This is a genomic window from Micromonospora cremea (assembly GCF_900143515.1).
Classification (GTDB): Bacteria; Actinomycetota; Actinomycetes; order Mycobacteriales; family Micromonosporaceae; genus Micromonospora; species Micromonospora cremea.
Map to the genome: position 1 here is coordinate 2,566,432 of NZ_FSQT01000002.1, position 112,605 is coordinate 2,679,036.

General features: G+C 72.1%; 111 protein-coding genes, 1 pseudogene and 1 riboswitch (2 of these 113 cut by a window edge). Of the genes and pseudogenes, 67 read left to right on the top strand and 45 right to left on the bottom strand.

What is annotated here, in order from left to right:
- Together BUS84_RS25390 and BUS84_RS25395 are read left to right on the top strand one after the other, a co-directional pair.
- Positions 1-376: the 3' portion of a dihydrofolate reductase family protein gene (locus BUS84_RS25390; RefSeq protein WP_074319098.1), read on the top strand. 188 nt of this gene lie to the left of the window's left edge; 376 of the gene's 564 nt are visible here — the last part of the coding sequence; its start codon lies beyond the left edge, outside the window; its stop codon occupies positions 374-376.
- Between the two features lie 343 nt (positions 377-719).
- Positions 720-1,280: a hypothetical protein gene (locus BUS84_RS25395; protein WP_143728506.1), complete on the top strand. Its 561-nt coding sequence runs from the start codon at positions 720-722 to the stop codon at positions 1,278-1,280.
- A 292-nt stretch (positions 1,281-1,572) separates the two neighbouring features.
- Here the strand turns inward: BUS84_RS25395 and BUS84_RS25400 are convergent, their stop codons facing one another.
- Entirely contained in the window at positions 1,573-1,812 is a 240-nt protein-coding gene (locus tag BUS84_RS25400; RefSeq protein ID WP_074316177.1) for a hypothetical protein, read from the bottom strand.
- 253 nt (positions 1,813-2,065) lie between these two features.
- On the opposite strand from BUS84_RS25400, the gene BUS84_RS25405 reads away from it, so the two are divergent.
- The 4 genes from BUS84_RS25405 to BUS84_RS25420 are packed head-to-tail and all read left to right on the top strand — an operon-like array spanning position 2,066 to position 5,563.
- The gene (locus tag BUS84_RS25405) at positions 2,066-2,791 is read left to right on the top strand and encodes an ABC transporter ATP-binding protein (protein WP_074316179.1); all 726 of its coding nucleotides are present in this window, start codon (positions 2,066-2,068) and stop codon (positions 2,789-2,791) included.
- A complete protein-coding gene (locus BUS84_RS25410) occupies positions 2,788-3,558 on the top strand; it encodes a hypothetical protein (RefSeq protein WP_074316181.1) in 771 nt (256 codons plus the stop codon). Before BUS84_RS25405 ends, BUS84_RS25410 begins: the two co-directional genes overlap by 4 nt.
- Positions 3,559-3,575: 17 nt before the next feature.
- Positions 3,576-4,901 carry a sensor histidine kinase gene (locus BUS84_RS25415; RefSeq protein WP_074316182.1) on the top strand — a complete coding sequence of 442 codons (1,326 nt, stop codon included), beginning with the start codon at positions 3,576-3,578 and terminating at the stop codon, positions 4,899-4,901.
- Between the two features lie 14 nt (positions 4,902-4,915).
- Positions 4,916-5,563, top strand: a complete 648-nt coding sequence (locus BUS84_RS25420) for a response regulator transcription factor (RefSeq protein ID WP_074319100.1) — start codon at positions 4,916-4,918, stop codon at positions 5,561-5,563.
- Between the two features lie 2 nt (positions 5,564-5,565).
- Here the strand turns inward: BUS84_RS25420 and BUS84_RS25425 are convergent, their stop codons facing one another.
- Positions 5,566-6,210 (bottom strand): class I SAM-dependent DNA methyltransferase, encoded by a 645-nt coding sequence (locus BUS84_RS25425; RefSeq protein ID WP_074316184.1) that lies wholly within the window; start codon positions 6,208-6,210, stop codon positions 5,566-5,568.
- Positions 6,211-6,236: 26 nt separating this feature from the next.
- Positions 6,237-6,698 (bottom strand): hypothetical protein, encoded by a 462-nt coding sequence (locus tag BUS84_RS25430; RefSeq protein WP_143728507.1) that lies wholly within the window; start codon positions 6,696-6,698, stop codon positions 6,237-6,239.
- A gap of 253 nt (positions 6,699-6,951) precedes the next feature.
- Between BUS84_RS25430 and BUS84_RS25435 the strand changes: the two genes are divergently transcribed.
- Positions 6,952-7,359, top strand: a complete 408-nt coding sequence (locus BUS84_RS25435) for a VOC family protein (RefSeq protein WP_084757589.1) — start codon at positions 6,952-6,954, stop codon at positions 7,357-7,359.
- Between the two features lie 174 nt (positions 7,360-7,533).
- On the opposite strand, the gene BUS84_RS25440 is transcribed toward BUS84_RS25435, so the two are convergent.
- Positions 7,534-8,151, bottom strand: a complete 618-nt coding sequence (locus tag BUS84_RS25440; RefSeq protein WP_074316188.1) for a pyridoxamine 5'-phosphate oxidase family protein — start codon at positions 8,149-8,151, stop codon at positions 7,534-7,536.
- Positions 8,152-8,329: 178 nt separating this feature from the next.
- Here BUS84_RS25440 and BUS84_RS25445 point away from each other — a divergent pair, with 178 nt between their 5' ends.
- Genes BUS84_RS25445 through BUS84_RS25455 form a run of 3 tightly spaced genes read left to right on the top strand, consistent with a single transcriptional unit; the run spans position 8,330 to position 10,497 of the window.
- Positions 8,330-8,833, top strand: coding sequence for a DUF2231 domain-containing protein (locus BUS84_RS25445; RefSeq protein ID WP_074316190.1), 504 nt, complete (start codon positions 8,330-8,332; stop codon positions 8,831-8,833).
- Positions 8,833-9,381: an Hsp20/alpha crystallin family protein gene (locus tag BUS84_RS25450; protein WP_074316193.1), complete on the top strand. Its 549-nt coding sequence runs from the start codon at positions 8,833-8,835 to the stop codon at positions 9,379-9,381. The genes BUS84_RS25445 and BUS84_RS25450 overlap by 1 nt, the downstream gene beginning before the upstream one ends.
- Positions 9,382-9,390: 9 nt before the next feature.
- On the top strand, positions 9,391-10,497 hold the full coding sequence (locus BUS84_RS25455; protein ID WP_074316195.1) for a glycosyltransferase family 9 protein: 1,107 nt from the start codon (positions 9,391-9,393) through the stop codon (positions 10,495-10,497).
- Between the two features lie 55 nt (positions 10,498-10,552).
- On the opposite strand, the gene BUS84_RS25460 is transcribed toward BUS84_RS25455, so the two are convergent.
- Both BUS84_RS25460 and rfaE2 read right to left on the bottom strand, forming a co-directional pair.
- Positions 10,553-11,431: a glycosyltransferase family 2 protein gene (locus BUS84_RS25460; RefSeq protein ID WP_074316197.1), complete on the bottom strand. Its 879-nt coding sequence runs from the start codon at positions 11,429-11,431 to the stop codon at positions 10,553-10,555.
- Positions 11,428-13,275: a D-glycero-beta-D-manno-heptose 1-phosphate adenylyltransferase gene (gene rfaE2, locus BUS84_RS25465; RefSeq protein WP_074316199.1), complete on the bottom strand. Its 1,848-nt coding sequence runs from the start codon at positions 13,273-13,275 to the stop codon at positions 11,428-11,430. The genes BUS84_RS25460 and rfaE2 overlap by 4 nt, the downstream gene beginning before the upstream one ends.
- A 147-nt stretch (positions 13,276-13,422) precedes the next feature.
- Here rfaE2 and BUS84_RS25470 point away from each other — a divergent pair, with 147 nt between their 5' ends.
- Entirely contained in the window at positions 13,423-13,965 is a 543-nt protein-coding gene (locus tag BUS84_RS25470; protein ID WP_074316201.1) for a type 1 glutamine amidotransferase domain-containing protein, read from the top strand.
- Between the two features lie 137 nt (positions 13,966-14,102).
- Positions 14,103-15,779 carry an MDR family MFS transporter gene (locus tag BUS84_RS25475; RefSeq protein ID WP_074316203.1) on the top strand — a complete coding sequence of 559 codons (1,677 nt, stop codon included), beginning with the start codon at positions 14,103-14,105 and terminating at the stop codon, positions 15,777-15,779.
- Between the two features lie 48 nt (positions 15,780-15,827).
- Here the strand turns inward: BUS84_RS25475 and BUS84_RS25480 are convergent, their stop codons facing one another.
- A complete protein-coding gene (locus BUS84_RS25480) occupies positions 15,828-16,460 on the bottom strand; it encodes a TetR/AcrR family transcriptional regulator (protein ID WP_084757590.1) in 633 nt (210 codons plus the stop codon).
- Between the two features lie 121 nt (positions 16,461-16,581).
- Here BUS84_RS25480 and BUS84_RS25485 point away from each other — a divergent pair, with 121 nt between their 5' ends.
- Positions 16,582-17,613: an aldo/keto reductase gene (locus tag BUS84_RS25485; RefSeq protein ID WP_074316205.1), complete on the top strand. Its 1,032-nt coding sequence runs from the start codon at positions 16,582-16,584 to the stop codon at positions 17,611-17,613.
- Positions 17,614-17,667: 54 nt separating this feature from the next.
- Here BUS84_RS25485 and BUS84_RS25490 read toward each other — a convergent pair whose 3' ends face one another.
- Entirely contained in the window at positions 17,668-18,159 is a 492-nt protein-coding gene (locus BUS84_RS25490; RefSeq protein WP_074316207.1) for an NUDIX domain-containing protein, read from the bottom strand.
- Between the two features lie 56 nt (positions 18,160-18,215).
- On the opposite strand from BUS84_RS25490, the gene BUS84_RS25495 reads away from it, so the two are divergent.
- Positions 18,216-19,865: a fatty acid--CoA ligase gene (locus BUS84_RS25495; RefSeq protein ID WP_074316209.1), complete on the top strand. Its 1,650-nt coding sequence runs from the start codon at positions 18,216-18,218 to the stop codon at positions 19,863-19,865.
- A gap of 187 nt (positions 19,866-20,052) precedes the next feature.
- Here the strand turns inward: BUS84_RS25495 and BUS84_RS25500 are convergent, their stop codons facing one another.
- From BUS84_RS25500 to ku, 6 genes are all read right to left on the bottom strand, one after another.
- Positions 20,053-21,063 (bottom strand): NADPH:quinone reductase, encoded by a 1,011-nt coding sequence (locus BUS84_RS25500; protein ID WP_074316211.1) that lies wholly within the window; start codon positions 21,061-21,063, stop codon positions 20,053-20,055.
- Between the two features lie 160 nt (positions 21,064-21,223).
- A complete protein-coding gene (locus BUS84_RS25505) occupies positions 21,224-21,880 on the bottom strand; it encodes an HAD family hydrolase (RefSeq protein WP_074316212.1) in 657 nt (218 codons plus the stop codon).
- Positions 21,881-21,912: 32 nt separating this feature from the next.
- Positions 21,913-22,737 (bottom strand): SCO6745 family protein, encoded by an 825-nt coding sequence (locus BUS84_RS25510; protein WP_074319103.1) that lies wholly within the window; start codon positions 22,735-22,737, stop codon positions 21,913-21,915.
- Between the two features lie 186 nt (positions 22,738-22,923).
- A complete protein-coding gene (locus tag BUS84_RS25515) occupies positions 22,924-23,640 on the bottom strand; it encodes an FKBP-type peptidyl-prolyl cis-trans isomerase (RefSeq protein ID WP_074316215.1) in 717 nt (238 codons plus the stop codon).
- 111 nt (positions 23,641-23,751) lie between these two features.
- Positions 23,752-24,390 carry a DUF4241 domain-containing protein gene (locus BUS84_RS25520; RefSeq protein ID WP_074316217.1) on the bottom strand — a complete coding sequence of 213 codons (639 nt, stop codon included), beginning with the start codon at positions 24,388-24,390 and terminating at the stop codon, positions 23,752-23,754.
- A 73-nt stretch (positions 24,391-24,463) separates the two neighbouring features.
- The gene (ku, locus tag BUS84_RS25525) at positions 24,464-25,495 is read right to left on the bottom strand and encodes a non-homologous end joining protein Ku (protein ID WP_074316219.1); all 1,032 of its coding nucleotides are present in this window, start codon (positions 25,493-25,495) and stop codon (positions 24,464-24,466) included.
- Positions 25,496-25,580: 85 nt separating this feature from the next.
- On the opposite strand from ku, the gene ligD (BUS84_RS25530) reads away from it, so the two are divergent.
- The 3 genes from ligD (BUS84_RS25530) to BUS84_RS25540 are packed head-to-tail and all read left to right on the top strand — an operon-like array spanning position 25,581 to position 28,398.
- Positions 25,581-26,522 carry a non-homologous end-joining DNA ligase gene (ligD, locus tag BUS84_RS25530; protein WP_074316221.1) on the top strand — a complete coding sequence of 314 codons (942 nt, stop codon included), beginning with the start codon at positions 25,581-25,583 and terminating at the stop codon, positions 26,520-26,522.
- Complete coding sequence (gene ligD, locus BUS84_RS25535; RefSeq protein ID WP_074316223.1) at positions 26,512-27,423, top strand: non-homologous end-joining DNA ligase; 912 nt, start codon at positions 26,512-26,514, stop codon at positions 27,421-27,423. Before ligD (BUS84_RS25530) ends, ligD (BUS84_RS25535) begins: the two co-directional genes overlap by 11 nt.
- A 30-nt stretch (positions 27,424-27,453) precedes the next feature.
- Positions 27,454-28,398 carry an inositol-3-phosphate synthase gene (locus tag BUS84_RS25540; protein ID WP_074316224.1) on the top strand — a complete coding sequence of 315 codons (945 nt, stop codon included), beginning with the start codon at positions 27,454-27,456 and terminating at the stop codon, positions 28,396-28,398.
- 382 nt (positions 28,399-28,780) lie between these two features.
- Here the strand turns inward: BUS84_RS25540 and BUS84_RS25545 are convergent, their stop codons facing one another.
- Positions 28,781-31,090: an esterase-like activity of phytase family protein gene (locus BUS84_RS25545; RefSeq protein ID WP_074316226.1), complete on the bottom strand. Its 2,310-nt coding sequence runs from the start codon at positions 31,088-31,090 to the stop codon at positions 28,781-28,783.
- Between the two features lie 54 nt (positions 31,091-31,144).
- Positions 31,145-32,179 carry a hypothetical protein gene (locus tag BUS84_RS25550; RefSeq protein WP_084757591.1) on the bottom strand — a complete coding sequence of 345 codons (1,035 nt, stop codon included), beginning with the start codon at positions 32,177-32,179 and terminating at the stop codon, positions 31,145-31,147.
- 140 nt (positions 32,180-32,319) lie between these two features.
- Here BUS84_RS25550 and BUS84_RS25555 point away from each other — a divergent pair, with 140 nt between their 5' ends.
- Complete coding sequence (locus BUS84_RS25555; protein ID WP_074319105.1) at positions 32,320-33,072, top strand: TIGR03089 family protein; 753 nt, start codon at positions 32,320-32,322, stop codon at positions 33,070-33,072.
- A gap of 62 nt (positions 33,073-33,134) precedes the next feature.
- On the opposite strand, the gene BUS84_RS25560 is transcribed toward BUS84_RS25555, so the two are convergent.
- Positions 33,135-33,620, bottom strand: coding sequence for a carboxymuconolactone decarboxylase family protein (locus BUS84_RS25560; RefSeq protein WP_074316228.1), 486 nt, complete (start codon positions 33,618-33,620; stop codon positions 33,135-33,137).
- A 338-nt stretch (positions 33,621-33,958) separates the two neighbouring features.
- Here BUS84_RS25560 and BUS84_RS25565 point away from each other — a divergent pair, with 338 nt between their 5' ends.
- From BUS84_RS25565 to BUS84_RS25580, 4 genes are all read left to right on the top strand, one after another.
- Positions 33,959-34,915: a zinc metalloprotease gene (locus BUS84_RS25565; protein WP_074316229.1), complete on the top strand. Its 957-nt coding sequence runs from the start codon at positions 33,959-33,961 to the stop codon at positions 34,913-34,915.
- Between the two features lie 217 nt (positions 34,916-35,132).
- Positions 35,133-35,813, top strand: coding sequence for a hypothetical protein (locus BUS84_RS25570; RefSeq protein ID WP_143728508.1), 681 nt, complete (start codon positions 35,133-35,135; stop codon positions 35,811-35,813).
- Between the two features lie 103 nt (positions 35,814-35,916).
- Complete coding sequence (locus BUS84_RS25575; RefSeq protein ID WP_244298727.1) at positions 35,917-36,216, top strand: toxin HicA; 300 nt, start codon at positions 35,917-35,919, stop codon at positions 36,214-36,216.
- Positions 36,216-36,560: a type II toxin-antitoxin system HicB family antitoxin gene (locus BUS84_RS25580; RefSeq protein WP_074319107.1), complete on the top strand. Its 345-nt coding sequence runs from the start codon at positions 36,216-36,218 to the stop codon at positions 36,558-36,560. The genes BUS84_RS25575 and BUS84_RS25580 overlap by 1 nt, the downstream gene beginning before the upstream one ends.
- Before the next feature lie 141 nt (positions 36,561-36,701).
- On the opposite strand, the gene BUS84_RS25585 is transcribed toward BUS84_RS25580, so the two are convergent.
- The gene (locus tag BUS84_RS25585) at positions 36,702-38,381 is read right to left on the bottom strand and encodes a DNA repair helicase XPB (RefSeq protein ID WP_074316232.1); all 1,680 of its coding nucleotides are present in this window, start codon (positions 38,379-38,381) and stop codon (positions 36,702-36,704) included.
- 173 nt (positions 38,382-38,554) lie between these two features.
- On the opposite strand from BUS84_RS25585, the gene BUS84_RS25590 reads away from it, so the two are divergent.
- Together BUS84_RS25590 and BUS84_RS25595 are read left to right on the top strand one after the other, a co-directional pair.
- Entirely contained in the window at positions 38,555-39,415 is an 861-nt protein-coding gene (locus BUS84_RS25590) for a L,D-transpeptidase family protein (protein WP_074316234.1), read from the top strand.
- Positions 39,416-39,510: 95 nt separating this feature from the next.
- Positions 39,511-39,747, top strand: a complete 237-nt coding sequence (locus BUS84_RS25595) for a hypothetical protein (protein ID WP_074316236.1) — start codon at positions 39,511-39,513, stop codon at positions 39,745-39,747.
- Between the two features lie 15 nt (positions 39,748-39,762).
- On the opposite strand, the gene BUS84_RS25600 is transcribed toward BUS84_RS25595, so the two are convergent.
- Entirely contained in the window at positions 39,763-42,249 is a 2,487-nt protein-coding gene (locus tag BUS84_RS25600; protein ID WP_074316238.1) for a helicase-associated domain-containing protein, read from the bottom strand.
- Between the two features lie 83 nt (positions 42,250-42,332).
- On the opposite strand from BUS84_RS25600, the gene BUS84_RS25605 reads away from it, so the two are divergent.
- Both BUS84_RS25605 and BUS84_RS25610 read left to right on the top strand, forming a co-directional pair.
- Complete coding sequence (locus BUS84_RS25605; protein ID WP_074316240.1) at positions 42,333-42,956, top strand: HAD family hydrolase; 624 nt, start codon at positions 42,333-42,335, stop codon at positions 42,954-42,956.
- 27 nt (positions 42,957-42,983) lie between these two features.
- Positions 42,984-43,370, top strand: a complete 387-nt coding sequence (locus tag BUS84_RS25610; protein WP_074316242.1) for a cold-shock protein — start codon at positions 42,984-42,986, stop codon at positions 43,368-43,370.
- Here BUS84_RS25610 and BUS84_RS25615 read toward each other — a convergent pair.
- Positions 43,331-44,179: a 1,4-dihydroxy-6-naphtoate synthase gene (locus tag BUS84_RS25615; protein ID WP_074316243.1), complete on the bottom strand. Its 849-nt coding sequence runs from the start codon at positions 44,177-44,179 to the stop codon at positions 43,331-43,333. The two genes, BUS84_RS25610 and BUS84_RS25615, sit on opposite strands and share 40 nt — an antisense overlap.
- A 524-nt stretch (positions 44,180-44,703) precedes the next feature.
- Here BUS84_RS25615 and BUS84_RS40175 point away from each other — a divergent pair.
- Positions 44,704-44,820, top strand: a pseudogene (locus BUS84_RS40175) (helix-turn-helix transcriptional regulator); the annotation flags it as partial.
- 327 nt (positions 44,821-45,147) lie between these two features.
- The gene (locus BUS84_RS40180) at positions 45,148-45,504 is read left to right on the top strand and encodes a GNAT family N-acetyltransferase (RefSeq protein WP_244298937.1); all 357 of its coding nucleotides are present in this window, start codon (positions 45,148-45,150) and stop codon (positions 45,502-45,504) included.
- Positions 45,505-45,517: 13 nt separating this feature from the next.
- Here BUS84_RS40180 and BUS84_RS25625 read toward each other — a convergent pair whose 3' ends face one another.
- Complete coding sequence (locus BUS84_RS25625) at positions 45,518-46,168, bottom strand: futalosine hydrolase (protein ID WP_074319109.1); 651 nt, start codon at positions 46,166-46,168, stop codon at positions 45,518-45,520.
- Positions 46,168-47,769: an MFS transporter gene (locus BUS84_RS25630; protein WP_074316245.1), complete on the bottom strand. Its 1,602-nt coding sequence runs from the start codon at positions 47,767-47,769 to the stop codon at positions 46,168-46,170. The genes BUS84_RS25625 and BUS84_RS25630 overlap by 1 nt, the downstream gene beginning before the upstream one ends.
- On the opposite strand from BUS84_RS25630, the gene BUS84_RS25635 reads away from it, so the two are divergent.
- Positions 47,768-48,697 (top strand): DUF3027 domain-containing protein, encoded by a 930-nt coding sequence (locus BUS84_RS25635; RefSeq protein WP_425293508.1) that lies wholly within the window; start codon positions 47,768-47,770, stop codon positions 48,695-48,697. The two genes, BUS84_RS25630 and BUS84_RS25635, sit on opposite strands and share 2 nt — an antisense overlap.
- A gap of 36 nt (positions 48,698-48,733) precedes the next feature.
- Here BUS84_RS25635 and BUS84_RS25640 read toward each other — a convergent pair whose 3' ends face one another.
- Positions 48,734-48,982 (bottom strand): DUF2530 domain-containing protein, encoded by a 249-nt coding sequence (locus BUS84_RS25640; RefSeq protein WP_074316247.1) that lies wholly within the window; start codon positions 48,980-48,982, stop codon positions 48,734-48,736.
- 88 nt (positions 48,983-49,070) lie between these two features.
- Between BUS84_RS25640 and BUS84_RS25645 the strand changes: the two genes are divergently transcribed.
- The 5 genes from BUS84_RS25645 to thpR all read left to right on the top strand — a co-directional run bounded on the left by BUS84_RS25645 (position 49,071) and on the right by thpR (position 53,728).
- Entirely contained in the window at positions 49,071-50,549 is a 1,479-nt protein-coding gene (locus BUS84_RS25645) for an NCS2 family permease (protein WP_074319111.1), read from the top strand.
- 116 nt (positions 50,550-50,665) lie between these two features.
- A complete protein-coding gene (locus BUS84_RS25650) occupies positions 50,666-51,115 on the top strand; it encodes a MarR family winged helix-turn-helix transcriptional regulator (protein ID WP_208869731.1) in 450 nt (149 codons plus the stop codon).
- Between the two features lie 71 nt (positions 51,116-51,186).
- Positions 51,187-52,470 carry an MFS transporter gene (locus tag BUS84_RS25655; protein WP_074316250.1) on the top strand — a complete coding sequence of 428 codons (1,284 nt, stop codon included), beginning with the start codon at positions 51,187-51,189 and terminating at the stop codon, positions 52,468-52,470.
- Between the two features lie 158 nt (positions 52,471-52,628).
- Positions 52,629-53,138, top strand: a complete 510-nt coding sequence (locus tag BUS84_RS25660; protein ID WP_074316252.1) for a hypothetical protein — start codon at positions 52,629-52,631, stop codon at positions 53,136-53,138.
- A gap of 11 nt (positions 53,139-53,149) precedes the next feature.
- On the top strand, positions 53,150-53,728 hold the full coding sequence (gene thpR / locus BUS84_RS25665) for an RNA 2',3'-cyclic phosphodiesterase (RefSeq protein ID WP_074316254.1): 579 nt from the start codon (positions 53,150-53,152) through the stop codon (positions 53,726-53,728).
- A gap of 78 nt (positions 53,729-53,806) precedes the next feature.
- Here the strand turns inward: thpR and sepH are convergent, their stop codons facing one another.
- From sepH to BUS84_RS25680, 3 genes are all read right to left on the bottom strand, one after another.
- Positions 53,807-54,886 carry a septation protein SepH gene (gene sepH / locus BUS84_RS25670; protein WP_074316255.1) on the bottom strand — a complete coding sequence of 360 codons (1,080 nt, stop codon included), beginning with the start codon at positions 54,884-54,886 and terminating at the stop codon, positions 53,807-53,809.
- Between the two features lie 185 nt (positions 54,887-55,071).
- Entirely contained in the window at positions 55,072-56,199 is a 1,128-nt protein-coding gene (gene serC / locus BUS84_RS25675) for a phosphoserine transaminase (protein WP_074316257.1), read from the bottom strand.
- A 269-nt stretch (positions 56,200-56,468) separates the two neighbouring features.
- Positions 56,469-57,575 (bottom strand): citrate synthase 2, encoded by a 1,107-nt coding sequence (locus BUS84_RS25680; RefSeq protein ID WP_074316259.1) that lies wholly within the window; start codon positions 57,573-57,575, stop codon positions 56,469-56,471.
- Between the two features lie 280 nt (positions 57,576-57,855).
- Between BUS84_RS25680 and pdxH the strand changes: the two genes are divergently transcribed.
- The 7 genes from pdxH to BUS84_RS25715 all read left to right on the top strand — a co-directional run bounded on the left by pdxH (position 57,856) and on the right by BUS84_RS25715 (position 63,974).
- Complete coding sequence (pdxH, locus tag BUS84_RS25685; RefSeq protein ID WP_084757593.1) at positions 57,856-58,518, top strand: pyridoxamine 5'-phosphate oxidase; 663 nt, start codon at positions 57,856-57,858, stop codon at positions 58,516-58,518.
- Positions 58,515-59,810 carry an MFS transporter gene (locus tag BUS84_RS25690; RefSeq protein WP_074316262.1) on the top strand — a complete coding sequence of 432 codons (1,296 nt, stop codon included), beginning with the start codon at positions 58,515-58,517 and terminating at the stop codon, positions 59,808-59,810. The genes pdxH and BUS84_RS25690 overlap by 4 nt, the downstream gene beginning before the upstream one ends.
- Positions 59,811-59,828: 18 nt before the next feature.
- Complete coding sequence (locus BUS84_RS25695) at positions 59,829-60,758, top strand: aldose 1-epimerase family protein (RefSeq protein ID WP_074316264.1); 930 nt, start codon at positions 59,829-59,831, stop codon at positions 60,756-60,758.
- A 23-nt stretch (positions 60,759-60,781) separates the two neighbouring features.
- Positions 60,782-61,384 (top strand): nitroreductase family protein, encoded by a 603-nt coding sequence (locus BUS84_RS25700; protein ID WP_074316266.1) that lies wholly within the window; start codon positions 60,782-60,784, stop codon positions 61,382-61,384.
- Positions 61,385-61,572: 188 nt separating this feature from the next.
- Complete coding sequence (locus BUS84_RS25705) at positions 61,573-61,878, top strand: type II toxin-antitoxin system VapB family antitoxin (protein WP_007454850.1); 306 nt, start codon at positions 61,573-61,575, stop codon at positions 61,876-61,878.
- A gap of 44 nt (positions 61,879-61,922) precedes the next feature.
- Positions 61,923-63,086: an acyl-CoA dehydrogenase family protein gene (locus BUS84_RS25710; protein WP_074319113.1), complete on the top strand. Its 1,164-nt coding sequence runs from the start codon at positions 61,923-61,925 to the stop codon at positions 63,084-63,086.
- 99 nt (positions 63,087-63,185) lie between these two features.
- Positions 63,186-63,974 carry a DUF4230 domain-containing protein gene (locus BUS84_RS25715; protein ID WP_074316268.1) on the top strand — a complete coding sequence of 263 codons (789 nt, stop codon included), beginning with the start codon at positions 63,186-63,188 and terminating at the stop codon, positions 63,972-63,974.
- A 233-nt stretch (positions 63,975-64,207) separates the two neighbouring features.
- On the opposite strand, the gene BUS84_RS25720 is transcribed toward BUS84_RS25715, so the two are convergent.
- Positions 64,208-64,417, bottom strand: a complete 210-nt coding sequence (locus tag BUS84_RS25720) for a PspC domain-containing protein (RefSeq protein WP_074316270.1) — start codon at positions 64,415-64,417, stop codon at positions 64,208-64,210.
- A gap of 522 nt (positions 64,418-64,939) precedes the next feature.
- Here BUS84_RS25720 and BUS84_RS25725 point away from each other — a divergent pair.
- The 7 genes from BUS84_RS25725 to BUS84_RS25755 all read left to right on the top strand — a co-directional run bounded on the left by BUS84_RS25725 (position 64,940) and on the right by BUS84_RS25755 (position 74,769).
- Positions 64,940-66,310 carry an L-serine ammonia-lyase gene (locus tag BUS84_RS25725; protein WP_074316271.1) on the top strand — a complete coding sequence of 457 codons (1,371 nt, stop codon included), beginning with the start codon at positions 64,940-64,942 and terminating at the stop codon, positions 66,308-66,310.
- A gap of 70 nt (positions 66,311-66,380) precedes the next feature.
- Positions 66,381-67,208 (top strand): ABC transporter permease, encoded by an 828-nt coding sequence (locus tag BUS84_RS25730; protein WP_074316273.1) that lies wholly within the window; start codon positions 66,381-66,383, stop codon positions 67,206-67,208.
- Entirely contained in the window at positions 67,209-67,955 is a 747-nt protein-coding gene (locus BUS84_RS25735; RefSeq protein ID WP_074316275.1) for an ABC transporter ATP-binding protein, read from the top strand.
- On the top strand, positions 67,952-70,015 hold the full coding sequence (locus tag BUS84_RS25740) for a DUF5941 domain-containing protein (protein ID WP_208869732.1): 2,064 nt from the start codon (positions 67,952-67,954) through the stop codon (positions 70,013-70,015). The genes BUS84_RS25735 and BUS84_RS25740 overlap by 4 nt, the downstream gene beginning before the upstream one ends.
- A 15-nt stretch (positions 70,016-70,030) precedes the next feature.
- Positions 70,031-72,241 (top strand): bifunctional glycosyltransferase/CDP-glycerol:glycerophosphate glycerophosphotransferase, encoded by a 2,211-nt coding sequence (locus tag BUS84_RS25745; protein WP_074316277.1) that lies wholly within the window; start codon positions 70,031-70,033, stop codon positions 72,239-72,241.
- Between the two features lie 73 nt (positions 72,242-72,314).
- Positions 72,315-73,667 (top strand): ABC transporter ATP-binding protein, encoded by a 1,353-nt coding sequence (locus tag BUS84_RS25750; RefSeq protein ID WP_074316279.1) that lies wholly within the window; start codon positions 72,315-72,317, stop codon positions 73,665-73,667.
- 94 nt (positions 73,668-73,761) lie between these two features.
- Entirely contained in the window at positions 73,762-74,769 is a 1,008-nt protein-coding gene (locus BUS84_RS25755; protein WP_074316281.1) for a hypothetical protein, read from the top strand.
- A gap of 15 nt (positions 74,770-74,784) precedes the next feature.
- On the opposite strand, the gene BUS84_RS25760 is transcribed toward BUS84_RS25755, so the two are convergent.
- The gene (locus BUS84_RS25760) at positions 74,785-75,954 is read right to left on the bottom strand and encodes an acyltransferase family protein (RefSeq protein WP_074316283.1); all 1,170 of its coding nucleotides are present in this window, start codon (positions 75,952-75,954) and stop codon (positions 74,785-74,787) included.
- A 308-nt stretch (positions 75,955-76,262) separates the two neighbouring features.
- Between BUS84_RS25760 and BUS84_RS25765 the strand changes: the two genes are divergently transcribed.
- The 3 genes from BUS84_RS25765 (at position 76,263) to BUS84_RS25775 (ending at position 79,961) form a co-directional block, all read left to right on the top strand.
- Positions 76,263-76,727, top strand: coding sequence for a DUF4442 domain-containing protein (locus BUS84_RS25765; protein WP_074316285.1), 465 nt, complete (start codon positions 76,263-76,265; stop codon positions 76,725-76,727).
- A gap of 61 nt (positions 76,728-76,788) precedes the next feature.
- Complete coding sequence (locus BUS84_RS25770; protein WP_074316288.1) at positions 76,789-77,592, top strand: HAD family hydrolase; 804 nt, start codon at positions 76,789-76,791, stop codon at positions 77,590-77,592.
- Entirely contained in the window at positions 77,589-79,961 is a 2,373-nt protein-coding gene (locus BUS84_RS25775; RefSeq protein WP_074316290.1) for a glycoside hydrolase family 65 protein, read from the top strand. The genes BUS84_RS25770 and BUS84_RS25775 overlap by 4 nt, the downstream gene beginning before the upstream one ends.
- Positions 79,962-80,070: 109 nt before the next feature.
- Here the strand turns inward: BUS84_RS25775 and BUS84_RS25780 are convergent, their stop codons facing one another.
- On the bottom strand, positions 80,071-80,250 hold the full coding sequence (locus BUS84_RS25780; RefSeq protein ID WP_074319115.1) for a hypothetical protein: 180 nt from the start codon (positions 80,248-80,250) through the stop codon (positions 80,071-80,073).
- 191 nt (positions 80,251-80,441) lie between these two features.
- Between BUS84_RS25780 and BUS84_RS25785 the strand changes: the two genes are divergently transcribed.
- The gene (locus BUS84_RS25785; RefSeq protein ID WP_074316292.1) at positions 80,442-81,119 is read left to right on the top strand and encodes a dienelactone hydrolase family protein; all 678 of its coding nucleotides are present in this window, start codon (positions 80,442-80,444) and stop codon (positions 81,117-81,119) included.
- On the opposite strand, the gene BUS84_RS25790 is transcribed toward BUS84_RS25785, so the two are convergent.
- On the bottom strand, positions 81,114-81,938 hold the full coding sequence (locus BUS84_RS25790; RefSeq protein ID WP_244298728.1) for an AI-2E family transporter: 825 nt from the start codon (positions 81,936-81,938) through the stop codon (positions 81,114-81,116). The two genes, BUS84_RS25785 and BUS84_RS25790, sit on opposite strands and share 6 nt — an antisense overlap.
- A gap of 519 nt (positions 81,939-82,457) precedes the next feature.
- Here BUS84_RS25790 and BUS84_RS25795 point away from each other — a divergent pair.
- Positions 82,458-82,628 (top strand): antitoxin, encoded by a 171-nt coding sequence (locus tag BUS84_RS25795; protein ID WP_256482448.1) that lies wholly within the window; start codon positions 82,458-82,460, stop codon positions 82,626-82,628.
- 137 nt (positions 82,629-82,765) lie between these two features.
- Here BUS84_RS25795 and BUS84_RS25800 read toward each other — a convergent pair whose 3' ends face one another.
- The gene (locus BUS84_RS25800; protein WP_074316299.1) at positions 82,766-83,371 is read right to left on the bottom strand and encodes a hemerythrin domain-containing protein; all 606 of its coding nucleotides are present in this window, start codon (positions 83,369-83,371) and stop codon (positions 82,766-82,768) included.
- Positions 83,372-83,535: 164 nt separating this feature from the next.
- On the opposite strand from BUS84_RS25800, the gene BUS84_RS25805 reads away from it, so the two are divergent.
- Positions 83,536-84,861 (top strand): FUSC family protein, encoded by a 1,326-nt coding sequence (locus BUS84_RS25805; RefSeq protein WP_074316301.1) that lies wholly within the window; start codon positions 83,536-83,538, stop codon positions 84,859-84,861.
- 9 nt (positions 84,862-84,870) lie between these two features.
- On the opposite strand, the gene BUS84_RS25810 is transcribed toward BUS84_RS25805, so the two are convergent.
- From BUS84_RS25810 to eccB, 8 genes are all read right to left on the bottom strand, one after another.
- Positions 84,871-85,533, bottom strand: coding sequence for a C39 family peptidase (locus tag BUS84_RS25810; protein ID WP_074316303.1), 663 nt, complete (start codon positions 85,531-85,533; stop codon positions 84,871-84,873).
- Positions 85,534-85,879: 346 nt separating this feature from the next.
- Entirely contained in the window at positions 85,880-86,287 is a 408-nt protein-coding gene (locus BUS84_RS25815; protein ID WP_074316304.1) for a pyridoxamine 5'-phosphate oxidase family protein, read from the bottom strand.
- Between the two features lie 31 nt (positions 86,288-86,318).
- Entirely contained in the window at positions 86,319-86,660 is a 342-nt protein-coding gene (locus BUS84_RS25820) for a YkvA family protein (RefSeq protein ID WP_074316305.1), read from the bottom strand.
- 122 nt (positions 86,661-86,782) lie between these two features.
- Positions 86,783-87,577, bottom strand: coding sequence for a hypothetical protein (locus tag BUS84_RS25825; RefSeq protein WP_074319116.1), 795 nt, complete (start codon positions 87,575-87,577; stop codon positions 86,783-86,785).
- Positions 87,578-87,800: 223 nt separating this feature from the next.
- On the bottom strand, positions 87,801-88,160 hold the full coding sequence (locus BUS84_RS25830; RefSeq protein ID WP_143728509.1) for a hypothetical protein: 360 nt from the start codon (positions 88,158-88,160) through the stop codon (positions 87,801-87,803).
- Between the two features lie 202 nt (positions 88,161-88,362).
- Positions 88,363-89,655, bottom strand: a complete 1,293-nt coding sequence (locus BUS84_RS25835; RefSeq protein WP_074316309.1) for a WXG100 family type VII secretion target — start codon at positions 89,653-89,655, stop codon at positions 88,363-88,365.
- Positions 89,648-90,016 (bottom strand): hypothetical protein, encoded by a 369-nt coding sequence (locus tag BUS84_RS25840; RefSeq protein WP_074316311.1) that lies wholly within the window; start codon positions 90,014-90,016, stop codon positions 89,648-89,650. The genes BUS84_RS25835 and BUS84_RS25840 overlap by 8 nt, the downstream gene beginning before the upstream one ends.
- A gap of 87 nt (positions 90,017-90,103) precedes the next feature.
- Entirely contained in the window at positions 90,104-91,630 is a 1,527-nt protein-coding gene (eccB, locus tag BUS84_RS25845; RefSeq protein WP_074316313.1) for a type VII secretion protein EccB, read from the bottom strand.
- Between the two features lie 162 nt (positions 91,631-91,792).
- On the opposite strand from eccB, the gene BUS84_RS25850 reads away from it, so the two are divergent.
- A complete protein-coding gene (locus BUS84_RS25850; RefSeq protein WP_074316315.1) occupies positions 91,793-92,980 on the top strand; it encodes a type VII secretion protein EccE in 1,188 nt (395 codons plus the stop codon).
- A gap of 58 nt (positions 92,981-93,038) precedes the next feature.
- Here BUS84_RS25850 and eccD read toward each other — a convergent pair whose 3' ends face one another.
- Positions 93,039-94,436, bottom strand: a complete 1,398-nt coding sequence (gene eccD / locus BUS84_RS25855; protein WP_074316317.1) for a type VII secretion integral membrane protein EccD — start codon at positions 94,434-94,436, stop codon at positions 93,039-93,041.
- 169 nt (positions 94,437-94,605) lie between these two features.
- Between eccD and eccCa the strand changes: the two genes are divergently transcribed.
- From eccCa to BUS84_RS25895, 8 genes are all read left to right on the top strand, one after another.
- Positions 94,606-98,568: a type VII secretion protein EccCa gene (eccCa, locus tag BUS84_RS25860; protein WP_074316318.1), complete on the top strand. Its 3,963-nt coding sequence runs from the start codon at positions 94,606-94,608 to the stop codon at positions 98,566-98,568.
- Positions 98,565-98,759, top strand: coding sequence for a hypothetical protein (locus BUS84_RS25865; RefSeq protein WP_074316320.1), 195 nt, complete (start codon positions 98,565-98,567; stop codon positions 98,757-98,759). The genes eccCa and BUS84_RS25865 overlap by 4 nt, the downstream gene beginning before the upstream one ends.
- Complete coding sequence (locus BUS84_RS38350) at positions 98,756-99,040, top strand: hypothetical protein (protein WP_074316321.1); 285 nt, start codon at positions 98,756-98,758, stop codon at positions 99,038-99,040. The genes BUS84_RS25865 and BUS84_RS38350 overlap by 4 nt, the downstream gene beginning before the upstream one ends.
- A gap of 174 nt (positions 99,041-99,214) precedes the next feature.
- The gene (locus BUS84_RS25875) at positions 99,215-99,523 is read left to right on the top strand and encodes a WXG100 family type VII secretion target (protein ID WP_074316322.1); all 309 of its coding nucleotides are present in this window, start codon (positions 99,215-99,217) and stop codon (positions 99,521-99,523) included.
- 25 nt (positions 99,524-99,548) lie between these two features.
- On the top strand, positions 99,549-99,827 hold the full coding sequence (locus BUS84_RS25880; protein WP_074316323.1) for a WXG100 family type VII secretion target: 279 nt from the start codon (positions 99,549-99,551) through the stop codon (positions 99,825-99,827).
- An 83-nt stretch (positions 99,828-99,910) separates the two neighbouring features.
- Complete coding sequence (locus tag BUS84_RS25885; protein WP_074316324.1) at positions 99,911-101,437, top strand: S8 family serine peptidase; 1,527 nt, start codon at positions 99,911-99,913, stop codon at positions 101,435-101,437.
- 37 nt (positions 101,438-101,474) lie between these two features.
- Positions 101,475-102,041, top strand: a complete 567-nt coding sequence (locus BUS84_RS25890) for a WXG100 family type VII secretion target (RefSeq protein ID WP_074316325.1) — start codon at positions 101,475-101,477, stop codon at positions 102,039-102,041.
- A gap of 17 nt (positions 102,042-102,058) precedes the next feature.
- On the top strand, positions 102,059-103,423 hold the full coding sequence (locus BUS84_RS25895) for a WXG100 family type VII secretion target (RefSeq protein ID WP_074316326.1): 1,365 nt from the start codon (positions 102,059-102,061) through the stop codon (positions 103,421-103,423).
- A gap of 96 nt (positions 103,424-103,519) precedes the next feature.
- Here the strand turns inward: BUS84_RS25895 and mycP are convergent, their stop codons facing one another.
- Together mycP and BUS84_RS25905 are read right to left on the bottom strand one after the other, a co-directional pair.
- A complete protein-coding gene (gene mycP / locus BUS84_RS25900; RefSeq protein WP_084757594.1) occupies positions 103,520-104,761 on the bottom strand; it encodes a type VII secretion-associated serine protease mycosin in 1,242 nt (413 codons plus the stop codon).
- A 51-nt stretch (positions 104,762-104,812) separates the two neighbouring features.
- Positions 104,813-105,151: a helix-turn-helix transcriptional regulator gene (locus tag BUS84_RS25905; RefSeq protein WP_074316327.1), complete on the bottom strand. Its 339-nt coding sequence runs from the start codon at positions 105,149-105,151 to the stop codon at positions 104,813-104,815.
- 201 nt (positions 105,152-105,352) lie between these two features.
- On the opposite strand from BUS84_RS25905, the gene BUS84_RS25910 reads away from it, so the two are divergent.
- Positions 105,353-106,057, top strand: a complete 705-nt coding sequence (locus BUS84_RS25910) for a carbonic anhydrase (RefSeq protein ID WP_074316329.1) — start codon at positions 105,353-105,355, stop codon at positions 106,055-106,057.
- A 55-nt stretch (positions 106,058-106,112) separates the two neighbouring features.
- Here BUS84_RS25910 and BUS84_RS25915 read toward each other — a convergent pair whose 3' ends face one another.
- Positions 106,113-107,132, bottom strand: a complete 1,020-nt coding sequence (locus BUS84_RS25915) for a coiled-coil domain-containing protein (protein ID WP_074316330.1) — start codon at positions 107,130-107,132, stop codon at positions 106,113-106,115.
- Positions 107,133-107,136: 4 nt separating this feature from the next.
- A riboswitch (cyclic di-AMP (ydaO/yuaA leader) is annotated at positions 107,137-107,267 on the bottom strand.
- Between the two features lie 166 nt (positions 107,268-107,433).
- Positions 107,434-108,810 carry a YibE/F family protein gene (locus BUS84_RS25920; RefSeq protein WP_074316333.1) on the bottom strand — a complete coding sequence of 459 codons (1,377 nt, stop codon included), beginning with the start codon at positions 108,808-108,810 and terminating at the stop codon, positions 107,434-107,436.
- Positions 108,811-109,262: 452 nt separating this feature from the next.
- On the opposite strand from BUS84_RS25920, the gene BUS84_RS25925 reads away from it, so the two are divergent.
- Positions 109,263-111,224, top strand: a complete 1,962-nt coding sequence (locus BUS84_RS25925; RefSeq protein WP_244298729.1) for a heavy metal translocating P-type ATPase — start codon at positions 109,263-109,265, stop codon at positions 111,222-111,224.
- 49 nt (positions 111,225-111,273) lie between these two features.
- On the opposite strand, the gene BUS84_RS25930 is transcribed toward BUS84_RS25925, so the two are convergent.
- On the bottom strand, positions 111,274-111,570 hold the full coding sequence (locus tag BUS84_RS25930; protein WP_007454936.1) for a metal-sensitive transcriptional regulator: 297 nt from the start codon (positions 111,568-111,570) through the stop codon (positions 111,274-111,276).
- Positions 111,571-111,721: 151 nt separating this feature from the next.
- Between BUS84_RS25930 and BUS84_RS25935 the strand changes: the two genes are divergently transcribed.
- The gene (locus tag BUS84_RS25935) at positions 111,722-111,931 is read left to right on the top strand and encodes a heavy-metal-associated domain-containing protein (protein ID WP_074319119.1); all 210 of its coding nucleotides are present in this window, start codon (positions 111,722-111,724) and stop codon (positions 111,929-111,931) included.
- Positions 111,932-111,946: 15 nt separating this feature from the next.
- A protein-coding gene (locus BUS84_RS25940; protein ID WP_074316338.1) for a hypothetical protein crosses the window boundary here: on the top strand, positions 111,947-112,605 show its 5' portion. It continues 322 nt past the right edge of the window; the window shows 659 of its 981 coding nt (coding positions 1-659); its start codon is at positions 111,947-111,949; the stop codon falls past the right edge of the window.

Sequence of the window (112,605 nt, forward strand, 5' to 3'; positions counted from 1 at the left end):
CGACCAGCAGCCGGGTGCCACACCGGCGGAGATCGAGTTCGCTCGCCGCTGGCGGGACATGCCGAAGGTGGTGTTCTCCTCGACGACCAGCACGGTCGACTGGAACACCCGCCTGGTCACTAGCGACGCGGTCACCGAGATCACCCGGCTCAAGGCCGAGGACGGCGGCCCCATGGATATCGGCGGCGCCACACTCGCCGCAGTGGCCATGCGGGACGGGCTGATCGACGAGTACGCGATCGTCACCCATCCGGTCCTGGTAGGTCGCGGCACGCCGTTCTTTGCGGCCCTGGACAACTGGGTGAACCTGACCCTGGTGGAGACCCGGACGTTCCCGGACGGCGTGGTCCTGACCAGGTACGAGACCAGGCGCTGAGTACCCCAACCTCGGATCGGCCCGGGCTTCGGGCCGCCCAAGGATCTCGTGGCGCTGTGTTTCGAGGCGATCGTGATACCCGTCCCGGATCACAGACCGTGTATGGCACAAGACACGCCTTGCCGTGCGCTGTCTGGTCCCACCGGATGCTTGACGTTTCCGTCCCAGCTGTTGCTTGACGGTTGGTCTAGGTTTCGGTGGCGACCTTGCGGGGTCGGCGGGCTTTGATCCTACGGACGGGCTGGTCGGTGGTGCGTCGGACGGTGTGTGGTTCGGCGTCGGTGTGGATGGTCCCCGACCCTCCTCAAAGCTCAGCTCCAACGCTTGGCGCTACGCCAGTACGGTGCGACGGGTGCTCACCATCCGAATGAACGAGGCCGCCGTAACCGCACTTCAACCACTGGCAGCCGATGACTTGCCGACCGTCGGCGGCACCCTCGACCAGGACCTGCAAGACATGCTCGCGCAGGGCCTCACGGACAACGAAGGCGCTCTGATCTTCACCGCGCACATCGGCCAATGGCCTGCTGCTCCAGCTTCCGTCCCTGCGGCGGTCGCGAAGATGGGTTGGCGGGATCTGACCGGCTACGAGTGCAACTACAACAGCTTCCACCTGGAGGACCATGCCCCGGTAAAGGTCACGATCCTCGACGACGGACAACTCCAGATCAACACCGAGGGCCAAGTCGTGCTGCTACGGCTCGGGATGGTCGTGGCTGACGCCGTGCTTCGCCTCGTCCGAGCCCTACCGCAGCCGACAGCCGTGCGCTGCATCATCCTGGCGAACGACACCAACAGCACGTTCCGATTCCACCGGATCCGGCCCGGCGAAGACTGGATCGACCTTGAGGACTTGGAGCGGTACCCGAGGGAGATGACTGTCGTCCTCGACAGCCACCCGTGACGTGCCGCTCATACAGCCATCCGTACAGCCAAGACCGCCCACCAGCACCGCCCCCGCCGGACAACCACAGACACGCTGACCATGCGCGCGGCCCGCTCGCCAGCATCCGGGATCTTCTAATCCCAGGCCGCTCCGCTTGATCGACGCCGACCCTTAGACAGCTAGCAGCGAGGCTCGTCCGGTAGGGCGCTCCACCTTGTCCCCGTCCGGGGGAGGCTGGACGGTCTGGCGACTGCCTGACGAGGAGATCCGCGAGCAAGCTAGAGGCTGCTGCCCACGGCAACCCCCCTGGTCAGGGTCGCATCCACGATCCAACCAACCAGGCACCCGAGGCGACATCGATGTGCTCGGTCACCCATGGCTGAACGATGGCCGCGATCTGCTCCGTCATGGGCCATGAGTCGATGATCCAACCGTCATCTCCCACCTTGACATGATCGCGGAGCGGTTCGATCACTTCCGGAGGCAGCTCCCAGGAACGTTCGAGGAAGTCGTCCGTCCCGAACTTCTGAACAACGTTGGCCACGTTCACGCGACGACCGTAGCTGGCTCTGGCGCGCCTCAACGGTCAGCGGAGCAGCCCTGGCAGCCCTCGATGCCCAGGCCAAATGAGAGCCACACGACCAGCGTGGGCAGCCGATGTGAGAGCGACAGCCCAGGCGCCCAGGGCCGAAGGCTGGCCGGGCGACGGTCATGGGTCGGGACCGCCATGGGGGAAAACCTCCAGGCGGAGTGGGATGGTTTCCGGCTTCCGACCGCCGGCGGCGCTGAATAGCGTCGACCGTGTGATCGAACTACGTGAGCTGACGAAACGCTACGGCGGCCGTGTCGCCGTCGACGGGCTGAGCGTTCGGGTGCAGCCGGGGGTGGTGACCGGCTTCCTCGGCCCGAACGGATCCGGCAAGTCGACGACAATGCGGATGATCCTCGGTCTGGATGCCCCGGACCATGGCGAGGCACTGATCGGCGGCGTCCGGTATTCGTCCCTGAACTGGCCGTTGAAGACGGTCGGCTCGCTCCTCGATGCCGGGGCGTTCCATCCCGGCCGCAGCGCCCGTGCGCATCTGACCGCGCTGGCCGCGAGCAACGACATCCCCGGTTCCCGGGTGGAGCAGGCGCTGCGCACCGTCGGGCTGTCCGACGCGGCAACGCGGCGTGCCGGTACGTACTCGCTCGGCATGCGCCAGCGGCTCGGCGTCGCTGTGGCCCTGCTCGGCGACCCGGGCGTCCTCCTGCTCGACGAGCCGGTGAACGGACTGGATCCGGAGGGCATCCGCTGGATTCGGGACCTGCTGCGCGGACTCGCCGCCGAAGGCCGGACGGTTTTTGTGTCCAGCCACCTGATCGCCGAGATGGCGCTGACCGCCGACCGGCTTGTGGTCATCGGCCGCGGCCGGCTGCTGGCCGAGACGACCGTCGCCGAACTCGCCGCCGGCGACGACAGCCTGGAGAACGCATTCTTCCGGCTCACCGCGCAGGCCACCGACTATCGCGGAGTGGGAGCGTCATGAACGGGTACGGATTCCGGCACGTGGCCCGGATGGAACGGATCAAGCTGGGCAGCGTCCGGTCGACGTGGTGGCTGGCGATCGCCGCGGTGGTCTCGATGGCCGCGGCCGGGGCCGGGGTGGGACTCGGATACCGATCGCACACCCCGGTCGCCACGGCCGCCCAGATTCTGAACAACAGCCTCGGCGGCGCCATCGTCGCCCAGCTGCTCCTCGGAGCGCTCGGCGTCCTGACGGTGACCGGCGAATACGGCACCGGGATGATCCGCTCGACGTTCGCCGCCGTCCCGCGGCGTCGGATCGTCCTGGCCGCGAAGGTCGCCGTGTGCGGCGGCGCGGCCCTCAGCGTCGGCCTGGTCGCGAGCTTCGCCGGCTATCTGGGCGGGCAGCTCGCGATCCGCGGCACCGCCATCCCGGCCGCATCCCTCGGGGACGCGGCGATCCTGCGCGCGGTTGTGCTGACCGGCGTGTATCTGGGCGTCACCGCGCTGATCGGGGTCGGCATCGGGACGATCGTGCGGCACTCGGGCGCCGCGATCGGCACGCTGTTCGGTCTGACATTCGTCCCGATGATCGTGGCCGGCCTGTTCGGCGAGAGCGGAATCCAGGTGGGCCGCTTCGTCCCGCTGTTGATGCTGCTCAACTCGATCGCGGTGACCTCGCCGCTACCCGGGCTGTTCTCCAGCTGGATCAGCGCGCTGCTGATGTGCGGGTACGCGGCGGTCGCGATCCTGTGCGGCGGCATGCTGCTCCGTCATCGCGCCGCGTGACCAGCGACAATGGGCCGATGACAGCGCTGCGCGCTCCGTTCGCCACACTGGCCCTGCGCCGGGCGGTGTTCTGCGTCGTCGGCGTGGTCAGTGCGGCCGCGATCCTGACCGTACCGGCGATCGTGCCGGCCCTGGGCGTCCTCATCCTCTGGGCGACCGGAGCCATGTCCAACCAGCCCGCACCTGCCGTCGCACCGGTGTTCCTGGTCCTGTTTCCGCTCACCATCGCGCTCCTGGTCGTGCTGGCCGCCCCGACCGGGCGCGCGATGGGAGCCGTGCATCGCTCACTCGCGGACCGGCTGCTCGGCGTGCACGTGGACGCCCCGCCGCCGCGGCTCTCGAAGCGGATCAGCGCCGTGGTCTCCGACGGACCGGGCTGGCGCGCCGTCGGGTACGGCCTGCTCAAGGTGCCACTGGCCATCCCCGAGGGCTACGGCGCGTTCTGCTACGTATTCGGTCTGGTCAACCTCAGCTACCCGGTGTGGTGGCCGCTGTTTCGCAACCACCCGGCCGGAACGCGCCTCGGGCCGGTGTGGGCGCTGACGCCGTTCGGCACCATCGGTACGCGGACGTTCGCCGGGACGTTCCTAATCGCCGCGGCCGGCCTCGCCATGCTGCTGGTCGCACCGTGGTTGATGCGGGCCGGTACGACACTGGACCTTACCGCGATGCGACGGCTGCTCGGTCCGCGTCGGCTCGCCGAGCGGGTACGCGAACTGCAGGTCACCCGGGCCCGCGCGATCGACGACGCGGCCGCGATGATGCGCAGGCTGGAACGGGATCTGCACGACGGCGCGCAGATCCGGCTGGCCACGCTGGCGATGAACCTCGGCATGGCGACCGAGAAGCTGGGTGTCGACGGGCCGCCACCCGACCTCGCGCAGGCCCGCGAACTGGTCGCGCTCGCCCACCGCGGAGCGAAGGATGCCCTCGCGGACCTGCGCGACCTGGTGCGCGGGATCCACCCGCCGGTCCTCGACAACGGTCTCGGCGACGCGCTGGCGACGCTCGCGACGAGCAGCGCCATCCCGGTCACGGTGAACGTCGAGTTGCCCGACCGCCCGGCGCCCGCGATCGAGACCATCGCCTACTTCTGCGCCTCCGAGTTGCTCGCGAACGCGGCCAAGCACAGCCGGGCGACCCGTATCGAGCTCGGCGTCGTCCGACCCGGCGAGCGCCTGATGCTGACCGTCGAGGACGACGGCATCGGCGGGGCGAACCCGGACGGTCCCGGCCTGTCCGGCCTGGCCCGCCGCATCGCGGTCGTGGACGGCCGGATGCGCGTACGCAGTCCGACCGGCGGTCCGACCCGGGTCGACATCGAGCTGCCCACACAGGTGTGAACGGAGGCGACGACATGCGGGTGGTGATCGCGGAGGATGCCGCGATGATGCGCGAAGGACTGGTCCGGCTGCTCACCGATCGCGGTTTCGAGGTGTGCGCGGCGGTGGCCGACGCGGATGCGTTGCGGTCCGCGATTGCGGCCACCGTACCGAACGTAGCCATCATCGACATCCGGATGCCACCGACGCACACCGACGAGGGACTGCGCGCCGCGATCGACATCCGACGCGACCATCCGGACGTCGGTGTGCTGGTGTTCTCCCAGTACGTCGAGACCCGCTACGCGACCCGCCTGCTCGCCGACCGGCCGACCGGCGTCGGATACCTGCTCAAGGACCGCGTCGCCGACGTCGCCGATTTCGTGGACGCGCTGACCCGGGTGGCGTCCGGTGGCACCGCACTGGATCCGGAGGTGGTCGGCCACCTGATGCGGGCCGGGCAGGACACGGCCGGGGTGGCGTCGCTGACCCCCCGGGAGCGTGAGGTGCTGTCGCTGATGGCCGAGGGACGATCCAATGCCGGGATCGCGGCGGCTCTTGTCATCACTTCCGGAGTCGTGGAGAAGCACGTGGCGAACATCTTCGGGAAACTCGGCCTGCCGTCCTCGGACAGCGACAACCGCCGGGTCCTGGCCGTCCTCCGCCACGTCGGCGGCGGCTGATGTTAGGACTGGCGGCGTCCGAAGATGATCCCCCCGAGTGAACTCTCGGCCGAGGTGAGAGTCATCTGCGCTTCGACCGCGAATCCGGCCTCGCGCAGCCAGGCCGCCACCTGGGCGGGCTGGCGACGGTGGACGTGAACCTTCATCGGGTGGCCGCCGTAGCCCTGGGTCTTGAGGCTGGTTTCGTCGCCCACGTGGAAGCTGAGCAGCAGCGGGCCGCCGGGCCGCAACACCCGACGGAAGTGCGCGAAGACCGAGTTGACCTGGTCGTCGGGGATGTGGATCAGCGAGTACCAGGCGACCAGGCCGGCGACCGACGCCTCAGCCAGATCGAGCTCGGTCATGGAACCCACCTCGAACCGCAGACCGGGGTGATCGCGCCGAGCCACATCGATCATCCCCGGCGACAGGTCGATCCCGAAGGCCTCGACGCCCAGCCCATGCAGGTGGGCGGTGATGCGTCCTGGTCCGCAGCCCACGTCCGCGACCGGCCCGCCACCGGCGGCACGGACGAGGTCGGCGAACAACGCCAGAGTCGCTCGCTCGTAGGGTGTTTCAGCCAGGAGGTTGCCTAACAGGCGCGCATAACTGACAGCGACCGTGTCGTAGGAGGCGCGGGTGTCTGCCAACCAGCCTTCAACGTTCATGCGGCAACGCTAGATCAGGGACGTGTTCAGCCGACGGCTCGCAGCGCGGCGGTGAGCACGACGAAGAGCGCGATCAGTGCTGCCGAGCCGACGCGTACCTGTCGTGACCGGCTGAGAAGGCCCACCACCAGCGCCACCCCCAGGCCCAGCAGCCAGTGGCCGACTTCGGGATACCGGTCGGGCTCGAAGCCCAGATGGCCCAGGGCTGCACGGCCGAAGCCGACAAGAGCGGCGCCCCCGGCCCAGATGGCCACGGTCCAGGCACACCGGCCGCCGGGGGTCTCCGTCAGCCGCGACCCGTGGCGGGTGATGGTGCCGAGCAGGTACGTCAGCGTCAGCAGCGCCATGGCGCCGCCGAGCAGCACGACCTCCAGCCCCACGAAGAGCCCGAGCAGCACCCACGGGCCACTGGTGGTTCCGCGCAGAAACAGGGCGGCCGCCGCACCGACCACGACCATCTGCCCGACCGCCAGGCGGTGGGGATTCACCAGGCGCGGCACCGTCGGTGCCGAGCGGGATGGCGCCGGATTCTCGGCCATGGTCAGACCGCCCCGGCGTGGGAGCAGCCGGACGGGACCGGGGTCATGACGCCGCTACTCATCGCGCCACCACGCGGCTCGATGCGTGTTCACGACCCAGGGTGACGCTGTTCCGCGTCCGACCCGGCGGGTCCGATGACTTTCGGTGCCCGGATCCGTCCATCCTGGAGACGGCGTCCCCCGACACCCTGGAGTCCGTTCCATGACCTTCGTGCCCGTGATCATCAGTCTTCCCATCGCCGACCGCCCGACCTCGCACCGCTTCTACCGGGACGGCCTCGGCCTGGAGACGGTGGGAGAGTTGGCCGACGACGGCATCCCCGAGCCGTTGCAGTTCGTCGTCAACGACGGGTTGCGGCTGATGCTCATCCCGACCGGTGGCTTCGGGTGGGTGATCGGCCGGCACGAGGTCGCCCCGCGGGGGCAGAGTGAGTGCGTGCTCAGCCTCAGCGTCGCCTCTCCCGCCGATGCGGATGCGATCGTCGGGCGGGCCCGCGCCGCCGGCGCCGAGGTGGTCACCGAGCCGGCAGCACAACCCTGGGGGTACGCCGGCGCCTTCGCCGACCCCGACGGTCACCTGTGGATGGTGTCTGCCGAGCCGGAGTCCTGACCGGCACAACGGCTTTCGGCGTCAGCGCGGGTCGCGCTGCCGGGGCGGGACGGGTTCCGCCCGGGCAGCTCGATCCGGCGCGGGCTGACCATCGACACACCCGGCGGTGTGGCGGTGACCGCTCCAGGCTCTCCAGCAGACCCTCGTGCCGCCGGATCAGCCGTGGATGCTGGATCAGACGTAGATGGTCCGGACGTACTCCGGGCCGTAGTGCCGTTCCAGGTCTTCCAGGTTCTCCGTCGGCGCCTCGACCTCCTTGACAAGGCGGGCCCGGGACGGCAGCACCTCCGGTTGCCAGGTCTCCGGCTGCCACAGCGCGGACCGCAGGAACGCCTTGGCGCAGTGGTAGAAGATCTGCTCGATCTCCACCACCACCGCGAGCACCGGCCGGTGACCCTTGACCACCATGTCGTCGAACCAGGGCGCGTCCCGCACCAGCCGGGCCCGCCCGTTGATCCGCAGCGTGTCGGTCCGCCCGGGAATCATGAAGAGCAACCCGACGTGCGGGTTGTCGAGGATGTTGCGGTAGCCGTCGGCCCGCTTGTTGCCCGGCCGTTCCGGCAGCGCGATCGTCGTGTCGTCCAGCACCAGGGCGAACCCGGCCGGGTCGCCCTTGGGCGAGACGTCGCAACTGCCGTCCGCGCCGGCGGTGGCCATCAGGCAGAACGGCGAGGCGGCCACCCACTGCCGGTCGCGCTTGTGCAGACGGGGACGCTCCTTGTTGACGGCACGCGCGTTCGGCACGCCGAGCAGCTCGCGCAGTTCCTCGTGCGAGGTGATCTCCACCGTCACGTGATCCTCCCCCAGCCGTTGACCCGGGTGGCGGGCGCCACCGTCGACGGCCTCGCCCGCCAGCCTAGGCCGGCGTGGCCAGCGCGAGGTTTGCCCCCGGGTGCCGGGGGTACGGCCTCACCCGACGCGCCCGCAGCACGACCCGTCACGCAGGACGCCGACCAGTGGAGGCCGGAAGATGGAGAGCCGACTCAAGGTGCTGGGTCACCCAGTCCATCCGATGCTGGTCATGTTTCCGGTCGCGCTGCTGGTCACGGCGGTGCTGTTCGACGTGGTGGACACCGTCGGCGGGCCCGACTTCCTGGGCGAGGTCGCGTACTGGAACATCACGGTCGGTCTGATCGGCGGCCTGCTGGCCGCGGCGGCCGGCTCGTTCGACCTGCTGGCGATCCCGACCGGCACCCGCGCCAAGCGGGTGGGCCTGCTGCACGCCGGCGCGAACGTCGCGGTCATCCTGCTCTTCGCCGCCGTCTGGGCGGTCCGGCTCAACGCCGACTCCCGGGCCGCCGGCGGCGCGCTGATCGCCATCGAGGTGGTGGCGGTGGCCATCCTCGGTATCAGCGCCTGGCTCGGCGGGGAGTTGGTCGACCGGCTCGGCGTGGGCGTCGACCGCGAGGCCGGTCTGGACGCGCCCAGCTCACTGCGGCCGCCCGCGGCCACCCGACGGATCGGAGAGGCGTGATGAGCGAGCAGCAGACCAGCGGCTTCGGCCGGGGATGGCGGGGCCGGCAGCAGGGCTGGGACCCGATGGGCGAATTGCAGTCGCTGCGCGCCGAGCTGAGCCGGCTGGTCGGCGGCCGGGCCGGGACGTCCGACGTCGAGCTGACCGAAACCTCGGACGGCTGGGAGGTCGTCGTCCGGCTGCCCGGGGTGGCGCCGGAGGAGGTGGCGGTCGAGCTGGACGACCGGGAGCTGTGCGTACGGGCCCGATCCGAGGCGGAGGTCAACGCCGACCAGGGCATCCCGGGCGGCTTCGAGACCCGCGGCTTCGAATACCGCATCGACCTGCCGTCCCGGGTCGACCCGGAGGGCATCGACGCGGTGATGGACCACGGCCTACTCCGGGTCCGGCTGCCCCGGGCGGCCCGGCCCAGGCCGCGCACCATCACCGTCGGCCGCACCGGGCTGCGCTCCGGCGGCCTCTCCGGTGGTACGCCGATGCCGGCCGATCCCGCCGCCGACCGCGAGCTGCACCGCCCGGACACCGTCGGCGAGATCGACCGGCCGTAGCGGAACTGCGTGGTCACCCCGTCCCTGCTCGGCCCGACGGCCGGGCACGTCCCCGACGTGCGGCGGATCGCCGTGCTGCGTGCCAACGCGCTCGGCGACTTCCTGTTCGCCCTGCCGGCGCTGGACGCGCTGCGCGCCGCGTACCCGGCGGCGGAGATCGTGCTGCTCGGCGCGCCGTGGCACGCGGAGCTCTGGCGCGACCGGCCCGGCCCGGTGGACCGGGTGCTGGTGGTGCCGCCGGCGCCGGGCATCCGCACGCCGGAAGCGGGTGAGGCGGAGTCGTCGATGGACGACTTCGTGGCGGCGGCCACCGGGGAGAATTTTGATCTGGCAGTGCAGATCCACGGCGGCGGCGCCAACTCCAACCCGTTGGTCAGCCGCCTCGGCGCCCGGGTCACCGTGGGGCTGCGCGCCGACGACGCGCCGCCGCTCGACCGGTGGATCCGCTACGTCTACTACCAGCACGAGGTGATCCGTTACCTGGAGGCGGTGGCGCTGGTGGGTGCTCCGGCGACCACCATCGTGCCGGCGCTGGCCGTGACCGACGCCGACCGGGCGGAGGCGAAGCAGGTGCTCGGCCCAGAGGACCGACCCCGGGTGGCATTGCATCCGGGCGCCACCGACACCCGCCGTCGCTGGCCGGCGGAGCGGTTCGCCGAGGTGGCCCGCGAGCTGCACGGCGACGGCTACGAGGTGCTGGTCACCGGTACGCCCAGCGAGCGGGAGGTGGTGGACCGGGTGGTCGCGGCGGCGGGGGTGCCGGTCCGGCCGCAGGTGGGCACGCTCAGCCTCGGCGGGTTGGCCGGTTGCTACGCCGGCTGCGCCCTGGTCGTCTCCAACGACACCGGCCCGTTGCACCTGGCCGCCGCGGTGGGCGCGCCGACGGTCGGCGTCTACTGGGTCGGCAACCTGATCAACACGGCCAACCCGCTGCGCGGCCGGCACCGGCCGATCTGCTCCTGGATGGTGCACTGCCCGGTCTGCGGGGTGGACTGCACGCCCGGCATCTACCCGCACCGCCCCGGCGACGGCGAGTGCCCACACCGGGATTCCTTCGTGAGTGATGTGCCGACGATCGAGGTGCTGGAGGCCGCCCGCGAGCTGCTCCAGGCGTAAGGAAGGGCACCTTGTTGACGCCTGGGGTAGAGCAGGAGCCCCTTCTTGACAGAACTCAGGCCGGCTGAGGGGTGTCCTCGTCGGCGAGTACGACCTCCCACGCCTCGACGTCCCGGTCGGTGACCGTGGTGGGGGACTCCAGGTGGTACGCGCCGCTGGGCAGGATGCCGGCCCCTCCGTGCCGGGCCAGCACCGAGAGTTGAGCGGCGACGTCCTCGCCCTGGTGCTTCTCCTGCACCTTTCGCCAGAAGTCGAAGCCACCGGAATCGATGAGCTTGGCCCGGTCGTAGAGCACGCATCCCCCGATCCAGGAGATCTTGTACGCGCGCCACGCGCCCGGCGGCAGCGCCAACTCTGCGGTGACGTGCAGCAGGTTGGCCGCCGAGTGGATCCGGGCCCGGTTCCACTCCGGGGTGCCCGGCCGGATCCGCTCCGGTGTCGGTTGGCCGATCCACTCCTCGTAGTGCCCGTGCGTCTCCGGCCGCCTGTCGTCGGTGTACGAGAGCCCGTGTACGCCGTTGCCGACGAACCCGCAGCCCAGCTCCCCGATCGCGGTGACCAGCCGATGCAGCGCCCCCGGCTCCAGCCAGACGTCGTCGTCGAGGCTGAGCACGTACCGGGCGGTCGAAGCGGCCAGCAGGTACGCCCGGTGCTCGGCCAGCCCCCGCCGGGGCAGCCGGCGGGTCAGCAGCACCGGGTGACCCCGGTGTCGCAGCGCCCGGACCATGGTGGCGGCGGCGGGGTGGGCGTACGCGGGCTCCCCGTCGGACTGGTCGCTGACCACCACCCCGAAGCCGGGTACGCCGTCCTGCGCGGCGAGCCCGGCCAGGGTGACCGCCAGCTCGGCCGGCCGGTTACGGGTCGGAATCAGCACGTCGACCAGCCGCTCGGTGAGGAACGCCTCCGGCGTGTCGAGGTCGAGTGGGCGGTTCACGACGCTCGGGTACGGGTGCTGAGTGACGGATCATGGCCGTGCGACGACGGGTCGGGCTCCCGGTCCTGACTGTGCGACCGGATCCGCTCGATGATCGCGGAGGTGGACCGGTCCGGCACGTACCCCAGGGTGCGCACCTGGCCGCCCAGCCGGCGCACCAGCGGCGCCTCAGGCACCAGCTCCGGCGGGTAGTCCCCGCCCTTGACGTACACGTCCGGCCGGACCGCCTCGATCAGCGCGGCGGGCGAGTCCTCCTCGAAGATCACCACGTGGTCCACGCAGGACAGCGCGGCGAGCAGGGCCCCCCGGTCCTCGACCGGGTTGACCGGCCGGTCTGACCCCTTCAGCCGGCGTACGCTGCCGTCCGAGTTGACCGCCACGATGAGCAGGTCGCCCAGGGCGCGGGCCTGCTCCAGGTAACGCACGTGCCCGCGGTGCAGCACGTCGAAGCAGCCGTTGGTGAACACGACCGACCGTCCGGCGTCGCGATACTCGGCGACGATGGCGTCCAGTTCGTCGGCGTCGACCAGCACCGGGTGCCCGGCGGTCTCCGGTGGCAGGTCGAGTGCGGTGAGCAGGTCCTCCCGCCGGCACACGCAGGTGCCGGTGTCGGACACGGTGATGGTGGCCGCCAGCTGGGCGAGCTGCGCGGCGGTGGGCAGCGGCGCGTCGGCGGCCAGGGCCAGCGTCATCGCCGCCAGGTACGCGTCCCCGGCACCCACGGCGTGGCTCGCCGGCACCGGCGTGCTGTGGCTGCGCCGCGGCTCCCCGTCGGCGCCGCCGACCACCGCGCCCTCGGTGTCCAGGGTCACCGCGACCACGTCGGCCCCGGTGTGTTCGCGCAGCTCGGCAAGGCGCGCCTCGGCCAGCACGGCCCGGTCGACGCCCTCTCCGGCCTCGGTGTTCACGGTCACGCCGGCGCCGGTGACGCTGAGCCCGTCGCCGGTGAGGGACACCTGGCCCTCGCTGAGCGTCGGCTCGCCGACCGGCCCCGGGCGGTCGGCCCGCGTCGGGTCCGGGATCGTCCCGGCGCTGACAGCGTCGCCCCGGGCCCCACCCGGGGCGGCGCCCACGCTCAGCTCGGACGGTCCGTCGGTCGGGTCGCTGTCGGGGTGTTCCAGGTGCAGTTCGACGCCGGACGCCGGGCGGATCGGGCCGCCGGCGCGGGCCAGCAGCCGGGTCGCCTCGGCGAAGCTGGGGGTGACCACGGTCGGCGCGAGCCCGCGCCAGTCGGCCAGGTCATGGGCGTCGAGCGCGACCGTGGCGTAGCGCTCCCGCTGCTCGACCAGCCAGGCGCGCACCGGCGCGGTCAGAGCGCCCAGGCCGTAGTCGCAGACCACCAGGGTCGGCGCCTCCCCACCGGCGGCGGCGCGCAGCTCCTCGGTGGCACAGTCCAGCGCGGTGAGCAACCGGGTCACCCCGTCTGGGGCGAGCGCGTCGTCCGGGTCGCCGGAGTCCTCCCGGAGCAGGATCTGGTTGCCGGCCAGCATCCTCCGCTTCACAGGGGTGGGCCGGCCGGGCTGGTTGACCGTACGGTCCCAGACGCCGGCGCGGTCCAGACAGTCGTGCAGTTCGTCGCCGGCGACATCGGCGCCGACCGGTGCCACCAGCACCGCCCGTCCACCGAGGGTGGCGACGTTGACGGCGGTGTTCGCGGCCCCGCCGGCGGCGGAGATCCGCCGCCGCAGGGTGAGGACCGGGGCGGGCGCCTCCCGGCAGAGCCGGTCGGAGTCGGCGAACCGCCATTCGTCCAACATGGCGTCGCCGACGATCAGGACCGGGCGCCCCAGCCAGCTCTCCACGACGGTGGCGAGCCGGCGGTGTTCCGCTGCTGCTCCTGCCATGCCTCCCCGGGTCCCCAGCGGCCCTGTGGTCAAACCTCCGCGGTGATCCACCCCGGCGGCCGGTGCCCTTCCTGCGGTGGTGGGTGTTTTGGGGGTCGGGGTCCGGGAAGGGAGTTCAGGTACCCCTCGGAGAGGAGATGCATCGAGATGACAGCGACGACACTTCAGGGCAAGCGGATCGCCTTCCTGGCCGCCGACGGCGTCGAGGAGGTCGAGTACGTCCAACCACGCGAGGCGGTGGAGAACGCCGGCGCGACGGTCGAGCTGGTCTCGCTCAAGCCCGGTTCCATCCAGTCCTTCAACCATCTGGACCAGTCCAAGACGTACGACGTGGACGTCACCGCGGACAAGGCGGACGCCGGGGGCTACGACGCGCTGGTGTTGCCCGGTGGGGTGGCGAACCCGGACTTCCTGCGTACCGACGCGGATGCGGTGCGGTTCGTGCGGGCGTTCTTCGACGCGGGCAAGCCGGTCGGGGTGATCTGCCACGGCCCGTGGACGTTGGTCGAGGCGGACGTGGTGCGCGGCCGGCGGATCACCTCCTGGCCCAGCCTGCGTACGGACCTGACCAACGCCGGTGCCACCTGGGTCGACGAGGAGTGCGTGACCGACGGCAACCTGACCAGCAGCCGTAACCCCGGTGACCTCCCGGCCTTCTGCCAGAGAATCACCCAGGCCTTCGCCGCCTGACCTGCTCACCCTCCGGTTTGATCATGGAGGCTGTCGAGGCGCGGCGCGCCGGGCAGATCCATGATCAACCGGGAGGGGGCTGGGACCGTTTTTCCCGGTTCGACGCATGTTCCGCGTTGGTCGGGAAAGAAGGGCCAATGACCACCGAAGCCTCTGCCGCGCCGGTGCTGAATCGCCAGCAGATCCGGCTGCTCATGATCGGTCTGATGACCGGCATGCTGCTGGCCGCCCTCGACCAGACCATCGTCGGCACGGCGCTGCCGACCATCGTCGGGGAACTGGGCGGGATCAACCACTACTCGTGGGTGGTCACCGCGTACCTGCTCGCCTCGACCGCGTCGACCCCCCTGTACGGCAAGATGGCCGACCTGTACGGGCGCCGTCCGGTCTTCCTCTTCTCGATCGGCACGTTCCTGGTCGGGTCGTTGCTGGCCGGTCTGTCGCAGAACATGACCCAGCTGATCATCACCCGGGGCATCCAGGGTATCGGCGCCGGTGGTCTGTTGACGCTGGCGTTCACCATCATCTCGGACGTCGTCTCACCCCGGGAGCGGGGCCGCTACCAGGGGCTGTTCGGCGCCGTCTTCGGGATCTCGTCGGTGGCCGGTCCGCTGGTCGGTGGTTACTTCGCGGAGACCGACTGGCGGTGGATCTTCTACATCAACGTGCCGCTGGCGATCCTGGCCATCGTGGTCTGCTACCACGTGATGCGGCTGATCCCGTTCGAGCGCCGAAACCACGCGATCGACTGGCTCGGCGCCGGCCTGCTGGTCGCCGGGGTCAGCTGCCTGCTGCTCGCGCTGAGCTGGGGTGGCAACGAGTACCGCTGGGGCTCCGGGGTGATCATCGGCCTGTTCGTGGCCGGTGCGGTGCTCGCCGTGCTCTTCGTGCTCCAGGAGGCCCGGGTCGCCGAGCCCATCCTCCCGCTGCGGCTGTTCCGCAGCGCCACCTTCGCGTTGGCCAACTCGGCCGGCTTCGTGCTCGGCCTGGTCATGTTCGGGTCGATCATCTTCATCCCGCTGTACCTGCAGATCGTCAAGGGCGCCTCGCCGACCCGAAGCGGTCTGCTGATGCTGCCGATGATGACGGGCATCATCGTCACCTCGATCCTCACCGGGCGGGCGATGAGCCGGATCGGCCGGTACAAGTGGTTCCCGGTGGCCGGGTCGGTGACCCTGCTGGTCGGCATGTTCCTGTTCACCCAGTTGGCGGTGGGCACCTCGCTCTGGATCGCCTTCGGCTACATGGTGGTGATCGGCGTCGGCCTGGGGCTGTGCATGCAGTCCCTGGTCCTCGCGGTGCAGAACGCGGTCTCCGTGCGCGACCTGGGCGCCGGCACCTCCTCGGCCACCTTCTTCCGGTCGCTGGGCGGTTCGTTCGGGGTGGCGATCCTCGGCGCGGTGCTCTCCTCCCGGCTCGCCGGAGGGCTGAGCGACCGGCTGCCCGGCGCGATCGCCCAACTTCCGCCGCAGCAGCAGGCCGAGGTCGCGGCGAGCGGCGGCGCGAACATCTCGATCAACGATCCGGCGACCATCATGGCCCTGCCCGGGCCGGTGCGGTCGGCGATCCAGAACGCGTTCGTCGACGCGCTGGACATGGTCTTCCTGACCGCCGGCCTGATCGCCATCGTGGCGGTGCTGGTGACCGTGGCGCTGCCGAACGACCAGTTGCGGGGCGCCGGCCCGCAGGGCGCCACCGGCGGTGCCGACCCGCTCGGCGGTGAGGCCCCGGCGCCGGGCGGCAAGCCGCTGACCCGCGAGTCGAAGGAGGAGGCGGCCGCCGACATGGAGGCCAAGTCCCAGACGATGATCTGACCACGTCCACCTCGACCGCCCCGGATTCGGTTCCGGGGCGGTCGGTGCTCAGGCGGGGCGGCGGTAGGCGCCGTACCACCAGGTCGCGGCCAACTCCCGGGCGGCCGCACCGTCGGCCTCGGGGTCGGCCGGGGTCACGCCGACATGGTGAGCGAGGAACCGATCGCCGCCGAGCACGATCAGCCGGCTCGCGGCCACCACGTCCAGGCTCGCCGGGGTGCGCCCGGCCTGCTGCTCGGCGCGGAGCACCTCCTCCGTACGCGCCACGAACTGCTCGAACCCGGCCGCCCAGTACTCCCGGACGACCTCGTCGTACGCGGCGACCTCGCTGATCGCCGCCAGCACCGGCGCGTACGTCCGGTAGATCCGGATCACGTCGGTGAAGACCTCGGTGAGCGCTTCGAGCGGGTCGCCGGGGGCGGACGGACTCCACTCGTGGACCCGGTCGAAGGAGGTCTCCCGCATGCTGCCGGCCAGGCGCATGAGCAGCTCGCTCTTGTCCCGGAAGTGGATGTAGAAGGTCGACCGGGCCACCCCGGCTTCGGCGGCGATGCGCTGGACGCCGAGGTCGGTGAAGCGGGCCCCCTGCTGGAGCAGCCGCTCGGTGGCCGCCAGCACCCGGGCTTCCACGGCGGCCCGGCCGTCGGGGTTGCGCGGGCGGCGTCGGGTGATCGAGGGCATGGTGCGAATCCTAGGTGGCTGGGGGCGGGATCGGCGACGTACGCTGGTTGCCGGACACACTGTCCGACATAGTGACCAGTTTGGTGGCCGACGCCGGCCTCCGATCGACGAGGAGTTACGCGTGAAGTACCGACTGCTGGGCAACACCGGGGTGTACGTCTCGGAGATCTCGCTCGGCACGATGACCTTCGGCGGCAGTGGGCACCCGATCTGGAGCAGTCTGGGGGCGCTGGCGCTGCCCGACGCCCAGCGGCTGGTGGACACCGCGCTGGACGCGGGTGTCAACTTCGTCGACACCGCCGACATGTACAGCGATGGCGAGAGCGAGGAACTGCTCGGTCAGGCGCTCGGCAAGCGGCGTCGCGACGTGGTGCTCGCTACCAAGGTGCACGCCCGGACGGGTCCCGGACCGAACGACGTCGGCACGTCCCGGCTGCACATCATGCAGGCGTTGGAGGACAGCCTCCGGCGGCTGGGCACCGATCACATCGACCTCTACCAGATCCACAACTTCGACCACGTCACCCCGATGGAGGAGACACTGCGCGCGCTGGACGACGCGGTCCGGCAGGGCAAGGTCCGCTACGTCGGTTGCGCGAACCTCGCCGCCTGGCAGATCTCCAAGGCGCTGGGCATCTCCGCCCGGGAGCAGCTGGCCGGCTTCGTCTCGGTGCAGTCGTACTACTCCCTGCTGGGCCGGGACGTGGAGCGCGACGTGGTGCCGATGGCGCTCGACGAGGGTGTCGGGCTGACCGTGTGGAGCCCGCTGGCCGGCGGCTTCCTCTCCGGCAAGATCGGCCGGGACAGCGTGGTCGCCGACAGCGGCTCGCGCAGCGCCCAGCCCGGCTACACCAGCTTCACCCCGTTCGACCCGGAGCACGCCTTCTCGGTGATCGACGTTCTCAAGGGCGTCGCCGAGCGGCACGGGGTCAGCCCCGCCCGGGTGGCGGTCGCCTGGCTGCTGTCCCGGCCGGCCGTGACCAGCGTGATCGTCGGCGCCCGCAAGCAGGAGCAGTTGGTCGACAACATCGCCGCCACGGACCTCACGCTGACCGAACAGGATCTCACCGAGCTGGACGAGATCACCAAGCTGCCCGTCGCGTACCCGAACTGGATCCAGGAGGCGTTCGCTGGTACCCGCCTTCCGCAGTGACCCCACTCGCCCGGTCCGTCGCTCAACCGCCGGACCGGGCGAGGCGGCCCCGACCTACTTGAGGATCAGCCGGTTGGTCTGCTCGAAGACGTCCAGGTCGGCCAGGGTCTCGTTCACCGAGGCGGAGAGCGGGGCGGGGAACCGGTCGCGGGGAAAGAAGCCAGCATCGGTGGTCTCGTCGGTGACCCGCGCCAGTTGCCCGTCCCACTCCTCCACCCGGAACGCCGTGGTGAAGACCTGGTAGGTGTGCCCGTACATGTTGGTGCTGGTCCGGTCCGGGCCGGTGTAGAGGGCGAACGCGCAGACCCGCAACGCCCGGAGGCCGGTCTCCTCGCGGACCTCCCGCACCGCGCAGTCCGCGATCGACTCGCCCAGCTCCATCGCCCCGGCCGGCATGGCCCACTGGCCGTTGTCCGAGCGCTGGATCAGCAGGACCCGTCCGGCGTTGTCACGGACCACGGCGCGGGCTCCGACGAACATCAGCGTCCGGTCCCCGGCCAGCGCGCGCAGCTGCCCTACGTATGAGTCGGCCCAGGAGATGCTCACCTGCGACAATTTACGGGGGTTCCCAAGCTGTGACCGGCGACACTAGCTTGTTACCCATGCGTAGCACGATGATGGACGCCCCTCTGCAGGTCTCCCGGATCCTCGACCACGGCGCCACCGTGCACGGCACGGCCGAGGTGGTCACCTGGACCGGCGCCGAACCCCGCCGGATGACGTACGCCGAGGTGGGCCGCGCGGCCGCCCGGCTGGCACACGCACTGCGCGACGAGTGCGGGGTGACCGGCGACGAGCGGGTCGCCACCTTCATGTGGAACAACAACGAGCACCTGGTGGCTTACTTCGCGGTGCCGAGCATGGGTGCGGTGCTGCACACCCTCAACATCCGGCTCTTCCCCGACCAGGTCACGTACATCGCCAACCACGCCGAGGACCGGGTGGTGCTGGTCGACAGCACGCTCATCCCGCTGCTGGCCCGGGTGATCGGCGAGCTGGCCACGGTCCGGCACGTGGTGGTGGTCGGTGGCGGCGACCCGGCGCCGCTGGCGGCGGCGGCCGGCGACCGGATCACCGTGCACCACTGGGACGCGCTGCTCGCCGACCGGCCGGAGGTGTTCGACTGGCCCGAGGTGGACGAGCGCGACGCCGCGGCGCTCTGCTACACCTCCGGCACCACCGGCAACCCGAAGGGCGTGGCCTACTCGCACCGGTCCATCTATCTGCACTCGTTGCAGGTCTGCATGCCGGAGGGCTTCGGCCTCGGGCCGACCGACCGGGAGCTGGCCATCGTGCCGATGTTCCACGCCATGTCGTGGGGGCTGCCGTACGCGGCGTTCCTCTCCGGCGCGTCGCTGATCATGCCGGACCGGTTCCTCCAGGCCGCGCCGATCGCCGAGATGATCGCCACCGAGCGGCCCACCCTGGCCGGCGCGGTGCCGACCATCTGGACCGACCTGCTGGCCCACCTGGACAGCCACGACGTGGACACCTCCTCGCTCAAGGAGGTGATCGTCGGGGGTTCGGCCTGCCCGCCGGCGCTGATGCACGCGTTCGACGAGCGGCACGGGATCGACGTCATCCACGCCTGGGGCATGACCGAGATGTCCCCGCTGGGCTCGGTCTCCCGTCCGCCGGCCGGCGCGACCGGTGAGCAGGCGTGGCGCTACCGCTACACGCAGGGCCGCGTGCCGGCCGGGGTGCAGGCGCGGATCGTCGGCCCGTTGGGCGAGCCGCTGCCATCCGACGGCAAGGCCGTGGGCGAGCTGGAGGTCCGTGGGCCGTGGGTGACCGCCCGGTACGTCGGTGACGACGCCCCGGACGAGGAGAAGTTCCGGGACGGCTGGCTGCGTACCGGCGACGTGGGCACCCTCTCGCCGGACGGATACATCACGCTGACCGACCGCGCCAAGGACGTCATCAAGTCCGGCGGTGAGTGGATCTCGTCGGTGGAGCTGGAGAACGCGCTGATGGCCCACCCGGCGGTGCTGGAGGCGTGCGTGGTGGGTGTGCCGGACGAGCGGTGGGACGAGCGGCCCTTGGCGACCGTGGTGGTCCGGGAGGGCGCCTCGGTGACCGCCGAGGAGCTGCGCGATTTCCTGGCCGGCTCGGTGGCCCGCTGGCAACTGCCCGAGCGGTGGGCGTTCATCGACACGGTGCCGAAGACCAGCGTCGGCAAGTTCGACAAGAAGGTCGTCCGTTCGCGGTACGCCGGGGGCGAGCTGACTGTCCGGGAGCTGACAGCCCCGTAACGTTTTTCCCGGCACCGTCGCCTGTTGGGGCAGGGGGTACTCCTGAACCTTCCTCCCCAGGGGCGGCCCCGGCGTTCGCACCGCGCCGGGGCCGCCCGTTCAACACGGGGCGACCCGCACCGTCATTGTTGCGAAACTTCTTCGCCTCTGTCCTGATGACGGGGAAATCGGGTGGTCACCGACCTGATCAGGCATCACTCGTGCTGATCAGCACCTTGCCCACCGCCGAGTTCTCCACCGCCTCGTGCGCCGCAGCCGTCTCGGCCAGCGGATAACGGTGCAGCGGCAGGCCGGCGTCGACACCGACCCGGATGCCGCCCTGGTCGGCCGCCGCGGCCACGTCCCGCACGGCATGGGCCTTGGCCACCGTCGGCTCCGTGTAGACCAGCACGAACTGCCACCGGGCGTTCCGCATCATCGACGGCCGGATCGGGATGCTCACCTCGGGCTCGTCGTCGGCATAGACGCAGACCGCGCCACCGTTCCGGAGCACCTGCACGTCCGTCGCGGCGTTGCGAGCCGGGGAGACCTCGACGATCGTGTGCACCCCATCGGGAGCGATCTTGCGGACCTCCTCGACCACGTTCTGTTCCCGGTAGTTGATCACGACGGAGGCGCCCGCCGCCGCCGCGAGCAGCGCCTTCTCCGCACTGCTCACCGTGGTGATCACCGTGGCGTCGGCCCAGCGGGCGAGCTGGATCGCGGCGTTCCCGACCGCACCCGCCCCGCCCTGCACCAGCACGGTGTGGTCGGCCAGCGCGCCGGGGCGCAGCGAGTCCGGCATGAACTCGCCGGCGGTCAGACAGCGGTGCGCGGTGAGGAACGGAATGCCCAGGCTGGCGCCCAGGTCGAACGAGGCGTCGCCGAGGCGGACCGCCTGCCGGACCGGCACCAGCGTGTACTCCGCCGCGGTGCCCCACGGCCGCTGCCAGGCCGCCTCCCAGATCCAGACCCGCTCGCCGATCAGATCCGGGTCGACCCCGGCGCCGACCGCCTCCACCACGCCCGCCCCGTCCTGCCCGGGGATCTGCCAGCCGGCCGGCAGAGGGAACGACCGGCGGGCCTTCCAGTCCGTCGGATTCACCCCGGAGACCGCCATCCGGACCAGGACCTCGCCCGCCCCCGGCTCCGGCACCGGCCGGTCGACCAACTTCAGCACCGAGGGATCGCCGGTGCGCTCGTAAACGATGGCTTTCATCCGTGGTCTCCTCACCCGTCCGGCGGGTGGCACCCGGGTCGAGCACCGCCGGCTGCGGTACCCCGCTCAGTCCCCGTCATGCCGACGCCCGCCGGTCCCAGGAAACCGTATAGCCGCACACGGGACGGGAAGGACCGGACAACGGGTGACGCGTCCTACATCAACCAGCCAGCTCGTCCACCAGTTCCGGGGTCAGCTCACCGATCACGCGCAGCGTCACCGTGGCCAGCCGGGCAGCGTCCGGGTCCAGCGGGTACGAACCGTGCGGCACCGCCACCACCCGCATCCCCGCCGCCGCGGCCGACCGCACCCCGTTGGAGGAGTCCTCCACCGCCACGCAGCGGCCCGGGTCGAAACCCAGCCGGCCCGCCACGCTCAGGTACACGTCCGGCGCCGGCTTGCCCCGCTCGGTCTCCTCGGTGGACAGGGTGGTGGCGAACGCGTCGGTCAGGCCGGTGGCGGCCAACGCCGCCGCGATCAGTCGGGTCGGCGACGAACTGGCCAACCCCATCGGCCACCGCGCGGCCAGCCGGCGCACCACCTGGTCGGCGCTGTCGATCAGCGGTACGTGCTCTCGGTACCGCCGGGTCATCTCCTCGACCACCTCGTCGGCGACCTGCCCGGCGGTGCGTGCCACGCCCAGCTCGCCGCTGAGATAGTGGGCCCACTCGCTGGTGCTCATGCCCATCAGCCGGCGCTGGGTGTCCGGCTGCCAGGCACCGCCATGCGTCGCCACGTACGCCCGCCGGACCTCCTCCCACACCGGTTCGGAATCCACGATCACGCCGTCCAGGTCGAAGACCACCGCATCCACCACGGGCCCATCCTGCCGGACCGGTGGGCCGCCGGTCAGCCGGGCAGCGCGGGCAGCCCGATCGGGCTGCCGGCCGGGATCACGGTGTGGCAGGCCCGGGCCATCGGCTCCAGCAGCTCGCGCAGCCGGTCCGTGGCGTCCGGGCCGAGCGCCCGCCACGGGTGCTCGGCTGCCCGGTCGGTGGCCTCCTCGACCGCCTGGAAACCGGCCGTGCCGTGCTCGGTGGCCGCGCCGTCCGGGGTCAGCCAGCCCCGCTGCGCCAGCCGCTCGCGGGCGGCCCGCCACTGCTCCTCGGACCAGCCGCGGCCCAGCAGGTTCTGCGGCGACATGTCCACCGCGACCCGCCAGGCCAGCGTCTCCACTGGGTCCAGGCCGGCGGCCACCAGCGCCGCCACGTGCCCGTCTCCCCGGTGCTCGCGCAGCGTGGTGGCGGCCTGCCAGAGCCGGGCCAGCGGGTACTCCCCGGTCGGCAGCGCCGCGTTGACCGCACCGAGCACCCGGCCGGCGGTCTGCGTCGCCGAGGCCGCCCGCTCCAGGAGGTCGGCGGCCTCCGACAGGTGCGCCTCCGGCAGCTCGTAGGTCAGCTCCGCGAGGGCCTGCACCGCACCGGTCAGCCGGGCACGCAACGCCTCCTGTGGGGTGGCCAGACGCCACACCGCCGGCAGTGCCCGGCTCACCATCGGCGGTGCGAAATTGAAGAAGGCGGCGATCACCGGGGCCGCCTCGGTGGCGCCCAGCGGCGCGGCCCGGCCGGCGAAGTAACCCCGCCAGTAGCCGCGCAGCCCGACGGCCTCGTACGCCGCTCGTGCCCGGGGGTGGAAGTAGGTGACCGCGTGCACCGCCTCGAAGTGCGTCCACATCAACCGGGCGACCCGCCCGGGCTCGTCCAGCGCCGTCACGTGCACCTCCGCGTCCCGTCCGGATCTCACCCCGGGCGGCGAGCCGCCCGGGGTGACGCCGAACCTACTGCCGGTGGGTGACGGGCCGGAAGCCCCATGTGAACAAGTCCATCGCGCCCGGGCGACAACCGGGGCGATCCGGACGGGTCACTGGGCGGCGAGCACGTCCACCACGAAGCGCAGCGGGCCGGTGGGCCGGCCACCCGCAGCGGCCGCATCGTTGCCGTACCCCAGCTCACCCGGGATGTCGAGCTGCACCCGGCTGCCCACGGTCACGCCGACCAGGCCCTGGTCCCAGCCGGGGATGACCTGGCCCACGCCGATCGGGAAGGTGGCCGGCTGGCCGGCCTTCCAGGAGGAGTCGAACTCCTGACCGTCCTTGTAGAAGACGCCCACGTAGTTCGTGGTGATGGTCTGGCCCTTCTTGACCGCCGGGCCGGTGCCCTTGATCAGGGGGGTCACCGCGAGCTTCTTCAGCTCGCCCTTGCCCGCCTCGACGGTCGGCTTGCTGCCCAGCGCCGGGTCGGCGCCCGCCGGCAGCTGCGGGGCGGGAGGCGCGTCGGCGGCGTCCTGCGCCGGGGCGGATGCGGAGGCGGAGGCGGAGGCGTCAGCCTGGTTCGCGGGCTTGTCGTCGCCCCCGCCGACCAGCACGAAGACGGTGATCAGCACCGCCACCACGGCGACGCCGGCCAGTCCGCCGGCCCACGCCTGACGGCGCCGCTTCGCCTCGGCCGCCTTCTGCGCTGCCAGCTGGGCTGCCAGCCGCCGCCCCGCCTTGGTTGCCGGGCTCTGGCCCTCCGACCGGTTCTGCTGCGTGCGCTCGCTCACGTCGTCGACTCCCTGCTGCGAAGGTGTGGCCGGCACCCGGTGCCGGGGGGAAAGCCGACGCACACGGTACCCGCCTCGCGGCCCACCGTGCCCACCCCTGACGGTCCGGATCGCTCCGCGGGTGCCCGTCCGGAGCCGGCGCGACGTTTATTCCGGGACCACCATGAAGTCCGTCACGAACGATGTCACCCCGCCGTCGGCGGCGCGTCCGATCCAGGTGCCGTAGCAGCCGTCACCCCAGCCCGTGGCGACGGTGACGACGTTGGCGCCGCTGGCCTCGTCCAGCACTGCCGTGATCAGCCCCGGGACCGGCGAGGCGGGCAGTTCGGCCGGGATGAACACCGCTTCCACCTGGTCGTGGTCCCAGGCTTCCAGGGCGCTGAGCGCAGTCGGGTCGGCGAGGGTGCCGGCACCGGCGTCCACCCCGTATCCGAAGTAGTCGTCCGCGCCGAGGCTGGCGACGTCCTGGTCGCCGGCCACGGCCGGCTCCCAGCGGACCGTCGGCGCGTCCTGGATCACCAGCTCCAACGCGGCCACCCGGCGGTCCACCTCGGCGTCCTCCCGGAGCACCACGGCCACCCAGGCGCGGGCGGGATGCCGCCCCGGGGGCACGGTGACCGTGAACGGCTCGGCCTCCGGGCAGACGAGCGGGTCACACCCGACCACCTGGCCGGTCGGCAGCACGATGTCGCCCACCGGGTGGGCCTCCATCAGGTACGAGCCGTGCTGGTCGGTGAAGCGGGCGCCGGGCGTCAACAACCGGCCCAGGTCAGGGGTGTACGACATGGCGGCTCCTCCGGTGGCCAGCGGCCGGCGGAGCGTACCCGGTCCGGCTGGCGCCTCCGTCGCTGCCGTGCGGTCAGGCGGTCTTGCGGGGCGCGGTCTTCCGGGCCGCCGTCTTCTTCGCCGGCTCCGCCTTCTTCGCGGGGGTCTTCTTGGCGGCCTTCTTCGCCGGTTCGGCCGTGGCCGCGGCCGTCTTCTTCTCGGCGGTCTTCTTCGCCGCGGCCTTCTTCGCGGGCGCCTTCGCCGCCTTCTTCTCGGCCGCCTTCTTGGCCGAGCGGGCCGACGAGATGGGCGTCGGCTCGCCTCCGCCGCCACGGGCCGGCTGCTCGCCGCGGGCCGCCCGAGCCCGGTCCACCGATGCCTTAAGCGCGGCCATCAGGTCCACCGCCGCGGCCGGCGCCTCCTCGACCTCTTCCGGCTGGACGACCTCCCGACCCTCCACCTTGGCGTCGATGACCTCCTGCAACGCCGCCCGGTAGTCGTCGGTGAAGACGTCCGGCTCGAACTCGCCGGTCATCGAGTCGATCAGGGAACTGGCCATCGCCAGCTCCGGCGGGCGCACCTTGAGGTCCTCGTCGAGGAAGCCGAAATCGGCCGTCCGGATCTCGTCCGGCCAGAGCATGGTGTTGAGCAGCAGCACGCCCTCGCGGACCCGCAGCGTGGCGAGCTGCTCCCGCTGACGCAGTGCGACCTTGACGATGGCCACCCGCTCCGAGTCGAGCAGCGCGTCGCGCAGCAGCACGTACGGCTTGGTCGCCGTGCCCTCCGGCTCCAGGAAGTACGCCTTGTTGTAGAGGATCGGGTCGACCTGGTCGGCGGGGACGAACTCCAGCACGTCGATCGCGCGCGAGCTGGTCAGCGGCAGGTCGGCGAAGTCCTCGTCGGTGAGGATCACCATCTCCCCGCCGCCGATGTCGTAGCCCTTGGCGATGTCGTCGTAGGTGACCTCCTCGCCGCAGACCGAGCAGGTGCGCTTGTACCGGATCCGGCCACCGTCCTCGCGGTGCACCTGGTGGAACCGGATGTCCTTCTCCTCGGTCGCGGAGTAGAGCTTCACCCCGATCGAGACGAGCCCGAACGACACGGCTCCCTTCCAGATGGCCCGCATCCTCTGCTCCCTTCCCCGGTATCGACCATGCTCGCATCCGAAGGAACCGGACGCGAGGTGTTCCGCCTGCTACTACAGTCGGGTCGTGCCCGGCGCGCCGCTCAAGCCGATGCTCGCGATGACCGGGCCGCTCCCGGCCGGTGCCGGCTGGGCGTACGAGTTCAAGTGGGACGGGGTCCGTGCGCTGGCCGACATCTCCGCCAGCGGTCAGCACCTGTACGCCCGCTCCGGCGTGGAGATCACCGCCGCGTACCCCGAACTGGCCACCCTGTTCGAGCAGGTCGACGACGCGCTGCTCGACGGTGAGGTGGTGCTGCTCGGCGAGGGCGGGCAGCCCTCGTTCACCGCTCTCGCCGAACGGATGCACGTCCGGGACCGCAACAAGGCGGCCCGGTTGGCGGCGATCATGCCGGTCACGTACATGATCTTCGACCTGCTCCGGCTGAACGGCGACGACCTGACCGGCTGGCCGTACGAGCGCCGTCGGGAGGCCCTGGACGGGCTCGCCCTCGGCGGTGCCCGGTGGGCGGTGCCGCCGGTCTTCGCCGATGGCCCGGCCACCTACGAGGCGGCCGGCGAGCACGGCCTGGAGGGGGTGATGGCCAAGCGGGTCGGCGCCGTCTACCGCCCTGGTGTGCGCTCGCCGGACTGGGTGAAGGTCAAGCTGGAGGTGACCGGCGACTTCGTCATCGGTGGCTGGCGACCGGGCGCGCGCCGGATCGGTGGGCTGCTGGTCGGGGTGCCCGGCCCGGACGGTCGGCTGATCTACCGGGGCCGGGTGGGCGGTGGGATCGGCGCGGCCATCGAACGGCAGCTCCTCGCCGAGCTCGAACCGCTGCGCTCCGGCGTGTCACCGTTCGCGCCGGGAGTGCCGCGCGAGGATGCCCGAGGTGCCATCTGGGTAACTCCCCGGGTGGTGGTGGAGGTGAAGTACGGCCAGCGCACCCCCGACGGCCGGCTGCGCTTCCCCCGGGTGCTGCGGTTGCGTCCGGACAAGCCGCCGGAGGAGGTCGACGATGCCGGTTGAACGGTTGCGGGTGGACGTCGAGGGTCGCGCGCTGGAGCTGTCCAATCTGGACAAGGTGCTCTATCCGTCGGCCGGCTTCACCAAGGGCGAGGTGATCGACTACTACACGCGCATCTCGCCGGTGCTCCTGCCACACCTGCGCGATCGGGCGCTGACCCGGATCCGGTTCCCCAACGGGGTGGGCGGTGGCTCCTTCTTCGAGAAGAACGCCCCGGCCGCCACCCCCGACTGGGTACGGCTGGAGACGCTGCCCGCCCCCGGGTCGAGCAAGGGCCGGGAGACCATCGACTACGTGGTCGCCGACGATCTGCCCACCCTGGTCTGGTTGGCGAACCTGGCCGCGCTGGAGCTGCACACGCCGCAGTGGAAGGTCGGCGAGCACCCGGACATGATGGTGGTGGACCTGGACCCGGGGCCGCCGGCCGGGCTCGCCGAGTGCTGCCCGGTGGCGGTGCTGATGCGCGACCGGCTCGCTGCCGACGGGATCGAGTCGTACCCGAAGACCTCCGGCAAGAAGGGCATGCAGCTCTGCTGCCCGATCGCCGGCACGCAGTCGTCCGATCTTGTGTCTGACTACGCCAAGCGCATCGCGCAGGAGTTGGAGAAGGCGCACCCGAAGCTGATCGTGTCGAAGATGGCCAAGAACCTGCGCCCTGGCAAGGTCTTCATCGACTGGAGCCAGAACAACGCGGCGAAGACCACGGTGGCGCCGTACTCGCTGCGGGCCCAGGACGTGCCGTCCGCCTCCACCCCGCTGACCTGGGACGAGGTCGAGGCCGGCGCCCGCGGCCGGAAGCCGGCCGTGCGCCAGTTCACCGCCGCCGAGGTCCTGGACCGGGTCGAGGAGTACGACGACCTGCTCGCCCCGCTGCTCGAGGGCGGCCCGGAACTGCCTCTCTGAGGCGATGTCCGTTCTCGTACCGTCTTCCCCATGATCGAACGGGTGAGAGTTGCGGTCGCGGGAGTCGGTAACAACACGTCAGCGTTGGTGCAGGGGATTGCTCTCTGCCGCCAGACCGGCAGCCTGGTGGGTGTTCGCAGGGCGGTAATCGACGGCCTCGGGGTGGGCGACATCGATTTCGTCGCGGCTTTCGCCACCTCCGAGGAGAAGATTGGCAAGGACCTGACCGAGGCGATCTTCATGGCGCCCAACAACTTCCCCCGTCTCGACTGCGATCTTCCCAGGGCGGATGTGTCCGTAACCAAGGGCCTTGTCGATGCGACTGAGGTGGATCGGGTGGCAGCGGCGCTGGCCGGGGCGGAGGTGCTGCTCTATTCCGCACCGAGCGGCCGGCCGGAGACGGCCCGGGCCTACGCCGAGGCGGCCTGCAAAGCCGGTGTCGCCTTCGTCAACACCACGTCCGACGCGATAGCCCGCGACCCGATGTGGGCGGAGCGGTTCCAGGTGGCCGGTCTGCCGCTGCTCGGTGACGACCTGGCCAGCCAGTTCGGCACCTCTGTCGTGCACAACGCGTTGCTGCGGTTGCTCGAGGAACGGGGGCTCACCCTGGTGAGTTCCTATCAGGTCAATGTGGGAGGTACTGAAGACTTCCGGAACCTGGTCGAGAACTCCAATACCAAGAAGCAATCCAAGCTCAATGCGCTGTCGGCGACTGACAAGGTCGAACTGGCTCCGCTCGGATACCTGCGGCATCTGAAGTCACAGAAGGTGGCGCACCTCAACATCGAGGCGCAGGGTTGGGGTGAGACGGCGATAAGCCTTGACGTGAAGCTGAAGGTGCATGACCCGAGTGGTGCCGCCGGCGTCAACATCGATCTGATTCGCATGGCGGCGAGCGCGCTCCGAGCTGGGCGTGGTGGTTGTCTTCCCGAAGCGTCGTCGCTGCTCAAGTCCCCACCTGGCACGGCGATCTGACCCTCTGCCCGCCTGCCTCGACCGCGGCCGGCGACGCACTCGGCCTCGCCGAGGCGCCGTCCGCCGGGCCGCCGTGACGGTGGGTGTCCGGATGGTGCGGGCGGGTGCTCATCACTGAGCGCGACGGGCAGCGGTACCCCGGCCGGGCCACCCAACCCCTTTGCTCTGCTTACACGGACGCAACACGACTTGAGCTGCGGCTTCATGGCGGCTTCCGGGGGCGGCAGCGACAGCTGTGCTCGCGGAGCGTGAGTGTTGCGTATAGGTAAGCAGAGCAAAGGGTCTGGGGTGGGCGCGGCGGCCGGGGTCTGGAATCACCTTGCGTGACCGGCCCGGTGCCCACTTGTGGTGAACGCCGGGCCGGGAGGCACGCGGGGACGGGTCAGTTGGGTCCGAAGACCTCGCGGGTCGAGCCGAGTCGCAGGAGCACCGTCTCGCCGGTGGCGTCCTGGACCGCGTCGTTGTCGGTGATCGCGTACACCTGGCCGTTGCCGGCCGCGGTCAGACCCTCCAGCTTCTCCTGGGTCCAGCCGTTCGTGGCACGCAGCGCGGGCAGCACATCGACGGCGAGCGTCTTCGGCAGCACCCGCAGCGGGCCGGGTGCCGCGGCCCCGCCCGGCAGCGGCACCGTGTAGATCCGCTTGACCGTGGCGGCCGGGCCGTTCAGCTTGTCCCGCTCGATGACCGCGAGCCGGTCGCCGACCACGGTGATCTCGGAGAGGCCCATCCAGTCACCCGGCACGGTGGTGCTGCCCATCTGGTAGCCGAACCAGCTCCAGGTGTCCGCCGCGACGTCGTACCGGCCCAGCCGGACCACGCCGGTCGGGTCGGTGCTCAGCTCCCGCTGCACGGCCACCCAGACGATCTCCCGACCCTGCCGGTCGGTGGTCGCGGTGACCCCCTCCAGGCCCTGCTTGGCCAGGCCGGCGGCGACGTCCGTGGGCAGCGGAACGGTCTGCCGGGTGATCCCGGCGGCGTCGAGTCGGACCAGCTTGTTCTCCGGACCCTTGGCGCCCTCGACGGCGAGCCAGAAGCCGCCCTGCGGGCGGGCGAAGATGCCCTCCGCGTCGTACCCGACCGGCGTACCGGTCGCGTCCTTCACCGGCAGCGCGCCGGTGATCACGGCGGGCGTCCGCTTCGCGTCGATGGTGAGGATGCGGGTCTGGCTGTACGCCGCGTCGGTGACGCTGTAGAGCTGGTCCCGCTCGCCGGGTGCCGCGCTCAGGGCGCCGAGAGCACCCCAGCCGATCGGCGCGCCGGCCCGGTCGGTGCCCGAGACGATGCTCGGGAACGCCGGGCTGCCCTTGCCGAGCTGGTAGAGCGACACCGAGGCGCGGACGCCGACCGAGGCGTCGTCCTCCTCGCTGGAGACGGCGAGCAGCCCCCGCGACGGGATGGGCAGCAGCCCCTCCGGCCCGTTGGTGGCCGGCAGGACCTGCTTGAACACCGGTTTGGCGGGGTTGCCCAGGTCGTAGACGGCGACGAAGTTGCTGCGCTCGGAGCCGACGAACGCATACCGCACGCCGTCGTACTCGGCGATGGCGACGCCCTCCGGCTCGGTGCCCTTCTTCGCGGCCCGGTCCTCGTTGTGCAGCCCGTACGTGACGGCGAGCCGCTCGAAGCTGTTGCCGGCGTCCCAGGCGACCCGCCCGGTGCTGCTGTCGAAGACGGACCAGCCGCGGGTGCCGCCTCGCCAGTCACCCTCGTTGGCGGTGGCGAGGTAGCGGTCGTCGATCCAGGCCACCGCGTCCGGCTCGCGCGGCACGTCGCTGATGCTGCCGGTCAGGTTGATCGTGCCGTCCTTGACGGTGTCGATCCCGCTGATGGTCGCCGTGCCCGCGCTGAACACGCGGGTGATCCGGCCGGTGGGCAGGTCGATCAGGGCGACGCCGTTGTTCTCTTGGAGGGTCACCGCCAGCTGGTCACGGCTGTTGATGGTGACGTACTCCGGCTCCGGGTCGGTCGGCGCGGCGAGGCCGGCCTGGACCAGAGCGGGCAGCGCCTGGCCGCCGGCACCGGTCAGCGGAACGGGCCGCAGTCGCCAGTCGGCCGGGGACGCGCCGGTCAGGTCGACGATCTGCACGAAGCCGGCGGGCGCCTGCGGTAGGTCGCCCTCCTCGCCGCCGGGCGGGGTGGCCTCCTCGTCACGCTCGTTCTCGATGGCGATCGCCGCGTACCGCTGGTTCTTGCTGATCGCGATCGAGTCGGGCTGGCCGCCGAGGTCGAAGCTGGCGACCCGCTGGCGGCTGGCCAGCTCGATCACGTCCAGCCGGCCGGACGGCTCGGTGTAGCTGCTGCTGGTGTTCACCACCACCAGCACGTACTTCCCGACCACGGCGACCGAGGTGGGCTCGTCCTCGGCGTTGCCGAGCTGGGCCAGGGAGAGGGTGCCGAGGCCGCGCGGCAGGTCGGCGCGGGAGATGTCGAGGAAGCCGATCCGCCGGGCCAGCGCGTCGGTGTGGATCAGGGTGCGGCCGTCCGGGCTGACGGCCGAGATCTCGGCGACCGTCGGGGTCGCCGGGTCCTCACCGGCCGGACGGTTCTGGAAGACGGGGTACGTGGCGACCCGGTCGAAGGCGACCGGACCGCCCGGGTGGTGCCGCTCACCGGCGGTCGCCGAGGTGGCGCCGCCGATGGTGGCGACCGCGACCCCGGCCGCGGTGAGCGCCGTGATTGCTCTTCTGACTGACAAGGAGTTCCTCCGTCTGCTGGTACCCGGACGGAGGCTGGCACCCGAGAGGGAGCATCAGCTTGCGTGGACATGAACAGTCGGCGAAGTGCGCCGCAGCAGCCACCAGGCGCCCCCGATCAGGGCCGCGGTGACCACGCTGACCGCGACGTCGCCGGCCAGGGCCGCCGCCGGCGTCGCCGGGGAGTACGGCGGCACCAGGTACGCGAACGCGGCGGCGGTGACCAGACTCGCCGTGCCGGCGACGAGCACGTGCCGCTGCCCCCAACCGGCGCGGGAGGACCAGAACGCGATCAGACCCGCGGTGGCGGCGGCGAGCGCCAGCGCGATGGCCACCCCCGGCCAACCGGGTGTCAGATCGGTGCCGAAGTGAACGAGGACGACCACCAGGCCCACCAGGATCGGGCGCGGCGCCCGGCGGGCGCGTCGCGGGCGAGCGCGCCGCCAGCGGGGCAGCAGGGCCGCCGCGACGAGGGCGAGGACCACCGTGGCGGCGAAGGTCAGCTGGAGCGGACTGGCCAGGAAGCCCTTCCGCCCGCTGTCAGAGAAGATCAGCAAACTGCCGAGCAGGTAGATCACGCCGACCACGGCGAGCCCGGGCCGGCCGAGCCACGGCCGGAGCCGGCGGCCCGGCCCGAGGAACGACTCGACGACAACGATCGGCGCGCAGACGGTCAGCACGATGTGGTTGCCCACGTAGTCGAAGGCCTGGCGGACGCTGAACTCGAGTCCCGGCAGCAGCGTGGCCTCGGCGGCGGCCCGGGTGTCGGCGTACTCCGTGTCGTCCAGATAGCCCGGGTCGAACAGCGACTGGTCGACCAGGCCGGCCTGGAGCACACCGAACGCGGCGGCGAGCAGCACGATCACCGGCCATCCGGCGCCGAGATGCCGGGCGGTCTCCCGGATCAGGATGGCGGCCCCGCCGTACATCGGGCCGAGGAAGATCAGCACCGGCAGGAAGTCGTCGGGAGTGAAGCCACCCCACGAGCATTCGGCGGCCCAGGGTGCGAGCAGCAGCAACGCGACCACCGGCAGGAGCCGGCGGCGCAGCGGAAGACGGTCGACAGTGGCAGGGCGGGGCTCGGTCAGCACGGACGCTCCTCGGCGGTGCTTCGGGGTCACCCGTACCGTGCGCAAGCCACCCGGACGGCCACTACGGCCATCGGCCGACGACAGGCGCGACCAAAGTCGTTGAGTAGGGTGGTTCGAGCCGTCACCCGGGGAGCGTGGAGATGCAGCCAACCGTCATGGCCGACCTGTCGGTCCGGCCCGCCGACAACGAGCGCCCGCTGCTCAGCTACCGCGACGAGGCGACCGGCGAGCGGGTCGACCTGACCGCGCACCAGGTCGGTGCCTGGGCGGCGCGCAGCGCCAGTCTGCTGCGGGACGGCTGCGGACTCGGCCCGGGCAGCCGCGTCGCGGTGCTGCTGCCGGCGCACTGGCGTACCGCTGCGGTTTTGTTGGGCGCCTGGGCCTCCGGCCTGGCGGTGTCGTTCCGGCCCCGGGCCACCGCCGGCCTGCCGGTCCTCGAACCGGGCGGCGACCAGCCATTCGACGCGGTCTTCGTGACCCCCGAACGGCAGGACGACTGGCTGGAGGACGTGCCGGACGCCCCACACCGTTACCTCGTCGGCACCGGGCCGGGGCCGCTGGCCGACGTGCCGCTGGGCTGGCTCGACTGGTCAGCCGAGGTGCTCCGGTACCCCGACTCCACGCCCGACCACACCGCCATCCACCCGTCCGACCCGGCCAGCGCGGACGGCACGACCTACGGCCAGTGGGGTGCGCTCGCCCAGGAAATCGCCAAGATGCTGGATCTGCGCGCCGGCGACCGGCTGCTGGTCGACGCCGCCGAGCACGAGCAGCCGCTGAAGTGGCTGCTCGCCCCGCTGTCCGCTGGCGCGTCCGTGGTGATCAGCGCCAACCTCGACGCGGCAGGGCGGGACGCGGTCGTCTCCGCCGAGCAGGTCACCCGGGTCCTCTAGGGCCCGCCACGCTGTGCGCCCGGCCCAGGATCGGATGATCCCGGGCCGGGCCCGGTTCCGATTCAGTCGAACGTGGCGGCAAACATGCCCGGCTCGTAGGAACCGCCCCGCTGATGCACGATCACGGCGAGCCGGTTGGCCGCGTTGATCAGGGCGACCAGGGAGACCAGCGCGGCGATCTGGTCGTCGTCGTAGTGCTTGCGCACCTGAGCCCAGGTCTCGTCGGACACGCCCTGGTAGGCGTCGGCCAGTCGGGTGCCCTCCTCGGCGAGCGCCAGCGCGGCCTGCTCGGCCTCGGTGAAGACGGTGGACTCGCGCCAGGCGGCGACCAGGCTGAGCCGGACCGCGCTCTCACCGGCCGCTACGGCCTCCTTGATGTGCATGTCGATGCACCAGCCGCAGCCGTTGATCTGGCTGGCCCGCAGGGACACCAGCTCCTGCGTGGACTTCGGCAGCGGCGACTGCTGGATCACCATGCCGGCGTTGGCGAACCGCTTGAAGAACTTCATGGCGATCTGGTTGTCGAACATGTTGAACCGTGCGTCCATGGTTCCGTCCTTCGCTCCCGGTATTCGATCGGACGACCATGAGATGCCGGCGAGCGGAGCTCTGTGACGGCGCGGCAGGGTGACGACCGCCACGGCCGGAGTGTCACGGAACGGCCGGCTCCGGCATCTGGTGGGTTCCGAGAAGCTGTCGCACACGCCGCGGGAAACCGTCCTGAGCGATAACAGCGCTTCTCGGGTCCCTGCCGTTACACCCCACATCAGCGCTGTACGCAGGTCTTTTGCCGGTGCCACCGACGTGGTCTCATACCGGGAAGACGACGTCGTCGACCTGATCGGGGCGACTCCGCGCCGTCTCCATTCCCCCGAGAGGTGCACCGATGCACAGGAGACCTATCTTCCGACTGGCAGTCCTCACCGCCACCGCCGCGACGCTCCTGGCGTCCGGTGGCGGCTACGCCGCGGTGGCGGCACCCGCTCCCGTCTCCCCGGGTGTCGGCGCGTGTGAGCCGGGTGCCGACGAGCACAGCGTGGCCCGGGTCGCCGAGGGCGCCACCGCCCAGGAGCCGGCGCTGTACTCCAAGAACGAGGCGAACGCCTACGGGGTGATCAAGGATGCCCCGCGCCTGGCCAACGGCAGCGTCACCGTGCCGACGGTCTTCCACATGGTCTCCGACCACGCGCTCAGCGCGGCCGAGACGACCAGGTGGAACACCCTGATCGCGGCGCAGATGACGGTGCTCAACGACTCGTTCGCCGGACGTACCGCGGCGAACGCCTCCAACACGCCGTTCCGGTTCGACCTCGTCGACACGACGTGGACGGTGAACAGCGCCTGGTACACGGTCGAGCCGGGCAAGAACGAGCGGGACATGAAGAAGGCGCTGTACACCGGCGACTCCCGCACCCTCAACGTGTACGCGGCCAACATCGGCGGCGGGCTCCTCGGCTGGGCGTACTTCCCGAAGGGCTACAACAACGGCCGGGACTACATCGACGGCGTGGTGATGCTCGACGAGTCGATGCCGGGCGGCACGGCCGGGAAGTACTCCCTGGGCGACACGCTGACGCACGAGGTGGGGCACTGGCTGATGCTGGAGCACACCTTCGCCCACGGCTGCTCCGCGGCCGGCGACTTCGTCGCGGACACTCCGCGCGAGGCGGCGCCGCAGTTCGACTGCCCGCTGGGCGCGGACACCTGCACCGCACCCGGGCTGGACCCGATCCACAACTTCATGGACTACACGCAGGACTCCTGCATGAACATGTTCACCGCCGGACAGGCGGACCGGATGAGCGACGCCTGGGTGGCATTCCGGGTCGGCGGCGCCGGGTAACCAGGGAAACACGTCGGGGTCGACGGGCCGCTGGATGGCGGCTCGTCGACCCCGTTGCTTCACCCGTCCGGTGGAGCCGGCGCATTCCGCAACTTCTCACATTTTCCTGCTCATACGCTTCGCCGAAGGCACGAGCGCTGTCGGAGAGCCGGCCGCTGTCCACAACGGCGGAGGGGAAATGGCGTCGACGCGTACACGTCGCACACTTGTGGCGGCGGTGGCCGGCGGCGTGTTCGCCCTTGGTGTGATCGCACCGGGGCCGGCCGTCGCCCCGCCGCTTCCCCGCGCGGTCCAGGCGGTCGACTCTTCCAGCCCGCAAGAGCCGCGTCCCCCGCAGCTACCGGCTGATTTCCAGGGGACGGGCCGGTACATCGTGCGCGACCTCGGCGTCGACGTGCCGTTCACCTGGCAGGGCAAGGACGGCAACAGCCAGATGACCGCCGGGGGCCAGGAGCATCCGATCTGGTTCACCAACCTGATCTACGAGAACACCCTCTACACGCTCACCTACAAGTGGCCGAACATCCCGCTGTATCCGCCGCGCGCGTGCAGCAAGATCCCGGGGTTCTTCAACCGCCAGATCTTCAACGACAAGCTGAAGACCGCGCGCTTTGTGGGACCGGAGATTCTGCAAGGGGAGAAGGACCGGCACGTCGACCACTGGCGGGTCGGGGTGGTGGGGGGTTCCTCCGTGGCGGGCGAGGTGTTCCGGTTCCCGATCGCGCTCGGCGACAACTACGTCGACCAGCGGGATCCGAGCCAGTGGTGGCAGGTGTTGCAGGTCGGCTTTCAGAACCTCTTCGATCCGGAGTTGGACGAATGGTTCACGATGACGACGTTCGAGCACCGGCCTGGGGTTGTCACGCTCCCCGACCGGTGCCCACCCCCAACGTCGTGACGTCGCGGCCCTCACCCGGGCCGCGCCTTGATCGACTCCACATCGGCGATGTCGATGTCGGGGTATCAAAGTGCCACGGATACCGCGACATCCCGGAAGTGGAGTGGATCAAGAGGAGCGCTTGCAGGAGTGGTACCGCCGGCAGTACCATTTCTTTGTGTCGTCCATAGACAGGCTTGTTGAGGCGATGCGACGGCACCAGCAGAACGTCGCCTACAACGATCTCTACGGGGTGTGCGAGCACTACTTCGGGAAGCCTCGGCAAGCCGCCAGCTCCCATGCGGTGTTCAAGATGCCCTGGGCGGGCGATCCACGGGTAAATATCCAAAACGACAAGGGCAAGGCCAAGGCGTACCAGGTGCGGCAAGTGCTCAAGGCGATCGACAAGAAGGAGGCCATGTGATGCAGACTGACCCCCGTCCTGAGGTGTCCCACTACACCTACCGCGTCACCTGGTCGTCCCAGGATCGCGAGTTTGTCGCCACCTGTGCCGAGTTTCCGTCCCTCTCGTGGCTGGCCCCTTCGCAGATCGAGGCCCTGCAGGGGCTCCAGAATCTGGTGCGTGAGGTGATCGCGGACATGGAGGAGCAGGGCGAGCAGGTGCCGCAGCCGTTCGCCGAGCGCAGCTACTCAGGCAAGTTCAACCTCCGCGTCGGAGAGAGCCTGCACCGCGAACTCGCCATCCAGGCCGCCGAGGATGGGATGAGCCTCAACCAGTACGTCCTACGGAAGCTCCGCGCCGCCTGATCTGTCAGTCGCGCGAGTCGGGCTCCACCAAATCAACCCACCGCGCCCCTTGATCGACTCCGTATCGGCGATACCGGGGCATCAGAGTGCCGCGGATACCGCGACATCCCGGAGACGGAGTCGATCAAGGGCCGGTCGGCGTCAGTCGACCGTCGGCAGCTTCGGGCCGAGGACGTCGTCGGCGTCCACGATCGTGTACGCGTACCCCTGCTCGGCCAGGAAACGCTGCCGGTGTGCGGCGTACTCGGTGTCGATGGTGTCCCGGGAAACCACCGTGTAGAAGTGCGCCTGTCGGCCGTCCGCCTTCGGTCGCAGCACCCGACCGAGCCGCTGCGCCTCCTCCTGCCGGGAGCCGAACGTCCCCGACACCTGGATCGCCACCGCCGCCTCGGGCAGGTCGATGGAGAAGTTGCCGACCTTGGAGATGACCAGCGTGCGGATCTCCCCGGAGCGGAACGCGTCGAAGAGCCGTTCCCGCTCCCTGTTCGTGGTCGAGCCCTGGATGATCGGCGCGTCCAGGTATTCGCCCAGCTGGTGCAGCTGGTCGATGTAGGCGCCGATCACCAGCACCTGGTCGTCCGGGTGCCGGTCGACCAGTGCCTTCACCACGGGCAGCTTCGTGCGCGCGGTCGCCGCCATCCGGTAGCGCTCCTCGGCCTCCGCGGTCGCGTACGACATGCGCTCCGCGTCGGTCAGGGTCACCCGGACCTCGGTGCACTCGGCCGGGGCGATCCAGCCCTGCGACTCGATGTCCTTCCACGGAGCGTCGTACCGCTTCGGACCGATCAGGCTGAACACGTCACCCTCGCGGCCGTCCTCGCGGACCAGGGTGGCGGTCAGGCCGAGTCGGCGGCGGGCCTGAAGATCGGCGGTGAACCGGAAGATCGGCGCGGGCAGCAGGTGCACCTCGTCGTAGACGACCAGGCCCCAGTCGCGGGCCCCGAACAGGTCCAGGTGGGTGAACGCGCCGCCGCGCCGCGAGGTGAGCACCTGGTACGTGGCGATGGTGACCGGGCGGATCTCCTTGCGCTCGCCCGAGTACTCCCCGATCTCCTCCTCGGTCAGCGAGGTGCGGGCGATCAGCTCCCGCTTCCACTGCCGGCCGGCGACGGTGTTGGTGACCAGGATCAGCGTGGTCGCCTTCGCCTCGGCCATCGCCGCCGCGCCCACCAGGGTCTTGCCGGCGCCGCAGGGCAGCACCACCACGCCCGACCCGCCGGCCCAGAACGCCTCCACGGCCTCCCGCTGGTACGACCGCAGCGTCCACGGCTTGCTGCCGTCCTTGCCGGTCTCGGCCAGCTCGATCGGGTGCGCCTCGCCGTCGACGTAGCCGGCCAGGTCCTCCGCCGGCCAGCCCAGCTTGAGCAGGGCCTGCTTGAGTCGGCCGCGCTCGGACGGGTGCACCTGGATGGTGTCGTCGTCGATCTTGTTGCCGAGCATGCCGGCGAGCTTCTTGCTCTTGGCCACCTCGATCAGCACCAGCCGGTCCAGTGCCCGCAGCACCAGGCCGTACGCCGGGTCGTTGGCGAGCTGGAGCCGGCCGTACCGGTCCATCGTCTCGGCCACGTCCACCAGCAGCGCGTGCGGCACCGGGTAGCGCGAGTACTTGATCAGCGAGTCCACCACGCCCTCGGCGTCGTGCCCCGCGGCGCGGGCGTTCCACAGCCCGAGCGGGGTCAGCCGGTAGGTGTGCACGTGTTCGGGAGAGCGCTCCAGCTCGGCGAAGGGCGCGATCGCCATTCGACAGGCCTGCGCGTCCGGGTGGTCGATCTCCAGCAGCAGGGTCTTGTCCGACTGCACGATCAGTGGTCCACCGCTCACGCCAGGGTCCTCTCCTCCGGTTGGTCGTCCGGTCGTGGCGCCTGCTTACCCGCCGCTGGCCGACCATCCAGTGTTGCACGGTGCGGACTGTCGGAAGAAAGATGCTCACCGGGCGCAACCGACACGGCACTTATGAACGTCTAGCAAAGGGACGACGGTCCAGGGGAGGTTCCATGAAGCATGTCCGGATCACTTCCCGACTTGTCGCCGTGATGGTGGTCGCGCTGGTCGGTGCCGGTGCGTGCGCGTTCGATCCGCAGGCCGGCGGGGGTGGCGGCGGGGGAGCCGCCCCGGCAGGTGCGGCGGAACAGTCAACGGGGGCGAGCGGCACGCCCGGGCCGGACCAGCGCGGCCGGCCCGCGACGACCGCGCCGACACGGACGCCGACGCCGAAGCCCACCCGGAGCGCCACGCCGAAGCCAACCCGCAGCACACCGACGGCACCGGCCACCAGCACCACCGCGCCGGCCGCGGGCTGCCCGCAGGGCGAGCACCAACGCGCGGTGGAGACCTACCTGGCCCGGTTGGGCGGGTTCGGGCCGGTGACCGTGGACGGCCGGCAGTCCGCCGCCGACTGCGCCGCGATCAAGAAGTTCCAGCGGCGGTACGGCATCCGCCCCGTCCAGGGTCGCGCCGGGCCGACCACCTACGACGTCCGCTGCAAGGCCGGCACGGGCACCACGTTCTGCGTCGATTTGACCCGGCAGACCGTCTGGGCCGTCCGGGGCGGCAAGGTGATCATGGCGCCGACGGTGACCCGCACCGGAATGTCCGGTTACCGCACTCCGGCCGGCACGTACACGGTCAACTACCGCAACCGGAAGGAATGGTCCGACCCGTACGAGGTGTGGCTGCCGTACTGGCAGCACTTCACCCAGGGGATGGGCTTCCACGAGACCACCACCTACCTGCACGAGAAGTCGATCGGCTCGCACGGCTGCGTCAACCTGCTGCACGCCGACGCCGTCCGGATGTGGGAACTGGGGAAGGTGGGCACCCGCGTCGTGCTGATCGGCCGCCGCCCCGGCACCTGAGCGACCCGCCCGGATCGGGGTTTTAACCCCTGTCACACCGGTCCCGCGAGTGACACCCTGGGAGTCCAGGGCCGTACCGGGCGGGGAGGCTGGGCATGACGGTCGACCGTGACGTGATCAAAGCGCACGACCAGGTTCAACCCGACGAGGTGTCCCGCGCGACCGTGGTCGCGTACGCCGTCGCGGCAGCGCTCCTCGTCGGGTGGTTCCTGTTCGGTTGGCTGGTGCTGCGGCAGGGCTTCGTCGACTCGATCGGGGAGTCCGCCGGCGCCGGCTTCGCGCTGCTGCTGATCATCTCGGTCGTCGGCACCGTACGCCGCAGCCGACGCTGACCGGCGCGGCTCCGGTCAGTCCGCCACCACCGCTGCGGTGATCCGGTGCAGCGCGAAGGTGTGCAGCATCTCGGTCCGCTCGTCCTCGGCGCGTAGGTAGCCGGCGCCGATCGAGACCGGCTTGACCAGCCGGGACGCGGTCGCCCCGTGCGCGTCCACGTATCCCACCCAGACCAGCGCCCGGTCCCGCACGGCCTGCTGGAGCACGGCCAGCGCCTCGCTGTGCGTGTGTGCCGGCACCGGCCCGCCGCCGAGGCCGGCCGCCCCGCCGCGTACCACCGCCGGTGCCCGTCGGGCGGCCCGCGCCGCCGCCTCACCCCGCCGGATGTGCTCCACCACGCCCAGCAGCCGAGGCATGGGCAGCTTCGGGGTAGCCAGCGGATCCAACGTCCGGGTGGTCACCGGCACCCGGGCCGGAGCCCGCCGGATCCGTGGCCGGGACAGCACGGTGCTGCCGCTGCCGTCCTCCTGCGCCGGGGCGTACCCGGCGTCGCGCAACGCGCCCAGCAGCCGACCCACCTGGTACGGGGTGGTCAGCACCGTCGGGGCGAGCCGGCGCAGCGTCAGCGACTCCAGCCGCCGGTCGGCCAGCACCTCGCTGAGCAGCGTCTCGTCGTCGCTGCGCAGGTACGCCCCGGCCAGGCCGACCCGCAACCCGCCGTGCTTGCGGGCCACGTCGTCCACCAGATAGGTGAGCCCCTGCGGCACCGGGGTGCGGGACCGCCGCCGGAACACGTCGTGCAGGTCGTCGGCCGAGTAGCCGGCATCCAACGCCCGCCGCACGCTCGCCGTCGTGACCCGGTGCACGCTGGCCCCGCCGGCCGACTCGAGTTCGGTCATCGCCTCCAGCTCGGCGGCGAGCGCCGGCTCGGGTGGCCCGGGCACCACCACCGTCAGGTCGGCCTGCACCAGGAGGTGGTCGACCGGGGCGGGCAGCAGCGCGTCCAGCGCCCGTGCCGCGCTGGACGGGTCACCGCTCTCGGCGTCGGCGTGCAGCCCCAGCGGGTCGCCGCCGCCCGGCTCGTCGGCCGCAGTCAGGTCGGCCAGCAGCAGCCGGCCGTACGAGGTGAGCGCCCCCAGGCCGGTGACGCCGAGCTGCGCCGCCTCGGCCAGCACCTCCCGGTGGGCGGCCTCCCGGCCCCGGCTGCGTCGTGGCGCCCGCCAGTCCAGCAGGTCCTGCACCTCCTCCGGAGTGGGCGAGGCCGCCGGCTCCAGGTCGGCGAGTACGGCGAGCACCGCCCGCCGGGTGCCCGGCGCGCCGGCCCGCTCGGCCTCGGCGGAGAGCGCGGTGATCGGCCGGTCCCGGTCATCGCGCCGGCCGACCAGCCCGACCTGTCGGGTCATGGTCAGCCAGGCGCGGGCCAGCTGCTCCCAGCGCTCGGCCAGTGAGGCGGCCCGCCACACCTCGTACCCGCCGGTCGGCAGCACCTGCTGATCCGCCCCGTACCGGGTGGTGGTCGCGCCGGGCAACTCCAGCTCGCCGGCGAGCCCTGCCGCGTACGCCACCTCCAGCAGCAGCGCGCTGGTCGGCTCGTCCAGCCCGGCGGTACGGGCCAGTCGGCGCAGGTCCCGTACGCCGATGCCGCCCGAGCGCAGCACCGGCGCGGGTTCGGCGGCGAGCTGCTCCAGCAGCCCCTCGGTGTGCCGGACCACATCCATGGTCTGCCCGGCCCCGGCGGAGTCGACCGCCTTCGCCTCGCGCGGCGCGGCGGCCACCGGCGGCGGGCTGGTGCGCAGCGGCCCGAGCGGACCGCTGTCGCGGCGCAGCAGCAGGCCGACCTCGCGAGGCAGCTCGACCGTGCCGGTGGTCGTCGACGAGCCGGCCGAGATGGGGACGAGCAGCCGGTTGTCGACCAGCCAGCGCACCGGGGAGCCGGTCGGCGCGCCACCGTTGGTCGGGTCGGAGAGCAGGGCGTCCTCCGCGCCGAGCGGCGGCGCGGACAACGCACCCGGGGGCACGCTGCCCACCGGTGGCCCGGCCGCCAACCGGTCCAGGATCGCCCGGGCCGAGGGAGGCGCGGCGAGCAGCGTCCGCCGGAGCTTCGCCGGGTCCGCGCATAGCGCGGCCGTGCGCGGGTCCAGCTCCGCGGCCGGCCGGCCCAGCCCGGCGGGGTACGGGGACACCTCGTCGACAGCGGCCACCACCTGGAGCGCGTGCTCCGGGCCGTACAGCAGGAAGAGCGCGCGCAGCCGGCCGACGGCGGCGCGGATGGTCGTCGGCGCCGGCGGTCGCGGCCCGGCGGTCGCCATGGCGAGCACGGCCTCGGTGGCCGTGGTGCCCTCGTCCGGGTCCCGGGTCAGCCGGGCGGCGTCGAGGATCTGGAGGGTGAACTGGTCCAGCCCATCCAGCGCGCGGGCCACCGAGACCCGGGACTGTGCCCGGATGGCCAGGGCGGAGATGTCGGCCGGCACGGGCACGACGAGGTCCGGCCGCAGCTGAAGGAGCGCGGCCAGCGACTCGTCGGGAAGCGACCGCAGGTGGTCGGCGAGTGAGGTGGTCATCGTCTTACCACGCTAGCCCGGCACCGGGCCGTCGCGCCCCTCGGACGTCCGCCCGGCCGGCCGTCGCCTGTACGTTTCTCGGCATGCCCGCACTGACCGTCGGATTCGACCTCGACATGACGCTGGTGGACTCCCGCCCTGGCATCGCCGCGACCTACCGGGCGCTGACCGTCAGGACCGGTGTGCCGGTGGACGCCGACCTGGCGGTGTCCCGGCTGGGTCCGCCGCTGCGCACCGAGATCGCGCGCTGGTTCCCGCCGGAGCAGGTCGAGTCGGCCGTGCACGTGTACCGCGAGCTGTACCCGGCGTACGCGATCACCCCGACGGTGCCGTTGCCCGGCGCGCGGGCGGCGATCGACGCCATCCGCGCTCGGGGCGGCCGGGTGCTGGTCGTCACGTCCAAGATCGGCCGGCTGGCCCGGCTGCACCTGGATCACCTCGGTCTCGCGGTCGACGAGCTGGCTGGCGACCTGTTCGCCGAGGAGAAGGCGACCGCCCTGCGGGAGCATGGGGCGACCCACTATGTCGGGGATCACGTGGCGGACATGGTGGCGGCGAGGGTGGCCGGGGTGCCCGGAATCGGCGTCGCGACCGGGCCATGTTCCCCGGACGAGCTGCGCGCCGCCGGGGCGGAAGTGGTGTTGGACGACCTCACCGGATTCCCAGCGGCGCTGGACGGCATGATCCAGCTAGCCTTGGAGCAGTAGCGGCTCAAGTGAAGCAGGGGTTTTCAGGTGCCTACGGGTCGAGTGAAGTGGTACGACACGGCCAAGGGATACGGCTTCGTCACGAGTGACGAGGGCGGCGACGTGTTCCTGCCCAAGGGCGCGCTGCCGGCGGGCGTCACCGACCTCAAGGGTGGTCAGCGGGTCGACTTCAGCGTGGTCGACAGCCGCCGGGGCGCGCAGGCCATGGGAGTCAAGCTGCTGGACGCGCCGCCGTCGATGGCGGAGCTGCGGCGCCGGCCGGCCGAGGAACTGCACGGCCTCGTCGAGGACATGATCAAGGTGCTGGAGGCGAAGGTCCAGCCGGACCTGCGCCGGGGTCGGTATCCGGACAAGAAGGCCGCGCAGAAGATCGCTCAGCTGGTCCACGCGGTCGCGCGCGAGCTGGAGGTCTGAGGCACCAGCCCGGCGTCGGCGGCGCGGTCGAGCAGCGCCGTGACCGCGGCGAAACCGGCCTCGCCCAGGTCGGCGGTGAACTCGTTGACGTAGAGGCCGATGTGCCGGTCCACCACGTCGAGTTCCATCTCCTGGGCGTGCGCGAGCACGTACTCCCGGCTGGCCGCCGGGTCCGCCCAGGCTTGCCGGACCGACTCGCGGACCCAGCCGGCCGCGGCCTCCGGGTCCACCGCGCCGCGCCGGGCCAGGATCGCGCCGAGCGGGATGGGCAGGCCGGTGTCGGCCTCCCACCACTCGCCGAGGTCGACCAGCGCGGTCAGGCCGTGCCGGTGGTAGGTGAACCGGGCCTCGTGGATGACCAGCCCGGCGTCGTAGCGGCCGGCCGCGACGCCCGGCATGATCTCGTGGAACGGAACCACCTCGATCCGGGCCGGCGGCCGCCCCGCCGACCAGAGCCGGAACAACAGGTACGCGGTGGTCCGGTCGCCCGGCACCGCCACCGTGGCGCCGGTCAGGTCGGTGCGGTCCGGCCCGCCGGTGCCGTCGCCCCGGGTGAGCACCAGCGGCCCGCACCCGCGACCGAGGGCGCCGCCGCAGGGCAGCAGGTGGTAGTCGTCGAGCAGCCACGGCAGCGCCGCGAAGCTCACCTTCACCAGGTCGAATGCGCCCCGCTCGGCCGCCGTGTTGGTGACGTCCACGTCGGCGTACGTCACCTCGACCGGCGGCGCGCCCGGCACCCGGCCGTGCACCAGAGCGTGGAAGACGAACGTGTCGTTGGGGCAGGGCGAGATCGCGAGGGAGAGCGCCACGCCTCCACGTTAGCCCTGCCCCCGCGCGCGAGTCCGTTGCGGTCCCGCGCCTGTGATCTGCCGAGCGCGCGGCGGCCGAGTCAGACGCCGGTCAGTCGGGTTGATCCACCACCCGAGCGGCCGTCCCGCGAGCCTGCACGCCCGCGGCCGCACGCCCCTGCATCTCCTGGCACTCGCTGCCGGCTGCTCGCCAGGCACTGTCAGGGCATGGGAGGTCCCTGCTACTCCCTGTAGAGCTGCCCCATCTGTGGGGCGCGGTGCCTGTGGATGGTCGTGCTTGGTGGCGGTAGCTGGTGGCCGCGGCGGTGGCGGGTGGCGATGATGGCTTCCGGGTCGTGGGTCTGTCCCGGGTGTCCGTCGGCCCGCCCCATCAATGGGGCAGCTCTACAGGCACTGACAAGGGATACGCACAGTGGCACCGGCGCTGTCCACAGGGTTGTCCACAGGCGGGAGGGATGCTGTTGACGGTGCCAGGCTGAGCGGAAAACCATGAACAGGTGACAACCGGGAAGGGTGCGATCGACGTGGGGGCGGCTCTGCGAGATCTTCGTCGGCGCGTCGACCTGAGCCAGCGGGAGTTGGCCGAGCGGTCCGGGGTCCCGAAGAGCACGCTGGCTCGTATTGAGGCGGGGCAGGGCGGCGAGCCGGCGTTCCGGACGGTGGAGCGTCTGGTTCGGGCGGCAGGCGGCGAGCTTGCGCTCAGGCTGCCCGGCGACCCGTGCTCCACCCCGGGCGGCGGACCGCCGAGCCTGTCGGACGACGAACCAAGGGACGAGGCTGGACGCCGCTACCCTGCGCACCTCGACGTCCGTCGGGTCCGGACCCTGAGGGACTGGCCGGGTGCCTGGTGGGTGCATTCGTACACGCTCCCGGAGCGGTTGTGGCCGGTGCGCGTTCCAGAGCTGACCTACGACCTGGATCGAGCGCGGCGAGACGAGCGGCGGTGGCGGGATCGGACGCGTGCCCAGGTGACGTTTCGACGTGCGTTTGAAGGACTGCCGGCCACGTCCTGGCGCTTTCTCGCCGAGGTCCCCGGGGTCGGGCCTGTCGGTGAGCTGAGGGCCCACGAGCGGAGCACGGACCTCCTCCTGGGAGAGGAGCTGGGCGACCAGCGTGAGCTGGTGTTGGAGGGCGTGGTCGTTGCTCCCGGCCTACGGGTGCTCGGCATCGGGCGGGAGCTGATCGGGCTGCTGGCCGAGGAGATGGCGCTGACCGGCATTCGGACCGCCCACGCAATTGCCGAGTTCGGCAACGTGGAGTTTCTGCTCGCCTGCGGGTTCGAGCTGCAGGCGAGTCGGCCGTCGGCGCTGACCCTCGAAGTCTGAGCCGTGCAGCGGGTCAGCGCAGCGCCGAGGCGGCCGTGGTCAGGGCGGTGAGGGCCTCGCGCAGCCGCCACGCATCCCGGTCGCGGGGGCCGATCGGGTTGGAGATGGTGCGTAGCTCGCCGAAGGGCACTCCGGCCTGCGCCGCGGCGACGGCCACCCCGTACCCCTCCATGGCCTCGGCGACCGCCCCCGGATGCCGGCGGCGCAGGTGTTCGGTGCTGGCTGCGGTGCCGGTGACCGTGCTGACGGTGAGCACCGGGCCGGTCGTGGCGGACGGCAGGGCGGCCCGTAGCGCCGCCAGCAGCCGCGGATCGGCCGGCACCACACTGCCGCCGCCGAGCAGCGCGGGCGGCATGCCCAGCTCGTCGACGGGGATGAAGCCGTCCGGCGACTCGGCGCCCAGGTCGGCGGCGATGCTGGCGCTGCCGAGCACGGTGTCGCCGACCGCGACCCGCCCGACGAAGCCGCCGGCCACGCCGGCGCTGACCACCGCGCGGTACGGGCGTCCGGCCGCCTCGGCCAGCGCCAACAGTCGGGCGGTGGCGGCGCCGGCCACGGCCGGGCCCACCCCGACCGGGGCCACGGTGACGGTGGCGTCGGTCAGCCCCGCGCGGACCGCGTCCGCCTCGGCGGGCACCGCCGTCACGACGAGCAGGCGGCCGATCACGACAGCGGCCCGGGGGACTCCCGGCGGGTCTCATCGTCCGCGCCGCCACCCGGTCCGCCGACCGCCGAGGAGGGGCGGTAGATGTGGTAGCCCGGTGGGGCGAGCCCCGGGTCGTCGTACTTCGGCGAGCCGGCCGGGGGCGGTGCCGGCGAGGTGGGCGCCGGGTCCCCCGAATCGTCCGTCGACTCGTCCTCGGTCAGCTCGTCGTCACCCAGCGGCCGACCGGCCAGCTTCTCGCCGCGCAGCCGTGCCGCGACCAGCACACCACGGACTGCGGCCAGGACGCCCACCCCGGCGGCGACCGCGATGCCGGTACGACCGTCGAACGGGACCAGCCCGAGCCCGCCGCCGGCCACGAAGGCGAGCATCAGCACCGTCTCCGAGTGGGCGAAGGAACTGGCTCGCAGCCGCTCCGGGATGCGCTCCTGGATCGAGGCGTCCACGGCGAGCTTGGCCACCCCACTGACCAGCGCGGTGACCAGGCAGAGCAGGGCCACCATCGGCAGCGAGAAGCGGATGACGGTGAGCACGGCCACCCCGGCTACGATGATCATGCTGCTGGACTGGATGGCGGTCGGCCGGTGGATGCGCAGACGGGTGCCGACGGCGGTGGCCAGGAAACTGCCGACCGCCAGCGCGCCGCCGACCAGCCCCAGCGCCCACTCGGCGCCCAGGTCCCGGCCGAACACCACCGTCGTGAGGTCCCCCTTCTTGATGGCGAAGGCGAGGAACAGCAGCAGGAAGCCGTAGACCGCGCGCAGGGTCGCGGAGCCGATCAGGGTGGCGATCACCAGCCGGCCGGCGGGTCGGCCCCGGCCCAGCGGGCGGTCGCCCCGGCGGCGGCCCAGCGCCCGCAGCGGCCGTGGGACCCGTTCCGGTGGCTCCGAATCCGCCTTCGGTGGCAGGCGCAGGGAGATCACCATGCCGATCAGGAAGATCACCGACGCGACCCGCAGCGGCCACTGCGGCCCGAACCAGAACGCCGCCAGCCCGATCGGGGCCACCAGCGCGCCCGCCACCGTGCCGTAAACGCTGGCCCGCGCCCCCACCTGGGAGAGGCCGAGCCCTTCCGGCAGGAGCCGGGGCACCGCCGCCGACCGGGCCACGCCGTACGCCCGGGACAACGCGAGCACCCCGAACGCGGCCGGATACAGCCCGAAGCCGTGGATGTAGTCGGAGATCAACCAGGCCAGGAAGGCCCGGCCGAGCATGGTGGCGGCCAGGGCGTACCGCCGGCCGTGCCGGAAGTGGTCCAGCAGCGGGCCCACCACGGGGGCGAGCATCGCGAACGGCACCATGGTCACCAGCAGGTAGAGCGCGACCTTGCTGCGGGCCTCGCCCAGCGGCACGTTGAAGAAGATCGTCCCGGCCAGGCCGATGGCGATCAGGGTGTCGCCGGCGCAGGACACGGCGTGCAGGTCGAACAGGCGGACCATGCCGACCTCGCCGCCCGCGCCCCGGGCCCGGGCCCGGCCGGCCCGGCGGGTCACCCAGCGCCCGCTGCCCACCGAACCACGCAACAGCAGCCGGATGGTGCGGATGCCGGTGCCGACGGTGCGCCCGAGGACGGATCGCCCGGAGCGGGAGTACGACGGCATGTGCACCATCCTCGCCCATCTGATCCAGGTGCGCCGCAGCACCGCGGTGAAAGGTTCCCCGGGAGTCCCTGTCACCTCTGTCGGGCGCATGGGGAACAATGGTGAAGTGACCAGGCCCGCATCCACCCGCGCAGCCCGTCTCGACCAGGTCTGCGCCGCTGCCGTCGAGGTGGCCCGCGCCGGCATCACCGAGGTGGACGCCGACGACGTCGGCGACCACCTGCAGGTCGTGGCCGAGGGCGACCGGCTGGTCACCCACTACTTTGAATGCCGACTCGCCGGCTACCGCGGCTGGCGTTGGGCGGTCACCGTCACCCGGGTGCCGCGCAGCCGCACGGTGACAATCTGCGAGACGGTGCTGCTGCCCGGCCCCGACGCGCTGCTGGCGCCGGGCTGGCTGCCCTGGCAGGAGCGGCTCAAGCCCGGCGACCTGGGCCCGGGTGACCTGCTCCCGACCCCGCCGGACGACGAACGGCTGGCCCCCGCCTACCTGCTCTCCGACGACCCGGCGGTCGAGGAGACGGCCTGGGAGCTGGGCCTCGGTCGGGCCCGGGTGCTCTCCCGGGAGGGCCGCGCCGACGCGGCGCAGCGTTGGTACGACGGCGACCACGGCCCCGCCGCGGCGATCTCCGCCGCTGCCCCGGCCGCCGCTCGCTGCGGCACCTGCGGCTTCTACCTGCCGCTGGCCGGCGCGATGCGGCAGGCCTTCGGCGCGTGCGGCAACTTCTACGCCCCCGACGACGGCCGGGTGGTGAGCGCCGACCACGGCTGCGGCGCCCACTCCGAGACGCTGATCGAGGCGGCCGAGACCGCGGTGGAGGAACTGCCCACGGTCTACGACGACAGCGCGGTGGAGGCCATGTCGGTGAGCCGCGCCCCGGGTTCGGTGGAGGCGACCGAGCCGGCGGAGCCGTACGGGCACTCCTGACGGTCCGCGCCGGGTGTCCCGGCGCGCCCGGCTGGGTCAGCTCGCGCGGCGGCGGCGGCGTCGGTTGGCGTCGTGCCGCATCATCACGGCGAGGCCGGGGAAGCCCCACAGGAATCCGGCCAGGCAGGTCCAGAGCCAGTTCTCGTGATCGTGCTCGGTCAGCCAGCCCCGGAAGAAGATCAACAGGACCAGCCCGGCCACTGCCCACCCGATCAGCCCGGCGACGGCGAACGGCACCATCGGCGGGTCCAGCGGCTCGGGCCGCGGAGGCTGCTCGTTCGGCACCCGGCAAGCGTACGCGATCAACTTCCCCTGCCCGCCGGTGATCTGGGACGATGCGCGCGACAACCGGAAGATCACCTGCGAGGACCTGATGGCAGTAACGCCGCCCGAGAACGGCACACCACCCGACCCCGCTCATCCGCGTAACGGCTTCGACCGGTTCTTCGAGATTTCCGCCCGTGGCTCGACGTTGAGCCGCGAGGTACGCGGTGGCCTGGCGACCTTCTTCACGATGGCGTACATCGTGGTGCTCAACCCGCTGATCCTGGGCGGCGCCGTCGACGGCGACGGCAAGACCCTTCCGATTCCCGCGCTGGCCGCGGCGACCGCGTTGGTCGCCGGCCTGATGACGATCCTGATGGGTGTGGTGGGCCGGTTCCCGCTGGCGCTCGCCGCCGGTCTGGGCGTCAACGCGCTGGTGGCGTACGAGATCGCGCCGGAGATGACCTGGGCCGACGCGATGGGCCTTGTGGTGATCGAAGGTGTGATCATCGCGGTGCTGGTGCTGACCGGCCTGCGGACCGCGGTGTTCCGCTCGGTGCCGACCCAGATGAAGACCGCGATCGGGGTGGGCATCGGCCTCTTCCTGACCATCATCGGTCTGGTGGACGCGGGCTTCGTCCGGCGGATCCCGGACGCCGCCAACACCACCGTCCCGGTCGGCCTGGGCATCGGTGGCAAGCTGGTGAGCTGGCCGATTCTGGTCTTCGTGGTGGGTCTGCTGCTCACCCTGGTGCTGGTGGTCCGCCGGGTGAAGGGTGCGATCCTGATCGGCATCCTTGCCTCGACCGTGCTGGCCGTGATCGTCGAGGCGATCGGCAACATCGGCCCGTCCTTCGTCAACGGTCAGCCGAACCCCAAGGGCTGGTCGCTGAACGTGCCGGAGCTGCCGAAGACGGTGGTCGACCTGCCGGACCTGTCGTTGCTCGGCAAGTTCAACGTGCTCGACTCGTGGGGCCGGGCCGGCTGGCTGGTCGTGCTGATGTTCGTCTTCACCCTGCTCATCACGGACTTCTTCGACACCATGGGCACGATGGTGGCGGTCGGCCAGGAGGGCGGCCTGCTCGACGAGCGGGGCACCCCGCCAAAGGCCAAGGAGATCCTGCTGGTCGACTCGATCGCCGCCGCGGCCGGCGGCGCGGCCAGCACCTCCAGCAACACGTCGTACATCGAGAGTGCCGCCGGTGTCGCGGAGGGCGCCCGGACCGGGGCGGCCAACCTGGTCACCGGCGTGCTCTTCCTGCTGGCGATGTTCCTGGCGCCGCTGGTGGTGGTCGTGCCGTTCGAGGCGGCCTCGACGGCCCTGGTGGTGGTCGGCTTCCTGATGATGACCGCGGTGCGGACGATCGACTGGTCCGACTACGAGATCGCCATCCCGGCGTTCCTCACGATCGTGCTGATGCCGTTCACCTACTCGATCTCGAACGGGATCGGCGCCGGCCTGATCACCTTCGTGGTGGTCAAGCTGGCCAGGGGTAAGGCCCGGGAGGTCCACCCGCTGCTGTACGGGGTCGCCGCGTTGTTCGTGCTGTACTTCCTGCGCGGGCCGATCGAGTCCCTGGTGCTCTGACGCACGTCCGGGCGCGGGATCCGAATCGGATTCCCCGCCCGGAACAGCACTAACGTCCTCGTGAGCCTGGTCATATCGGATGTCGTTAGCCAGGCTCATTAGTTAAGCTAACTATCGTGACGGAGCGGACGGTGACGGCGGAACGCGTGCCACCGGCGCAGCTGGCTCCCCAGTTGCGTGATGCGATCACCCGACTCAACCGGCGGGTCCGCCAGGCCCGACCGGTCGGCGACCTCACGGTCACCCAGGTCTCCGCGCTCACCAGCCTGCGGCTGGCGGGCGCGCTGACGCCCCGGGAACTGGCCGACGTGGAGCGGGTGCAGCCACCGACGATGACCAAGATCGTCGCGAAGTTGGAGGACCGCGGCCTCGTGCAGCGGACCCCCCATCCGACCGACGGCCGGCAGGTCATCCTCGCGGCGACCGAAGGAGGGCAGGCCGTGCTCGACCAGTTCGAGCGGGCCCGCGATGAGTGGCTGGCCCACCGGCTGGCCGCGCTCGACGATGACGAACGGGAGACCCTGCAGAGGGCCGCCCAGCTTCTTCAGCAGCTCGCTCGCGCCTGAGCCGCGCCCGCGCCACCGGGCCGTGCCGTCACCTGTCGATGACGCGTACGTCCGGAGGAGGCGCACCAAGAGTGCGGGCCAAGTTGAGCACGATGTTCCAGTCCCTGCAGGTTCGCAACTACCGGCTTTTCGCATCCGGCCAGCTGATCAAGCTGATCGGCGTCTGGATGATGTTCATCGCCCAGGACTGGCTCGTTCTCGAGCTCTCCGACAACTCGGCCACCGCGCTCGGCGTGGTCACCGCGCTCCAGTTCACCCCCGTGCTGCTGCTCACGCTGCTCTCCGGCCGGCTCGCCGACCGGTACGACAAGCGGGTGCTGCTCTTCGCCGCCAACGCCTTCTGGACCCTGCTGGCGCTCGGCATGTCCCTGCTGGTCCTCACCGACCTGGTGCAGCTCTGGCACGTGTTCGCCTTCGCCGCGCTGCTCGGCACGGCCAACGCCGTGGAGACCCCGGTCCGCCAGGCGTTCGTCTCCGAGCTGGTCGGCACGCCGCTGCTGCCCAACGCGCTGTCGCTGAACGCGGCCGTTTTCAACTCCGCCCGGATCGTCGGCCCGGCCGTCGCCGGCCTGGCCATCGCCGCCTTCGACGTGGGGCCGGTCTTCCTCTTCACCGCGCTCAGCTCGATCGCGCCGCTGGTCAACGTCGTGCGGATGCGGACGACCGAGCTGCACCGCGACGCCCTGCTGCCGCGGGACGAGCGTGCCTCCGCCCGGGTGGTCGACGGGCTGCGGTACGTGTGGCGCCGGCCGGACCTCCTGCTGCCGATGGCGGTGATGTCGGTGATCGGCATGTCGTTGTTCAACTTCCAGCTCACGCTGGCCGCGCTGGCCAAGACGGTCTTCCACACCGGCGCCGCCTCCTTCGGCCTGTTCAGCACCGCGCTGGCGGTCGGCGCGCTGGGCGGCGCGCTCAGCGGCACCGGCCGGCGTAGCCGCCCGTCGGTCTGGCTGGTGCTCGGTGCCGCGATCGCCTGCGCCAGTTTCGGCACCCTGGTCGGCTTCGCGTCGACGTACTGGCTGGTCGTGACCCTGCTCGTGCCGACCGGCTTCTTCATGGTCTTCTTCGCTCAGGCCGCCAACCAGCGGGTCCAGCTGGGCGTGGACGCGGCCTTCCGTGGTCGGGTGATGGCCCTGTGGGTCCTGGTGTTCCTGGGTACCAACCCGGTCGGCGCACCGCTGATCGGCTGGATCGCGGAGCGCTTCGGCGCCGGCGCCAGCATCTGGATGGGCGGGTTGATCTCGCTGGCCACCGCGTTGATCGCGCTCACCTGGCAGCTGCGCCGCTCCGGCGCCCGGCTGCGCTTCCGGGTGCTGCCGATGCCCCGCTTCTACGTGACCTCCACCGACTGCTGAGGTGTCAGGAAGGGCCCCTTGTTATCGGATTTTGCATAACAAGGGGCCCTTCCTAACGCCCGGCCCCCGGGCGCGAGCCGGGCGGGTCGTGTTGAGCGGATGGCGCGGATGCGGCCATTTCGGTGGCGGGCCGGCACGACGGGGCTTAGCGTCGATACGTGGACGTCGGACGCGCGCTCATGCTGGCCCTGGCGTTCCTCGCCGTGGCCAGCCTGCCGGCGGCCTTTGCTCTGCTCTTCTGCGCCGACGAGATCATGGATCGGGTGGTCTGCGGCTGGTCCGAGTGGCGCGACCGGCGACGGGAACGACGGACCATCGCCCGTCTCGACCGCGCCATCGAGGCCGACGCCCTGACCCGGGACATCGACCTCAGCGAGTTTGACCGGGCCGACCGGCGGCCCCTGGAACAGCTCGCCGCCGACCTGCGGCGCCTCGGCGGCCAACGGCTCGGCGGCACCGGCCGGTCGATGGTCTGGCACGGCGCGGTGGTCCAGGCGTACGACGACCGGCTCCGACTGGCCTGCCGCGCCCTCGGCATCACCGAACACCTCGCCGAGCTGAGCGGCGTCGACCAGGAAATCGAGCGAGTCCGGGTGGAAGGTGTGCTGCACGCCGCCGGGCTGGCACTGCCGGCGGCCCGAGCCGGGCACCGGCAGCGGCACCACTGATCGGTCGACGGTTGCGGCTCTTCGTCGCGGTCTATCCGCCCATCGACGCGGTCACCCACCTCGGCGCGCAGGTCGCCCGGCTGCGGATCGGGGCGGCAGCAGCCGCCGGCACCAACGTCCGACTCGCCGACCCGGCCCACCTGCACCTCACCCTGGCCTTCCTCGGTGACGTCGAGGCGGCTCGGCTGGTCGAAATGGAGAGCGCACTCGGGCTGGCCGCAGAGTGGTTCCGTGACGGCCGGGACGCCTCGCCCCGGCTGAGTCTCGGCGGGGGCGGCCGGTTTGGCCGGGGGCGGTTCACCGTGCTCTGGGTGGATCTCCGTGGCGACGTCGAGGCGCTGCACGTGCTGGCGAGGCTGATCCGGTCCCGGCTGCGGCACGCTCGGCTGCCGCACGACGACAAGCCGTTCCGCCCGCACCTGACCGTCGCCCGGCCCGGCGACCGGGTGGACCCGGCCGACATCGAGGCCGACCGGGCAACTCTGGACGACTACCAGGGCCCACCGTGGGCGGCGACCGAGCTGCTGCTGGTGAGCAGCCACGTCGGCCCCCGGCCGCGCTACGACCGCCTCGCCGCCTGGCCGCTCTGACTCAGCTCGCAACCGGCGGTGGTGCCACCAGTGCCTCGCGCTGACGGGTGGCGAACCGCCACCCGCCAACGCGAAGCGTCAGGAGGACTCGCGCGCGGCGGGACCGCTGCCGAAGAGCACGTCGTCCCAGCTCGGCAGCCGCTTGCGCGGCTTGCCGTTGGCATCGGTGGACTCGCCGCCGGCAGCCGCAGCGGCGCCCGTCCGGCGGGGCCGCAGCACCGCCAGCGACGGCACGGCCGGCACCTCCTTGGGCGCGTCCGAGTCGTCGTCGAACGCCGACCCTTGGCCGCCGCCGAGCAGTGCCGCGGCACCACCACCGACCGGCCGCTGCCGGGGCGCGTCCGACCCGGCCAGGGCGGCCGGGGTACGCGGCTCCAGGCCACGGCCCGACGAGGCGCCGAGCGGGCGGTCCAGCGAGGCGAGCAGTGCGTCCCGCCCGGCCCGGATCGGGTCCCGGCCAGGACGCGGATGCTCCGAGGCTGCCGGCAACCCGTGCCCACCGCGGCTCGGCTCGCCGCGCGACGGACCGGGCAGCGCGTGCCCGCCCCGCTCCGGCGCAGGCTCCTGCCCGAGGATCGGCGTGGGCCGCTCGGCGCACAGGTACTGCGCCATGTCGTCGTGCGGGGTGACCGCCTGCCGGGTCTTGTCGAGATCCCAGATCGCCTGAGCGGTGGCCTTGCCGGACGGCCAGGTGGCGATGATCCGCCAGGTGCCGTCGTCGCGGCGGTATGCGTCCCAGGAAATCTTCTCGGTGTCGATGCCGTGCTGGCTCAGCCGGCCGTTGACCACCTCGGCCAGCGGGGTCGGCTTCTCCGCGCCCTTGAGCCGGGTGCGGCGGGCATGCTGGGCGAGCATCGCCCGCTCCTGGAGTACCGGGCCGGCGTAACGCAGGACCCGGTCGACCGGCACGCCGGCGATCCGTGCGACGTCCTCGGCGGACTCACCGGAGCGGATGCGGGCCTGGATGTCCCGGGGGGACAGTGAGGGGATCGGGTCGGCGGCGGTCGGCGCGGCCGCGAGGGGCGGAGCGCCCGGCTCCGCGTGCAGGGCGCCGGCGATCCGCTCGTCGATCGGCAGGGCGAGCAGCCGCCCGACCTCGTCGGCGAGAACCAGAGCATGGCCGTCCTCGGAGAGGGCGACGAAGCGTACTGGGCGCATAGCGTTGCCTCCGTCCCGCTTCGCTGGCCGCACGCCACGAGTCGGCCACCCAGGCGTCTCGGACCACCGTACGCGCATCTGTCTCGAGGTGGGGGAAGCGACACCCCGCATGTCGCGACTGAGCTGCAACGATGATCACGGTCGGTGTCCGCCGGGGCCCCGACGGACACCGACCGTGACGATCCTCAGAGGCGCTCGACCACGTAGTCGATGGACGCGGTCAACGCCTCGACGTCGGCCGGCTCGATGGCCGGGAACAGCGCCACCCGCAGTTGGTTGCGACCGAGCTTGCGGTACGGCTCGGTGTCCACGATGCCGTTGGCGCGCAGCGCCTTGGTGACGGCGGTGGCGTCCACCTCGTCGGCGAGGTCGATGGTGGCGACCACGTTGGACCGCAGCGCCGGGTCGCTGACGAACGGGCTGGCCACGGTGGACCGTTCCGCCCAGCCGTACACCGCCGCGGCGCTCTCCGCGGTGCGCTTCGCGGCCCAGGCCAGCCCGCCCTGCGCGTTCATCCAGTCGGTCTGCTCGGCGGCCAGGAAGATGGTGGCCAGCGCCGGGGTGTTGTAGGTCTGCTGCAGCCGCGAATTGTCGATCGCGGTCACCAGGTCGAGGAAGGCCGGGATGTACCGCCCGGAGGCCCTGATCTCAGCGGCCCGGTCCAGCGCGGCCGGCGACATCAGGGCCAGCCAGAGACCGCCGTCCGAGCCGAAGCACTTCTGCGGCGCGAAGTAGTAGACGTCGGTCTCGCCGACGTTGACCTCCAGGCCGCCGGCGCCGGACGTGGCGTCGACCAGCAGGAGCGCGCCCTCGTCCGCCCCGGCCACCCGGCTGATCGGCACGGCCACGCCGGTCGAGGTCTCGTTCTGGGGCGTCGCGTAGACGTCCACGCCGACCTCGGCGACCAGGGTCGGCGCGCTGCCCGCGTCGGCCTTGCGGATGGTCGGCTCGCCCAGGAACGGGGCGTCCTTGACCGACTTGGCGAACTTGGCGCCGAACTCGCCGAAGCTGGCGAACTGCGCCCGGTCCCGGATGAGGCCGAAGGTGGCGACCTCCCAGAACGCGGTGGTGCCGCCGTTGCCGATCACCACCTCGTAGCCCTCGGGCAGCGAGAAGAACTCGGCGATACCGGCGCGCAGCCGGGCCACCTGGTCGCGGACCGTCTTCTGCCGATGCGAGGTGCCCAGGTAGCTGGTGGCGACCTCGGCGAGGGCGGACACGGCCGCCGGACGGACCTTGGACGGGCCGCAGCCGAAGCGTCCGTCGGCGGGCTTGATCTCGTCGGGAATCCGGATGAGCGGTGCGTCAGCCACGGTCTTGAAGGTCCTTCCGCATGGGCGAGGGCGGGGCCCGGTGCGGACCGGCGGCGGGCGCGTACGTGGGCGCACGGCGGGCCGGGATCCGTACCGGCGATCCGGCGACACTGCCGGCCCTCATCCTCGCACCCGGCCCGGGCAGTGGAGGTCGGGGTCCCGAGGGCGAGTCTGAGTCCTTCGCCACACCCGGCGCCGCCCGCCCGGCCGGGGTCAGGAAGGGCCCCTTCCTACAGACGAGGCGTGGAGAAGGGGCCCTTCCTTACCGATCAGACGCCGTGGGGGATGGCGCTCCAGCCTTCGACCTCGCTGGGCTTGCGGCTGGCCGGGCCGATGTAGCGGGCGGACGGGCGAACCAGCCGCTGCAGGCGCTTCTGCTCCAGGATGTGCGCGCTCCAGCCGCCCATCCGGGCGCAGGTGAACATGGAGGTGAACATGTGCGCCGGCACCTCGGCGAAGTCCAGCACGACGGCCGACCAGAACTCGACGTTGGTCGCCAGCACCCGGTCCGGGCGGCGGGCCTGCAACTCGGCCAGAGCCGCCTTCTCCAGCGCCTCGGCGATCTCGAAGCGCGGCGCGCCCAGCTCCTTGGCGGTACGCCGGAGCACTCGGGCGCGCGGGTCCTCCGCCCGGTAGACCCGGTGGCCGAAGCCCATCAGCCGCTCGCCGCGGTCCAGCACGCCCTTGACGTAGCCCTCCGCGTCGCCGCTGCGCTCCACCGCCTCCAGCATGCTGAGCACCCGGGACGGGGCGCCGCCGTGTAGCGGGCCGGAGAGCGCGCCGATGCCCGACGAGATGCAGGCCGCCGCGTCCGCCCCGGTGGAGGCGACGATGCGGGCGGTGAAGGTGGAGGCGTTCAGGCCGTGCTCGGCGGCCGAGATGAAGTACGCGTCGACGGCCTTGACGTGCCGCGGGTCAGGCTCGCCCCGCCAGCGCTTCATGAACCGCTCGACGATGGTCTGCGCCTTGTCGATCTCCTTCTGCGGCACCGCCGGCAGGCCGAGGCCCCGGGCGGACTGGGCGACGAAGGAGAGCGCGGTCACCGAGACCCGGGCGAGGTCCTCGCGGGCCTGCTCGTCGGAGATGTCCAGCAGCTGGCTCAGACCCCAGTACGGGGCCAGCATGGCGACCGCGGACTGCACGTCCACCCGGATGTCGCCGGAGTGCACCGGCACCGGGAACGGCTCCGCCGGCGGCAGGCCCGGCCCGAATCGGCCGTCGACCAGCAGCGCCCACACGTTGCCGAACGAGACCTGGCCGATCAGATCCTCGATGTCGACCCCGCGATAGCGCAGCGCACCACCCTCACGGTCAGGTTCGGCGATCTCGGTCTCGAAGGCGACAACGCCCTCCAGTCCGGGTTTGAAATCGGCCATGTCGCTCTCCTGGATCTGGTCGGTGCGCCCGGTCAGCTCATCCGGCCCGGTCGGCCGAGCGCCTCAGGCGACCCTCAGGGATGTGTTCGGAACATCTTGCCTGCTGAGTAACCAGATACGCGACCCGCTGCCACTGTGCTGCACACGACATCCCCGGACGCGCATTTCCCGCGCCGCTCGGTGAGACTGGGCGGTGCGTGCTGGCCAGCGCGGGAGGGCGCCGGCGGGGCCGCCGAGAAGGAGTGCGAACGTGACGGGAGACACACCCGCCCCGGCTGCGATGCGTAACGAGTACGCCGCGGACCTGGGCCTGACCGAGGCTGACCTGGCCGCCGACTGGCACACCCAGTTCGACCGCTGGTTCGCCGACGCGGTGGCCTTCGGGCTACCCGAACCCAACGCGATGGTGGTGGGCACCGCCGACGCCGCCGGCCGGCCGAGCGGGCGGACGGTGCTGCTGAAGGGGTACGACCCGGACGGCTTCGTCTTCTTCACCAACCACCTCTCGCGCAAGGGCGTCGAGGCGTCCGCCAACCCGTACGCCAGCCTGGTCTTCCCCTGGTTCCCGATGCAGCGTCAGGTGGTGGTCACCGGGCGGATCGCCCCGGTCGACCGCTCGGTGACCGAGGCGTACTTCGCCAGCCGCCCGCGCGGCTCCCAGCTGGGCGCCTGGGCCAGCCCCCAGTCGCAGGTCGTGCCGGACCGGGCGGCGCTGGAGGAGAGCTACCGGGCGGCGGCCGAGCGGTTCGACGGCGAGCCCGTGATCCCGACCCCGCCGCACTGGGGCGGGCTGCGGGTCCGGCCCGACTCGGTGGAGTTCTGGCAGGGCCGGGCCGGTCGGTTGCACGACCGGCTGCGCTTCCGCCGTACCGACGACGGCCCGCCCGACGACCGCCCGAGCGGCGAGAGCGAGAGCTGGACCGTCGAGCGGTTGGCGCCGTGACGGAGGTGCAGGAGACCCGGCCGCGCGGAGCGCGCCGCTGGGCGATCGACGTGCGTCCGCTTCGCGTGCCGGCGTACCGGCGGCTCTGGCTCGGCAACACCGTGGCGATGTTCGGCTTCCAGTTCACCGCCGTCGCCGTGCCGGTGGAGATGTACGCGCTGACCAACGACTCGTTCTGGGTCGGTCTGCTGGGCGTGGCGGCCTTCGTACCGCTGCTGGTCTTCGGGCTCTGGGGTGGCGCGGTCGCCGACGCCCGCGACCGCCGGGTGGTGCTGCTCGGCGGGTCGGTGCTGCTCTGGGCGTCGACCCTCGGGCTGCTGGTCCAGGCGCTGCTGGACGTGGGCAGCCCGGTGCTGCTGCTGGCGCTGATGGCGGTGCAGTCGGTGGCGTTCGCGATCAGCTCGCCGGCCCGCAGCGCGATGCTGCCCCGGCTGGTTCCCGACCACCTGGTGCCGGCCGCCAGCACCCTGAACTACACCACCTTCACCGCAGCCTCGGTGGCCGGCCCGCTCGCCGCAGGCCTGATCCTCGCCGCCTCGCCGGACACGGCGGTGGTGCTGCCGATCGCGTACGGGGTCGACGCGGTGCTGTTCACCGCCATGCTCTGGGCCGCACTGCGACTGCCTGCGCTGCCACCCGAGCCGACCGCCGACGGCGAACCCCGCCGCGCCGGCCTGGCGAGCGTGATCGACGGGTTCCGCTACCTGGCCACCACGCCGGTGCTGCTGCTCTCCTTCGGGGTGGACCTGATCGCGATGATCCTGGCCATGCCGCGGGCGCTCTTCCCGGAGATCGCCCACGAGCGGTTCGGCGGCGGTGGCGCGGTCGGCCTGCTCTACGCCGCCATCGCGATCGGGTCGATGATCGGTGGGCTCACCTCCGGCTGGATCGGTCGGCTCCGCCGGCAGGGGCTCGGCCTGGTGGTCGCGGTGGTCGCCTGGGGACTCGCGATCGCCGCGGCCGGGCTCGCCCACCAGCTCTGGCTGATGGTCCTGCTCCTCGCCGTGGCCGGCGCCGCCGACCTGGTCAGCGCGGTGCTCCGGCAGTCCATGCTGCTGGTGTACGCGCCGGACCGGATGCGCGGCCGACTCCAGGGCGTCAACACGGTGGTGGTGGCCGGCGGGCCGCGCCTGGGCGACCTGCGCGCCGGCACGATGGCCGCCGGATTCGGTGGCGGGGTGGCGTGGGTGGCCGGCGGGCTCGCCTCGGCGGTGCTCGTGGTCGTGCTGGCGGCAGCCTTCCCGGCGCTGCTGCGCTACCGGGCGGCGGCGTCGAGCGGCGACCGGACGTGACCGGTTAGGGTCGCCGGCATGGACAGCCCCGACCAGCGCCCCTTCTCCGGCGCCCAGTGGACCATCTCCGCCGCCGGCCACGAGGCCGTCATCGTGGAGGTGGGCGGCGGGCTGCGGACGTACCGGCACGACGGTGTCGACCTGCTCGACGGGTACCGGACCGACGAGGTCTGCCCCGGTTGCGCCGGGCAGGTGCTGGCGCCCTGGCCGAACCGGATCCGGGACGGCCGCTACTCGTTCGGGGACCGGACGCACCAGCTTCCGCTGAGCGAACCGCAGCGGCACGTCGCCATCCACGGGCTGGTCAACTGGGTGCCGTGGCGGCTGCTGGAGCAGTCGGTGGACGCGGTGACGGTCGGCTACGACCTGCCGCCGCAGCCCGGCTACCCGTGGCCGCTGCGGCTGCTCAGCCGGTGGAGCATCGGCCCGGGTGGGCTGCGCGCCGAGCACGAGGTGACCAACACCGGCGGTGAGGTGGCGCCGTTCGGCTTCTCCGTGCACCCGTACCTGCAACTGCCGGGCGTCGCGGTGGACGACCTGGTCATGCGGCTGCCGACGCGTACCCGGCTGCTGGTGGACGGGCGGCTGCTGCCGGTCGGCGCGACCCCGGTCGCGGGCACCGAGTACGACTGGACCAGCCCGCGCCGGATCGGCCGCGCCCAGTTGGACCTCTGCTTCGGCCAGGTGATCGCCGACGCCGACGGTGGCTCGTCGGTGAGCCTGGCCGCGCCGGACGGCTCGTCCGGGGTGAGCATCTGGGCGGACCAGGAGTTCGGCTGGTGGCAGGTGTTCACCGGGGACGCGCTCACCGGCGAACGGCATCGCCGCTCGGTGGCGATCGAGCCGATGACCTGCCCGCCGGACGCGTTCCGCTCGGGCAAGGACGTGCTCACGCTCAAGCCCGGCGCGACCTGGCGGGGCGCCTGGGGCATCCGCCCCGGGGCCTGAGCCGGGCGGGCAGGGAGAGCGGGATGGAGTTCGCCGAGGTCGTCCGGCACCGGCGGATGGTGCGCAACTACGACCCGGACCGCCCGGTCCCGCCCGACGTGGTGGACCGGCTGCTCGACCATGCGGTACGCGCCCCGTCGGCCGGGTTCGCGCAGGGCTGGGGCTTCCTGGTGCTGGAGGAGGCGGCCGACCGGGAGCGGTTCTGGGCCGCCACCACGCCGGACGGTGGCGGGCGGGAGCGTTGGCTGGCCGGGATGCGCCGGGCGCCGCTGATCGTGGTGCCGCACGCCAACGAGTCGGCCTACCTCCAGCGGTACGCGGAGCCGGACAAGGGCTGGACGGACCGGTCCACCGATCGCTGGCCGGTGCCCTACTGGTACGTCGACACCGGGTTCGCCGCGCTGCTGATGTTGCTCACCGCGGTGGACGAGGGGCTGGGGGCGTGTTTCTTCGGCATCCCGCCGCAGCGGTTGGCCGCTTACCGGGAGTCGTTCGGCGTGCCGACGGACTACCGACCCATCGGTGCCGTCACAATCGGTTACCGCGCGCCCGACCATCGGTCACCGTCGCTGCGCCGTGGGCGTCGTCCGGTGGACGAGGTGGTGCGGCGCGGCCGGTGGAGTTGAGTGCGGCGTCCCGTTCGTCCGGTTGAAGATCGGACGAGCGGTAGCGAAACTGACATCAGGGAGCAGAACGTGGTGTGCGCTGGGCGGCTAGGCTGGCACGCGTCATCGGTGCCGCACCGCGCGGTGCCCGCCGCGACCCGGCTCGGCGCCGTCGGTCGGCTCGGCCACGGGGAGGGGAGCGTGCCGTCGTGATCTTCAGAGCGGTCCGGGACGGGCGTCCCTATCCGGAGCACAACCTGACGCTCAAGCAGTGGGCGGAGATCCCGCCGCGACCCCTGCGCCTGGACCAGTTGATCACCACCAAGCGTGAGCTGGCGCTCGACAAGCTCCTCGCCGAGGACTCCACCTTCTACGGCGACCTCTTCCCGCACGTGGTGCAGTGGAATGGCGGGCTCTACCTGGAGGACGGCCTGCACCGGGCCCTGCGTGCCGCCCTGCAGCAGCGCAACCAGATCCACGCCCGGGTGCTGGTGCTCTCCGAGCCGATCGAATGACGCGTCCGCGCCCACCGGCCTGAGCCTTCGTTAAGGTGGCGTCCATGACCGCTCCACTGGACCTGCTCGACCTGGACCCGTCGCTCACCGAGGAGGAGCGGCAGGTCCGCGACGTCGTACGCCAGCTCGTCGACGACCGGGTGCGCCCACACGTCGCCGACTGGTACGAGGAGGGTCGGGCACCGGCCCGTGAGCTGGCCCGGGAGTTCGGCAAGCTCGGGCTGCTCGGCATGCACCTGACCGGGTACGGCTGCGCGGGCGCCTCCGCGGTCGCGTACGGGCTGGCCTGCCAGGAGCTGGAGGCCGCCGACTCCGGCGTCCGCTCACTGGTCTCCGTGCAGGGCTCCCTGGCCATGTACGCCATCTGGCGCTACGGCAGCGAGGAGCAGAAGCAGCGCTGGCTGCCGTCGATGGCGACCGGCGAGGCGATCGGCTGCTTCGGCCTGACCGAGCCGGACCACGGCTCCGACCCCGCGTCGATGGCCACCCGGGCCCGCCGCGACGGCGACGACTGGGTGCTCAGCGGCGGCAAGATGTGGATCACCAACGCGCCGATCGCCGACGTCGCGGTGATCTGGGCGCGCACCGACGCCGGCGTGCGAGGCTTCGCCGTACCCATGGACACGCCCGGTGTCACGGCCCGCGAGATCCGCCGCAAGATGTCGCTGCGCGCGTCGGTGACCGGCGAGATCGTGCTCGACGACGTCCGGCTCCCGGCGAACGCCCAACTGCCCGAGGCGGTCGGGCTCAAAGCACCGCTGAGCTGCCTCACCGAAGCCCGGTACGGCATCGTCTGGGGCGCGGTCGGCGCCGCCCGGGACTGCCTGGAGACCGCGTTGGCGTACTCCACCACCCGCACCCAGTTCGGTCGCCCGCTGGCCGGCTTCCAGCTCACCCAGGCCAAGCTCGCGGACATGGCCGTCGAGCTGGTCAAGGGGCAACTGCTTGCGCTGCACCTGGGCAGGCTCGCCGACGCCGGCAGGCTGCGGCCCGAGCAGGTCAGCGTGGGCAAGCTGAACAACGTGCGGGAGGCCCTGGCCATCGCCCGGCAGTGCCGCACCATCCTCGGCGCCAACGGCGTCTCCGGGGAGTACCCGGTGATGCGGCACGCCAACAACCTGGAGAGCGTGCTGACGTACGAGGGCACCTCGGAGATCCACCAGCTCGTCGTCGGACAGCGGCTCACCGGGCTCTCCGCCTTCGCCTGACCTGCCCGTTCACGCTTTCCGGCCGCTCGACGCGCGGCTGTCGTACGGGGGCCGTACCGTCAATGACAGACGACGTGTCTGACGAGGACGGTGAGCGTGATGGCCCGCGACGCTGGCATCAACGAGCCCACGAGGGAGTTCCCCGGTTACCCGACCGGCGACGACCTCAAGGAGCGGTCGGCCTCCACACCCGAGCCGACCTCGGACACACCGGGCGGCTCCGGCGGCCCGACGACCGGTGGCGCCGGTGCGCCCGTCCGCGGCCTGCTCGTGCTGCTCGGGGCCGCCGCGCTGGCCGTGGTGGTGCTGCTCGGCGTGCAGGCGACCGGCATCCTGCCGGAGTTCCGCAACCCGTTCGCCAAGGAGCAGACCGACCGCAGCCAGCCGCCACTGCTGAAGTCGATCCAGGACCTCAGCCGCTACGTGGCCGCCGAGGGCAACTTCCAGGTCGTGGTCGACACCCAGAACGACCGGCGCAACGTTCCGGACTTCCTGCTCAACGAGCGCACCCTGTTCGTCGGGGCGGGCAGCGTCGAGGCGTACGTCGACTTCGGCAAGATCGGTGAGGGCGCTGTCGTCGAGTCCGCCGACGGCACCTCGGTCGAGATCAAGCTGCCCGCGCCGCAGCTCGGCGAGACCAACCTCGACCTGGAAAAGAGCTATGTCTTCGCCGAGCAGCGCGGTCTGCTCAACCGGCTCGGTGACCTGGTCGGCAACGACCCCAACCGGCAGCAGCAGGTCTATCAGCTCGCCGAGGAACGGATCACCGCCGCCGCCCGGGACAGCGGGCTTTCCGCCCGGGCCGAGGAGAACACCCGCAAGATGCTGGAGGGGCTGCTGCGCTCCCTCGGCTACCAACACGTCACGGTCACCTACACCGCCCCCTGACCGGCGCACCCCGTACGCCGAAGCGCCCGCCCCGACGATCGTCAGGGCGGGCGCTCTCGTTTCTTGGACTCCCCGGCCGCGCCTCACGCGGAGCCACGTCCCGGCGCAAGATCCGCGCAACTTCAGCGATGTTGGTGCCTCAGGCGGTCGTGAGGCAGCAAGTTCCCCGAAGTTGCTGCCTCGGCGCGGGGCCTCGGCGAGGGTGGGTTCGGGGGTGGGGTGCGGGGTGCTGGTCAGTATCCGGTCGAGGCGAGGTAGCGGTCCTCGTTCGGCATGAGGAACCAGAGGACCAGGTACACGATCACCTGGGTGCCGGGCAGCAGCAGCGACAGCAGGAACAGCAGCCGGACCATCCCGGCGGACATGCCGAACCGCTGACCGAGGCCGGCGCAGACACCGGCGATCATGCGCCCCTGGCGGGGCCGAACCAGTTTGCGACTCATCGTCGTACTCCCACTCTGCGGCGGTACGCCGCGTCTGCAATCCACGGTAGAAAGGTGCGGCCAGTTCGTCCTCGGTCCCGAGGACGATCAGCAACGCGTGGACCCGTAGGTGCATTACCCCGGTCGCCCCGCCCCGACGCCTCCGCCGAGCGGGAGCAGGCTGGCAGGCGGGAGATCGTGCTCGATCCTGGATGTAGTGGCCTTGCGGTCGAGAGGAAGCCACTACATCCAGGACCGTGCGTGATCTCCGGGCGGGTGGTCGGCCCGCCGGACGGGCGGCGCGGGCGCCGACGCGGCGCGGGCGGGGGCGCGGCGGGGAGGTGGCGCTGCGGCGGCGGGCAGGTGTCCACGACGCGGTGGCCGGGTGGGCCGTGAACTGGGCGGGTAGGCTCGCAGGTTGGGCACCCACACCCCGGGTGACCGGCGGCCACCCGACCGGGCGGCCACGAGCGGGGCCACCTGACCGGTGGCCACGACCGGGCCGGATCCCGCACCACGGGACGACGGCGAGGAAGCGCAGCCATGATCAGTGTTTTCGACCTCTTCAGCGTCGGCATCGGGCCGTCCAGCTCGCACACGGTGGGCCCGATGCGGGCCGCCCGCACCTTCGTCGCCGGGCTCAAGGCCGACGGGCTGCTCACCGACACCGCGCGGGTGCAGGCCGAACTGTTCGGCTCGCTCGGCGCCACCGGGCACGGCCACGGCAGCGACCGTGCGGTGCTGCTCGGGCTGGCCGGCGAGGCGCCGGAGACGGTCGACACCGACACCGTCGGCCCCCGGGTCGAGCGGATCCGGGTGGAGCGGCGAATCAGCCTTCTGGACGCGCACGAGATCGACTTCGACCCGGACCGGGACCTGACGCTGCACCGCCGGCGGTCGCTGCCGTACCACCCGAACGGGATGACCTTCGCGGCGTACGACGGGACCGGCGCCGAGGTGCGCAGCCGCACCTACTACTCCGTTGGCGGCGGCTTCGTGGTGGACGAGGCGGCGGCCGGCGCGGACCGGATCAAGCCGGACAGCACACGGGTGCGGTACCCCTTCCTGACCGGGGCGCAGCTGCTGGAGGTGACCACCGCCGCCGGCCTCTCGATCAGCGAGGTGATGCTGGCGAACGAGCGCTCCTGGCGCAGCGAGGCGGAGATCCGGGCCGACCTGCTGGAGATCTGGCGGGTGATGCGCGAGTGCGTGGAGCGCGGCTGCGAGCGGGATGGCGTACTCCCGGGTGGGTTGAAGGTCCGGCGGCGCGCGGCGGAGCTGCGGCGCAGCCTGGAGGCGGACACGGCGACCACTGATCCGCTGCGCGCGATGGACTGGGTGACGCTGTTCGCTCTGGCGGTGAACGAGGAGAACGCCGCTGGCGGCCGGGTGGTCACGGCGCCGACCAACGGCGCGGCGGGGATCATCCCGGCGGTGCTGCATTACTACACCCGGTTCGTGCCGGGCGCCTCCGACGACGGGGTGGTGCGGTTCCTGCTGACGGCCGGCGCGATCGGCGTGCTGTTCAAGGAGAACGCCTCGATCTCCGGCGCGGAGGTCGGCTGCCAGGGTGAGGTGGGCTCGGCCTGCTCGATGGCTGCGGCGGGCCTCGCCGAGGCGCTCGGCGGCACCCCGCAGCAGGTGGAGAACGCCGCCGAGATCGGGATGGAGCACAACCTCGGGTTGACCTGCGACCCGGTGGGTGGCCTGGTGCAGATCCCGTGCATCGAGCGGAACGCGGTGGCTAGCATCAAGGCGATCACGGCCGCCCGGCTGGCGCTGCGCGGCGACGGTGTGCACGCGGTGTCGCTGGACAAGGTCATCAAGACCATGCGGGAGACGGGCGCCGACATGAAGGTCAAGTACAAGGAGACGGCGCGGGGCGGTCTGGCCGTCAACGTGATCGAGTGCTGATCTGGCCGACTCGGGGCATTCGTTCACCGACTGCTAACCTGTCGTCCGTTTCAGGAGGCGGGAGGCAGCGGTGACCTCTGGCGTCGCGGCCCTGTGGTCGCACCGCAACTCGCTGCGCATCCTGGTCAGGCGGGACCTGGCGGTCAAGTACCAACAGTCGGTGCTGGGCTACCTCTGGTCGTTGATCGAGCCGCTCGGCATGGGCGCCATCTACTGGTTCGTCTTCGGCGTGCTCTACTCGCGGGACACCGGGCGGCACCTCGGCGAGGCGGCCGGGTCGTATCCGCTGTTCCTGATCACGGGGATCTTCGCCTGGATGTGGACCAGTTCGGCGCTGAGCGAGGCCACCAACGCGCTGACCGGCCAGTCCCGGCTGATCACCACGATGAACGTGCCGCGCCAGGTCTTCCCGATCGGCCGGGTCACCGGCCGGTTCGCCGAGTACGCGGCCGGTCTGCCGATCCTGATCGCCATCGCGGTGATCTACGCGGTGCACGGCCGGATCCATCCCGGCTGGTCGCTGCTCTCGCTGCCGCTCGCGGTGGCCGTCCAGGCGGTCCTGCTGATCGGCCTGGCCCTGCTGCTGTCCGCGTGGAACGTGCTGATGCGCGACGTGGAGCGGTTCATGCGGCTGATCATCCGGGTGCTCTTCTACGCCACTCCGATCATCTACCCGCTCAGCCTGGTCCAGGAATCCGGCCTGCCGGGCTGGCTGAAGATGGCGTACGAGCTGAACCCGCTGGTCGGGATCTTCCAGCTGCACCACGCGATCTGGTATCCGGACGAGTTCCCGGGCGCCCGGCTGCTCGCGACCACGGTCGTCGGCAGCCTGCTGGTGCTGGCCGCGGGCTGGTGGTCGTTCCGCCGGTTGGAACCCGCCGTGCTCAAGGAACTCTGAATGGCGGCGCCGATCATCGAGGCCGACGGCCTGGGCATCCGGTTCGTTCGCAACCGCCGCCGGCAACTGCGGCTGCGGGAGTTGTTCATCCACAGGGGTGGGCGGGGTGCCCTGCCCGGCCAGTTCTGGCCGCTGCGCGACGTGTCGTTCACCGTCGAGCCGGGCGAGACGGTCGGGGTGATCGGCCGCAACGGCACCGGTAAGAGCACCCTGCTGCGGTTGATCGCCGGAGTGCTCATTCCGGATGAGGGCAGCATCCGGGTGCACGGCGCGGTGGCTCCACTGTTGGAGCTCTCGGCCGGTTTCTCCAACGACCTGACCGGGCGGGAGAACCTGCACCTGGTCGGTGGACTGCACGGGCTGTCGACGGGCTATCTGAAGCGGCACTTCGACGAGATCGTCGAGTTCGCCGGTGAGCAGGTGGAACGGGCCATCGACACGTCGGTGCGGCACTACTCGTCGGGGATGAAGGTGCGGCTCGGCTTCGCGATCATCTCGCATCTGCCGCACCCGATTCTGCTGATGGACGAGGTGACCGCGGTCGGGGACGCGGAGTTCCGCAAGAAGTGTTACGCGACGATTGATCGTCTGCTCGGGGAGGGGCGCACGCTGGTGCTGGTGTCACACAACGAAAAGGACCTGACCCGGTTCTGCCGTCGGGGGTTGTACCTCGACGCGGGCCGGTTGATGCTCGACGGCACCATCGCCGAGGCGCTCGACGCGTACCACGCCGCGGTCCCGCGGTGACGCTCGCGATCGTGCTCGCCGCCGGGACGCGCGCGGCGGGCCTGACCACCGCGACCGGCGAGCCGCTGGCCGACCGGCTCGCCGCACAGCTGCGTCGGGCCGGGGCGGACGAGGTGCGCTTCGCCGCCGGGTTGGACGAGCTGGCCGCGCTGGCTGACACCGCCACCGGCCCGTTGCTGATCACCGGCACCGATCTGGTCGCGCACACCGCCGTGCTGCGACACCTGGCCACCAGCCCGGTGGGGCCGACGGTGGCGCTGGTGCTCGGTGACCCGCCGGTGCCGGGGCGGACCGCGGTGCGCGAGGAACGCGGCCAGGTGGTCGACGCCGGCGCGGTGGAGGCCCTGGACGGCGACGCCACCGGCGTGTTCGGCGGTGCGCTGCGGGTCGGCGTGAGTGACCTGCCGACGTTGGCCGCCGCCGCCCGGGCCGCCGCGGTCGGCATGCTGCCGGTCGCCACCCCCCTCGGCCCGGCCGGGGATGTCGCCCCGTTCGGGCCCACCGAGGGCGCCGGGCCGGCCGGGCGTCTCGCGCCGGTCCCGGCCGGCGGCCCCGGGTCCGCCGTGGACCGGCTCGTCGCGGGTCTCGCCGCGCTCGGCACCCTGATCTTCGCTCAGCGGGTACGTCTGCTCGTCGCGCACCGGGTCGACGACGCGGCCGGGCTGGCCGCCGCCGAGGCGGCGGTGACCGCGGTCGACGAGGACCGGGCCGAGCTGCGGCTGGCGGTGAAGGAGAAGGACGACTTCTTCTCCACCTACTTCGTCAGCACCTGGTCGCCGTACGTCGTGCGGGCGGCGGCCCGGCTCCGGCTCACCCCGACCGGGGTGACGGTGATCTCGGTGCTCTTCGCGCTGGCCGCCGCGGTGCTGTTCGGGGTCGGCGGGCGGCCCGCGCTGGTCAGCGGCGCGGTGCTGCTCTACCTCGGTTTCGTGCTGGACTGCGTGGACGGCCAGTTGGCCCGCTACACCCGGCACTTCAGTGCCTGGGGTGGTTGGCTGGACACGATGGCCGACCGGGCCAAGGAGTACCTGGTCTACGCGGGGCTGGGTTTCGGGGTGAGTCACGCCGGGCTGGGCAACGGCTGGGCGCTGGCGATCGCCGCGATGACGTTGCAGACCGTCCGGCACATGACCGACACCTGGTACGGGGTGCTGCACGACGAGGCGGCCCGCCGGCCCCGAACGGCGACGGGTGCCAGCGGCGGCATCGGAGACCGGTTGAACGCCGCGTCGACCCGGGTGCAGGCGGACACCGGCTCGCTGTCGTACTGGCTGAAGCGGACCGTGGTCTTTCCGATCGGCGAGCGGTGGGCGCTGATCGCGCTGACCGTGGCGCTGTTCAACCCGTTGGTCAGTCTGATCGCGGTGCTGGTGTGGGGCGTGCTGGCGTTCGCGTACACCGGGGCGCTGCGTACGCTGCGGGCCCGCTGGATGTGGGTGCCGGTGCTGGACACGGTCGATGCCACGCTGCACCGCGACGACGGCCCGCTGGCCCGCCGGCTGCCGGTGGTTCGCCAGATGGGGCCGCTCACCCTGGCGGTGATCGCCGCGCTCGGCTCGGCGGCGCTGCTGGTCGCGGCGCTGCTGGGCGACGCGCCCGACGGGCTGCGCTGGGCGGTGCCGGTGGCGTTGCTGGTGCTGCTGGTCGGTGGCCTGGGCGCCGGGGCCGCGCACAACGGTCCGCTGGACTGGCTGGTGCCCGCCGCGCTGCGGGCCGCCGAGTACCTGTTCGCGATCGCGGTCGGGGTGGTCGGCGGCGCGCCGGGGTGGCTGATCTTCGGCTACGTCTTCGTGCTCACGGTGCACCACTACGACCTGACCGCCCGGCTGGAGAAGCGGCAGGCGGCACCTCCGTTGCACCCGGCCACGCTGGGCTGGGAGGGACGTTCGGTGCTGCTGGCCCTCGCGGCGATTGCCGGAATCGTGAGTATCGGCATGGCTACACTCGGTACGTACCTTCTCGTGGTTTTCGTGGCAAGCGTCGTCCTGGCCTGGTTCGTGCGTCCGGCTCGTAGCGCGCGGGCGTCGGCCGCGCCGGTGGGAGGTGGCGCGCCGCGCTGACGGAGGGACGGCCGGATGGCCCTGATCAGTTTCGTGGTGCCGGCCTTCCGGGTGCAGGGATACCTGCGTGAATGCCTGGACTCGATCCTCGACCAGCCGGAGACCGACCTCGAGGTGATCGCGGTCGACGACTGCTCGCCGGACTCCAGCGGCGAGATCATCGACGAGTACGCGGCCCGCGACCAACGGGTCCGGTCGGTACGCCTGCCGGAGAACGTCGGCCTCGGTCCGGCCCGCAACGTCGGGCTGGACCGGGCCGTCGGCGAGTACGTCTGGTTCCTCGACGGCGACGACTGGCTGGCGCCGGAGTGCCTGCCGGAGGTCGCCGAGCGGTTGCGCGCCACCCGGCCGGATGTGCTGCTGGTCGACCACGTCCGGACGCACTGGAACGACACCGCCACGCGCAGCGCGATGGCGGAGGTGTTTCCGGAGTCGCCCGGCGCGGCCACCTTCCGGTTGCGGGACCGGCCGGAGGCGATGCGGCTGCTGCACACCGCGTGGAACCGGCTGGTACGCCGGGAGTTCCTCGTCGACCTGGGTCTTCGCTTCGAGCCCGGCTGGTACGAGGATGTCTCGTTCAGCTACCCCGTGCTGATGGCGGCGCAGCGGATCGGCGTACTGGACCGGGTCTGCGTCAACTACCGGCAGCGCCGGGCCGGCGCGATCACCCGGACCCGGGGTGACCGGCACTTCGAGGTGTTCCCGCAGTGGCGCCGGGTCTTCCACCTCATGGACACCTGGGGGCCGGCGGTGGACGCCCTGCGGCCGACGGTCTTCGAGCGGATGATCTGGCACTACCTGACCGTGCTCGGCAACGGCCAGCGGATCGCCCCGGAGCTGCGGCCCGCCTTCTTCGCACAGATCACCGCCGACTACGCGCGCTGGCTGCCGGACGGCGGGTACCCGGCGCCGAGCGGAGTCGAAGGGATCAAGCACCGGCTGGTCGCCACCGGCCGCTGGCGGACGTTCAGCGCGTTGCGGGCAGCGAGCCGGGCCCGCGACACCGCTCGCCGGCAGGCTCGTACCGCCCGCCGCCGGGTCGGGCCGGCCGCCCGGCGCGGCGCCCGACTGACCCGCGACGGACTGCTACGCGAGTACTACCGGGCGGAGTTGCGCCGGCCGGTGGATCCGACGCTCGCGGTGTACGCGGCCTACTGGTACCGGGGGTACGCCTGCAACCCGGCGGCGATCTACGAGGTGGCCCGCCGGCTGGCTCCCGGGGTGCGTGGGGTGTGGATCGTGCGCCGGGACCGGGTGGACACCGTGCCCGCCGGGGCGGAGTACGTGGTCGCCGGCACCCCGGCCTACTACCGGGCGCTGGCCCGGGCCCGGTGGCTGGTCAACAACGTCAACTTCCCGGACTTCGTTCGCAAGCGGCCGGAGCAGGTGCACGTGCAGACCCACCACGGCACGCCCGTCAAGGTGATGGGGCTGGACCAGCAGCGCTATCCGATCGGTGCCGGCGCGATGGACTTCGCGGGGCTGCTGCGCCGGGTGGACCGCTGGGACTACAGCGTCAGCGCGAACAGCTTCTCCACCCAGATGTGGGACCGTGCGTACCCGGCCTCGTACACCGCTCTGGAGGTGGGCTACCCGCGCAACGACCGACTGGCCAAGGCAAGCTCCGACGAGGTGCGCCGGCTGCGCGCCGAGTTCGGCTTCGGCCCCGACGAGCAGGTGGTGCTGTACGCCCCGACGCACCGCGAGCACCTGCCGGGCTACCGGCCACCGTTCGACCCGGACCGGTTCGTCGAGGCGTTGGGTGACTCCGGCCGACTCCTGATGCGCAGCCACTACTTCCACGATCGGGATCGCAGCCCCCGCCGTGCTGTGGACCGGGACCGGGTCCGCGACGTCAGCGGCCACCAGCGGGTCGAGGACCTCTACCTGGTGGCCGACGTGCTGGTCAGCGACTACTCCTCGGCGATGTTCGACTATGCGGTGCTGGACCGGCCGATCGTGCTCTACGCCCCAGACTGGGAGGCGTATCGGCTGGCCCGGGGCGTCTACTTCGACGTCACGGCGGAGCCGCCGGGCGCGGTGGCCACCACGTTCGCCGACCTGCTCGACCTGTTCCGCACCGACGCGGTGCGCTCGGACGCGGCGACCAAGGCCCGCGCGCACTTCCGGGGCCGGTTCTGCGCACTGGACGACGGGCGCGCGGCGGAGCGGGTGGTACGCCGGGTGTTCCTGGGTGAGCCGGACGAGAGGGCTCCGCGCTGCTGATCGCGCCGGCTTGTGTCGCTCAATGGCAGCGTCATCGATCGAACATGAGACGTTCACCCGATGTGCCGATCCAATGATCCTGGTCACAGTCTTCTGGGGTTCGGTCGACGAGCTGGGGGAGGAGACGGTGACCACCGTCGCGCTCAAGGATGTCACCAAGGTCTTCAAGGACGGCACGCTGGCCGTCGACAGCATCAACCTGGACGTGAACGACGGCGAGTTCATGGTGCTGCTCGGCCCGTCCGGCTGCGGCAAGTCCACCGTGCTGCGGATGATCGCAGGGTTGGAGGACCCGACGCAGGGCGCGGTGCTGCTCGACGGGGAGCTCGCGAACGACCTGCCGCCGCGGGATCGGAAGATCGCCATGGTCTTCCAGGACTTCGCTCTCTATCCGCACATGACGGTGGGTGACAACATCGCCTTCCCGCTGCGCCTGGCCGGGGTGGAGCCGACCCCGCGGGGTGAGCGGGTCACCGACGTGGCCAGCGCCCTGGGCATCGGCGACGTGCTCGCCCGCAAGCCGGGGCAGCTCTCCGGCGGGCAACGGCAGCGCGTCGCGATGGGGCGGGCCATCATCCGCCGACCCGGGCTGTTCCTGATGGACGAGCCACTGTCCAACCTGGACTGCGGGCTGCGCGCGGAACTGCGTGCGGAGATCTCGGGCCTCACCCGGGAGCTGGGCGTCACCACCGTCTACGTCACCCACGACCAGGCGGAGGCCCTCACCATGGCCGACCGGGTGGCGATCATGCGCCGTGGCGTGCTCCAGGACGTGGGCACTCCCACCCAGGTGTACGGCCGGCCGGCGACGCTCTACGTGGCCGCCTTCCTGGGAAGCCCACGGATGAACCTGCTCGAGGCGTCGGTCTACGTGCATCTGGACCGGTACGTCACGCTCAACCTCGGCGAGCAGTCGCTCTACCTGCCCTGGGACGACATCCGCAGCCGGGCCGTCGCGCACTATCACGGCGAGCGGATCGTGGTCGGCATGCGGGCCGAGGCGCTCACCCCGGTCTCCCCGGACAGCCCCGGTGACGTGCTGCGCGGCCGGATCCGCTACCTGGAGCACCATGGACACGAGTCGCTGGCGTTCCTCGACATCGGGGCGACCGCGATCGTGGTCGACGAGATGGGCGCGCGGCTGGACAATCCGCCGGAGGGCCAGCGTGGCCTGCGCCGGTTCAGCTCGGTGATGCAGCGACTCACCGGCAAGGCCGTGGAGGCGGCGGACGACGCTGCCGGCGGCACCCGGACGAGCGTGCTCCCCGATCCGGGTCGGCACCACCGCCGCCCGGCGGAGCTGGCGGTGCGGTTGGCGCCGTACCCGGCGGTCGCCGCAGGTCACCCGCTCGCCGTGGCGGTCCGGATGGACGCGCTGCATTTCTTCGACGAGCGCGGGGGCCGGATCGACGTGGGGTGGCGCTGACACCACGCCGGAGCGGGGTAGCGGGGGCGCGTCCCGGTGTCCTACCGTCTGCGCACCCAGTCCACTGTGAGAGACCACCGAGAGGGGTGCACCCGTGTCGGGTGACCGTCCCAGCCCGCTCGTCATCGAGCGCATCCTCCGCGATCGGCAGGGCATCTGGCAGCAGATCGTTGCCGACCGTGACCTGAACGCGTTGACCGGGCGGATGCTGGCCAGCTCCGCCATCGCACTCGCCTGCTACGGGGCGGTGCTGGGTGCCTTTCACAGCCCGCTGATGGCGTTGACCTCCGCGCTGAAGCTGCCGCTGCTGTTCCTGGTCACGCTCGCCATCTGCCTGCCCACGCTCTATCTGTTCAATCTGGTCTTCGGCGCCCGTCTCTCGGTGCGCCAGTCGCTGGCGCTGGTGATGGTGGCGATCACGGTCACCTCGATGCTCGCCGTTGCGTTCGCGCCGATCAGCCTCTTCTTCCTGATCACCGCGCCCGACTACGGCTTCTTCAAGCTGCTCAACGTGGCGATCCTGACCCTGTCGGCGCTGGTCGGGCTGCGCTTCCTGACCGGCGGGATGCAGGTGCTCAACGATCACGGCCTGCTCGCCCCGGAGGCGGCCCAGGCTCAGGCCCCGGCGCAGGCCGTGCCGGCCGCCGTGCCCGCCGGTGCGGTGCCGGCCGCCGTGCCGCCGGCTGGCCAGGTCGCCGAGCCGGTCGCCGTGCCGGCCGGAGCCGCGGCGGCCGGGTCGGTCGGTACGGTCCCGAACGGCACCGCCCCCGACGCCGGGTCGCCTGCGCAGGTCCCCGCCCAGGTCCCCGCCCAGTGGAGCGGGCAGCCGGCCGGTGCCGCGTTCCCGCCCGGCATGCTGCCGCCCGGCTACCCACAGCCGCACCGCCCGTGGGCCAACCCGCCGGTACGGCGCGAGCCGACGCAGCGGCCGGCCAGCATGACCCTGCTCTACATCTGGATCCTGCTCTTCGGCTTCGTCGGCACCCAGTTGGCCTGGACGCTGCGTCCCTTCTTCGGTGACCCGGGTCAGGACTTCGCCTTCTTCCGCAGCATCGACGGCAACTTCTACGCCGAGATCCTGCGGACCATCGCCAACCTCTGACGATGCCCTTGTCGATCACGCGGACGTGGTGGGCCTTCTGCTGGGCGCGGCCGGTGTCCTGATCCTCAGCCAGCGGTTGACGAACCGCTGGGCCGGCCGCTCCCAGAGGAAGTGGCACGCGGCCGCGACGGCGGTGACGAAGACGACGAGCAGAGTCATCTTGGTGAAGTAGGCCATGAAGCTGTCGTCCACCCACGCCTCTGCCCCGACCACCTGCATCAGCGGGCGGTGCACCAGATAGAAGGCGAAGGAGACCTCGCCGAGAAGGACGACGAGTCGGGTGCTGAGAAAGCGGCCGAGCGCGGACTGCGGATACTGGCTCAGGCCGAAGAAGAGCAGCACCCCGGGGAGCATCCACATCGCGTCGTAACTGGCGTAGTAGTGGGTGCGGCCCGGCCACGCCATCAGCAGCAGGGTCGCCGCGAGGGGAAGCCAGGTGAGCAACGGCGACAGCACACGACTCCGGGCGGCGGACGCGGGCCATGACCGCTTGGCCTGGCGGAGAAGCAGTGCCGCCACCATGCCGAGCGTGAAGTCCCCCAGGCGGGTGGCGGGCGTCCGGTAGAGCCACCGGTGCGCACTGAACGGGTTCGTGGCGGGCAGACCGTTGCGGAAGTGCTGGAACAACGCCGCGAGGACGAAGGCCGCGACTATCGCCGCCACCGCCACGGCGAGGAGAGCCTTGGCGTTGTTGGCGATCGGGCGCAGCGCCAGCGCCAGGAGCGGGAAGCAGGCGTAGAGAAAGAACTCGACGCCGATCGACCAGCCGGGTGCGTTGATGCCGTACGTGACGACGAGCGACGGATGCCAGGACTGCAGGGCGAGGACCTGGATGAGGAATCGACTCACGTTGGAGTGGTGGTCCACGGCCAGCCAGACGACGACGAGGACCAGCAGATAGAGCGGGTAAACCCGGGCCAGCCGACCGACCAGGTAGTTCCAGGTGCTGCGGGGGGTCGGCCGTGCGGCGGCGTCGAAATAGTTCAACGCGATGACGAACCCCGACAGCAGAAAGAAGAAAGTGACGCCGTTGCTGCCCGCTCCCATGATCCGGCGGACCGGATCCGGCAGCGACTCGTGCTGCGCCGAGTGAGAAAGAAAAACAGCGAGAGCAGCGAACCAGCGCAATCCGGTCAAGGCGGGGATGTGTAGTTTCTTTGTGGTGGCCGCGGGCGTCGACGTCATTCATTCCTCCAGGTCCGCGCCAGGTTATAGCACTCCGCGCTGTCGCGGCCGCCCTCCGGGAGGCGCATTGGCCAAGCGCACCTACCATTTATCCCGGTGCGAATATCCGGATTGTTCGCCGACTGTTCACGTGGCCCGACTTGCTGATCCGACAATTTCTGCCTGAGCCGGGAAGTTCAGCAGAAAAGGATGATTGGCCGGCGGCCGGCGGACGTTCGAGGAATGAACAACAAGTAGCGCTGGAACCTGGTCCGGCCAGCATCATTCCGGCCTTGCCCCGATAAGTTACCCGCGAGTAGCATCAGGGCATGACCATCGACTCTCGCCAGGTGGCGTCCGGCATGCTCGAAGCGGTGCCGTTCGCCCGTACGCTCGGCTTCGAATTTGTCGAGGTGGCACCCGAGGCGGAAGGCGGGGTGCGGGCGGTCGTCCGGCTCCCCGACTCGCCGGCCACCCACAACCACGTTGGCGGCCCACACGCCGGAGCCATGTTCACCCTGGGTGAGACGGCTTCCGGCGCGGTGGTGCTGGCCGCCTTCGGGCAACTGCTGGACCGGGCAGTGCCGCTCGCCGTCCGCGCCGAGATCGCCTACCGCAAGCTGGCACGGGGCCCGGTGCTGGCCACGGCGCGGCTCGGTCGGCCGGCTCTGGAGGTGATCGACGAGCTGGAGTCCGGCAGGCGGCCCGAGTTCCCGGTCGAGGTGGAGATCACCACCGAGGACGGCACGCCCACCTCGGCGATGACGGTGGTCTGGACGCTGCGGCCGAACTGAGCCCCGACGATGGCGGCGGAAACGGGGTTTGCCGACCCGGACAGATGGTTAGATTCGTAGCGTGCTGGGCCTACCTGCTCGCGTGACCGCCTGTCTCTTCGACCTGGACGGTGTGCTGACGCAGACCGCCCGGGTGCACAACGCTGCCTGGACGGAGACGTTCGACGAGTTCCTGCGGCAGCGCGCCACAGCCACCGGCGAACGGTTCCAGCCGTTCGACCCCGGCCCGGACTACAACCGCTACGTCGACGGCCGGCCCCGCGCCGACGGCGTCCGGTCGTTCCTGGCCTCCCGCGGGATCGTGCTGCCCGAGGGCAGCCCGGACGACCCGCCGGACGCGGACACGGTCAACGGGGTCGGCAACCGCAAGAACGTCCTGCTGCTGCAGCGCCTGCGCAGCTCCGGCGTCGAGGTCTACCCGGGCTCGGTGCGCTACCTGGAGGCGGCGACCGCCGCCGGGCTGCGCCGAGCCGTGGTGACCGCGAGCGCCAACGGGCGCGAGGTGGTCGCCGCCGCCGGGCTGGACCCGCTGCTGGAGGCGCGCGTCGACGGGCTGGTGGCCCGGGCTCAGGGCTTGCGCGGCAAGCCGCATCCCGACACCTTCCTCGCCGGGGCGAGGCTGCTCGGCGTCGACCCGGCGCAGGCCGCCGTCTTCGAGGACGCGCTCTCCGGGGTGGCCGCCGGCCGGGCCGGCGGCTTCGGTTACGTGGTGGGCGTCGACCGGGTCGGGCAGGCCGAGGAGCTGCGTACGCACGGTGCCGACGTCGTGGTCACCGACCTCGCCGACCTGCTCGACGCGGGTGACACCGATCCACCGCCCCCGCCCGTCGCCCGCAAGCCGACCGGAGAGCGGGGTCTGGCGTGATCCGGGAACGGGCCTATCCGGTCGAGCCCTGGCATGTCCGGGAGATCCGGCTGGACATGGACGTGCTGGCCCAGTCGGAATCCGTCTTCGCGCTCTCTAACGGGCACGTCGGGCTGCGCGGCAACCTCGACGAGGGCGAGCCGCACGGCCTGCCCGGCACGTACCTCAACTCGTTCTACGAGCTGCGTCCGCTGCCGTACGCGGAGGCCGGCTACGGCTTCCCCGAGTCCGGGCAGACCATCGTCAACGTCACGAACGGCAAGCTGATCCGGCTGCTGGTCGACGACGAACCGCTCGACGTGCGCTACGGCGAGCTGCTCTCCCACGAGCGGATCCTCGACATGCGTGCCGGCACCCTGCACCGTGAGCTGCACTGGCGCTCACCGGCCGGCCGGGAGGTCAAGGTCCGCAGCACCCGGCTGGTGTCGTTCACCCAGCGGTCGGTCGCCGCCATCAGCTACGAGGTGGAGGCCGTCGACGGCCCGCTCCGGCTGATCGTGCAGTCCGAGCTGGTCGCCAACGAGACGCTCCCCCCGCAGAGCAAGGACCCCAGGGTCGCGGCGGTGCTGGAGTCGCCGTTGCAGGCCGAGGAGGAGCTGACCACCCCGGACGGCGGGCAGCTGATCCACCGCACCAAGGTCTCCGGCCTGCGGGTGGCCGCCGCGATGGAGCACGAGGTGCACGGCCCGGACCGCACCACCATCGAGTCCGAGGGGTACCAGGACTGGGTTCGCACCACGATCGCCTGTGTGCTCAAGCCCGGCGAGAGACTGCGAATGGTCAAGTACCTGACGTACGGCTGGTCGAGCCGGCGCTCGCTCCCCGCGCTGCGCGACCAGGTCGGCGCGGCGCTGGCCGGGGCCCGCCTGGACGGCTGGGACGGGCTCTGCCGCGAGCAGCGCACCTACCTCGACGAGTTCTGGGACGCGGCCGACGTGCGGGTCGAGGGGGATCCGGAGGTGCAGCAGGCCGTCCGTTTCGGCCTCTTCCACGTGCTCCAGGCCGGCGCCCGGGCCGAGCGTCGGCCGATCTCGGCGAAGGGGCTGACCGGCCCCGGCTACGACGGGCACGCGTTCTGGGACACCGAGATGTTCGTCCTGCCGGTGCTCACCTACACCCAGCCGAGCGCCGTGCGCAACGCGCTCTACTGGCGACACAGCACCCTGGATCTTGCCCGGGAACGGGCCGAGACGCTCAGCTTCAAGGGCGCCGCTTTTCCCTGGCGGACCATCGAGGGCCCGGAGTCCTCCGGGTACTGGCCCGCCGGCACCGCGGCCTTCCACATCGCCGCCGACGTCGCCGACGCGCTGCGCCGCTACGTGCTGGTCACCGGGGACACCGATCTGGAACGGGAGATCGGGCTGGAGCTGCTGGTGGAGACCGCCCGGCTGTGGCGCTCGATCGGTCACCACGACCGGCACGGCCGTTTCCACCTCGACGGAGTGACCGGCCCCGACGAGTACACCGCGATCAAGAACGACAACATCTACACCAACCTGATGGCGCAGCGGAACCTGCTCGCCGCCGCCGACGTGGTGATGCGCTACCGGGATGAGGCGTTCCACTTCGGGGTCACCGACGAGGAGGCGGCGAGCTGGCGGGACGCCGCCAACTCGATGCACGTCCCGTACGACGACGAGCTCCAGGTCCACCAGCAGGTCGAGGGGTTCACCCGGCTCCAGGAGTGGGACTTCGCGTACACGCCCGCGGAGAAGTACCCGCTGCTGCTGCACTACCCGTACTTCGACCTGTACCGCAAGCAGGTGGTCAAGCAGGCCGACCTGGTCCTGGCCATGCACTGGCGGGGGGACGCGTTCACCCCGGAGCAGAAGGTGCGCAACTTCCACTACTACGAGCGCCGCACCGTGCGCGACTCGTCACTGTCGGCCTGCACCCAGGCGGTGCTCGCCGCCGAGGTGGGCCATCCCGAGCTGGCGCACATCTACCTGCGCGAGGCCGCGCTGATGGACCTGCACGACCTCAACGAGAACACTCGGGACGGCGTGCACATGGCGTCGCTGGCCGGCGCGTGGCTCGCCCTGGTCGGTGGGCTCGGCGGGTTGCGGGACCACGATGGTCGTCTGTCGTTCGCGCCCCGGCTCTCCAGCCGACTCAGCCGGCTGGAGTTCTCGCTCCAGTGGCGCGGGCTGGCGTTGCGGGTGGACGTCCGGCCGCACCAGACGACGTACTCGCTGCGCCACGGCGGCCCGGATGACGTGGTCGAGCTGCGCCACCACGACCAGTTGCTGCGGGTCACCTGCGACGAGCCGGTGACCGTGCCGGTGCCGCCGGCGGATCCGGCCGGGCCGCAGCCGGAGCAGCCGCCGGGCAGATCGCCGCTGCTGCGGTTGCCCGAGCACGAACAGTGACGGCTGGGGCGGGACCGCTCCCGCCCCAGCCGTCGAATCTCGGTGGGTCGCCGACCGTCGAGCGCCCGGTCATGCCGGGCCGTTCGGATCGGTGGACCCGGCCGGTGCGTCAGACGGGCTCGCCGGTGGAAGGGCGTCCCAACGCGTCCCTGGGCGCCATCGCCCGGGGATCCTCGGGAGTTCGCGCCTGCGCGGCCTCGTCCCCCCAGTCCCGGCTTCGCTCGGCGTCCTGTTCCCGCCGGTTCCGCTCGTCCATCTGCTGCTGCCGCGACGTCTGCTGCTGGGCCATGACGATCCTCGCGATCCGTCGGGGCGCGGTTTGCGCCGACACGGTCTGCGGTCGCCCCTCGCCTACCCGACGGTCCACCCGGCAAACCTCACCCGCAGTCGGCCCCGCGTTCGCAGACCGGGCATGGCGGCGGGGCGTGCGGCGCGACGGGTTGGGTACCCGCAGCACAGGCGAGTACAGGGAGGTGGGGCATGGACGAGCAGCGCAGCACGGTGACCATCCCGGTGGGGGACGTCCAACTCCCCGCAGACCTGATGCTGCCCGCTCAGCCGATCGGCGTGGTGCTCTTCGCGCATGGCAGCGGCAGCTCGCGGCACAGCCCGCGGAACGTGGCGGTGGCCCGGACCCTGAATGGTCGAGGCCTCGGCACGGTACTGGTGGACCTGCTCACCCCGACCGAGGACGAGGTGGACGCGCGCACCGCCGAACTGCGGTTCGACATCGGGCTGCTGGCCACCCGGCTGGCCGGGATCGTCGACTGGCTGGCGGTCGAGCGACCCGCCGGTGACGTGCCGATCGGTCTCTTCGGGGCGAGCACGGGTGCCGCCGCCGCCCTGGTCGCGGCGGCGTCCCGCGCGGACCGGGTCGGCGCGGTGGTGTCCCGGGGCGGTCGACCCGACCTGGCCGGCGCCGCTCTGGCCCAGGTGCGTACCCCGACGTTGCTGCTGGTCGGTGGCTTGGACGAGGAAGTGATCGCGCTCAACGAGCAGGCGCTGGCCGAGCTGGGGGAGGTCGGCGAACTGCGAGTGGTGCCCGGTGCCACCCACCTCTTCGAGGAGCGCGGCACCCTCGACCAGGTCGCCGACCACGCCGGCACCTGGTTCACCACTCACCTCAGCCGCACGACCGCGCCGTCGCACCGATCATGACGTGGACAGGGCATCCGCCACCCCCGTAGGAGTGGGGGCAGAGTGGTGGCGTTGGACCGTGTCGATGATGCGCCAGAGGACGGCGGTGATCGGGACACTGACGAAGGCGCCGGCGATGCCCGCGATCAGGGTGCCGGCGGTGACCGCCACCAGGATCACGGCCGGGTGCAGCCGGACCTGCCGCTTCATGACCAGCGGCTCCAGCAGGTTGCCCTCGATCTGCTGCACGGCGATCACCGCGGCGAGGGTGAGCAGCGCCGTGGTGGGGCCGTTGGCGGCCAGCGCCACCAGCACCGCCACCGCGCCGGCCACCGTCGCGCCGATGATCGGCACGAAGCCGCCGAGGAAGGTGATCAGCGCCAGCGGCAGGGCCAGCGGCACCCGCAACACCACCAGCGCCAGACCGATGCCGATCGCGTCGATCGCGGCGATCAGCATGGTGCCACGGCTGTACGCGCCCAACGTCCGCCAGCCGGCCCGGCCGGCCTCGGCCACGAGCGGCCGGTTCGGGCCGGTCATCCGGGACAGCACCCAGTGCCACATCGAGCGGCCGTCCTTGAGCAGAAAGAAGAGCAGCACCAGGGCGAGCAGCGCGGAGCCCAGCACCTCGGTCACGGTCCGGGCGCCGGCCACCGGGTCCGGGGAACTCCCGCTCAGCCCCTGTCGGGCCTGGTCGACCAGTCGGTCCAGCTGGGCGTCGGTGACGGGCAGGGTGGACGTGACGAAGTCCCGGCTGCGGTCCAGCCCCTGGGTCAGCTCCTGGCTGAGTTGGTCGAACTGGCTCGCGGTCAGGTTCCACACCAGCGCGCCGACCCCCACCGGATGCCGAGCAGCAGCAGTACGGTGAGCAGCGCGGCCAGCCCCGCGGCAGCCGCAACCGGCGCAGCCGGAGCAGCACCGGGTCGAGCAGCGCGGTGAGGAAGATGGTGGCGGCCAGCGCGATGGCCAACGGCGCCAGCAGCACGGCGATCCGGCCCAGCAGGTAGAGCCCGGCGACGACCACCACCAGGCAGGCGCTCCACAGCACCGCGGTCCGGACGAGCCAGGGCAGTGCCGCCCACGCCTGGCGCGGCCCGGGGCCGCCCGTTGTCGCCCCGGTGCCCGCTCCGGGCTCGTTTGCCACCATGTTGGTCCTCCTCGATCTCGCGAGGTCGGTACCCGGACCGGCGCGCGCCGACACCCGTATCGCCCCAACCGTGCGCGAGCGGCCCGCGTGGCGGGTGCCCCAGGACGCTCCTGACCAGCCCGTGCGGCCCGGACCAACCGGTTTGCTTTGCCCCGCCCAGGGAACGCTGACGGGAGTGACCTGAGTGGAGGAGGAACGCCGTGGGTGACTTCATGGACAAGGCCAAGGATTTCGCGGACAAGCACGACAAGCAGGTCGACCAGGGGCTGGACAAGGCCGGCGACATGGCCGACAAGCGCACCGGCGGGAAGTACGACGACCAGATCGACAAGGGCGTGGACCAGGCTCAGGCGCGTACCGGCGAGGGCGACCAGGTCCGCTGACGCACCGGACCGTCTCCCGGGTCGCCGTGCACGCGGCGGCCCGGCTCGTCGTGCCCGGACCGTCGCCGTCGGCGTCGGCCCCGGAGGGGCACCCGCCCCTGGCCGACATGGTCGAGAGGCGGGCGCCCGGCGGCGGGTCAGTGTTGGTGCTTTTCGCGCAGCTCGCTCATCGAGGTCGGCCGGCCGCTGAGCGAGTCGCGCACCCGGTCCACCAGGCCGGTGCCGGGGGCGAGCAGTTTGTTCGCCGGCGGGTGGTCCGGCGCGCTCGGGTGCGGTCGGGTCGGTGCGATCTCCTTGACCGCCGTGACCTTGTCGCCCAGCTCGATCAGCTCCTCCCGGGCGGTCGCCGCGCACAGTCGGGGGAAGAGCTCGCTCTCCTCGTCCTGTACGTGGTGTCGGATGGTGCTGGTCAGGTGGGCGAGCAGCTCGTCGAAGCGGGGGTCGGACGGGTCGACGGACTCCAGCTCCTTCATCGTCCGCTCGGCGTCGGCGTGTTCGGAGATCTCGTGTTCGGCGATCTCGTCGCCGTCGGGTAGCACCTTGCGCGCGGTCGGATAGACGTACGCCTCCTCGGCCACCGAGTGGCGGACGAGTTCGGCGATCACCACGTCGACGAGCTGGCGACGGTACTCGGGGGTGCCCTGCCGGGTCTCGAGCTCGACGAAGAGTGTCTCCACCTCACGGTGGTCGGCGACCAGGATGTCGACGACGTCCTGGTCCTCGGTGGTCTGCGGGTTGGTCATCTCACGGCCCCTTACCGGTTGCGGATCGGTGGGTGTGTGCGGCCTGTACCCCGCAACCGTTCGACAAACCCACACCGGCCGATGGATTCAGGCAGCGGCGATCTGCTGGTGCCGGCGAGGCAGATGGGAACGATTGTCCGCCTGGCGTCCGGGTAACCGCCGCCATGGCCGATGACCGCCCACCAGCCGGGAGTGACCAGACGCGGCTCGACGAGGCTGCTGAGCGGAGCGGCCAGGCCGTCGAGCGGGTGCGGCACCGCAGCGGGCAGGCCGGCCGGATCCGAGCCCGGCAGTGGGAGATCACCCTGGTGATCGCCATCCAGGCCGGGTTGGCTGCGGCGCTCGCTGCCCTGATCGCCCAACACCTGCTTGGCCCCGGAGCGCACGTCTTCGCCCCCGCCGCCGCCGTCGGAACGATCGCCACCGCCATCGGGCAGCGGGCCCGCCGCACCTTCGAGCTGCTGGGCGGGGTGGGAATCGGTATCACGATCGGCGACACACTGCGCTTCCTGCTCGGCTCTGGTCCGTGGCAGACCGGCGCGGTGGTTGCCCTGGCCATCGCCAGCGCGTTGCTGGTTGCCGGGCGAGGCGGTGCTCTGGTCGGTCAGGCCGGCGGTACGGCCGTGCTGATCGCCACGCTGGCCCCGATGAATCGCGGCCTGGAGCTGCCCCGGATCTTCGACGCGCTGGTCGGCGGAGTGGTCGGCCTGGTAGTGGTTGCGCTGCTGTTGCCGATCAATCCGTTGCGCGTGCTCGACCGGGCCGTGGCGCCGATCGTCACAGCCCTCGGAGGACAGCTCGCCGAGCTGGCGCAGGCGCTGCGGGAGCGCGACGCCGACCGGGCGGTGCGGATCCTGGAGCGGCTGCGCGGTACGGAAGGCGACCTGGGTCGGTTGCATGAGTCGCTCAGCGGGGCGGAGGAGGTGGTGACGATCGCACCGGCCCGTTGGCACCGGCGTCAGCAGTTCCGCCAGTACGCCCGCAGCGCGGAGTACCTGGAGCGGTTGACGCTGGACAGCCGGGCGCTGGCCCGCTGGTCGGCGACGGCCCTTCAGTACGACGAGCCGATCCCGCAGGATTTGCCGGAGGCGGTGGCCCGGTTGGGTCAGGCCGTGACGGCGATGCGCTCCGAGTGCCGGGTCGGCACAGACCCCGAGCGCACCCGTGAGTTGGTCGAGCAGTGCGCCGAACTGGCCGGTCGAGCCACCGCGACCGGGGTGCGCTCGTTCGCCGCCGCGCTCATCACCGACCTGCGTACCATGTGCAGCGACCTGCTCCGGGCCACCGGCTCTGAACCGGAAGACGCGAACCGGATGGTGCGCAAAGCGGCCGGCGTCGGTGAGGCGGCGATCCACCCGCCTCCGCGGCGACGCCTGTACCGGGCCCGTCCGGCGCGGGCCGCGCGGGCCCGACGGCGGTCGCACCTCGCCGCCCGCAACCGTGACAAAGAGCGGGCCGGCCTCCCCGACATGGGGAGACCGGCCCGGTGAACGGTCGGGTCAGGAGGAGTAACCCCGCTCGGCGATCCAGTTGGCGACCTTCGGCAGGCTCATCCAGTACTCGCCCAGCGCCGGGTCGGCCGGGTCGGCGATCCGGATCATGTCCCCACCATCGCGGTAGCCAACGAGGGTCACGTAGTGGCCGCCCTCGTACGAGTGCGGGTTGCCGTCGGTGTCCACGGTCGTGCCCTTGATGTTGGCCACCACCGGCCGGCCGGCGTCCACCGCGGCCAGCACGTCCCGGCGCAGCTGCTCGACCTGGTCGGGGCGGGCAGCCGAGTCACGGATCTCCGTGGTCCGGTACTTGCCACCGGTCAGCTCGTTGAGCACCCGGGTGGTGTCCAGGGCCGAGGGGGTGCCCGCCTCGGTGGTGCCGAGCAGCTTGGCCACCTCGTCCTGAGAGAGCGCCTTGCCCTGGGCGGAGAGCGCGATGCGGGTGGCGGCCGGCCCGCAGTAGAAGAAGTTCGGCTGGGCCTGGTAGTCGATGCCGAGGACCCGCTCGGCGGAACGGTCCGGCTGACCGCCCCGGTCGCTCTGGCTCGCCGAGGTTGGTGCGGTCTGCACCGGGGCGGCCTGCGCGGACACGGCGGGGCCGAGGGCACAACCGCCGGCGACCAGCATGCCGACGACGGACAGGCCGCTCTTCTGGATGATCGGATTCATGGTCGAGTCTCCGTTCGGGGGTTGGCGCCTCCAAGGGCGCAGCACCGGGAATGGCGCTCGGCTCAGCAGGGCCGACGACCCGCGGCCGTTTCGGCCGGGGCGTACCGGGGATGTAACGGCCCTGCTCCGGCGGGCATTCCGCCGCTGGCTGCCCGGCACGGCCGTCGCGCACAGGTGCAACGGTTGCCGGCCGGGTCGGATTCCGGGGACGTTGTGCCGCCGCTCACGACGCAACCGCCACCTGCGGTGACGCGAGGCCCCAAACGGTCATCGGGCGCATGAAGCGGTCATCAGGTGGCTTGGGTGATCGAAGAGGAATGACGGGCCGGTCACGCGCGGCGGCGGTTCAGAGGCTGCCCAGCAGGCCGGTCACAGTGATCTCGATGACCACGCGGTCCGGATTGGGGCGCGGGGTCCGATACCGCTCGGCATAACGGCGCTCGGCCTCCGCGACCGCGGCCCGGTCCGAGCGGAGCACCGCCCGGCCCTCGATGGTCAGCCAGCGCCGGCCGTCCACGTGGCAGACGGCCACCGGGACGCCCGCCGCGCCTGCGGCAGCCACGTGCCGGGCCTTGCGGGAGGTGCCGGAGGTGATCACGCGAGCCAGCCCGGCCGCCGGGTCGAGGGTCACACCGACCGGCACCACGTGCGGGGTGCCGTCGGCGCGCACGGTGGTCAGCGTCGCGAGGTGCCGTTCCGCGCAGAACGCGGCGACGCGCTCGTCGCGTACGTCCAACCGGTGATCGCCCGCCATGACCGTCCCCCGTCTCCCGATCCGGACACGATCATGGCACGGAGCGGTGCACCCGGTCCGAGTCCGGCGGCGCGTCCGGCTGCCCGGGCAGCCGGCGGCCGGCCGCCCGGCGCTGGTGCACCAGCCGGGTCAGGTAGATCAACGCGCCCGCCAGAACGCCCATGTCGTCCAGGTAGATCGGGTCCGGGAGCAGGTCGACCGGGAAGATCGTGTAGATCAGCGCCCCGTAGAAGGCGACCTTGCCGCCTGCGCCGAGCCCGGTCAGCAGCCGCCGGGTCCGCACCACCCGCACCGCCAGCACCACCGCGCCGACCAGTGTGGCGATCGCCAGAATGCCGGCGATCACCACGAGGACCCACGCCTGTCGGGACATTCCGTCACGCTAACCCACCGAAGCCCGCACGGCCCGGTGACGGGGGCCGGCACGCGGTGCCATCGCCCGATCCGGTCGTCCGGTCCGGACCGTGCCGCCGCCGGTCACGTCGTGGCGAGCGGTCAGAACGCGGGTACCGCCGCGCGGCCGCGGGCGACCACCTGGTTCTCCCGGGTCTGCTCGACCGACGCGACGACCTCGCTCAGCGGCAGCACCGAGGCCGACTCCGCAACCCGCCGTCCGGTGGCCGCGTGGGCCTCCTTCCGCAGGCTGCGCGCCGCGGCCACGGCCAGCTCGGCGGCGCGCCACGCGGCCTGCTCCCGCTTTCCCGCGGCGGCGTGCCGGGCCGCCAGATTGTCCCGGATCGCTCGCTGCAACACCAGCTCCTGCTCGACCGGGTGCAGCCGTGGGTCCCAGCCGTCGCGGTGCGCGAAGACGTCACTGAGCTGCTCCACCGACAGCTCCCGCCGCCAGTACGCGTCCAGCGCGGCCCGGTGCAGGTAGCGCTCGCGGTCGACGTACTCGGCCGGGGTCCGGGCGGTGTGCGGCAGCGGCATCGCGGCGGCGGCGCTGAGTCGCCGGACGGCCGCCTCGGCCGCCTCGTGGGCCTGCCAGGCGGCCTCGACCTCCTCGTGCGCGGCGACCCACTCCGCCCGGCGGCGCTGGGCGGTGGTGGTCGCCCGCTCGGCGGCCACCGCGACCTCCTGGGCGTAGCGGCTCTGCTCCCGTTCCTCCTGCGCCTGCTCGAGCTGGCTGGGCATGGCGGCGCGGCGGATCCGAGCACCCGGATCGAGACGGAGCCGGCCGGGCCGCACCAGCAGAGCGGCGACGGTGACAGCGACCACCCCGAGCAGGCTCAGCCAGATCGCGGCGGCCCGGGGTACGTCGGGCAGGACGGCGGAGAGAACGGTCTGCATGATCAGCACCTAACGGTCGAACGACGGGTATCGACGGGTGGCGGCGGACGGGTGTTTTCGGCAGCATCGGCGTCGGTTCGTGGAGTGCGCCTCGGGCGCCACCGCTGGCGGTTGATTTCCGGCCGGTGGGGGCGGCGTGGTCGCGCCGTCGGCGGCGACGGAAGCGCCCGGACGGATGAGCCGGATCGGGCCGCTGAATCGGCGGGCCGGTGGCCGGCCGAGGTCAGCGGGTGGGCGGGCCGCGCCGGGGCGGGATGCCCCGCCCGGCCTCACTGGCCGGCGCGCGCTCCGGGCTCGCGGTGACCGGGCCGGTCGCGGCGGCGGTGTCGACAGTGCTGACGGGCCGGGACGCGGCCGGCTGGCCGGTCCGCTGGGTGGCCGGGACGGCGTCGGGCTGGAGGCTTTCCACCCGGCTGCTCACGACGCTGGGCCGCAGCTGCGTCGGCGCCTCGGGCGGGGTCGCGGCGAGGGCACCGCCGAGGCCGACCGCGAGCACCAGTGCGGTGACCGCCAGTCGGGTCAGCTCGCGCAGTGACCGCAGCACAGCCCACCGGGCTGGGCGGACGGGCGCTGCGGAGGACACCCGACCAACCTAACGCCCGCCCCGCCACGGCGCAGCTCGGCAACGGCCGGTGCGGGCGTGACCGTCGCCACGATGCGCACTGTGGACGGAGCTGTCCGCGCCCGAAACAGCGGTGGCCCCCGCCGGATCGAATCCGGCAGGGGCCACCACGGCACGTTCGTGCGGCACCGCCGACAGGCAGGGCACCGGCAGCGGGCGGGGATCAGCCGGCGGTGCCGAGCACCGACGGCGGAGCCTCTCCGCTGTCCCCCCACACCATCTCGTCCTCGGTCAGCCAGGTCATCCGCTCGTCGGACTCGTCGGACTCCGGCCGGCCGTGCCCGCCGAGCACGCCCGGGCGGTTGGCTCCGCTGCCGCCCGCCGCGCCCTGCCGGCCGGCTGCCGCCGCGCGGCCGGTGGACTCGGCGCGCCGGCCGTCCATGCTGCGCCCGACCCCACTGGCGGCGCGGTTCTCGGCCGCCGCCGCACCACCGGTCGCTCGGACCGGGGTGGTGGGCGTGCTGCCCGAACCGGCGAGGGCGGCGGTCCGCAGCACTCCGCCGGCCGGTGCCCCACCCTGCGCTCCGAAGAGCAGACCCGGCCCGGCGCCGGCGCTGGCGGCCGCGGTGGTCGGCCCGGAAAGGCCGGCCAGCCCGGCGGCGCCGCCGGCGAGCAGTGCGCCGCCGACCAGAGGATCCGCACCGGCGAGGGAAGTGGTGAAGCCACCCTCGCCGCCGACGCCTGGGCCGGTGGCGACGGCCGGCGTGCCGCTGGTGCCAGCGCCGTCCTGGTCGGCACCGGACCCGTCGCCGGCGACCGGGGGCGGCGCAACGCCGTCGGGCGTCGCGATGGTCGCGCCACCGGTGTGCGCGGTGCTGTGGGTGGCGTTGGGCGCGGCGGTCGGCGTGGTGGTGGCCGGGACGCTGCGCGGCGTCGGCGTGTCGTCGCTGGTGGTCTTGGGGGTGTCCGGGTGGGGCGGAGGCGGGTTGACCACCCGGTCGTAGGCGGAGAGGTCGTAACCGGCGGCCAGCTCGGCCACCACGTTCACCATCCGCTGGTGGGCCTTCTCCTGCTCTTCCTTGTCCTGCTGGTGACCCATGATGCCCCCGACGACCGCCCCGGGCAGGCCGAAGGCGGCGCCCTTGAGCGCCCCGGAGACCGCCTTGTCGTTGTCGTCGGTCTCGTCCGGGCTCTCCGCCTGCTTGTGGGCGGTGCGCAACTGGCCGGCCATCATGGTCAGGGCCTGCTTGACGCCGGCCATCCCCTCGCCCAGCGCCTCGGCATGGTCGACGATCAGCGTCAGCCGCCGCTGGAATTCCCGGCCTGCCGAGCCCGTCCACGTGTGGCCGAGCTTTTCGAGGTCACCGCTCAGCTCCCGGCCGAGGCCGTCGAGAATGCCCTTGAGCGCAGCCCACTGGGCGGCCACGCCGTCGATCTGCTCGGGCTTGCCGGCCATCACGGCGTCGTACAGCTGCTGGTGGCTGTTGCCCTGGTAGCGCTGGGTGTACTCAGACACGCCCGTCCCCCTTCGGCTGCAACGCCCGGTCGACGCCGGTCAGCGCGGCGGTGATGTCGGTGGCGTTGGCCGCGTTACGCGCCTCGGCGGTGCGGTAGTTGGTCAGGATCATGCTGGTCGCCTGCTGCGCGGCCTGTACCGCCTGTCGGAGCCGCTCGGCTTGGTCGACATAGGACTGGTGGACCTCGCTGTAGCGGCGCGCGTTGGATGTGGCGTCGGTGAACGAGCCCAGCGCCGGGGGGCTGCACTGCATCTCGGTGTTGAGCTTGCGCAGCACCGACTCGACCTGACTCAGCCGCGCGGCCAGGTGCTTGTGGAAGTCCTCAAGGGACAGCAGGTCGACTTCCGTACGCCCGGTCATGGCAACATCCCCGTCGTTCTGGTTGACAACCGTCAGCGACCTCAGGTTAGTCCACCAGTGCGATCCGGGGCGACCCGTCCGGGCCGCTCAGTCGTCGGCCCCGATCGATGCCGGGGGTAATCCGCCACCCGTCCCGCCGGTCGCCGGAGAGCCGCTGGCCGAGGTGGACGGCGTGGGCCCCGGTGTCGACGTGGCCGACGGGGCGCCGCCGGGCGAGAAGTAGGTCAACGCGTCCTCCCGACTCAGGGTTGGCCCGGTCGGGATCAGCGCGAGCAGCGAGCCGGGCACGGCCAGTGGAGTGACCCCGCCGTAGCCGAGCGTGGCCAGCGTCTCGCCCGACCCGAGCGGGTACCGGACGCCCTGCGGGCTGATCAGGTAGACCGTCGACCCGGCGGCGCCGGATCCGCTGGTCCCGGCGCCGGGCGCGGCCTGGGCCAGCACCCCCTTGCCGCCGGGCAGCAGCACGGCCTCGGCCGTGCGCAGCGCGTCCCGGGCGGTCTGCCGCACCGGCACCGGGCCCGGCTCGCTCGCGGTCAACTCCGCAGGCGTCCGGTCGAAGACCTCCACGGTGGTGGTCGGCGGCCCGCCGGCGCTGCCCGCCCGGTACGTCGCGCAGAGCAGCGTCTGCCCGGACCGGGCCGGGTACAGGGTGGGCAGCGTCTGCGGCAGCCCCTCCTCGTCCACCCGCTGGTCCGTGAAGAGCCGGCCAACCTGATCCGGCGTGATGTCGGTGATCTGACCGCCGCCGCTGATCAGAAGCAGGGCGGTGATCTCAGAAATTGAGACGAGCCCCTCGCGGGCCAGCACGTAGTGCCGCCCGGCCGCCCGGAACACCTGACCGACGACGGCCGGCTTACCGGCCACGCTCAACCCGCTGCGGTCGCCCTGGCCGGGCAGTGACGGCTTACGCAGCGGCGGCCCGGCCGGTACGGCGTTGAGCAGTTGCTGCCCGACCGGCAGAGCTGTCGTCCCGGTCATCCGCAGCGCCGCGATCGCCTGGTCGCCGCCGAGCACCTGGAGGCGGGCGTTGCCGGTGAGCAGGTGCCGCTGACCGTCCACGGTGACCAGCACCGCGCGGTCGCCCAGCGGGGTGCCGCCGGGCAGCGCCCGGTCGATGACCACCCGGGTGGTGGAGTGGCGCGGGTCGGCCGGGTCGGGCACGTCGCAGACCGACCACGGCAGGCCGGTCAGCGACTTGCGGTCCGGCAACGCGTCCGGCGCGCCGACAATGCCGACCGTGCGGCCGCGCGGCCGGTCCCGCAGCGACGCCTGGGACATCGTGCGCACCGCCGGATCCGCCTCGTTCAGGATCAGCCGCGCCGACGTGTAGTTGAGCGTCGGGTGCAGCTGCCCCTCCACGAACACGTACGTCGCGCCGGTCTCCCGCTCGATGACCAGCGTGTTCTCTTCCAGCGGCGCCGTGTTCCCGGTCAACTGGCCGTAGGCGCCGACCCCGCCGAGCACCACGGCCGCGGCGATCACACTGCCGAAGACGGCCATGCCGAGCCGTCGCATCGGCAGGTTCGTGGTCTCCGGATCGCCCGACAGCAACGCGGAGACGATCCGGCGGGTGACGAAGCGGTACGCCTGCACCTGATCGCGGCGGGTCCGCATGACTTACCTCCGGCGGGGTGGATCCGCGACGATCAGGGTCGGGGTGCCGTCGCGGGCTTCCCTACGATAAGGGGCCGACGGCGGGTCCTTGGGACCACCGCCCGTGGCCGGCGCCGGACCGACCCGGCGTGGAGCCGTACCGTGCAGGAGGGACAGTCACCGATGACGCAGGTCCAGGCGCGACCCGCCCGAGTGGCCACGAACCCGTCCGACGTCCCGGCGCGGGCGACGCCGCCGGCCGACCGGCCCGGCCGGGGACGGGTCGGTCCGGTGCTGGTCGGGCAGCTCGTCGTGCTGGAGTTGTGCGCGGTCGCCGTCTGGGCCGCCGGGGCCGGGCCCAGCTGGCTGCTCGCCGCGGTGGGCACGGCGGCGGCGCTGGTCGTTCTGGCCGTGTTCGCCCGCCGGGGTGGCCGCTGGTGGTTCGAGGACCTGCTGCTGCGTCGGCGGCTGCGGCGCCGCCGCGAACGCGCGGCGGCGGCGCTGGCCGGCGGCGCGGCGTCGGACCCGCGCCTGGCCGCGCTCGCCCCCGAGTTGAGCGTCATCGAGCTGACCGACCGGGGCACCCGGCTCGGCATCGGGCAGGACGACCAGGGCTGGTTCGCAGCGGTCGCGCTGCAGCCCACCACCGGCGCGGTGGTCGGTTCGGTGGAGGCGTCGACGGTCGACCAGGCGCTGGGTGTGCTCGCGGACTTCGCCGCCCCGGTCTCCCGGGCTCAGGTCGTCGCGCACACCCTGGTCTGGTATCCGGCGCCCGGTGCGCCGCCGGCGGCGCACCGGACCGTGTGGGTCGCACTGCGGCTCACCGTCCGCGACGCGCGGGTCGAGGCGGTGAGCCGGGGCGGCGGGCTGCCCGGCGTGCACCGGACACTGGCCGCCGGGATCGGCCGGCTGGGCAAGGCGCTGACCGCCGCCGGGCTGGCCCACCGGCCACTGGGCCGCGACGAGCTGCGCGCGGCCGTGGTCTCGGCCGCCGGGCTGGACCTGGTGCCGGAGCCACCGGCGGAGACCTGGCAGGGGCTGCGCGGCGGCGGCTGGACGCATCGCTGCCTGGCCCTGCGGGGCCGGTCGGACACCCCACTCGGCCCGCTGGTGGACGCGATCACCGCGACCTCCGCGCCGTCGCACACGGTGGCCGCGGCGGTGTCGCCGGATGGTCGGGTGGCGGCGCCGCTGCTGCGGGTCGCGGCGATGGACAACCACGTCGAGGCGCTGGTCAAGGTCGTCCGGGACATCGCGCAGCGGGCCGGCACGCCGGCTCGGCCGGTGGACGGGCAGCACGGCCCCGGCGTCTACGCCAGCGCGCCGGTGGCCGCTGCGCTGGGCGGCTCCGTCCGTCCGCAACCGCGCTGACCGCCCGCCCGCCGACCAGCCGTCCAGCTCGCTGGTCCGCGGGCGGGAGAGCCTTCGGTCAGGGCCGCAGGTTGACGATCCAGCCGTAGAGGCCGCACACCCAGACGGCGAGTGGCACCAGCGAGATGATCAGCATGATCTCGATGATGTCGAGCAGCCGGCCCCAGACCGGGGAGATGGGCTTGCCGGCCACGGTCAGCCCGTAGATCAGGCTGATCACGGCGGCCAGCAGCAGCCCGCCGAGGATCAGGCCGAGCCGGACCGGCAGCGACCCGCTGGCGAAGGTGGCCGCGGCGGCCAGGCCGAGCCCGATGGTGCCGGTGAGCAGCACCGGGGTGCGCTGGGCCCGGCCCAGGAGCGGACGGGCCCGCAGCAGCGAGAGCAGGGCCAGCACCAGGCAGAGCAGCACCGCCGGGAGGCGCCCGTCCAGGGCCAGCACCAGCTGCGCGCCCAGCACCAGCAGCGACACGGTCCACAGCAGGCCGGTGAGGAACTCGTCGGCGCGCTCGCTCTGCTGGAGCACCTGCCGGCCGTCGACCGACTCGCTGTCGGTCTTCAGGTCCTCCGGACCGGTCGGGATCGATGGCACCGGCAGCCGGGCCAGCCGGTAGGCCACCATCGGCAGCGCCGGCACCACGCCGAACGCGACCGCCGCCACGACCGCCGCCGAGCCCGGCGCATCCATGCCGAAGGCCAGGCAGAGCAGCGCGCCCAGGCCGATCGCGGCGCCCACGCCGAGCGCGGCGAAGAAGAGCGGGTAGCGGTCGCCGACGGCCAGCGCGGCGACCGCCGCGGTGACCACCACGGCGGTGGCCGCGAGCAGGACGTGCGGGCTGGCCAGGTTGGTCAGCGGTCGATCGCTGGCGAGCAGCACCAGACCGCCGGTGCCGGCGTGCACCAGACCCACCATGGCCAGCACGGCGCCGGTCCGGCTGTCACCGGCGGCCCGGGACAGCACCGCCGCGCCGACCAGCAGCGCCACCGCGACCAGCAGGGCGGCCAGCGCGCCGGGCAGGTGCGGCGGGCCGGCGAAGAGCGCCGCCAGCGCGCCGGCGCCGAGCGCCGCTGCGGCGAACAACACCGCGAAGGACCGGGTCGCAGCGACCTGCCAGGCGCCCGGGCGCTGGTTGGTGGCGGTGGCGACCGCGTCCACGACGTCGTCGAAGACGACCTCCGGGGCGGCGGCGGACCGGGGGTTGAAGTAGAGCACCTCGCCGTCGCGGACGCCCAGCTGCCCGGCGGTACGCCCACCGTCCAGGGGCGCACCGCCCAACCGGGACAGTGCCCACCCGCCGTGCCGCACCCCCTCGTCCGCCAGGTCCTCCCCGGCGTAGCGCAGCAGGGTGGGGAGCAGGTCGGCCATCGGCACGTCCGACGGCAGGGCCAGATCCATCCGGGTACGGGGAGCCACGATGGTGATCCGGCTCAGACCACCGGTCGCCGTCTTCGTTGCCACAGTGGCCTCCTGGTGTCCTTCTACGATCAGCTGGCCCGCGGTGCCGCGCGGTGCGGGTCCACCGCGCCCACGGGAGATTACCTACGATGGCGGGCACGTACGATGCCCACCCGCGGACTTCGGTCCGCGACGGCAGGTCGTTCAGGCCGCTTCTGGGGAGGAGACAGCCGTGAGCACGGTGGTGTTCCGCCGGCTCCCGCGTCAGCCGGGGCCGGCCTTGCCGCGCGGTGAGGTGCTGCTGGAGTCTCCACCCGAGCTGCCCGAGCCGACGCCCCGCGGGATGGGGCAGCTGCTCATGATCCTGCCGATGGTCTGCGGGGTCGGCGCGATGGCCTTCCTCTACGCCGGCCGGGGCGGCGGCATGATGACGTACGTCGCCGGCGGCCTGTTCGGCGTCTCGATGCTCGGAATGGCGATCGGGTCGTTGAGCAACGGTGGCAACGACAAGGCGGAGCTGAACGCCGATCGCCGCGACTACATGCGCTACCTCGCCCAGATGCGCAAGCGCACCCGGCGCGCGGCGGGGCAGCAGCGGGCGGCGATGGCCTGGCGGCACCCGGAGCCCGACGCGCTCTGGTCGATCGCCTCGTCCCGGCGGCTCTGGGAACGGCGGATCACCGAGGACGACTTCGGCGAGACCCGGATCGCGCTCGGCCCGCAGCGCCTGGCGGTGGAGATCGTCCCGCCGGAGACGAAGCCCGTCGAGGACCTGGAGCCGATGAGCGCCATCGCGCTGCGCCGGTTCGTCCGGGCCCACTCGACCGTGCCCGACCTGCCGACCGCGCTGTCGGTGCGCGCGTTCAGCCGGGTGGTGCTGCGTGGCGACCGGGAGCCGGTGCTCGACCTGACCCGGGCGGCGTTGGGCCAGCTGGCCACCTTCCATGCCCCGGACGACCTGGTGATCGCGGTGGTCGCCGCGCCCGACCGGCAGTCGGTCTGGGGTTGGGTCAAGTGGCTGCCGCACGCTCACCACAGTGGACGTACGGACGCCGCCGGCGCCCGGCGGCTGGTCTTCGCCAGCCTGGCCGAGGCCGAGGAGTCGCTCGCCGGGGAGCTGGCCGGGCGGCCCCGGTTCGCGCCCGAGGCCAAGCCGCTGACCACCGCGCCGCACGTCGTCGTGGTGGTCGACGGCGGTGAGATCGCGCCGACCTGCCAGCTGATGGGTCAGGGGTTGCTCGGTGCCACGCTGATCGACCTGTCCGGGACGGTGCCGCGCGACGCCGGCCGCTGGCTGCTCTGCCTCGACGTGGGCGACGGGAGCAACCTCGAGCTGGTCCGGGGCAGCTCGTCGTCGCGGCTGGGTCGACCGGACCGGCTCAGCTCCGAGGCCGCCGAGGGGCTGGCCCGGCAGATCGCTCCCTACCGGCTGTCCCAGCAGCAGGCCAGCAACGAGGAGCCGCTGGCCCGCAGCATGGAGCTGCCGGACCTGCTCGGCGTGGGCGACGCCGCGGCCGTGGACGTACATCAGACCTGGCGTCCGCGCGGCCACCGGGACCGGCTGCGCATCCCGCTCGGCGTCGGACCGGACGGCAACGTGGTCGAGCTGGACTTCAAGGAGTCGGCGCACGAGGGCATGGGTCCGCACGGTCTGGTGATCGGCGCGACCGGGTCCGGCAAGAGCGAGCTGCTCCGTACGGTGGTGGCCGCGCTGGCGGTGACGCACTCGTCGGAGGAGCTGAACTTCGTCCTGGTGGACTTCAAGGGTGGCGCGACGTTCGCGTCGCTGGAGGCGCTGCCACACACCAGCGCGGTGATCACCAACCTGGCCGACGAGCTGCCGCTGGTCGACCGGATGCGCGACGCGCTCGCGGGCGAGATGGTGCGCCGGCAGGAGCTGCTGCGGGCGGCCGGCAACTACGTCTCCCGTTTCGAGTACGAGAAGGCCCGGGCGGCGGGCGAGCCGCTGGCGCCGATGCCCAGCCTGCTGATCATCTGTGACGAGTTCAGCGAGCTGCTCGCCGCCAAGCCCGACTTCATCGACCTGTTCGTGATGATCGGCCGGCTGGGCCGGTCGCTCGGCGTGCACCTGTTGCTGGCCAGCCAGCGACTGGAGGAGGGCAAGCTGCGCGGCCTGGACACACACCTGTCGTACCGGATCGGTCTGCGCACCTTCTCCGCCGTGGAGAGCCGGATCGTGCTCGGCGTGCCGGACGCCTACGAACTGCCGAACGCGCCGGGCCACGGCTACCTGAAGACGGACACCAGCACGATGCTGCGGTTCCGGGCCGCGTACGTGTCGGGGCCGTACCGGGTGCCGGGGCAGCAGGCGTCCGCGTCGCAGGCCCTGGTGCAGCGCCGGATCGTGCCGTACGGCGTCGACTTCGTGCCGGCGCAGACCCCGCAGTTGCCGGTGGACACCGCGCCGGAGCCGGAGCAGCCGGCCGACGGCAAGGCCGTGGCGATGCTCGACGTGCTGATCGACCAGCTCAAGGGCCGCGGCCGGCCGGCGCACCAGGTGTGGCTGCCGCCACTGGCCGACCCGCCGAGCCTCGGTGAGCTGCTCGGTCAGCTGGCCGTCGATCCGACGTACGGGCTGTGCACCGCGTCCTGGCCGGGCCGGGGACGGCTCACCGTGCCGGTCGGCGTGGTGGACCGCCCGTACGAGCAGCGCCGTGACCCGATGATGGTGGAGCTGGCCGGCGCCGGCGGCAACGTGGTCATCGTCGGACGCTCACTCAGCGGCAAGAGCACCATGCTGCGCTCGCTGCTCGCCTCGCTGGCGCTCACGCACACCCCGCGCGAGGTGCAGTTCTTCTGCCTGGACTTCGGCGGCGGCGCGCTGCGCAGCCTGGAGCGGCTGCCGCACATGGCCGGGGTGGCCGGCCGGCGGGACGTCGAGGCGGTGCGCCGTACGGTGGCCGAGGTGGTGGCCGTCCTGGACGACCGGGAGACGCGCTTCGCCCAGCACGGCATCGACTCGGTGGCGAGTTACCGCCGTCGCCGGGCCGCCGGTGAGTTCGCCGACGACCCGTTCGGTGACGTGTTCCTGGTGGTGGACGGCTGGAACACGCTGCGCCAGGAGTACGAGGAGCTGGAGCAGACCATCACCACGCTGGCCAACCGGGGCCTCGGTTTCGGCGTGCACGTGGTGCTCACCGCGGTGCGCTGGGCGGAGATCCGGATCAACATGCGGGACCTGCTCGGCACCAAGCTGGAGCTGCGCCTGGGTGACGCGTCGGAGTCCGAGATCGACCGCCGCGCGGCGACGAACGTGCCGGAGAAGGCACCCGGTCGTGGCCTGACCCGCGACAAGCTGCACTTCCTCACCGCCATCTCGCGAATCGACGGCCGCCGGGACATCGAGGACCTGAGCGAGGCGTCGATCGCGCTGGCCGGGCACGTGGCGGCCAACTGGCCGGGCCGGCCGGCGCCGAAGGTGCGGCTGCTGCCGCGCCGGCTGCCCGTGGCCGAGCTGGCCCGGATCATCGACCGGTCGGCGCCCGGCCTGCCGGTCGGCGTCAACGAGTCGGCGCTCGCGCCGGTCTACCTGGACCTGGCCAACGAGCCGCACCTGACGGTCTTCGGCGACGCCGAGTGCGGCAAGACCAACCTGCTGCGGCTGATCGCCCGGGGCATCACCGAGCGGTACACGCCCGCGCAGGCCCGGCTGGTGATCGCCGACTACCGGCGCGGGCTGCTGGGCGCGGTGGAGGGCGACCACCTGTTGGACTACGCCCCGTCCAACCAGGCGTTCGCGCAGGGCCTCGGCTCGATCCGCAGCGCGCTGACCAACCGGTTGCCCGGCCCGGACGTCACCACCGCGCAGCTGCGTGACCGCAGCTGGTGGAAGGGCCCGGACCTGTACATCCTGGTGGACGACTACGACCTGGTGGCGTCCGGCGGCAGCAATCCGCTCAGCGCCCTGCAGGAGCTGCTGCCGCAGGCCCGTGACATCGGCCTGCACCTGATCATCACGCGCCGGGTCGGCGGGGTGTCCCGGGCGCTCTACGAGCCGGTGCTGCAACGGCTGCGCGAGCTTGACTCACCCGGCCTGCTGATGTCCGGCAACCGGGAGGAGGGTGCGGTCTTCGGCACGTTGCGACCGAGCCCGCAGCCACCCGGCCGGGGCACTCTCGTCCGCCGTCGGGACGGCCAGCAGCTGATCCAGACCGCCTGGTCCGAGCCGTCGTGACGAGGGTCGGCTCGGGCGGGGTCGTTCCGGTCGACGGCAGTGCGCTGCCCACCACCATCGCCGCCCGCTTCCGGGGCGACGAGCGGTTCGCGGTGTCGGATTCCCGTCCCGGTCGGGCCGCCGCAGGCACGGGCCCCGACATCGGGGGCATCGAGACCGACCAGGCCACGGAAGGCTCGGCCGGCCAGTGAGCACCGGGACGGGGGCGGCGATGCCGCAGGCGTTGTTCTACCTGTTCGGGTGCTTCCTGCTGACCATTCCGGCCTTCCTCGGCCTGGCCCTGATCGCCCGGATCGGCAGGTCGACGCGGGTCCGACGAGCCGGTGAGCTGGTGCTCGTCACGGGCATCGCCGCGCTCGTCCCGGTGGTGGCGTACCGGGCGCTGGAGGTGCCGGCGCTCTGGCTGGTGGTGGCGCTGCTGGTGGTCGTACTGGTGGTCAGCGTGGCGATGCACGTCCGGTCGTACTCCTGAACCGCACGGCGTGATTCACCACTATCCATCGAAGGCAGCCGGTCAGGGCTGCGCGGGCTGGACCGGTTCCGCTACGGTCTTCACTGGAGTGTCCGTCGGTGGGGTGTTGCTGCCTTGCCGCGGGGGAGGGGCGCGGCAAAGCCGCCGCCACAACATGACGGAAGGGTGTGAAGCATGGCGTTCGAGGTCGAAGCTGCGACTCTGCATACCGCCGCGAGTGACGTGCGGTCCACGCGCAGCGAGGTCGACGGCGAGCTGAAGAAGCTGTGGAACGTAGTCGACGACCTGGCCATGGCGTGGAAGGGTCAGGCGTCCACTGGTTTCCAGTCGCTCATGCAGCGCTGGAACGAGGACACCGTCAACCTGCTGACGGCGATGGACAGCATCGCTGACCTGCTCGACAAGTCGGGTACGACGCACCAGGTCAACGACGAAGAGCAGCAGCAGATGCTGGACAAGTTCCACTCTGCTCTCAACCCGTGATCCGTAGTTAGCAGAGGAGGAAGTCGTGACGATCAAGGTTGACTACGCGGTCCTCGAGAGCAGCAACCAGCAGATGCAGGCCATCTCGAAGACCATCGACGAGAAGCTGGACACGCTGCGGTCGATGCTGTCCAAGCTCCAGTGGGACGGCGAGGACCGGGCGGCCTACGAGCAGCACCAGGCGAAGTGGGACTCGTCGGTCCGGGACATCAACCGGATCCTGAACGAGATCGGCGGCGCCGTCGGCATCGCCCGCGAGAACTACGTCTCCACCGAGATGAGCAACGCCAAGGTGTGGGGCTGAGACAATCACCGGTGCGGCTCCGGTCCGGTTCGACCGGACCGGAGCCGCATTGCGTTGGCGTCGACACAGGTTCTGGGAGAGCGATGGGTACGGGGAAGTCTTTCCGTTCGGCGCGGGTCACCGCCGCGGCCGTGTTGGCGTTGTGTGCCGCGATGGCGTCCGGCGTGGTCTCCGCACCCGCCCACGCCGTCGACACGGTCCGTGGCCTGCAGTGGTATCTCGACTCGCTGAAGATCCCCCAGGCGCACAAGATCACTCAGGGCAAGGGTGTGGTGGTCGCCGTCATCGACTCCGGTGTGGACCCTTCGCACCCTGACCTGCGCGGTCAGGTGCTGCCGGGCAAGGGGGTCAACTCCGCTGCCGCTCCGGACGGGCGGCGCGACGACGACGCGGAGTCCGGGCACGGCACCTCGATGGCCGGCATCATCGCCGGCCGCGGCGGGGGCACGATGCGGGAGTTGGGCATCGCGCCGGCCGCGAAGATCCTCCCGGTCTCCATGGGGCCCCGTGCCGCCGGCATCGACATGGTCCTCGCAATCCGCTGGGCGGCGGACGCGGGCGCGGACGTCATCAACATCTCCTACGGTGGCGACCCCGCGCGGCCCGATCCGGACCTGACGGACGCCGTCAAGTACGCGTTGGGCAAGGACGCGGTGGTGGTCGTCTCCGCCGGAAACATCGAGGAGGGCGACCGGCAGGTCACTCTTCCGGCCAACATCCCCGGCGTGATCGCCGTCTCTGGGCTGAACAAGCGCGGTAGCTTCTTCGCCGGCTCGGTGCAGGGTCCGGAGATCGTGCTCGCCGCACCCATGGAAAGCATCATCGGGCCGGCGCCCAAGGCGGTGTCGCCGAACGGCTACACGGTGGCCAGCGGCACCAGCTCGGCGGCCGCCATCCTCTCCGGGGTGGCGGCGCTGGTCCGGGCCAAGTATCCGAACCTCGACGCGGTCAACGTCATCAACCGGCTGGTCAAGACCGCTCGCGACGCCGGGCCGGCCGGTCGGGATCCGCAGTTCGGCTTCGGTGCGGTCGACCCGCTCGCCGCGCTGACCCGCTCGGTGCCGGCGGTGACGGCCAACCCGCTGCTGGAGGGCACGGCGGCCGACCCGACCCGGCCCGGCGGTGGTGCCGCCCGGCCCGGCGACGACGACGGCCCGGCGGTCGAGTTCGGGGTCACCAACAAGGCCGGTGCCATCGTCCAGGTGGGGCTCTGCCTGGCCGTGCCGATTGTCGCGCTGGTCATCCTGCTGGTGGTGCTGCGGCGTCGCAAGCGGCGCGCGCCGGCGGCCGTCAGCGGCCCGCTTCCCGGCCCCCCGGGGCCGCCGCCCGGCTGGCCCGCGGGTCCGCCCGGTTGGCCGACACCGGCCGGTCAGGCTCCACCTCGACACCCCGGCCCGGGCTACGGCCCGCCGCCGGGCCAGCCCGCGCCGGGGTACCCGCCGCCGGGCTATCCGCCGGCTCAGGCCACGCCGGGCTATCCGCCGGCCGGTCAGCCCGCGCCGGGCTACCCGCCGGCTCCGGTTGCGCCGGCACCGCCGTCGGGCGGGCCCGGTTGGCCGGGTGCCGGCCCGGGGCACGCTCCACCGCCATCCGGCCCACAGCAGCAGTGAGCGCGGACCACCAGTCAGGTTTTTGGGGAGGGGACCGATGACGGACGATACGACCAAGCAGCCGGAACGGTTCGAGGCAAACGACATCTACATCCCGGTCCCGGCGGCCGGGGTGATGACGCCGGGTCTGGCAGTGACCGGCTTCGAGATCGACAACGTCAACCACGCCGCGACGCCGAAGGGCCTGGTCACCGCGCCCGGCGAGGCGGGCGTCAAGACCGAGTGGGATGCGACCAGCCTGGACTCGGCCATCACCTGGCTGGAGACCCACGCGGCATACCTGAACAAGCTCTCCTACGACATGGTCGACATCCAGGACCTGATGGGCGGTGCGGCCGCCGGCGCGGCGGCCGGGGCGGCCGGGGGCCCGGCGAGCCCTCTCGGTGGCTTCGACTGGGCCGGCCGGTTGGCCGCCAAGCACCAGGGGCTCTACCAGGGCACCGAGAGCGGCGTCCGGCGGCTCTCCCAGAGCCTGTACGACGCGGCGGAGGCACTGCGTCAGGTGAAGGAGAACTACGAGACGGCGGAGCATGCCAACGCGATGTCCGCCGCCGACATGCAGCGGGTCTTCGGCGACGTGGCCGGCAACGGCGACGGTCGCTAGAACGGGGAGGACGGCAGATGGGCCTGAGCTGGGAAGAGATGTGCCAGAAGGTCGTCATCGACGGCCGACCGGGTGACGTGGAGAGCGCCGCCCTTGGCTGGGAACAACTGATCAAGAATCTCAACAACGTCAAGCAGAGTCTCGACACCAACATCAAGGACCTGGGCACGGTCTGGAAGGGCCCGGCGTACGAGGCGTTCAAGGGTCACGTCGAGCAGATCGCCAAGGACACCGGGAACATCGTGGCGGACGCCGAGAAGGGCAGCGGCATCGTCCAGTCGCTCAAGAGCGCCGCGGAGAAACTCACCGCCGCCCAGCGGGACTTCCCGGTCCCGGCGACCTGCATCAACGACGTGCTGGAGGCGCGGAACGCCAAGCTGACCCTCAGCGTGGGCTTCTTCGAGGCCAAGGTGGCACCGGACTTCCTCGGCTGGTTGGATCCGGTGACCGCGGTCGCCGACTGGATCAACGACCGGTCCGAGGAAGCGGCGGGCGTCTACCAGCGGGTCAGCGGCGACTACCAGAACATCGCGCCGGGCACCCCGGGTGAAGCGAGCGGCTTCACGAACAAGACACCGACGACCGAGATTCCGAAGCTGGACAACGGTGGCGGCGGTGGTGGCGGGGTCGGCGGCGTACCGGACATCGGCGGCGGCAAACCGTCCATCGGCGACATGGGCGCCAAGCCCTCGATCAACGCCACCGGCATGCCGGACACCGGCAACCTGTCCGGCGGCTCCGGCACGCACCCCGACCTCTCCGGCGGGTACGACACCGGTTCGGGCGGCGGCTATCCCGGCGCCGGTGGGGTGCCGGGCACCGGCGGTCTGGAGGACGACTACAGCAGCGGCCTCGCGGGTGCTGGCGGCGGTGGCACGCCGGGTCTCGGCTCCGGTCTGGGTGGCGGTGGCCTGGGCTCCTCCGGCCTGGGCGGCGCCGGTGGGCTCGGCAGCGGCGGCGGTCTGAGCGGCGGCGGCGCTGGTGCCGGCGTTCTCGCGGGCGGTGGCGCGCTCGGCCGGGCGGTCTCCCCCAACATGGGCCCGATGATGGGTGGTGGCGCCGCGGGCGCCGGCCGCGGTGGTGGCCGGGGCGGCGGTCGCGTCGGCGCGGGCGGCAAGCTGGGTGCGGGCGGCGGAATGGCGCCCGGCATGGGTGGCGCCGCGGCCGGCGGTGCCGGTCGGGGCGGTGCCGGTCGCGGTGCGGCGGGCGCCGGTGCCGGCGGCCGGGGCGCGGGGGCCCGAGGCGCTGGTGGAATGGCCGGGATGGGCGCCGGTGCGGGCGCCGGCTACGGCGAGGAGGAGGCTCCCCGCAACACCTGGCTGGAGGAGGACGAGGACGTGTGGGGCGCGGACGGCGGCGGCACTTCCGGCGTCCTGCGCTGATCGTCGACACACCACGGCACCGAAGGGGACGACCCGTCGGTGCCGTGGTGCGCACGACCACCGGAGGCCGTGCCAGGCGCGATCAACCGGCGCCGGTCAGTTGGTGATCGGTGAGTCGGTGCGCCGGCCCGGGCGCCAGCCGCGCCGGCGGCCTCGAATCAGGATCGGTCGGGCGGCCAGCAGCAACGCGGCGAGCAGGGCGCCGACCGCCGCCGCCCAGATCGCGGCGCTGCGTTGCCAGCTCAGCGGGTCGTCCGACCTGGCGGGCGCCGGGAGCGCCCCGGCGGGCGGATCGGTGCGGGTGCCCAGCAGGCTCGACACGGCTCGGTACGGGTTGACCACGCCGTACCCGACCTCCCCGTTGTGCCCGTCCGGCGGGTTGTCCGCCGTCCGTTCCAGCCGCTCGGCGACCTGGTATGGATCGAGGTTCGGATAGGCGGCCCGGACCAGCGCGGCCACTCCCGACACGTACGCGGCCGCGAAGCTGGTGCCGCCGGTCGGCTCGGCGCGGTAGCCGTCCCCGCCCGGGGCCGGGCCGACGATGTCCAACCCCGGCGCGGCGACGTCGACGTAGGCGCCGCTCACCGAGGTGTCGACGTGGCCGCCCTGCTCGTTCACGCCGGCGACCGCGATCACGCCGTCGTACGCGGCCGGGTAGCCCGTCTTATCCTGCTGCTGCTCCTGCCGGTTGCCGGCGGCGGCGACCAGCACCACCCTCTTCTCGAGCGCGTTCTTCACCGCTGACTCCAGCTCGGGCCTGGGCAGGGTCACCAGGGACAGGTTGATCACGTCGGCGCCCTGCTCGACCGCGTAGTCGATGGCAGCGGCGATCTGCCCGGGCAGCGCCTCGTCGTTGGTGCCCTTGGTGTTCGGCAGCACCCGGATCGGCAGGATGCGGGCCGCCGGGGCGATGCCGCTGAACGGTGCGCCGGTGCCCTCCTTGCCGGCGATGATGCCGGCCACCATCGTGCCGTGCCCGGCCAGGTCGCACTGGCCCTGGTTGGCCTCCAGGCCGTTGAAGTCGCGGCCCTCGAGCACCTGGCCCTTGAGCAGCGGGTGGATGGCGGAGACGCCCGAGTCGATGACCGCTACCGTCACGCCGGCGCCCCGGGACAGCGGCCACGCCGAGGACGGGTCCAGCCGGCGCAGCGCCCACGGCATCTCCACCAGGGCGTCGCCATCCGGGCCGCAGGTGCGCGCCGCCGCGACCGCCGGGGAGGGGACGACCACCAGGGCGGAGCCGAGCAGGATCGCCAGAGTTCCACTGAGGACAGCACGGACGGCACGTCCGGTACGGCGGGACGGGCCGGTCGCGCTCGACGGCAGGCATTCGCGCACCCGCAGAGATTACCGCTGTGTCCCGTTCGGGCAACGGCCCGGCGACGGTGGTCAGGATCGGCGGGCGGTCTCCTCGGCGGGTGTCTCGGCGAAGAGCGCGAGCAGATCGCCGACCTGGCGGTCGGCCTCGGCGGGGTGCCGGAAATGGCCGGCCGGGTTGAGGGTGTACTCGTTGCGCCGTCCGACCCGGGTGCGCTGCAGGTAGCCGCCGGCCTCCAGGTCGGCGACGATCGCCTGCGCGGCCCGCTCGGTCACGCCGACCTCGGCCGCCACGTCGCGCAGCCGCGCGGTGGGGTCGCGGGCGATGGCGAGCAGAACGTGCCCGTGGTTGGTGAGGAATGTCCAGTTCCGGCCGCCGCTGTCGCCAGCCGCCGTCGCTGTGCTCGCCATCGTGGGTCCGCCTCTCCGGTTGCCGCCGCGCCCTCGGAGCGTCGCCGGAGCACCGGCCCAGGGGCAACGTATGAAATCTATATCACGCATATCTTGACGCATCTTGCGGTGCGTGTGACCGTGGAGCCCGAGTCAGCGCCCGCCGCCGCCCCGCTGAAGAGTCGGCTGAGCAGGTCAAACGCGTGGAGGAGAGGTGCGGGGATGAGCCGTCCCGGTACACCCGGCGGCCAGCCGGGTCCGCAGCGGACCCCGGACCGGGTGCCGGCCGATCCGGCCCAGGCGTACGCCGAACTGGCTGCCGGCAACCGCCGCTTCGTCAACGGCACCCCGCGCCATCCCAATCAGGACGCCGGGCACCGCGCGGCGGTGGCTGACGGGCAGCATCCGTTCGCGGTGGTCGTCGGCTGCTCCGACTCCCGGTTGGCCGCCGAGATCATCTTTGATCGTGGGCTGGGTGACCTGTTCGTGGTCCGCACCGCGGGGCACACCACCGGCCCGGAGGTCCTGGGCAGCGTGGAGTACGCGGTGACCGTGCTCGGCACCCCTTTGGTGGTGGTGCTCGGCCACGACTCGTGCGGTGCGGTACAGGCGGCCCGGGAGTCGGCCGCCACCGGCACACCGCCCCAGGGGCACCTGCGCGCAGTGGTCGACGCGGTGCTGCCCAGCCTGCGTCGGGCCGCCGCCGAGGGGGTCGACGACATCGACGGCATCGTCGACATCCACATCGCGCAGACCGTCGAGGCGCTGCTCGGGCAGTCGCCCGTGCTGGCCGCCGAGGTGGCGCAGGGGCGGTGCGCGGTGGTGGGGGTGTCGTACCGCCTCGCCGCCGGGATGGTGCGTCCGGTGGCCGCCGTGCCGGCCGCGACGCTCGACGTACCGACCGGCGCCAGCACGCCCGCCGCCTGACACGACGAGGGCCGCCCCGCGTGACGCGGAACGGCCCTCGACGGAGATCGCGGGATCAGAGCAGCGACATGTGCACGTGGTCCGTGTGGTTCGAGGGCCCGCTGTACGACTTCCAGCCGGTCGCAGGGAACCAGATCTGCCGGTTCCAGATCACGTAGTAGATGCCGAGCCGGTCGGCGTTGCGGATGAGGAACGCGGCCACGTTGTTGCCGTACGTCCGGGTGTCCTCGTTGTGCCACGGGCTGAAGCCGCTCTTCTGCAAGGACCAGTCACAGGCGCGGCCCTTCGGGTGCTCCCACGGCCCGCCGGAGCGGTAGCAGCCCACGAACCGGTTGAAGCCGGCCCGCTTGACCTCCTTGTACGCGTGCAGCGTGCGCGGGGTGACGCAGCCCGAGGTGGTGGGGTCGTTCTCGCTGCAGGACTCGGACTTCCAGTCACCGTCGGCGGTCCGTCCGGGGCCGAGCCGGGCGACCGGCGAGGTGGCCGACACCAGCCCGCCGGTGAAGCCCTTGCCGCCAACCAGGGCGAGCGCCTTGTCCGCGTCGCGCTTCTCCTTCGCCATCAGGGCGGTCTGCTTCTGCTGCTCGCGGACCTCCGCGTCGAGGGCCAGCTTGGCCTGCTCGGCGCGGGCCTTCACCGTGTTGACCTCGGCGAGCTTCTTCTCGTTGACCATGTTCATCTCATCGAGCGCGGCGGCGCGCTGGACGAACGAGTCAGGGGCTTCGCTCTCCAGCAGCATCGCCATCGGGCCGATCCGGCCGGTGCGGTACGACTGGGCGGCGATCTGCCCGACCTGCGGCGCCAGTGCATCCAGGTCGGCCTTGGCCCGCTCGACCTCCAGCGCCAGCTGCAGCTGCTTCTTCTTCGACTTGTCCAGTTTGGACTTGGCCGCGGAGTACTTGCGGTTGGTCTGCTCGATCACGTCGTTGAGCAGCTGGGGCTCGCCGTCCTCCTCGTGCCCGGACGGTGTGGGGGTCGTCGGGGCGGCCTGCGCCGGGAGGGGCCCGGCGAGCACGGTCAGTGCGGCGATCACGGCCACCACGGGTGTCAACCAGCGGCGTAGGGGTGCCGTCACAATGTTCCCTTCCGTCGACCGCCGACCGGGTTAGCTGACGGGTTCGGGGCGGAAGTGGCCCCTACCGCTTTCGCGGATTCACCCCACGTACCTGGGTTCCCGGCTCGCCGGTTGGCGATTGGGCGGTGGCACCGCAGGCGCCGCTTCGCGCCTTCGGCGGTGACCGGCAGCGAGGTTACCCGAGAGTCGACCGGCTGAGCTACGCCCTGATACCGATCAAAAGCGTCATTTCGCCATGGCGTTGAGTGACCAGTGACGCGGTTCTCAGGGCGGATGCCCCACCTGGTCACGTTGAGGAGTGTCACCATGCCGTATCCGTGCTCCTGTTCGGCTCTGGCCACCGGTCGGTGGCGGTGGATGGGGGTGTGGTCCGCGCCGGGTCGGGCGACGTGGGATCGAGTCGACCCGTGCGTGGGGAGCTCAGTGCGGCCAGTGCCTCGGCGCGGTCGGGCTGGGGTCGCGGGGCGGGCGCGTCGGCGGCGGGCGCGGTGTCCTGGCGGCCGGCTGCGGTCACCATCGCGGCCAGCCCGGTGGTCAGCGGTACGGCGGCGATCAGCCCGAGCGTGGCGACCGCGCTGCGGACGATCTCCTGCGCGAGGAACTCGCTGGTCAGGAGCTGCCCGATCGGTCGGGAGTCGGCGGTGAGCAGGAGCAGCAGCGGCAACGAGGCGCCCGCGTACGCCAGCACGATGGTGTTGACGGTGGAGGCGATGTGCGCCCGGCCGACCCGGGTCGCCGCCCGGTAGAGCTGCAACCGGGTCAGCCCGGGGTTGGCGTTGGCCAGTTCGGTCACGGTTGCCGCCTGGGTGACCGTGACGTCGTCGAGCACCCCGAGCGAGCCGATGATGATCCCGGCGAGCAGCAGACCGTGCAGGTCCACGTCGGCCTGGAACATCGACAGCGTGGTGGCGTCCTCGCTGCCGAAGCCGGTGAGGTGGGTGCCGGCGGTGGCGATGGTGGCCAGTATGCCGGTGAGCACCAGGCTGCCCAGGGTGCCGAGCACCGCGACCGAGGTCTGGGCGCTGACCCCGTGCGTCAGGTAGAGCACCACGAACATGATCAGCGCGGCGCCGACCACCGCGACCAGCAGCGGTGACCGGCCGGCGCCGATTCCGGGCAGCACGAAGGTGAGCAGGATGGCGAAGCTGGCGGCCAACCCGGCCAGTGCGGCCAGGCCCCGCCACCGGCCGAACGCGACGATCGCGGCGGCGAAGATCACCGCCAGCCACAGCAGCGGCGCGCCGCGCTGGTGTTCGGCGATGTTCCAACTGCTGGCGGTGGGATCGGTCGGATCGGTCAGCTCAACCAGGATGACCTCGTCGTCGACCTCGACCCGGGGCGCGCCGGGTCCGGCCGGCACCGGTGTCTGGACCTGCTGGCCGGAGGCCGGCCCGTCCTTCACCCGGACGTCCACCGTGCCACACGGCCCGTCTCCGAGGCTCGGTGTGCCCTCGGGGCTCGTCGCCGTCGCTGGGCAGGGCTCGGTCACCACCCGGGTCACCGTGCCGTGGTACCGCGGCACGTTCGCGCCGCCGTCGGTCTGTGGTGACCCGTCGCGCGGCCAGAGCACCACCGCGGCGAGCACGGTCGCGACGAAGAGGGGCACCACCGTCGCGATGAGGATCCGTCGCACCCGGGGCGGGGCGGACGGAGCGGGACGGGTGTGGTCGGAACCCAATGCGAGACTCCCAACGATCCGGTGCGGGGTACGTGCCGGCGGGCCGGTCGGTTCACCGCCGCCGCGGGAAAGCGGCGACGAGCGCGCCGGATCGCTGGTTGGCGACTGCGTGACTACGGGCGGTGAGCGCTCGGCCCGGTCGGCGGGAGGCGACGCCACATCGTGGCGGCACCTCTGCCCAACTGCGTAGCGGGATCCGGAGGGCCATCGTCGGAATGCTAACCAGCCCGACCCGGGGACGCAGGTCATGGCGGAGTGTCGAGGTTGTCCAACCGCCCGCGCGGCGGTTTCCGGACCGGCATGTTGGAGTCATGCCCGCGCCGTCACCGCCCGACCCCGGTCGCCCCGCCGGCGACCAGCGACACGCCGGGCCCGGGGGCCATCAGCCACACGCCGACGGCGGGCCGCAGCAGCACGGCGGGCACGACAAGCACGCCGGGCACGATCCCGCCATGTTCCGCCGCCGGTTCTGGGTCTGCCTGGCGCTCACCGTGCCGGTGGTGTTGACCAGCCACCTGGTGCTGGACCGGCTCGGCCTCGGGCTGGACGTCCCGGGCCGGTCCTGGGTCGGGCCCGGGCTCGGCTCGGTGGTGTTCTGGTGGGGCGGCTGGCCGTTCCTGGTCGGTGCGGTCCGCGAGGTCCGCGATCGGGCACCGGGCATGATGCTGCTGGTCGCGATGGCCATCACCGTCGCCTACGCCGCGTCACTGGCTACCAGCGTGGGCGCCTTCGACCTGGATTTCTGGTGGGAGCTGGCCGCGCTGGTCACCATCATGCTGCTCGGGCACTGGCAGGAGATGAAGGCCATCGGCCAGGCCAGGGGCGCCCTCGCGGCACTGGCCGCGTTGCTGCCCGACGATGCCGAGCGGGTGGCGGCGGACGGGCGGGTCGAGCCGGTGCCGGTGACCGAGCTGCGGGTCGACGACGTGGTGCTGGTCCGGCCGGGTGGGCGCGTTCCGGCGGACGGCCGGATCGTCGATGGCGGCGCCGAGCTGGACGGGTCGATGATCACCGGCGAGTCGCGTCCGGTCGCCCGGTCGGTAGGGGACCGGGTGGTGGCCGGCACCGTCGCCACCGACTCGGCGATCCGGGTCCGCGTCGAGGCGCTGGGTGAGGAGACCGCGCTCGCTGGCATCCAGCGGATGGTCGCGCAGGCGCAGCGATCCGGCGGGCGGGCCCAGTTGCTGGCCGACCGGTTCGCCGCCGCGCTGTTCTACCTGGCCACCGGCACCGCCGTGGTGACCGTGCTGGTCTGGACCGTGCTCGGCCAGCCCGACGAGGCGGTGGTCCGCACGGTCACCGTCCTGGTGATCGCCTGCCCGCACGCGCTCGGGTTGGCCATTCCGCTGGTCGTCGCGCTCTCCACCGCGTTGGCCGCGCGGTCCGGGATCCTGGTCAAGGACCGTTTGGCGCTGGAGCGGATGCGGACCGTCGACGCGGTGCTGTTCGACAAGACCGGCACCCTGACCCGGGGCGAGCACGTGGTCACCGATCTGGTGACGGCACCCGGCGTCGAGCGGGACGAGCTGCTGCGGATCGCGTCCGGCGTGGAGTCCGACAGCGAGCATCCGCTGGCCCGGGCGATCGTGGCGGCGGCCGGGAGCGTCGGCCGGGCCCCGGCCGCCGGGTTCCGATCGCTGCCGGGCCGCGGGGTGCAGGCCACCGTCGACGGTACGGAGTACGCGGTGGGCGGCCCGGCGCTGCTGCGGGAGTTGGGTCTGTCGCTCCCGGCCGACCTGGATGCGGCGATCGGCCGGTGGTCGGCGCGGGGTGCCGCGGTGCTGCACCTGGTGCGGCTGCCGGGCACCCTGCTCGGTGCGTTCGCGCTGACCGACGAGGTACGTCCGGAGGCCCGGGCGGCCATCGTCGAGCTGCGCGCCGCGGGCGTCCGCACCATCGCCATGATCACCGGTGACGCCCGCCCGGTGGCCGACGCGGTCGCCGCCGACCTGGGGTTCCGGCGAGGTGTCGACGAGGTCTTCGCCGAGGTGCTGCCGGCGGAGAAGGACGGCCGGGTGGCCGAGCTTCAGCGGCGGGGGTTGACCGTGGCGATGGTCGGCGACGGGGTGAACGACGCGGCGGCGTTGGCGCGCGCCGACGTCGGCATCGCGATCGGCGCGGGCACCGATGTGGCGATCGAGTCCGCCGGGGTGGTGCTGGCCTCGTCGGACCCGCGCGGGGTCGGTGCCGTGGTCCGGCTCTCCCGGGCTTCATACGGGAAGATGCGGCAGAACCTGGCCTGGGCGGCGGGCTACAACGTGGTGGCGCTGCCACTGGCGGCCGGGGTGCTGGCGTGGGCCGGGGTGGCGTTGAGCCCGGCATTGGCCGCGGTGCTGATGTCCGCGTCCACCATCGTGGTGGCGCTCAACGCCCAGTTGCTGCGGGGGGTACGCCTCGACCCGGAGCCCGACTGACGGCGCGTCCGTCGGGCCGGGCGAGCGTCGCTCGTGGCCGGCTCGGGTCTCAGCCGCGCTTCATCAGCCGGCCGACCGCCGCCATCATCTCGGTGGCCATCTCGTCGGCCCGGCCCTCGGCCGCGCCCTCGTGCATGCAGTGCCGGGCATGCCCGTCGAGCAGCCCCAGCGCCACCTTGTCCAAGGCGGCCTGGATCGCGGAGATCTGGGTGAGCACGTCGATGCAGTAGCGGTCCTCATCGACCATCTTCTCGATGCCCCGGACCTGCCCCTCGACGCGGCGGAGCCGCGCGAGCAGCTGGTCCTTGCTGGCGGTGTATCCGCGGATCGGAGTGGGTGCGGTCATGGCGACAAGGATAGCCTACCCCTGGGGGGTATGGTAGTGTCCCTTCCTGTCGGATACCCCCACGGGGTAGCGGTACAGGACAAGACAGATGTCCGCCTTCGAATTACCCCAGGGGGGTATATGCTCGGAGGTGGCGGAGGGAGACGGTTCGATGGTCAACACGACGTACCAGGTGCAGGGCATGACCTGCGGTCACTGCGTCAGCTCGGTCAGCGCCGAGGTCGGCGCCATCGCCGGCGTGCGCGACGTTCAGGTCGACCTGGCCACCGGCCGGGTCACCGTCAGCAGCGACCAGCCGCTGGACGTGGAGGTTGTCCGGGCCGCCGTCGACGAGGCCGGCTACGACCTCGTCGACGCCTGATCGAGAGGCTTCGCCATGAACACGGTTACCAGACTGGGCGGATTCGCCCTGGGCCTCGCGGCGGTCTTCGGCGCGGCGTACGGGATCGGGCAGGTGGCCGGTCCCGCCGCCCCGGTCGCCGAGAGTCGGCACGACGACGGCGCGGCCCACCAGCCGGGCCCGGCCGGCCAGGGGGAGCACGACGAGTCGGCCGACCGGCTTCCTGGCGGCCTGCTCGTCGCCGACCGCGGCTACACCCTCGAACCGGTCGCAGCCCCGGCCGGCGAGTTCGCCTTCCGGATCGGCGGCCCGGACGGCCGACCGGTGACCCGGTTCGACGTGGCGCACGACAAGCAGATGCATCTCATCGTCGCCCGGCGGGACCTCTCCGGCTTCCGCCACGTGCACCCTGACCTCGCCCCGGACGGCACCTGGCGGGTCGCCACCCCGCTGGCCGGCCCCGGGCAGTGGCGGGCGTTCGCCGACTTCGCCCCGACCGGAGGAGAGCCGCTGACCCTCGGCGTGGACGTGACCGTCCCCGGCCCGCTGGCCGAGCGGCCGCTGCCCGCACCGGCGACCAGCACGACCGTCGACGGCTACACGGTCACCCTGGCCGGCGCGGTGCAGCCCGGCGGCACCTCGCCGCTCACTCTGACCGTCAGCCGGGACGGGCAGCCGGTCACCGACCTGGAGCC

Bases quoted from the DNA above. Each gene is read 5' to 3' on its own strand.
- BUS84_RS25410 (WP_074316181.1), top strand. From the start codon at position 2,788: ATGAACGGGTACGGATTCCGGCACGTGGCCCGGATGGAACGGATCAAG.
- BUS84_RS25415 (WP_074316182.1), top strand. From the start codon at position 3,576: ATGACAGCGCTGCGCGCTCCGTTCGCCACACTGGCCCTGCGCCGGGCG.
- BUS84_RS25420 (WP_074319100.1), top strand. From the start codon at position 4,916: ATGCGGGTGGTGATCGCGGAGGATGCCGCGATGATGCGCGAAGGACTG.
- BUS84_RS25425 (WP_074316184.1), bottom strand. From the start codon at position 6,210: ATGAACGTTGAAGGCTGGTTGGCAGACACCCGCGCCTCCTACGACACG.
- BUS84_RS25435 (WP_084757589.1), top strand. From the start codon at position 6,952: ATGACCTTCGTGCCCGTGATCATCAGTCTTCCCATCGCCGACCGCCCG.
- BUS84_RS25445 (WP_074316190.1), top strand. From the start codon at position 8,330: ATGGAGAGCCGACTCAAGGTGCTGGGTCACCCAGTCCATCCGATGCTG.
- BUS84_RS25450 (WP_074316193.1), top strand. From the start codon at position 8,833: ATGAGCGAGCAGCAGACCAGCGGCTTCGGCCGGGGATGGCGGGGCCGG.
- rfaE2 (WP_074316199.1), bottom strand. From the start codon at position 13,275: ATGGCAGGAGCAGCAGCGGAACACCGCCGGCTCGCCACCGTCGTGGAG.
- BUS84_RS25470 (WP_074316201.1), top strand. From the start codon at position 13,423: ATGACAGCGACGACACTTCAGGGCAAGCGGATCGCCTTCCTGGCCGCC.
- BUS84_RS25475 (WP_074316203.1), top strand. From the start codon at position 14,103: ATGACCACCGAAGCCTCTGCCGCGCCGGTGCTGAATCGCCAGCAGATC.
- BUS84_RS25480 (WP_084757590.1), bottom strand. From the start codon at position 16,460: ATGCCCTCGATCACCCGACGCCGCCCGCGCAACCCCGACGGCCGGGCC.
- BUS84_RS25495 (WP_074316209.1), top strand. From the start codon at position 18,216: ATGCGTAGCACGATGATGGACGCCCCTCTGCAGGTCTCCCGGATCCTC.
- BUS84_RS25500 (WP_074316211.1), bottom strand. From the start codon at position 21,063: ATGAAAGCCATCGTTTACGAGCGCACCGGCGATCCCTCGGTGCTGAAG.
- BUS84_RS25510 (WP_074319103.1), bottom strand. From the start codon at position 22,737: ATGTGGACGCACTTCGAGGCGGTGCACGCGGTCACCTACTTCCACCCC.
- BUS84_RS25520 (WP_074316217.1), bottom strand. From the start codon at position 24,390: ATGTCGTACACCCCTGACCTGGGCCGGTTGTTGACGCCCGGCGCCCGC.
- ku (WP_074316219.1), bottom strand. From the start codon at position 25,495: ATGCGGGCCATCTGGAAGGGAGCCGTGTCGTTCGGGCTCGTCTCGATC.
- ligD (WP_074316223.1), top strand. From the start codon at position 26,512: ATGCCGGTTGAACGGTTGCGGGTGGACGTCGAGGGTCGCGCGCTGGAG.
- BUS84_RS25540 (WP_074316224.1), top strand. From the start codon at position 27,454: ATGATCGAACGGGTGAGAGTTGCGGTCGCGGGAGTCGGTAACAACACG.
- BUS84_RS25555 (WP_074319105.1), top strand. From the start codon at position 32,320: ATGCAGCCAACCGTCATGGCCGACCTGTCGGTCCGGCCCGCCGACAAC.
- BUS84_RS25560 (WP_074316228.1), bottom strand. From the start codon at position 33,620: ATGGACGCACGGTTCAACATGTTCGACAACCAGATCGCCATGAAGTTC.
- BUS84_RS25565 (WP_074316229.1), top strand. From the start codon at position 33,959: ATGCACAGGAGACCTATCTTCCGACTGGCAGTCCTCACCGCCACCGCC.
- BUS84_RS25580 (WP_074319107.1), top strand. From the start codon at position 36,216: ATGCAGACTGACCCCCGTCCTGAGGTGTCCCACTACACCTACCGCGTC.
- BUS84_RS25590 (WP_074316234.1), top strand. From the start codon at position 38,555: ATGAAGCATGTCCGGATCACTTCCCGACTTGTCGCCGTGATGGTGGTC.
- BUS84_RS25595 (WP_074316236.1), top strand. From the start codon at position 39,511: ATGACGGTCGACCGTGACGTGATCAAAGCGCACGACCAGGTTCAACCC.
- BUS84_RS25600 (WP_074316238.1), bottom strand. From the start codon at position 42,249: ATGACCACCTCACTCGCCGACCACCTGCGGTCGCTTCCCGACGAGTCG.
- BUS84_RS25605 (WP_074316240.1), top strand. From the start codon at position 42,333: ATGCCCGCACTGACCGTCGGATTCGACCTCGACATGACGCTGGTGGAC.
- BUS84_RS25635 (WP_425293508.1), top strand. From the start codon at position 47,768: ATGTGCACCATCCTCGCCCATCTGATCCAGGTGCGCCGCAGCACCGCG.
- BUS84_RS25630 (WP_074316245.1), bottom strand. From the start codon at position 47,769: ATGCCGTCGTACTCCCGCTCCGGGCGATCCGTCCTCGGGCGCACCGTC.
- BUS84_RS25645 (WP_074319111.1), top strand. From the start codon at position 49,071: ATGGCAGTAACGCCGCCCGAGAACGGCACACCACCCGACCCCGCTCAT.
- sepH (WP_074316255.1), bottom strand. From the start codon at position 54,886: ATGCGCCCAGTACGCTTCGTCGCCCTCTCCGAGGACGGCCATGCTCTG.
- BUS84_RS25680 (WP_074316259.1), bottom strand. From the start codon at position 57,575: ATGGCCGATTTCAAACCCGGACTGGAGGGCGTTGTCGCCTTCGAGACC.
- pdxH (WP_084757593.1), top strand. From the start codon at position 57,856: ATGCGTAACGAGTACGCCGCGGACCTGGGCCTGACCGAGGCTGACCTG.
- BUS84_RS25695 (WP_074316264.1), top strand. From the start codon at position 59,829: ATGGACAGCCCCGACCAGCGCCCCTTCTCCGGCGCCCAGTGGACCATC.
- BUS84_RS25700 (WP_074316266.1), top strand. From the start codon at position 60,782: ATGGAGTTCGCCGAGGTCGTCCGGCACCGGCGGATGGTGCGCAACTAC.
- BUS84_RS25710 (WP_074319113.1), top strand. From the start codon at position 61,923: ATGACCGCTCCACTGGACCTGCTCGACCTGGACCCGTCGCTCACCGAG.
- BUS84_RS25715 (WP_074316268.1), top strand. From the start codon at position 63,186: ATGGCCCGCGACGCTGGCATCAACGAGCCCACGAGGGAGTTCCCCGGT.
- BUS84_RS25720 (WP_074316270.1), bottom strand. From the start codon at position 64,417: ATGAGTCGCAAACTGGTTCGGCCCCGCCAGGGGCGCATGATCGCCGGT.
- BUS84_RS25725 (WP_074316271.1), top strand. From the start codon at position 64,940: ATGATCAGTGTTTTCGACCTCTTCAGCGTCGGCATCGGGCCGTCCAGC.
- BUS84_RS25735 (WP_074316275.1), top strand. From the start codon at position 67,209: ATGGCGGCGCCGATCATCGAGGCCGACGGCCTGGGCATCCGGTTCGTT.
- BUS84_RS25745 (WP_074316277.1), top strand. From the start codon at position 70,031: ATGGCCCTGATCAGTTTCGTGGTGCCGGCCTTCCGGGTGCAGGGATAC.
- BUS84_RS25750 (WP_074316279.1), top strand. From the start codon at position 72,315: ATGATCCTGGTCACAGTCTTCTGGGGTTCGGTCGACGAGCTGGGGGAG.
- BUS84_RS25760 (WP_074316283.1), bottom strand. From the start codon at position 75,954: ATGACGTCGACGCCCGCGGCCACCACAAAGAAACTACACATCCCCGCC.
- BUS84_RS25765 (WP_074316285.1), top strand. From the start codon at position 76,263: ATGACCATCGACTCTCGCCAGGTGGCGTCCGGCATGCTCGAAGCGGTG.
- BUS84_RS25780 (WP_074319115.1), bottom strand. From the start codon at position 80,250: ATGGCCCAGCAGCAGACGTCGCGGCAGCAGCAGATGGACGAGCGGAAC.
- BUS84_RS25785 (WP_074316292.1), top strand. From the start codon at position 80,442: ATGGACGAGCAGCGCAGCACGGTGACCATCCCGGTGGGGGACGTCCAA.
- BUS84_RS25795 (WP_256482448.1), top strand. From the start codon at position 82,458: ATGGACAAGGCCAAGGATTTCGCGGACAAGCACGACAAGCAGGTCGAC.
- BUS84_RS25800 (WP_074316299.1), bottom strand. From the start codon at position 83,371: ATGACCAACCCGCAGACCACCGAGGACCAGGACGTCGTCGACATCCTG.
- BUS84_RS25805 (WP_074316301.1), top strand. From the start codon at position 83,536: ATGGCCGATGACCGCCCACCAGCCGGGAGTGACCAGACGCGGCTCGAC.
- BUS84_RS25810 (WP_074316303.1), bottom strand. From the start codon at position 85,533: ATGAATCCGATCATCCAGAAGAGCGGCCTGTCCGTCGTCGGCATGCTG.
- BUS84_RS25815 (WP_074316304.1), bottom strand. From the start codon at position 86,287: ATGGCGGGCGATCACCGGTTGGACGTACGCGACGAGCGCGTCGCCGCG.
- BUS84_RS25820 (WP_074316305.1), bottom strand. From the start codon at position 86,660: ATGTCCCGACAGGCGTGGGTCCTCGTGGTGATCGCCGGCATTCTGGCG.
- BUS84_RS25825 (WP_074319116.1), bottom strand. From the start codon at position 87,577: ATGCAGACCGTTCTCTCCGCCGTCCTGCCCGACGTACCCCGGGCCGCC.
- BUS84_RS25840 (WP_074316311.1), bottom strand. From the start codon at position 90,016: ATGACCGGGCGTACGGAAGTCGACCTGCTGTCCCTTGAGGACTTCCAC.
- eccB (WP_074316313.1), bottom strand. From the start codon at position 91,630: ATGCGGACCCGCCGCGATCAGGTGCAGGCGTACCGCTTCGTCACCCGC.
- BUS84_RS25850 (WP_074316315.1), top strand. From the start codon at position 91,793: ATGACGCAGGTCCAGGCGCGACCCGCCCGAGTGGCCACGAACCCGTCC.
- BUS84_RS25875 (WP_074316322.1), top strand. From the start codon at position 99,215: ATGGCGTTCGAGGTCGAAGCTGCGACTCTGCATACCGCCGCGAGTGAC.
- BUS84_RS25885 (WP_074316324.1), top strand. From the start codon at position 99,911: ATGGGTACGGGGAAGTCTTTCCGTTCGGCGCGGGTCACCGCCGCGGCC.
- BUS84_RS25890 (WP_074316325.1), top strand. From the start codon at position 101,475: ATGACGGACGATACGACCAAGCAGCCGGAACGGTTCGAGGCAAACGAC.
- BUS84_RS25895 (WP_074316326.1), top strand. From the start codon at position 102,059: ATGGGCCTGAGCTGGGAAGAGATGTGCCAGAAGGTCGTCATCGACGGC.
- BUS84_RS25905 (WP_074316327.1), bottom strand. From the start codon at position 105,151: ATGGCGAGCACAGCGACGGCGGCTGGCGACAGCGGCGGCCGGAACTGG.
- BUS84_RS25910 (WP_074316329.1), top strand. From the start codon at position 105,353: ATGAGCCGTCCCGGTACACCCGGCGGCCAGCCGGGTCCGCAGCGGACC.
- BUS84_RS25925 (WP_244298729.1), top strand. From the start codon at position 109,263: ATGTTCCGCCGCCGGTTCTGGGTCTGCCTGGCGCTCACCGTGCCGGTG.
- BUS84_RS25930 (WP_007454936.1), bottom strand. From the start codon at position 111,570: ATGACCGCACCCACTCCGATCCGCGGATACACCGCCAGCAAGGACCAG.
- BUS84_RS25935 (WP_074319119.1), top strand. From the start codon at position 111,722: ATGGTCAACACGACGTACCAGGTGCAGGGCATGACCTGCGGTCACTGC.